A 112778-nucleotide genomic window follows, 5' to 3' on the forward strand; every position below is an offset into this window, starting at 1 on the left:
GACGCACTGGATCGGCAGGCCGAGTTTGGCCATGTCGACTTTGGCCGAGTAGCCGGTGATGACGCCGCTGGCCTCGAGTTTGGCCACGCGCTCGGCGACGGCGGGGGCGGAGAGGTTCACTTTGCGGGCGAGGTCGGCGTAGGACGCGCGACCGTTTTCGAGCAGGGCGCTGAGCAGCATGCGGTCGTATTTGTCCAAGGTCGGACTCCTGAAAATGCCAGACTTTCGAAATCGCGGTTTTGGCCGTCGATCTCCGTGTTTTCAAAAGTGTACCGGCGCTATAAACAGGATTTGTAACTTATTTTTAGCGGTTGGCCTTTCTAGAATAACCCATTCCCTGAGTCTGACTTTCGAGCTGCCCATGTCTGCCTTGCGCCGTTTTTCCCTGCCCTTGATCGCTGCGTTTTTTGCGTTGTACGTGATTTGGGGATCGACCTATCTGGTGATCCGCATCGGCGTCGAGTACTGGCCGCCGCTGATGCTCGGTGGCGTGCGCTTCGTGATTGCCGGCACTCTGATGTACGCGTTCCTGCGCTGGCGCGGGGCACCGGCGCCGACCTGGGCGCAGTGGAAGGCGGCGGGGATCATCGGGATTCTGCTGCTCAGTTTCGGCAACGGCGCGGTGACTTTGGCCGAGCACAGCGGCGTGGCGTCGGGTGTTGCCGCGTTGGCGGTGGCGACGGTGCCGCTGTTTACCTTGCTCTGCGGTTATCTCTGGGGCGCGCGCAACACTCGCCTGGAGTGGGCCGGGGTGGTGATGGGGATTATCGGTATCGCGATGCTCAACATGGGCTCCAACCTGCAATCGAGTCCACTGGGCGCGGCGTTGCTGATTTTCGCGGCAGCGAGCTGGGCGTTCGGTTCGGTGTGGAGCAAACACTTGCCGCTGCCTCAGGGCGCAATGGCCAGTGCCGTGGAAATGCTGGTCGGTGGCGTCGTGCTGCTGATCGGCAGCGCGGCCAGCGGTGAACACCTGCAGGCCATGCCGCCGCTGGAAGGCTGGCTGGCGCTGGCGTACCTGATCTTCTTCGGCTCGATCATCGCGTTCAACGCTTACATGTATCTGTTGAAAAACGTTCGTCCGGCGGCAGCCACCAGTTATGCCTACGTCAACCCGGCGGTGGCGGTGTTGCTGGGGATCGTGTTTGTCGGCGAGACCATCGGCATCGAAGAAGCGCTGGCAATGCTGGTGATCATCGGTGCGGTGGTGCTGATCAGTCTGCCGCAGTGGCGGCGTCCGGCGCGGTCGCCGGTGGTCAGCGAGCCGGCTGCCGCAGCGAAGGTCATAGCGACGGAGCAGCGTGCGAATTAGGGTAAACTGCGCGCCATCGCATACTCGTTTTGCACAATCTGCTCTGATTTTTCCTACGGTACTCCCATGACTTTCGCCACCCTTGGCCTGATCGAACCCTTGCTGCGCTCCCTTGAGAAGCTCGGCTACCAGACCCCGACGCCGGTGCAGGCGCAGGCCATTCCGGCCGTGCTGGCCGGTCGCGACCTGATGGCTGCGGCCCAGACCGGCACCGGCAAGACCGCCGGTTTCGCTTTGCCGCTGCTGCAACTGCTGGCGATGGAAGGGCCGAAAGTCACCGCCAACTCGGTGCGTGCGCTGATTCTGGTGCCGACCCGCGAGCTGGCCGAGCAAGTCCACGAGGCCGTGCGCCAGTACGCCGAAAACCTGCCATTGCGCACTTACGCGGTGTACGGCGGCGTCAGCATCAACCCGCAGATGATGAAGCTGCGCGGCGGCGTCGATCTGCTGGTCGCGACCCCGGGCCGTCTGCTCGACCTGTTCCGCCAGAACGCGCTGAAGTTCAATCAGCTGCAAACTCTGGTGCTGGACGAAGCCGACCGCATGCTCGACCTGGGTTTTTCAGAAGAGCTGGCGAACATTTACCGCGCGCTGCCGAAGAAACGTCAGACGCTGCTGTTCTCCGCGACCTTCTCCGATGACATCCGCCTGCTGGCCGGGCAGATGCTCAACGATCCTCAGAGCATCGAAGTCAGCCCGCGCAACGTCGCCGCCAACACCGTCAAGCAGTGGGTGGTGACGGTGGACAAGAAGCGCAAGCCGGAACTGTTCGTGCACCTGATGCGCAAGAACAAGTGGAAGCAGGTGCTGGTGTTCGCCAAGACCCGTAATGGTGTGGACGCGCTGGTCGAGAAGCTCCAGGGCCTGGGCGTGAACGCCGACGGCATCCACGGCGACAAGCCGCAAGCGACCCGGCAGCGGGCGCTGGACCGTTTCAAGTTGAGCGAAGTACAGATTCTGGTGGCCACCGACGTGGCGGCCCGTGGTCTGGATATCGAAGACCTGCCATTGGTGGTCAACTTCGATCTGCCGATCGTTGCCGAGGATTACATTCACCGTATCGGCCGGACTGGCCGCGCGGGTTCGACCGGTGAGGCGATTTCGCTGGTGTGCGCCGATGAAGTGAACATGTTGTCGGCGATTGAAATGCTGACCCGCAGCACGTTGAAGCGTGAGGTTGAGCCGGACTTCGTGCCCGAGCACCGCGTGCCGGATACCGATGCCAGTGGTCAGGTGATCAAGAAGCCGAAGAAACCGAAAAAGCCCAAGGCTTCCGGTGGTGGCGGTGGCAAGCGCAATCTGGGCAAGTGGGTGGACAGCGGCGAGACTCAGGCGCCGGAGCCTTCGATCAAGCCTGTGCGCAAGGTGCCGGTGTTCAATACCGGGCCGCGTAAGCGTAAGCCATAAGGGCAGCGGCGAGTTTCAAGCTGCAAGCTACGAGTTAAGGGCGGTTTGTCGTTAGCTTTTGGCTTGTAGCTTGCCGCTGTTGTTGAGCCACTTCAGCATTCCAGCTCCGGCCGCCCGGCCGCTGGCAAAACACGCCGTCAGTAGATAACCCCCAGTCGGCGCTTCCCAATCCAGCATTTCCCCCGCACAAAACACCCCCGGCAACGCCTTGAGCATCATCCGCTCATCCATCGCCTCAAACGTCACGCCACCGGCACTGCTGATCGCTTCATCCAGTGGTCGGGTTTTCACCAGCGTCAGCGGCAAAGCCTTGATCGCCCGGGCCAGCCGCGCCGGATCGGCAAACGTCGCCGCATCAGTGAGTTCACGCAACAGCGCCGCTTTCAACCCATCAATCCCGACCTGACTGTGCAGATGCTTGGCCATCGAGCGCGAACCCCGTGGTTTGCTCAGTGCCGCCTGCAATTTATCCACAGGACGGCCGGGCAGCAGGTCGATGTGAATGGTCGCCGCACCGTGCACATTGATCGCCTCACGAATCGGCGCCGACAGCGCGTAGATCAAACTGCCCTCGATGCCGGTTGCGGTAATCACGCATTCACCCAAACGCGGAACGTCGTCATTCAAACCAATGGCGATATTTTTCAGCGGCGCGCCGGCGAATTTGCTGACCATCAATTCGCTCCAGGCCTGCACCTCGAAGCCGCAATTGCTCGGCTGCAACGGCGCCAGTCCTACACCGCGTTGCTCCAGCGGCAGCATCCACGCGCCGTCGGAGCCCAGTCGCGACCAGCTGCCGCCGCCGAGGGCGAGCAGGGTGGCGTCGGGGGTGAGGGTTTTCTCGCCTTCCGGGCTGTCGATGCGCAGTGCGCCGTTTTCGTCCCAGCCGAGCCAGCGGTGGCGGGTGTGGATAACCACGCCGCTGTCGCGCAGGCGCTTGAGCCAGGCGCGCAGCAATGGCGCGGCTTTCATGTCGGTGGGGAACACCCGGCCGGAGCTGCCGATAAAGGTTTCGATGCCCAGCTCGTGAATCCAGCGGCACAGTGCGTCGGCGTCGAACGCGCGTAGCAGCGGGGCGATGTTCGGGGCGCGTTCGGCGTAGCGCGAGAGGAAGGCCGGCCAGGCTTCGGAATGGGTGATGTTCATGCCGCCGACCCCGGCCAGCAGGAACTTGCGGCCTACCGAGGGCATTCCGTCGTACAGATCGACGCGAACTCCGGCCTGGCTCAGCACTTCGGCGGCCATCAGGCCGGCGGGGCCACCGCCGATGATGGCGACGTGAGCGGGAAGGGCGGCGGAAGTCTGGGTCATGGCAGCGGCAATAGCGTGGCGGAATAAGCCGCGCATTCTAGCAGCAGCGGCCATCGTCAGACCTGATCAAAAAACAACCAGTGCGCTGCAAGCCATGTTCATCGTGGGCTGTAGTCCCTTTCGCTCAGGTTATCCACAGGCCGTTCCACAGCCATTGTGGGTAACGCAGCACAACTCAATGACAACCGGATGACTGCCAGACGCGCTGCGCACTGTGATGCAGGATGCCGTGGCGGCGGGCCAGGGCGTGGCGATCCTTGCTGTAACCGCCGCCGATCACCCCGACCACCGGGATGTCGCGGCCCAGGCAGTGGCGCATCACGCTTTCGTCGCGGGCGGCGACGCCTTCGTCGGTCAGTTGCAGATAACCGAGGGCGTCGTCCTTGTGCACGTCGACACCGGCGTCGTACAGCACCAGATCCGGCTGATACAGCGGCAGCAGATAGTTGAGCGCGTCGTCGACCACTTTCAGGTAATCGGCATCGCCCATGCCGTTGGGCAGTGGAATGTCCCAGTCGCTTTCGGCCTTGCGTGCAGGAAAGTTCTTTTCGCAGTGCAGGGAAACGGTGATCGCTTCCGGGGTGTTGTGCAGAATCCGCGCAGTGCCGTCGCCCTGATGCACGTCGCAGTCGAAGATCAGCACCCGGTTCACTCGGCCGCTTTGCAGCAGGTAGTGGCTGATGATCGCCAGGTCATTGAAGATGCAGAAGCCGGCGGGGTAGTCGTAGTGGGCGTGATGGGTGCCGCCGGCCAGGTGACAGGCCAGGCCATGTTCCAGCGCTTTTTCCGCTGCCAGAATCGAACCGCCGACCGCCCGCACGGTGCGTCGCGCCAGGGCTTCGTTCCACGGCAGACCGAGGCGCCGCTGGTCTTCGCGGGACAACTCGCCGCTCATGTAGCGTTCGATATAACCGCGGTCATGGGCCAGGGCGAGAATGTCGGCAGGGCACAGCTCGGGGCGCAGCAGGTCTTCGTCGCGGGTCAGGCCGCTGTCCACCAGGTGATCGCGCAGCAGGCGGAACTTGTCCATGGGGAAGCGGTGATCCGCCGGAAATTCCGGGCTGTAGTCTTCGTGGTAGATCAGCGGCAACGGCATGGTGGACTATTCATAAAGGCTGCAGGAAAGAGTGCAAAGCCTAACAGCGATGTAGACTGACGGCATCAAGCGGAGGGGCGGGATGGAACCGATACTGGAGCTGCAAAGCGCAAGGCTGCTGATGCGCCAATGGCAGGACGAGGATTTGCCGGCATTCGCGGCGATGTGCGCCGATCCGCAGGTGATGCGCTACTTCCCCGCGCCCTTGAGCCGGCTGGAAAGCGCCGCGCTGATCGGCCGGGTGCGCGGGCATTTCGCCGAACACGGGTACGGCCTGTGGGCGCTGGAGCGCAAGGACACTGGGGAGTTCATCGGTTTTACCGGGCTCGGCGTGGTCGGCTTCGATGCGCCGTTCACCCCGGCGGTGGAAATCGGCTGGCGCCTGGCGAAGGAACATTGGGGCCTGGGTTATGCCAGCGAAGCGGCGTGGACTGCACTGCGCTGCGGTTTCGACCGTTTGTCCCTGAAGGAGATCGTGTCCTTCACCGCGCAGAGCAATCTGCCGTCGGAAAAAGTGATGCAGGCGATCGGCATGCATCACGATCCAGCCGACGATTTCGATCACCCGAAACTGGCGGTCGACCATCCGTTAAGTCGACATGTGTTGTACCGCATCACCCGGGAGCAATGGCTGCAGACCTTGCATGGCTAAGCCGACACGGACGTTTACAATGGCGCGATCAGTGGCTCGCGCCAGAATCTGAATTGGCCGCCGCAGCCAGGGCTGCGCGGCATAGCGTTGTGTGAGGAGAGTCTGAATGAGCCAAGTGTTGGAAGATCTGGTGGATCTGCTGACCCTCGAACCGATCGAGGAAAACCTGTTCCGTGGTCGCAGTCAGGATCTGGGCTTTCGCCAGTTGTTCGGCGGCCAGGTATTGGGCCAGTCGTTGTCGGCGGCCAGTCAGACCGTTGAAGAAGCGCGCCATGTGCATTCGATGCACGGTTATTTCCTGCGTCCGGGCGATGCCAAGTTGCCGGTGGTCTACTCGGTTGACCGCGTGCGCGACGGCGGCAGTTTCAGCACCCGCCGCGTGACCGCGATCCAGAAGGGCCACCCGATTTTCACCTGCAGCGCTTCGTTCCAGTACGACGAAGAAGGCTTCGAGCACCAGAGCCAGATGCCGCAAGTGGTCGGCCCCGAAAACCTGCCGTCGGAGCTGGAACTGACCCAGCAACGCGCGCACCTGATCCCGGAACACATGCGCGAAAAGCTGCTGTGCCCGAAGCCGATCGAAGTGCGCCCGGTCACTGAAAAAGACCCGTACAACCCGCAACCGGCGGATCCGATCAAGTACGTGTGGTTCCGCGCCGACGGTGCGTTGGCCGATATCCCGGCACTGCACAAATACCTGCTGGCCTACGCCTCGGACTTCGGTCTGCTGACCACCTCGATGCTGCCGCACGGCAAATCGGTCTGGCAGAAAGACATGCAGGTCGCCAGCCTCGACCACGCGCTGTGGTTCCACAATGACTTGCGCGCCGATGACTGGTTGCTTTACGCCATGGACAGTCCGTGGGCCGGCAACTCTCGCGGGTTCTCCCGTGGCAGCGTGTTCAACCGCGCCGGGCAACTGGTGGCGTCGGTGACCCAGGAAGGCCTGATCCGTCATCGCAAGGACTGGGCATGAGTCTGGCGGACGTGCGGCACTGGGTGTTCGACATGGACGGCACCCTGACCGTCGCCGTGCACGACTTCGCGGCGATCCGCGTGGCGCTGTCGATCCCGCCGGAGGACGACATCCTCACCCACCTCGCGGCATTGCCCGCCGAGGAAGCGGCGGCGAAACACGCTTGGTTGCTGGAGCATGAGCGCGATCTGGCGCTCGGTTCGACCCCGGCGGTCGGGGCGGTGGAGCTGGTGCGCGACCTGCACGCCCGGGGCTATCGCCTCGGCATCCTGACCCGCAATGCGCGGGAGCTGGCCCACGTGACGCTGGAGGCCATCGGCCTGGCTGACTGCTTCGCGGTGGAGGATGTGCTGGGCCGCGATGAAGCACAGCCAAAACCGCATCCGGGCGGTTTGCTGAAACTGGCCGAGGCCTGGCAAGTGCCGGCGAGCGAGATGGTGATGGTCGGTGATTACCGGTTTGATCTTGATTGCGGCCGGGCGGCGGGCACCCACACGGTGCTGGTGAACCTGCCGGATAATCCGTGGCCGGAGCTGACCGACTGGCATGCGAAGGATTGTGTCGAGTTGCGGCGAATGCTGTTCGCCTAAAAAAACGGGGGCTTGGGCCCCCGTTTTTTATTGCTCGAATAGTGCTTTCTGGCCTTCCGGCGAGGTCAGCATGCCGTCGCCGTTATGCCCGACGCCGGGTACTTCGATCAGGCGCTGATTCACCCCTTCAGGGTGACGACGCAGCAAGTAACCGAAAAACAGCTTCCCGCGCTCCAGTCGATAAGCCCCCTGGGCTTTGGCGGCGCAGCTCTTGTCCAGCGCCGGGTGTTGCGGGTCGGTGTCCTGCTGACCCAGCAGATAAATCACCTCGCGTTTGACGTAACGGCCTTCAAGCTGCGCGGGCGTTTGCCCACCCGCGTAGATCGGCGGGTCCACCAGACCGTACTTCCAGCGGTTGAAACCCGGACACTTGGCATGATCGAAGGCCACCGGGCGTTGCTCATTGAAATAGGCGTACGACGACGGGTTGGCCACCACGTAACGCAAGCGAATGCCTTCGGTCTTGAGCGCCGGTTGTTCCTGGGCCAGCAGCGCATAACGCTGCACCACCTGAGCGCCGCCGGAGTGGCCGAAGATCACGATCTGCTTCACGTCCGGAAACTGCTTGCGATCGCTCAGCCGCCCGACGATTTCGTCCAGTGCGGCGTAGGAACTCAGCGGGCTCGGCCCTGTGGATAACCCGCCGCCCATCCAGTCGTTGCCTTGCCAGCGCAGCACGCTGGCGGGTAACGAGTAGAGCGCCACATCGCTTTCGTTGAGAAACTGCGGGGCGATCACCAGGGTGTTGGCGGTTTGCCCGGCCAGTTCCGCCGCGACTTCGCCGCTTTTGCGATAGGTCTCGGCGTTGCGCAGACGGCCATGAATGACGATCAGCACGCGCTCGATTTTCGCCGGCGCCGGGCCGATGCCCACCGCCATTTCGCCGGCCTGCAATTGCAGGCGCCCGGGACTGATTGCGTCGACGCCGGCCGCTTGGACGGTGCCGCCGATGAACAGTAAAGCCAACAGCCATTTATGCATTTACAGGTTTTTCGCCGCAAAGGTATCGCACTGGCCGACCTGGCCCTGGGCGAATCCGGTTTTGAACCAGCGCACCCTTTGCGCCGACGTACCGTGGGTAAACGAGTCCGGCACCACACGGCCCTGACCCTGTTGTTGCAGGCGATCATCACCGATGGCGTTCGCCGCGTTCAAGGCTTCTTCGATATCGCCCGGTTCCAGCCAGTTCAGACGCTTCTGCGCGTTGTAGGCCCAGACCCCGGCCAGACAATCGGCTTGCAGTTCCTGACGCACCAGCAGGCCGCCGTCGCCTTCCATCTGCCGGCCTTGCTGGCGGGCTGTCTGAATTTTCGCCGAGACGCCGAGAAGCGTCTGCACATGGTGTCCGACTTCGTGAGCGATCACGTAGGCCTGGGCGAAGTCGCCGGCGGCCTTGAAGCGTTGGGCCATTTCCTGGAAGAACGCCATGTCCAGATAGACCTTCTGGTCTGCCGGGCAATAGAACGGGCCGGTGGCCGAGGTCGCCAGACCGCAAGCGGAGTTGACCCGGTTGCTGAACAGCACCAGGGTCGGGTCCTTATATTGCCGGCCGGCCTGCTGGAAGATCGCGCCCCAAGTGTCTTCGGTGTCGCCGAGGATCGAGCGCACGAATTCGGCCTGTTCATCGTTGGCCGGCGGTGCCTGACGGGTTTGCGAAGTGGGGGCCGATTGTTCGGTCATCTGCCCGGTGAGCTGGCCCAGGATCTGCAGCGGGTCCTGTCCGGTGATCCAGCCGATGCCGACGATCAGCAGGATCGCCCCGAGGCTCAGCCCCTTGCCACCGCCGAAGCGCATGCCGCCACCACCGCCCATATCATCGCCACGGGCATCGACGACGTTGTCACTGCGTCGGCCTTTTTTCCATAGCATGTGGGAATCCTCTATCTGTAGGTGGTGATGAGTGTTGCTGGTGTGTGAGTGTGGCGCCAGTCCGGTCGTCCGTCTATTCGTACACACGCACAAAGGCCCGGCCTCGGGGTGACGAGGTCGGGCCTGTTATTGACGAGCGCGAGCGCCGGGAATTCAATTCGCCGGCGGATTTCTTTCGCCGGGTCGGGTGTCAGCGGTCGAAGGCATCCCACACCGGCGCGAAGTCCGGGCTGACCTGACGTTCGCGCTTGGGCAGCGCGGCGATCAGCGCCCGGTCGTCGTCATCCAGTTTGACATTCAGCGAGGCCAGGTTGGCCAGTTGATTGGTCTTGCTGCTGGCCTTGGGAATCGCCGCGACGTTGTCCTGATCCAGCAGCCACTTCAGCGCCACTTGAGTGGGCAGCACGCCGTGTTTTTCAGCGATCTGCTGAATCTGTGGAATCTCCGAGACTTTATTACGCGCCAGCGGCGTGTAGGCCGTCAGCGCCAGATCGTGTTGACGGGCGTAGTCGAGCAGGGCGTTTTGTCCGAGCAGGACGTGGTACTCGACCTGAATGGCTGACAGAGGAATACCGTATTCCTCGACGACTTTGCGCAGCAGCGGCAGCGGAAAATTCGCCACGCCGATGTTGCGAGCCAGCCCCTGTTCCTTGAAGGATGCGAGGGTTTCAAGGGTGCGCGGCAGGTCCCAGTCAGTGCTCGGCCAATGGATCATGAACAGGTCGACGTACTCGCTGCGCAAGGCCTTGAGGCTGCGATCCAGCGATTGACGCATGGCGTTCGGTTGCAACTGGTCCCACCAGACCTTGGTGGTGACGTGGATCTGCTCGCGGGGTGTCGGCGTATTTGCCAGCGCCTGTCCGACTGCGTCTTCGTTGTTGTAGGCCGCTGCCGTGTCGATGTGTCGGTAACCGAGTTCCAGCGCTTGCTCCACGGCGCGGGTGCATTCGTCGCCGAGCATCGGCCAGGTGCCGAGGCCGAGTTTCGGCAGGTTCAGTCCTTGTCTGTTAACGATGTGCTGCATGGTCGATCTCCTGTTCGAAAGCCGTGACGCCCGCCATGTGCCGGGCGGCGATGTAACCGAAAGTCAGGGCCGGGCCGAGGTTGATCCCGCCCGCCGGATAATGCCCGCCCATGATGCTGGCCATGTCGCCACCCGCCGCGTAGAGCCCGGCGATGGGCCGGTCTGCGGCGTCGAGCACTTGCGCATGCGGATTGACCTTGAGCCCGGCGAAGGTGCCGAAGCAGCCCGGCTGCACCTTCACCGCGTAGAACGGGCCTTGTTCGATGGGCGCCACGCACGGGTTGGGCTGTTGCGCGGGATCGCCCTGTTTGCGGTTGTACGGGGTCGAGCCGCGACCGAACAGCGGGTCTTCGCCGTGCCGGGCATGGTCGTTGTATTCATGGAGAGTGGCGCGTAATCCGTTCGGATCGATGCCGCATGCAGTGGCCAATTCCTCAAGGGTATCGCCGGTTTTCAGATAGCCGCTGCGGATAAAACCTGACACCGGCACCGGAAACGGCCGAGACATGCCTAGCCCGTAACGCCGCTGGAACGCGCGGGTGCAGATCAGCCAGGACGCGACTTCTTCGCCTTCAGGGGCCGCGGCGACCATGGCGCTGACATAGTCGTAATAGCCGTTGGCTTCGTTGACGAAGCGCTGGCCGTTGCGCAGCACGCCGATGACGCCCGGTTTGCCGCGCTCGATGATGTGTGGGAAATGGCCGATGCTGCCGTCGGAATGTGGCACCTGCGAGACCGGCGCCCACGCCACGGGCGAGGCCACATCGGTGTTGACCCGGCCCCCAGCGGTTTCGCCCAGTCGCAGACCGTCGCCATTGACTGCCAGCGGAGGCAGTGCCCAATGTTCGTGACCGGTGGGCGTGCGCGGGAACAAGGCCTTGCGCCGCTCGATGTCGTTGGCAAATCCGCCGGCCGCGAGCACCACGCCCTTGCGCGCATGGACAGTGACCGGGCCTTTCGCGGTGTGCACGCGAGCGCCGGTGATGCGTGATTCGTCGCGCAGCAGTTCCGTCACTGGCGCCGATTCCCACAGCAGCACGCCGAGGTCTTCGGCGGATTTCGCCAGCCGCGCCACCAGCGCCACGCCGTTGACCAGTTGCATCGCTCGGCCGTGCAGCGCCAGGTCCAGCAGGTGGCGAGTGAAACGCCGGGTCACGTGCCAGACCGCCGACAACGAGCGAGTCAGATTGAGAAACGCCGACAGGTCCGCGCCGGCCATGATCGGCATGCCCATGAACGATGTTTCCCGCATCGTTGTGCGAAGACGCTTGAGCAGGCGCCCGACCTTTCGTCCGTCGTAGGGAGCGGCAATCACCGAGCGTCCGCCGGTGCCGGCGCCCGGTGTTTCGCCGTGGATGTCGGCGATGGCGTTGCCGTCGGCGAATTGCAGGGCGGTGTGTTGTTCGAAGAACGCCACCATGCGCGGGCCGGCTTCAAGGAAGGCGTCGATCATGGCCGGGTCGTAGTGCTCGCCGAGTTCGTGGCGCAGATAGGTGCGCGGCAATTCCACGTCTTCCACGATCCCGGCGCGCCGGGCCAGCGGATTGCACGGCACCCACGCCCAGCCGCCGGACCACGCGGTGGCGCCGCCGAACACCGGATCCTTTTCCACCACGATGACCTTCAAGCCATGCCAGGCGGCGGTGACGGCGGCCGACAAACCGGCGGCGCCGGAGCCGACCACCAGAACGTCGCAGTGGATATCGGGAAGGGCAGGCATCAGGAAACGCTCCAGCAATCAATTATTTTTAGAATCAGGTTCCAGAAAATAACCAGTGCTGGCGAAGCAGATCAACCGACTGACGCGCAAAGTGGGCGGTTATCGGACGCCGGGTTCCAGATTTCGCATTCCTCGGGATGTCTTCTAGAATCGGCGAAATTTCACCGAGAGCGCATCATGGCCGGCAGTCAAATCGAACGGGTTTTCAGCGTGCTGGAAAGCCTCACCAGTGATCCGCGCGGGCTGCCGATGCAGACCCTGGCCGAGCAACTGGACATTCCGAAGAGCGCGACGCACCGCCTGCTCGCCGAGCTGATCCGCTTGGGTTATGTGCGGCAGAACCCGGAGACGTTGCGTTATCACCTGTCGACCAAACTGGTGGCGATGGGCTTTCAATATCTGTCGAGCAGCGGTGCCGACATTGTGCAGCCGGTGCTTGATCGCCTGGCCCAGGAAACCGGTGAGTTGGTACGCCTCGGGGTGATCGACGGCGAGCGTCAGACCTGGATCGCCAAGGCCCAGGGCGCTCGTAGCGGTCTGCGTTACGACCCGGACATGGGCCGCGACGCGCCGCTGTTCTACACCGCATCGGGCCATGCGTGGCTGGCGTGCATGAGCGACGCCGAGGCGTTGTCGCTGGTCGAGCGCCAGGGCGCGGAGGTGCCGGCGGATATCGGGCCCAATGCGCCGCGCTCCAATATTGAACTGCTCGAACGCCTGCGCGTGGCCCGGGAACAGGGCTATGCCTGTGTGGAAGAAAGCTCGGCGGTCGGCACTTCGGCGATTGCTGCCGTGGTGAAACATCCCGCCGATGGCCGGGTGATTGGCGTGCTCAGCATCGCCGGGCCAAGCGCACGGATGTCGGCGGCGCGATTGCATGAACTGGCGCCGTTGCTGCTGACGTTTACCGAGGAGCTGTCGGCGGCGAGCCTGGCCTCGGAGTTGTTCGTTTAAGCAAAGCTGTGCGCTGTTCGCCCACTTTTCAACCGAGTAGGTGTGAGAATCTGGAACCGGGTTCTAAATTGTTGATGGAGTGAGTTTTCCTACAACAATCACAAGAGGATCGCACCTTGAACCCGCCCCTTCGAATCGCCCTGATCGGCGCCGGCAACATGGGCCAGCAACATTACCGGCACCTGAAGAATCTCACTGAGGCCACGGTATGCGCCGTGGCCGATCCCGGCCCTCAGGCACGGGCCCTGGCGGCAGAGTGGGGTGTGGCGTATTTCGCCGATCACCGTCAGATGCTGGAGCAGAACCGGCCAGACGCAGTGATCGTCGCCAATCCGAATAATCAGCACGTCAGCACCGCGCTGGATTGCCTGGCTGCAGGCGTTCCGGTGTTGCTGGAAAAACCGGTGGGCGTGCATCTGAATGAGGCGCGGGAATTGGTGGCAGCGGTGGAGCGCAGCGGCGTACCGGTGCTGGTCGGCCATCATCGGCGGCACAATCCATTGATCGTGCGTGCTCATGAGCTGGTCAAGGGTGGGGCGTTGGGACGGCTGACGCTGGTGACTGCGTTGTTCCAGCTGCGCAAGCCCGACCAGTATTTCGAAACGGTGTGGCGGCGCGAGGCAGGTGCCGGAATGCTGTTGACCAATCTGATTCACGACCTCGATCTGCTGCGTCATCTATGCGGTGAAGTGCGTTCGGTGCAGGCGATCACCGACCATTCGGTGCGCAGTTTCGCCAATGAAGACAGCGCGGCGATTCTGCTGCAATTCGATGGCGGAGCGCTGGGTACGCTGACCGGTTCCGATGCGGTGGCGGCGCCGTGGAGCTGGGAGTTGAACTCTGGGGAGAACCCGGTCTATCCACGTCAGGCGGATCAGCCGTGTTATTTACTGGCGGGAACGGCAGGAGCCTTGAGCATTCCGCAACTCAAGCGCTGGCATTACCGCGCCGATCAGGTGGATGCCGGTTGGCATGAGCCGTTGCTGTCCGTTGATGAACCGTTCACACCGGACGAAGCCCTGCGGTTGCAGTTGCAGCATTTCGTCCGCGTCGTACGACGGGAAGTCGAACCGTTGGTGAGTGCCGCCGACGCCGCCTGCACCCTGGCGCTGGTCGAGGCTATCCGTGAAGCGGCGGCCAGCGGTCGCGCCACTGAACCTGCGCAGATCGAGTCCTGAATATGAGCGAACGAATTCTGTCCCTGGCCAGCCTGACCGTGCTGGAGTTGTCGCCACCCGAGATGGTCGAGGTCGCGGCCCGTGCCGGATACAGTCATGTCGGCCTGCGTCTGGAGCCGGCGACGCCCGAGGAATATCACTTTCCGTTGGTAGCCGATGGCGATTTGCGGCGTCAGACACTGGCGCGTTTGCGTGACACCGGAATCGGCGTGCTTGACGTGGAAATCCTTCGATTGAAGCCGCAGACAGTGGTCGCGGATTTCGAGCCACTGCTCAGCGTTGGCGCGCAGTTCGGTGCCAGTGAGTTGTTGGTCGCCGGTAACGATCCTGACGAACAGCGGCTCACCGATAATTTTGCGGCACTCTGCGATCTGGCGGCGCGCTACGGTTTGCATCCGCATCTGGAGTTCATGCCCTGGACCGATGCACGCAATCTTGAGCAGGCGTTGCGCATCGTCGCCAAGGCCGGGCGCGAAAACGGTGCGGTGCTGGTCGATGCGTTTCACTTCGACCGTTCCGGATCGCGGCTGGAAGATCTGGATGGCGTGCCGCCCTCACGGCTGCGCTATGCACAGTTGTGCGATGTTGCCGGGCCGAGGCCGACGGACATGGCCGAGATCTTGCGTCAGGCCCGCAATGAACGACGGTTTCCCGGCGAGGGTGATTGTGACTTGAGCGGCTTGTTGCGCAGTCTTCCGGCTAACCTTCCCCTGAGTCTGGAAATTCCCACGGTCAAATTGCTGGAGCAAGGCGTGAGTGGCTTGCAGCGGGCGCAAATGGCGATCGACCGGACACGGGAATTGTTGGCCCGGCTTTAAGTCTGCTTCAAGGGGCGAGGGCGCACGCGTCCTCGTCACCGTTTATTTTTCATTCAGAGAGAGCCCATGACCGTCAGCACTCCGCTTTCCGGCGTCAACCAACCCTTCAAGGGGATCTTGCTGATTGTCGTGGCAACCTTCCTGTTCTCCAGCCACGACGCGCTGTCGAAATACCTTTCGGGTTTTTATCCGATCGTCATGGTGGTGTGGGCGCGGTATCTGGTGCACACGCTGCTGATGGCGGGGATTTTCCTGCCGCAGTCCGGGCTGCGCGTGCTGCGTACAAAACGCCCGTTGTGGCAATTGGCGCGGGCGTTGTGCCTGTTGGGGACCAGCCTGTTTTTCACCACGGCGTTGCTGTACATCCCGCTGGCCGAGGCCACGGCGGTCAACTTTCTTGCGCCGGTGCTGGTGACGGCGCTGTCGGTGCCGCTGCTCAAGGAGCGGGTGACGCGCGGTCAGTGGATCGCGGTGGTGTGCGGGTTCATCGGGGTGCTGATCATCGTCCATCCGGGCGGTGACCTGTTTACTCCGGCGATTCTCCTGCCATTCTGTTCGGCGCTGTTTTTCTGCTTCTATCAGCTGCTCACCCGCAAGCTCGCCGAAGTCGACAGCCCGACCACCAGCAACTTTTTCGCCGGGTTGTGCAACACGCTGGTGATGAGTGCGCTGGTGCCGTTCTTCTGGCAGGTGCCGAGCCTGGGCCATGCGCTGTTGATGCTGGCGCTGGGCAGTTGCGGAATGACCGCGCACCTGTTTCTGACCCAGGCATTCCGCCATGCCGCGCCGGCGTTGCTGGCGCCGTTCGGTTATTGCCAGATCGTGTTTGCGGGGTTGCTGGGCTGGTTGCTGTTTGCTCACACGCCGACCCTGATGACGGTGATCGGGATTGCGGTGATCTGTTGCAGCGGACTGGCGGCAGCGTGGCAGCAGAGCCGGCGCTGAAAGCAAAACCGGCCTGAAATCAGGCCGGTCGGTGCAGGAAGGTTATTCAGTATTGGAAGGCTACTCAGTGACGGTAGGAATCTTGCGCGGTGCCATGAAGTACATCCAGGTCAGGGCAATGAAGTACATCGCGGGGATCAGAGTGAACAACACGGTGTAGTTGTTGTTGGTGACGGTCAGGATGTGGCCGACGATCTGGGTCATGAACATCCCGCCAATCGCTGCGCACATGCCGCCGAAACCGAACACCGTGCTCATCATGTGCTTGGGCGTGTAGTCCATCACCAGGCTCCAGATGTTGGCGGTCCAGGCCTGGTGCGCGCCGATGGCCAGGGAGATGGCAGCGACGGCAATCCACAGGTTGGCGGAACCGGCGGCCATGACCACGCCGATGATGCAGCAGGCGAACAGGAACATCGACAGCAGCCGCGCCTTGATCGAGTTCATGCCGCGACCGATCAGGAACGAAGACAGAATCCCGCCGCCCACGCTGCCGAAGTCAGCGGTCACGTAGATGATGATCAGCGGAATGCCCATCTGGGTGACGTTGATGCCCAGGTTGTATTGCTGATTGAGAAACGGCGGCAGCCAGTACAGGTAGAACCAGAACACCGGCGCGGTCAGCGAGTAGGCGAGGGCGAAGGCCCAGGTGCCGCGCATCCGCAGGATTTTCGAGAACGGCACGCGGGCCTGTTCCGGTTCGACTTCTTTCTGGATGTATTCCAGCTCTGACTGCTTAACGTTTGGGTGATCTTCCGGGTTGAAATACTTCAGGCCCCAGAACAGCAGCCAGATCCCGCCGAGTGCCGACATGCACAGGAATGCGGCCTGCCAGCCCCACACGTGAAGGATCAGCGGCAGCAGCATCGGGGTGAACATCGCGCCGACGTTGGTGCCGGCGTTGAAGATGCCGGTGGCCACGGCGCGCTCGCCGGCCGGGAACCACAGGCGCGTGGTCTTCACGCAGGCCGGGTAGTTCGCCGCTTCAGTCAGACCGAGGATGAATCGGCAGACCATGAAGCCCACCGCCGAGGTCGCCAGACCGTGGGCGCCGGTGGCCAGGCTCCAGAGCAGCACCGCGCAGAAGAACACGCGCTTGACGCCGACCCGATCGATCAGCCGTCCTTGCAGCACGAAACCGATCGCGTAGCCGACCTGAAACCAGAAGTTGATGTTGGCGTAGTCCATCGCCGTCCAGCTCATTTCCTTGGCGAGGATCGGCTGCATGACGCCGAGGGCGGCGCGGTCGATGTAATTGAGGGTGGTGGCGAAAAACACCAGCGCCAGCATGCCCCAACGGGTCTTGCCGACGGCCATGGCGCCGCGGATCTTGTCGCCGATGCCACCCGTGGCAGTGCTCATGGCCGGAGCCATGCGGGAAGTCTGTGAAGGAATCATGTGTTCCACCCGTTTTTGGATTTGTTATTTGGTGTGCTTTTCTTGTGCACGCTGCGACCGGTGGTTCAGTTCCGGACTCAAGGTGAGACGGATGTTGGGCAGTGGACGAAAAATCGTCAATTCGCCAAACCGGCATTCTGTTCGATAATCGCACGCAAAACTAACCGGGTAGTACAGTTTAAATTGCTCAATGAAAAACCGGGACCAATAATTCGCTCACCCTATAAAAGCGGCGCAATTTTCGTAGCCGACGTCTCCACCGGGAGTTGAAACATGCAGCGATCCATTGCCACCGTCTCCTTGAGCGGAACCCTGCCGGAAAAACTCGAAGCCATTGCCGCCGCCGGGTTCGACGGGGTGGAGATTTTCGAGAACGATCTTCTGTATTACGACGGCAGCCCCCGGGAAATCCGGCAGATGTGCGCCGACCTCGGGATTGCCATCACCCTGTTTCAGCCGTTCCGCGATTTCGAAGGCTGCCGCCGTGATCGTCTGGAGCGCAACCTGGAACGGGCCGAGCGCAAGTTCGACCTGATGCAGGAACTGGGCACCGACCTGGTGCTGGTCTGCAGCAACGCCTCCCCCGACAGCCTCGGCGATCAACAGATCCTCATCGACGACCTGCGCCTGCTGGCCGAGCGCGCTGGTGCCCGTGGCCTGCGCATCGGTTATGAAGCGCTGGCCTGGGGCCGTCACGTCAATACTTATCAACAGGTCTGGGACATCGTGCGTCAGGCCGATCACCCGGCCCTCGGCGTGTTGCTCGACAGCTTCCACACCTTGTCGCTCAAGGGCGATCCACGGGCGATTGCCGAGATTCCCGGCGACAAGATTTTCTTCGTACAGATGGCCGACGCGCCGATCCTGGCGATGGACGTGCTGGAGTGGAGCCGGCATTTCCGCTGCTTCCCGGGGCAGGGCGAATTCGATCTGCCGGGCTTCCTCGCGCCGATCATCCAGAGCGGCTACACCGGGCCGCTGTCGCTGGAAATCTTCAACGACGGCTTCCGCGCCGCGCCGCCTCGGGCCAATGCCGCTGACGGTCTGCGTTCGCTGCTGTATCTGGAGGAGAAAACCCGCCAGCGTCTGGAGCAGGAAATCCGTCCTGTGGATAACCGCGACATCCTCTTCGAAACGCCGAAGGCCAGCGAATACAACGGCATCGAGTTTCTTGAGTTCGCCGTGGATGAAAGCCTGGGCGCCAAGCTGTCGAACTGGCTGGAACGGCTGGGTTTCGTCAAGGCCGGCCAGCATCGCTCCAAGAGTGTCAGCCTGTTGCGTCAGGGTGATATCAACCTGATCCTCAACTCTGAACCCTATTCGTTCGGCCACAGTTTTTTCGAGGCCCACGGCCCGTCGCTGTGCGCCACCGCCTTGCGGGTCAAGGACAGCGCCAGCGCGCTGGCCCGGGCCGTTGCCTATAAAGGTCAGCCGTATCGCGGACTGGTCGGCCCCAATGAACTGGAACTGGCGGCGGTGCGTGCGCCGGATGGCAGCCTGATTTATCTGGTGGATCAGGAGGCGGATGTCTACGGCACCGACTTCAATCTGCTGCCAAATGCAGTGGCGGGCGGTGGTCTCAAGCGCATCGATCACATGGCCATGGCGCTGCCGGCGGACAGCCTCGACAGTTGGGTGTTGTTCTACAAGAGCCTGCTGGATTTCGAGGCTGATGACGAAGTGGTGCTGCCGGATCCGTACGGGCTGGTGAAGAGCCGCGCCCTGCGCAGTCGCGACAGTTCGATCCGTCTGCCGCTGAACATTTCCGAGAACCGCAACACCGCGATCTCACACGCGCTGTCGAGTTATCGCGGTTCCGGGGTGCATCACATCGCCTTCGATTGCGACGATATCTTCGCCGAAGTCAGCCGGGCGAAAGAGGCGGGCGTGCCGCTGCTGGACATCCCGCTGAACTATTACGACGACCTGGCGGCGCGCTTCGATTTCGATGACGAGTTTCTCAGCGAGCTGGCGTACTACAACGTGCTGTACGACCGCGATGCGCAGGGCGGCGAGTTGTTTCACGTCTATACCGAGCCGTTCGAGGGGCGCTTCTTCTTCGAGATCATCCAGCGCAAGAACGGATACGCCGGTTATGGCGCGGCCAACGTCGCGGTGCGGCTGGCGGCGATGGCCAAATCACGCAGTGGCGCGGTTCGCCAGGCGAAGTTGTAGGAAATTCGTAAACGCGGGATTAAACACCGGTCGCGCGGCTTCCTTCACTGGGTCGCGCGGCCCATAATCGCCAGCCTGTGCAGTGATGGCCGTGAGCCCGCAATGACAATGACTTCAGAACTTCCCGCAGCTCCCGTTCTACCCGCGGTAGAGCCGCGCAAGAGTCGCAAGAACAACCCGGAAAAGACCCGCGAGAATATCCTGCAGGAGGCGATCGTCGAGTTCGTCCAGCAGGGGCTGTCCGGTGCTCGCGTCGATGCGATCGCCGAGCGTATCCACACCTCCAAACGCATGATCTATTACTACTTCGGCAGCAAGGAGCAGTTGTACGTCGAGGTGCTGGAGAAGCTCTACGGCGATATCCGCAGCACTGAAAACCGCCTGCACCTGGCTGAATTGCCGCCGGTGGAAGCGATCCGGCGTCTGGTGGAATTCACTTTCGATCACCACGATCGCAACGTCGATTTCGTGCGGATCGTCAGCATCGAAAACATCCACAACGCCGAGTATGTGAAGCGTTCCGACGCGATCAAGGCGATGAACAACACCATCCTCGATTCCCTGGGCGAGATTCTGCGTCGCGGTGCTGAAGAAGGCGTGTTCCGCGCCGGGCTCGACGCGCTGGACGTGCATCTGTTGATCAGTTCGTTCTGCTTCTATCGCGTATCGAACCGCCATACCTTCGGAGAGATCTTCCAGATCGACCTGCCGGACGAAAGCATCAAGCAACGTCATCGCGAGATGATTTGCGAGTCGGTGCTGCGCTACTTGCAGGCGTGACCGAAGTCGAGGGGGCCAGGCCCCCTCACTGTTTTATCCATTCATGCTTTGAAAATGCGCGAGCATTCGCTGCGCATCCGGCACCTTGCCGCTGAACAGCTCAAACGCCTTCACTGCCTGAAACACCGCCATGTTGCCGCCATCCAGGGTTCGGCAACCCAGGGCGCGGGCGTTGCGCAGGAGTTCGGTTTCCAGCGGGAAATACACAATCTCCGCCACCCACAACTCGGGCCGCAGCAGCGCCGCCGGCACGGGCATGCCGGGCAATTTGGCCATACCCATCGGCGTAGTGTTTACCAGACCATCGGCCTGACTCAGCGTGCTCCCCAGATCATGTCCGGCCACGGCCCGACCGGCACCGAAATGCTGATTGAGGTTGTTGGCCAGGCTTTCGGCGCGCTCGACATCCACATCAAAGATGCTCAGCTGCTGTACGCCTTCGCTCAACAAGGCGTGGGCAACGGCCGCGCCTGCACCGCCGGCGCCCATCTGGACTACGCGCTCGCGGGCAACGTCTGGCAGGCCGCGACGAAAACCTTCGGCAAAACCCAGGCAATCGGTGTTGTGGCCGACGCGTTTGCCGTCCTTCAGCACCACTGTGTTCACGGCGCCGATGCCTCGGGCTTCCGGAGACAATTCATCGAGCAGCGGGATGATTGCCTGCTTGCACGGGAAGGTGATGTTCAGGCCGGTGTAATTCATGCGTTCGGCGGCCTGCAACAGATCGGGCAGGGCGCTGCTGTCCAGTTGCAGTTGATCGAGGTCGATCAGCCGGTACAAGTAGCGCAGGCCCTGTTCGTCGCCTTCGTGTTCATGCAGCGCCGGAGTGCGGGAAGCCTGAATGCCGGCGCCGATCAGCCCGGCGAGTATCACGTTGTTGCGGTTCATGCGGTTCGCCCCTTCAGCCGCTGGCTGAAATGTTCCAGGGCCAGGCGATAGCCGTGGCTGCCGAAGCCGCACATCACGGCGGTGGCGATGGCCGAGACGAACGAGTGATGACGGAACGGCTCGCGGGCGTGGACGTTGGACAGGTGTACTTCGATCACCGGCAATTCGCTGGCGACCAGAGCGTCGCGGATCGCGACCGACGTGTGAGTCCAGGCGGCCGGATTGATCACGATGCCGGCGCAGCGCTGACGGGCGCCGTGAATCCAGTCGAGCAATTCGCCCTCGTGGTTAGTCTGGCGAAACTCCACGGCCAGGCCGAACTCTTCGGCGGCGCGCCCGCACAGGGCAGAGATGTCGGCCAGGGTTTCGTGACCGTAGGTCGCCGGTTCACGGGTGCCGAGCAGGTTCAGGTTCGGGCCGTTGAGCACCAGAACGATAGGGGGCATGGGGGCAAACTCCACTTATTGTTTTTGGCTTGGGCCGAGGGTTTCGACCTGTGGAGTTAAATTGTACTAGATGGTTACTTTAATCAATTGCTCTGCATCGGCAGCCCGGTTTTGTGTGCGGTGATCGCACACAGGTGAAATCAATGCGGCAACTGCTCGACCAGAAAATCAATGAAAGCCCTGACGCGCAGCGGCATGTGGCGATTTTGCGGGTACAGCAAGGTGAACGGTCGCGAGCGTCCGCTGTAGGGCTGGAGCACTTCCACCAACGAGCCGTCGGCCAGTTCCTTTTCGACAATGAAGCGATAGGTCTGGAACAACCCGGCGCCATGTTTGGCCAGGGTCACGCCACCGAGCACGTCATCGGAGCAGCAGAAGTTGCCCTCGGCGAGGATTTCCCGTGGCGCGTCTTCCTCATAGAACAGCCAAGTGATCCGCCGCCCGCTGCTGGGCAATTCGTACTGAATACACTCGTGTTGTTCGAGGTCTTCGAGGGTCTGCGGCGTGCCGGCGCGTTTGAGGTAGTCGGGGCTGGCGACCATCACCAGCGCTGCGTCCTCCAGATGGCGGGCGATCAGGCCGGAGTCGGGGATTGCCCGCACGCGGATCGCCATGTCGTAACCCTCGCCGACGAAGTCGATGTTGCGGTTGCTGATGTGCATGTCGACCTTCACCTGCGGGAAGCGCGCACGAAACGCGGGCAACAGCGGCAGGATCCGGTGATGGGCGTAGGTTGTAGGAATACTGATACGCAGGGTGCCGGACGGTTCCTGCTGCTGGCCCATGACTTCCCGTTGCGCCTCGACCAGTTGCGCCAGCGCCTGGCTGCATTCTTCGTAGTAGCGACGGCCGCTGTCGGTCAGTTTCACGCTGCGGGTAGTGCGCGCAAACAACCGTACGCCCAGCCGTTCCTCCATGCGGGATACCGAGCGGCTCACCGCTGCCGGCGTCACCGAAGCCGCCTGCGCCGCGCCGGTGAAACTGCCGCACTCGGCGGCCAGGCAAAACAGCTCGATGCTGCCCAGCTGAAGATCGTCGAAGTGTCGTTGCATGATTGATTACACCGGGGAATGAGTCTTCGTATGTAGCAAATGCGTGGCCGCTGCGAAAGAACTGCTTACCATTTTGCGCGGGGCTTTCCTGAATCCCGCACTAGGCTCGAAAACGTAATGACCATTTGAGGCAGCAATGCCGATGGTCGGAATTGTCAGGGAATGGCAGTTTTCGAAATTCTTTAACCTAACGGATGGGTTAGCATGAAAGTGTGCAGTTACAAGGGATTGTCGGTGGTGATCATGCTGCGAGACGAACATTGTCCGCCCCATGCGCACGTTGATTCAGGTGCATGGAGTGCCCGTTTCAAATTCAGCTTCTGGCACAACGGCGTGGAGTTATGGGATGTGGTGCCCCTGTCGCGTCGGCCACCGATTGCAGTGCTCGAGGGGCTGCGTCAATCGCTGCGTGAAACTGTTCATCTGCGGCGGGCCCGTCGAATCTGGTGGACTCGATTGCAGACGGCGTGTCTCGATAATCAATGGTGGGACGGGGACTCGAACGAAGTGGCCGTCATGCGCGCAGTCACCGGAGCAACCTTCAGAATCGGATCGGCGTATTACGAACCAGAAGAAAACAAAACCCTGCTGGCCCTGGTTGGTGCTCGGGAAGGTGTGGAGATCGAACTATGAAAACAGTAAAAGCCGGTTTGCATGCTGATCGACCGGTAACAGAAAAGCGTCTCGATGAAGCTGTTGAGCGGGGAGGGCTGCGCCGACGCAGCAGCCTTCAAGCCGTGTCGGTGGCCTTTCAGAAACCCTGCCTGGTGATTCACTTCGAGGACGACAGCGGCGTGCTGCTCCCAGTGAATCTCTACCGCGAATTCGATGATTTCGAACCGGAAGACTTCACTGGATTGAACGTTGGCTTTGCCGGCACAGCGCTCTGCCACGACGGCAAGGATCTGCAGGTTTCCATCGCCGGCATGATCTCGGCCAGTCAACCTTTGATGGCCATGGCTGCCTCGGTGATCGCCTCTCGCAATGGCCGCCAGAGCAGCACCGCGAAAGCCGAAGCTGCCCGGGCCAACGGCAGGAAGGGCGGGCGCCCGCGCAAGATCGATCCCGTGCCATGAACAGGCACAAAAAAGCCGTCGGTCAGGACGGCTTTCTTGTATCTGGCAGTGCGATCAACGCCGGGTCAATAGCACGCCGGATTCCATGTGGTGAGTCCAAGGGAACTGGTCGAACAGCGCGCAGCGGGTGATGCGGTGCGTGTCGTGCAGTTGGGCGATGTTGGCTGCCAGCGTTTCCGGGTTGCAGGAGATGTACAGGATGTTGTCGAAGCGCCGGGTCAGTTCGCAGGTGTCCGGGTCCATGCCGGCCCGTGGCGGGTCGACGAACACGCTGCCGAACTCGTAGCTTTTCAGGTCGATACCGTGCAGGCGACGGAACGGGCGAACTTCGTTCAGTGCTTCAGTCAGCTCTTCGGCGGACAGGCGCACCAGCGTGACGTTATCCACAGCATTTTCGGCCAGGTTGCTCAGTGCGGCGTTGACCGAAGTCTTGCTGATTTCGGTGGCCAGCACTTTGCGCACGCGGGTCGCCAGTGGCAGGGTGAAGTTGCCGTTGCCGCAATACAGCTCCAGCAGATCGTCGCTGCGATCACCCAGTGCTTCGTATGCCCAGTTGAGCATCTTCTGGTTCACGGTGCCGTTAGGCTGGGTGAACGCGCCTTCCGGCTGGCGGTAGCTGAACGTGCGACCACCGACGTCGAGTTTCTCGACCACGTAATCGAGGCCGAGTACTTCGCGCTTGCCCTTGGAACGGCCGATGATGCTGACGCCCAGATCAGCCGCCAGTTTGGTGGCCGCTGTATGCCAGTGCTCGTCCAGCGGGCGGTGATAGCACAGGGTGATCATCGCGTCGCCGGCCAGGGTGGTCAGAAACTCCACCTGAAACAGCTTGTGGCTCAGCGCCGCGCTGGCCTGCCAGGCCGCTTTCAATTGCGGCATCAACTGGTTGATGCGCAGGCTGGCGATCGGGAACTCTTCGATCAGGATCGGCGTGCGTTTGTCGTCCTGGGAAAACATCGCGTAATGCCGCTCACCGGCCTCGCGCCACAGGCGGAATTCGGCGCGCAGGCGGAAATTCTGCAACGGCGAGTCGAACACCGTCGGCTCCGGTGCATCGAACGGGGCCAGCAGGTCACGCAGGCGCGTGACCTTGTCTTCGAGTTGTGCGGCGTAGGCCTGGGAATCAAAAGTCATGCGTTGAACCAACCCAGCTTGATCACGAACAGAATCGACAGGATCACCAGCGCCGGGTTCAGCTCACGGGCACGGCCGGACAGCAGTTTGATCGCAGTCCAGGCGATGAAGCCGAAGGCGATGCCGTTGGCGATGGAATAGGTGAAAGGCATTGCCAGAGCGGTGACCACGACCGGCGCGGCGACGGTGATGTCGTCCCAGTCTATTTCCGCCAGACCGGAAGTCATCAGCACGGCGACGAACAGCAGCGCTGGTGCGGTGGCGAAGGCCGGTACGCTGGAGGCCAGTGGCGAGAAGAACAACGCCAGCAGGAACAGGATCGCGACGACGATGGCGGTCAGGCCGGTGCGGCCGCCGGCGCTCACGCCTGCGGCAGATTCGATGTAGCTGGTGGTGGTCGAGGTGCCCAGCAGCGAACCGGCCATGGCCGCGGTGCTGTCAGCGATCAGTGCACGGCCCATTTTCGGCATGTGGCCGTCCTTGCCCATCAGGCCGGCGCGCTTGGCGACGCCGATCAGGGTGCCGGAGTTGTCGAACAGGTCGACGAACAGGAAGGCGAAGATCACGCTGACCAGACCGATGTCCAGTGCGCCCTTGATGTCCAGTTGCAGGAAGGTCGGGGCCAGCGAAGGTGGCATCGAGGTCACGCCGCCGAACGGGGTGAAGCCCATCACGATGGAAACGATGGTCACCGCGAGAATGCCAATCAGCACCGCGCCGCGTACTTTCAGGGCCTCAAGGGCGACGATCAGCGCGAAACCGAGGGTGGCGAGGATCGGAGCCGGTTGTTTCAGGTCGCCGAGGCCGACCATGGTCGCCTGGTTACTGACCACGATGCCGGCGTTGTGCAGGGCGATCAGCGCCAGGAACAGGCCGATACCGGCGGCAATCGCCGAGCGCAGTGGCAGCGGGATGCTGTTGATGATCCATTCACGGATGCGGAAGATCGACAGCAGGAAGAAGCACACGGCCGAAATGAACACCGCGCCCAGCGCCACTTGCCAGGTGTGGCCCATGTGCAGCACGACGGTGTAGGTAAAAAAGGCGTTCAGCCCCATGCCCGGCGCGAGGGCGATCGGGTAGTTGGCGATCAGGCCCATGACCGTGGAGCCGATGGCGGCTGCCAGACACGTGGCGACGAACACCGCACCTTTGTCCATGCCGGTCTCGCCGAGGATGCTCGGGTTGACGAACAGAATGTAGGCCATGGCCAGGAAGGTCGTGACGCCCGCCAGAATCTCGGTTCGCACGTTGGTGTTGTGTGCCTTGAGTTGAAACAGCCTTTCCAGCATGTCTGCTCCCCGTGGCGCGCGTGGCGCCGTGAATGTATCGACCTCAACAGCAAAGCACAGACCGTCGCAAGCGCCTGGAAAATTGTGGTGGGCCGGAAAAAGCCGCGCATCATACCAGCAGCGTGAGGAAGATGGCGGATGTTGGTGTCGATCGTCGGCGAAGTTTTGCACCACGGCCAAGTACGCCATACTGCGCGCTGTTTTTTCGGGGATGGATCGCATGAACAAGGGTTGGATGAAGACCGCTGGACTGATGGCCTTGCTGCTGGCCGTTGTACCGACGGCACTTGCGGCGTCGGCACCGCCATTGAGCGAGGTGAAAGTCATCAAGGTTCAGTCGTCGTCCTGCGGGCTCGAAGACATTACCGATGGCCAGGTGCAAACCCGTTGCGATCACAGCGCGCCGGGCATCAAGGTCTATGTGCTGGAAATCGGTTACGGCCAGAGCCAGCCTCAGGCAGCGCTGGACGGCTTTGAAGTGAACGGCACCCGAAGCCCGGTCTGTGCTTTCGATAACGGCAACCTGACCGAATGCACGCCAGGCGCGAAAACCGTCGGTTCGCTGTACACCTTCGATCTGGCGACCCGACAGGAAGGCACCTTTACCTTCAGCAACACGTCGATCAACGCCCCGCGCAATACGATGTCGACCCAGCTTTACATCAAGTAACGGCTGTCGCCGAACAGGGCAGGGCAAAGCTGACTACGCTTTAAGGATCACCCAGCGGATGGCGCCCATGACCTTTAGAGCCCTGATTACCCTCGCCGAGGGCATCGATGATCTGCAATGCGTGACCCTGATCGACGTGCTGCGTCGCGCCGGCGTCGAAGTGGTGGCGGCCAGCATCGAGGGCCGGCGCATGCTGACCTGCGCCCGAGGCACTCGACTGACCGCCGACGGCATGCTCATTGATGTGCTGGCCCAGACCTTCGACCTGATTGTCCTGCCCGGTGGCGCTGTCGGCGCGCAACACCTTGCCGCGCACCAGCCTCTTCAACAACTGCTAAAGGATCAGGCCAGTGCCGGACGACTGTTCGCCGCCATCGCCGAAGCCCCGGCCGTCGCCCTGCAAAGCTTCGGTGTATTACGCCAACGCCGGATGACCTGCCTGCCCGTCAGCAGTCATAACCTTTCCGGTTGCACCTTTGTTGATCAACCGGTGGTGGTCGACGGCAATTGCATCACCGCCCAAGGCTCCGGCGCCGCGCTGGCATTTGCCCTGACGCTGGTCGAGCAACTGGCGGGCAAGGCCGTCAGAGCGAAGGTGGCGGGGGAGTTGCTGGCCTGAGAAGTTCAGGCCTTCACCTCTTCCACCGGCACATGCATCCGGTCGCGGTTGGCCAGGGTCGGGAACAGTTTGATCCAGGTTCCGGTCACCACCAGCGTGCCGACCCCGCCCATCACCACCGCCGGCACGGTGCCGAACCAGTGGGCGGTGAGGCCGGATTCGAATTCGCCCAGCTGGTTGGAGGCACCGATAAACAGGCCGTTCACCGCGCTGACCCTGCCGCGCATTTCGTCCGGGGTTTCCAGTTGCACGAACGAGGCGCGGATCACCATGCTGATCATGTCCGCCGCGCCGAGCACCACCAGCACCGCCAGGGAGAACCAGAACGAGGTCGACAGACCGAAGGCGATAGTGGCAACACCGAACACGCCGACGGCAGTGAACATCACCCGACCGACGTTTCGCTCAACGGCAAACCGCGCCAGGAACAGCGACATCATCAACGCCCCGACCGCCGGCGCCGAGCGCAGCAACCCGAGCCCCCACGGCCCGGTCAGCAGAATGTCCCTGGCGAACACCGGCAGCAACGCGGTGGCGCCGCCGAGCAGCACGGCGAACAGATCCAGCGAAATCGCCCCGAGAATGTCTGGACGGCTGCGAATGAAGCGAATTCCGGCCAGCAACGAATCCAGCGTCGCCTTGCCTTTGTTCAGCGGTGTTTGCCGCGCGGGCAGGTTGAGCATCAGCGTGCAGGCGATGACATACAGAATGACCGTCGGGCCATAGACCCACACGCTACCGAAGGCATAGAGCAGACCGCCGAGTGCCGGGGCGACGATGGTGGCCGATTGCTGCGCCGATTGCGCAGCGGCAACCGCCCGTGGGAACAGCGTGCTGGGCACGATGCTCGGCAGCAGCGCCTGGGTGGTCGGCATTTCGAACGATCGTGCGGCGCCCAGCAGGAACGCCAGGATAAAGATCATTTCCCGGGTGACATGGTCAGTGACGCTGCCGATGGCCAGTGCCAGGGCGATCAAGGCCTGCAACGACTGGCAGATCGCCGCGACCTTGCGCCGGTCGTAGCGATCGGCAACGTGGCCGGTGTGCAGCATGAACAATACACGTGGCGCGAATTCCACCAACCCGACCAGACCCAGGTCGAGCACATTGCCGGTCAGTTGATAGAGGTTCCAGCCGATCGCCACGGTGAGCATCTGAAAACCGCTGGCGGTGAAGATCCGGGCCAACCAGAACGCAACGAAGGGACGGTGGTGACGTAACAGCAAGGGCTCTTGGCTGGGCATTTGCGGGCCGGTCTTGATCGAGGGGAACCGCGAGATTATCACCAGTCTGTAACAGGAAGTTGCTATGACAGAAAATTTAGTTAGCCAGACATCGATTTTTCCCCGTCGTGGCGCGAGCTCCGGCCACGGACGTATTTCAGAGCGTTGCCAGGTCTGTGAGGCAACTTGTCACGCGGCAAAAGACCACGCGGTTCTCCGTCGGAAATGGGACTACTCTTTCAACGTTGATTGATCCAGATCAAGACCCATCGCGGAACTGATCCCGGACCCGTCGGCAGACTCCCTGCGTCGCGATGCCTGTAAAAAGAAGAACGAATTCGAGTTCGCCGCACTCCATACCCGTGGGGGCAGTGGTTCAAGGCCGCCAGTCCTGGAACCGTTATCTGATAGAGGAAAGCTTATGTTCGGTTTAGAGGCCCTGGATCTCGCCCGAATTCAGTTCGCGTTCACCATCTCGTTCCACATCCTGTTCCCGGCGATCACCATCGGTCTTGCGAGTTATCTCGCGGTGCTGGAAGGCCTGTGGCTGAAAACCGGCAACGACACTTACCGTGACCTCTACCATTTCTGGTCGAAGATCTTTGCCGTCAACTTCGGCATGGGCGTGGTCTCGGGGCTGGTCATGGCCTACCAGTTCGGCACCAACTGGAGCCGCTTCTCGGACTTCGCCGGTTCAGTCACCGGCCCGTTGCTGACGTATGAAGTGCTCACGGCGTTCTTCCTCGAAGCCGGTTTCCTGGGGGTGATGCTGTTCGGCTGGAACAAGGTCGGGCGCGGCCTGCACTTTTTCTCCACGGTGATGGTGGCCATCGGCACACTGATTTCCACGTTCTGGATTCTCGCCTCCAACAGTTGGATGCAGACCCCGCAGGGCTTCGAGATCGTCAACGGTCAGGTCATTCCAACCGACTGGCTGGCAATCATCTTCAACCCGTCATTCCCCTATCGCCTGATGCACATGGCGACGGCAGCGTTCGTCGCAACGGCCTTCTTCGTCGGCTCGTCGGCGGCCTGGCACCTGCTGCGCGGCAAGGACAACCCGGCGATCCGCACCATGCTGTCGATGGCGATGTGGATGGCGCTGATCGTTGCGCCGATCCAGGCAGTCATCGGCGACTTCCATGGCCTCAATACCCTTGAACACCAACCGGCGAAGATCGCCGCGATCGAGGGTCACTGGGAAAACGTCGGCGACGAAGCGACACCGCTGATCCTGTTCGGCTGGCCGGACATGAAGGAAGAAAAGACCAAGTTTGCTGTCGAGATTCCATACCTCGGCAGCCTGATCCTGACCCACTCGCTGGACAAGCAAGTCCCGGCGCTCAAGGAGTTCCCGCCAGAAGACCGGCCGAATTCGACCATCGTGTTCTGGTCGTTCCGGATCATGGTCGGTCTCGGCTTCCTGATGATCTTCACCGGTCTGTGGAGTTTGTGGCTGCGCAAGCGTGACTCGCTCTACACCTCGCGGCCGTTCCTGTACCTGGCGCTGTGGATGGGGCCGTCCGGCCTGATCGCGATCCTGGCGGGCTGGTTCACCACTGAAATCGGTCGTCAGCCATGGGTGGTCTACGGGCTGATGCGCACGGCCGATGCGTCTTCAAACCACAGTTTCATGCAGATGAGCATCACGCTGATCATGTTCGTGGTGGTGTATTTCGCGCTGTTCGGTGCGGGGCTGGGCTACATGATGCGCCTGGTGCGCAAAGGGCCGAAGACCGACGAAGGCAAGGAAACCAACGACGGTGGTCCTGGCCAGAAACGCACACCGGCACGTCCGTTGTCCGCTGCCGACGACGACGGCGCCGAACACGACCGCAGCCTGACCAAGGAGATTTGAGTCATGGGTATTGATCTTCCGCTGATCTGGGCCGTGATCATCATCTTCGGGATCATGATGTACGTGGTGATGGACGGTTTCGACCTGGGGATCGGGATTCTCTTCCCGTTCATCCCCGGCAAGACCGACCGCGACGTGATGATGAACACCGTCGCCCCGGTGTGGGACGGCAATGAAACCTGGCTGGTACTGGGGGGCGCTGCGTTGTTCGGCGCATTCCCGCTGGCCTATTCGGTGGTGCTGTCGGCGCTGTATCTGCCGCTGATCTTCATGCTGATCGGGCTGATCTTCCGTGGCGTGGCGTTTGAGTTCCGCTTCAAGGCCAAGGACGACAAGCGTCACCTGTGGGACAAGGCGTTCATCGGTGGTTCGGTGGCGGCGACGTTCTTTCAGGGCGTGGCGCTTGGCGCGTTCATCGATGGTCTGCCGGTGGTCAACCGGCAATATGCCGGCGGTTCACTGGACTGGCTGACGCCGTTCACGCTGTTCTGCGGCGCCGCGCTTGTTGTGGCGTATGCGCTGCTCGGTTGCACCTGGCTGATCATGAAGACCGAAGGCAAGCTTCAGGAGCAGATGCATGACCTGGCGCGCCCGCTGGCCTTCGTGTTGCTGGCGGTGATCGGCATCGTCAGCCTGTGGACGCCGCTCTCTCACCCGGAAATCGCCGAGCGCTGGTTCAGCCTGCCCAATCTGTTCTGGTTCCTGCCGGTGCCGATTCTGGTGTTGGTGACGCTGTACGCACTGATCCGTGCGGTGGCGCGAAACGCCAACTACATGCCGTTCCTGCTGACCCTGGTGCTGATCTTCCTCGGCTACAGCGGTCTGGGCATCAGCCTGTGGCCGAACATCGTGCCGCCGTCGATCTCGATCTGGGACGCCGCCGCGCCGCCGCAAAGCCAGGGCTTCATGCTGGTGGGTACGCTGTTCATCATCCCGTTCATCCTGGGTTACACCTTCTGGAGCTACTACGTGTTCCGCGGCAAGGTCACCCACGAAGACGGTTATCACTAATGGTGATCACGATGGCGCCGACCGCGGCGCCATCTCCCGCAACCGGAGGATGCAAGCATGACCGGCAAACATTCCCTGCACGACATTGAACAAGCCGAAAAAAAGCCGCTGTGGCAGCGGCTCGGCTGGTTGGCCATGATCTGGGTCGGCAGCGTCGGTGCTCTGTTCATCGTCGCCAGCCTGATGCGTATGTTCATGAATGCAGCAGGCCTGACCACGCACTGAGACTTCCCATCCCGCTGCCTTGCGGCACGGATTTTCGACCCTCCGACCGGAGGGTTTTTTTGCCCGGATTATTTGCGCGCCTTGAGGATCACGAATTTCGGAGTCGCGGCGACTTGCTCGACACCCCGAAACAGTCGCGCCAGTTTGCTGTGATAACCCAGGTGACGGTTGCCGACGATGTACAGCGCACCGCCAACGACCAGCGCTTCGCGGGCCTGCTGGAACATGCGCCAGGCAAGGAAATCGCCGACCACCTGTTGCTGGTGGAATGGCGGGTTGCACAGGACTACGTCCAGCGATTGCGCCTCCTGGCCGGCCAGACCGTCGCCGGCGCGTACGATCACGTCACGTTCACCGAACGCCGCGCGCCAGTTCTCGGCTGCCGATTGCACGGCCATGAACGATTCGTCCACCAGCGTGTAATGCGCTTCAGGATTTTGCAGGGCGCTGGCGATGGCCAGTACGCCGTTACCGCAGCCAAGGTCGGCGACTCGTGCCGAGCCGAGGTTTTTCGGCAGGTGCGGAAGGAAGGCACGGGTGCCGATGTCCAGCCCTTCACGGCAGAAAACGTTGGCGTGGTTGAGCAGTTCGATGGCCGGCTCGTCGAGGTGATAGCGGGTCGGGTAGGGCGAGACGGTCGGTGCCTTGGCCTCGGGCGTGGCGATCAGCAGTCGGGCCTTCTTCACCGCCAGCGAAGCCTGAACCGGCCCGATGTAGCGTTCCAGCAGATCACCGGCGGCGCGGGGCAAATGCTTGACCATCGCCGCTGCCACTACCTGAGCGCCCGGTGCCAATTGGCCTTGCAGGCGAATCAGTTGTTCTTCCAGCAGCGCCAGAGTTTTCGGGACGCGAATCAGCACCTGGTCGAACGGCCCGATCAATGGCGCGCTGGCGGGAATACCGCGCACAGCATCGAACGCCTGGCCGTTGCGCAGCAGGTTTTTTTCCAGCCCCTGAAACGCCAGGAACGAATCACCGCTGGTGCTGACCTGCAGTTTGCCCGAGAGGCTGATGGCCAGCGCGCCGAAACTGTCGTTGAGCACCAGAACCCGAGTCTGCGCCGACAGGTTCTGTTCGGCCAGATGATTGAGCAGATATTCGTCGGCTGCGTCGAAGGCTTGCAGCGGTTCGTTCTGCTGTTCGGGCTGGCGGATCAGATCGAGCTGGGCGAAGGGCGTATCGAGCAAAGGCATGGGGCGGGGACTCTGGGTAATCGACGGGTGTCCCGCGGCCCAGGGGGAGTGCGGCGGAACCGTCCGAGTGGACAGCGGCGCAAAAGATCGCGTCATCACTCAGGAAGGTTGCAAATGGTACGTTTTTTTTGTTGGCAATACTCGCCTGATTTCAGTACGGGTGAGTGGGAATAAACCCGGCCCTGGTGGCGGCGATGACGGCTGACACCTTGTTGCAGGCGTTGAACTTAACGATCAGGTTTTTGATGTGATAGTTCACGGTTCGTTCGGCCACATTCAGAATCTGGCCGATTTCCCAGGCTGTCTTGCCCAATGCGCACAGCCTTACGATTTCGAGCTCCCGGGTAGACAGTCGTACGGGCGGTGATTTGGCCTGTGCCGGCGGGAGGGCGTGGACGATCATTCCACTCAAGTGCTGCGTGATGAAGTGCATCACACCGTATTGTTCGTAGAGCTCCAATGCAGAGATTTCGCAATGGGGTCGTGCCAGACTGATGGTGCAGCACAGGTCGTTCTCTTCGTCGAGATACGACTGTGACCAGCCATGTTCCATCCCGTGATTCTGAAGCGCACTCCACATTGTCGGTGCCTTGGAAAATGCTTTCCTGGTCCAGAGAAACGGCAACATTGAATGATGGCAAAAAGCTGTAATCGGGTCGTTTTCACAGCAATGTTTTTCGTATTCGTCGTTCCACGCCTCTGTGAAGTTATTGATATAAAACGGTTTGAATGACTGGGAGTCAGGCCGCGAGACGGTAATACCGCAGAATTGAAAACCGATGTTGTTGGCAAAGTTTTTCAAGATCGGGAATGCGTTTTCAATATTCTTCGCGCGCGTAAGCTGTTCTATTTGATACTCCTTCCACCTTTCCATTTTAGGTTGTTCTCCAGTGTTTCATTTCCGCGGGGGGGCAAATTGGATCCAAGGAACCAGCACGGGTGGAAGTGTAGGAGGATTCCTACAAAGCTGTTGGATTTTTTTGTTCTTGGACGGTGGCAGAAACTGGAATATGAATAATGAGTTTTTATATGCAGGGAATCATTTAAAGGGTTGCATCGCTTCGGCCTCTATAATCGATGTCCGCTGCTGGCTTTTAGATGATGGCACTTTGAAATGTCATTACAAATTGTCGGTGTTCCACTGAAGATTAATGGGTAACACTTGAGTCATTGTTGATGGAGTAACCCAATGACTGCCAGCAGTGAAAAATTCAGCCGCCAGACATTGCTCGATGTACAGCCGCTGACCCCCAGTCTGTTCACCCTGCGCACCACGCGGGATGCCGGTTTCCGCTTCCGCGCCGGGCAATTCGCTCGGCTTGGCGTTACGCGTGAGGACGGCAGTACGGTGTGGCGCGCCTACTCGATGGTATCTTCGCCGTTCGACGAATTTCTCGAGTTTTTTTCCATCGTGGTGCCGGGCGGCGAGTTCACCAGCGAACTGAGCCGGCTGAAGGCGGGGGATACCTTGCTGATAGAGCGCCAGGCCTTTGGCTATCTGACGCTGGACCGATTCATTGATGGCCGCGATCTCTGGCTGTTATCCACAGGCACGGGCGTGGCGCCGTTTCTGTCGATCCTGCAGGACTTCGAAGTCTGGGAGAAATTTGAGCGAATCATATTGGTCTACAGCGTGCGAGAGGCCCGGGAACTGGCTTATCAACAACTGATCGCGGAACTGACACAGCGCGACTACCTCGCGGAATACGCCCACAAGTTCCAGTTTATTCCGGTGGTCACGCGTGAGCCGTATGCCGGCGCCCTCAACGGTCGCATCACTACGTTGATCGAAAATGGCGAACTGGAAAAGATGGCCGGTGTGGAGCTGACGCCGGCGCATTCCCGGGTCATGCTCTGCGGCAATCCGCAGATGATCGATGACACCCGGGCCTTGCTCAAGCAACGCGGCATGGCCCTGAGTCTGACCCGGCGACCGGGACAGGTGGCGGTGGAAAACTACTGGTAAGGAAACGGCGCCCTAAGGCGCCGTTTCAGTCTTCAAGGCTGGTTGTTCTGGGCCTTGAGCAAATCGCGGATCTCACCCAGCAATTCTTCCTCTTTGGTCGGTACCGGCGGCAGGGTAGGGGCTACAGCTTCTTCGCGCTTCAGGCGGTTGATGGCTTTGACGCCCATGAAGATCGCGAAGGCGACGATCACGAAGTCCAGAACACTCTGGATGAACTTGCCATACGCCAGCATCACGGCAGGCGCATCGCCCTGGGCAGCCTTGAGTGTGATGGCCAGGTCACTGAAATCCACGCCGCCGATCAGCAGGCCGATGGGTGGCATGATCACATCGCCGACAAACGATGAAACGATCTTGCCGAAGGCCGCGCCGATGATGATACCGACGGCCATGTCGACCACATTGCCTTTGACCGCGAAGGCCTTGAACTCGCTGAGCACGCCCATAGTTATTTCCTTGTTACAGATGAGTTTGGTGTACGCAGTGTAAATCAGCATAACGCGTCCTGCGCGAAACACCTTCTTACAAAGCCCGCTTTTATCGACACACCATTTCGCAATTAGTTTGCAAAGTGCCACTAATCGCGCGCGCAATACGCTGCAACGTGCTGATCTTCAAGAAAAAATGATCAATCATCGCGTTACGAACTTTCTATTTATGTTTGGCAAGCCGAGCTTCTAGCCTCTGTCTGGCGCACCTGGATGCGCCTCAAAAAAACAGAGGAGCCTGAAATGAATTCCATGCCTGGCCTGGGGGGCTTTCCCCTTCGTCGTACCTTCGGTTTATTGACTGCCGGCCTACTGACCCTTTCTGCGAATGCGGCGCCCTTGACCCGGGATAACGGTGCCGCGGTTGGCGACAACCAGAACTCGCAGACCGCCGGCGCCAACGGTCCGGTGCTGTTGCAGGACGTGCAACTGATCCAGAAGCTGCAACGCTTCGACCGCGAACGCATTCCCGAACGCGTCGTGCATGCCCGAGGCACCGGTGCCCATGGCACGTTCACCGCGACCAACGATCTGAGCGATCTGAGCAAGGCCAAGGTATTCGCTGTCGGCCAGGTCACGCCGGTGTTCGTGCGTTTCTCGGCGGTCGTTCACGGCAATCACTCTCCGGAAACCCTGCGTGACCCACGGGGTTTCGCGACCAAGTTCTACACCGCCGATGGCAACTGGGATCTGGTGGGCAACAACTTCCCGACGTTCTTCATCCGCGATGCGATCAAGTTCCCGGACATGGTGCATGCCTTCAAGCCCGATCCACGTACCAACCTCGACGATGATTCACGTCGCTTCGACTTCTTCTCCCATGTACCGGAAGCTACCCGCACATTGACCGAGTTGTATTCCAACTCGGGAACTCCGGCCAGTTATCGGGAGATGGACGGTAATAGTGTGCATGCCTATAAGTTGGTCAATGCCAAAGGCGAAATCCACTATGTGAAGTTTCATTGGAAAAGTTTGCAGGGGATAAAAAATCTCGATCCAAAACAGGTCGTGCAAGTTCAGGGCCGTGACTACAGTCATATGACCAATGACTTGGTAACAAATATTTACAATGGCAACTTTCCAAAGTGGGACTTGTACATTCAGGTCTTGAATTCGCAAGACTTGTCCAAGTTTGATTTCGATCCTCTTGATGCAACCAAGATCTGGCCAGGTATTCCAGAGCGAAAAGTTGGACAAATGGTCTTGAATCGCAATCCTGCGAATGTCTTCCAGGAAACCGAACAAGTGGCCATGGCTCCCTCAAATGTTGTTCCGGGCATCGAGCCCTCGGAAGACCGTCTGCTGCAAGGCCGGATATTTGCCTATGCCGATACGCAAATGTATCGACTCGGCGCCAACGCACTGCAATTGCCGATCAATGCCGCCAAAACCGCCGTAAATAATGGCAATCAGGATGGCGCGATGAATGCCGGTGCGAGCACCTCGGGGGTCAACTATCAGCCAAGCCGTCTGCAACCGCGTGAAGAGACGCCGGGTGCGCGATACAGCCAGACCGCACTGCAGGGCAGTACGCAACAGGCGAAGATCCAGCGCGAGCAGAACTTCAAGCAGGCCGGTGATCTGTATCGCTCGTTCAGCAAGAAGGAGCGCCAGGATCTGATCGAGAGCTTCGGCGGTTCGCTGGCCGGCGCCGATGACGAGAGCAAGCACATCATGCTGTCCTTCCTCTATAAGGCGGATCCGGAATACGGCGCCGGTGTGACCAAAGTGGCCAAGGGTGACCTGGATCGGGTCAAGGTCCTGGCGGCCAAACTGGTCGACTGACAGCGGCCCTCTCAAGCCCCGGCAACTGTCGGGGATTGACCGGCAGCAGCGCCGCGCGTCCGGCCAGCGGAGAAATCCGTCCCGGCGCGGCGCGCTGATCGACGATGGCTGCGTTATCATCGCGGTTTTTGCCGGGGGTTCAGATGGCCAAGGCCAAGCGCATGTACGGCTGCACCGAGTGCGGCGCAACCTTTCCCAAGTGGGCCGGGCAATGCGGCGAATGCGGCGCCTGGAACACCCTGACCGAAACCATGGTCGAGAGCGGCGGTGCCGCCGCCCCGAGCGGGCGCACTGGCTGGGCCGGACAGCAGGCACAGATCAAGACCCTGGCCGAAGTCAGCATCGAAGAGATTCCACGTTTCTCCACAGCCTCCGGCGAACTGGACCGAGTGCTCGGCGGTGGTCTGGTGGACGGCTCGGTGGTACTGATCGGTGGCGACCCCGGCATCGGCAAATCGACGATTCTGTTGCAGACCCTGTGCAACCTCGCCAAGACCATGCCGGCGTTGTACGTCACTGGCGAAGAGTCCCAGCAACAGGTCGCCATGCGTGCACGTCGTCTGGGCCTGCCGCAGGATCAATTGCGGGTCATGACCGAAACCTGTATCGAAACCATCATTGCCACCGCCCGTCAGGAAAAACCCAAGGTGATGGTGATCGACTCGATCCAGACGATTTTCACCGAACAACTGCAATCGGCACCGGGCGGCGTGTCCCAGGTACGCGAAAGTGCGGCGTTGCTGGTGCGTTACGCCAAGCAAAGCGGCACGGCGATTTTCCTGGTCGGCCACGTGACCAAGGAAGGCGCGCTCGCAGGGCCGCGGGTTCTGGAGCACATGGTCGATACCGTGCTGTATTTCGAAGGCGAGTCCGATGGCCGGTTGCGTTTGCTGCGAGCGGTGAAAAACCGTTTCGGCGCGGTCAACGAGCTGGGCGTGTTCGGCATGACCGACAAGGGCTTGAAGGAAGTCTCCAACCCTTCGGCGATTTTTCTCACCCGCGCTCAGGAAGAAGTCCCGGGCAGTGTGGTGATGGCGACGTGGGAAGGCACTCGGCCGATGCTGGTGGAAGTCCAGGCGCTGGTGGACGACAGTCACTTGGCCAATCCGCGCCGGGTCACGCTGGGTCTGGATCAGAATCGTCTGGCGATGTTGCTGGCGGTGCTGCACCGTCATGGCGGCATTCCGACTCACGATCAGGACGTGTTCCTCAACGTGGTCGGCGGGGTGAAGGTGCTGGAAACCGCGTCCGACCTGGCGTTGATGGCCGCCGTCATGTCGAGCCTGCGCAACCGTCCTTTGCCCCATGACTTGCTGGTGTTCGGCGAAGTCGGTCTGTCTGGCGAAGTGCGCCCGGTGCCAAGCGGCCAGGAGCGTTTGAAGGAAGCCGCCAAGCACGGCTTCAAGCGCGCAATCGTGCCCAAGGGCAATGCGCCGAAGGAAGCCCCGCCAGGCTTGCAGATCATTGCGGTGACACGACTGGAGCAGGCGCTGGACTCGTTGTTCGAGTGATCAGACGTCGATCAGCGCCCCGAGCTCGCGTTCCAGTTCGGTTTCGTCGGCCAGATTGAGTTCGATCAAGCGACGCAGGCGCTGAATCGACTCCAGGCTGATGTGCCGGCACACGAAACCGAGCTGGCCGTGATCTTCATGAGCCAGTTGCACATCCATCTCGATGTGCACGTCTTCGCTCAGATGAATGTCGACGAAAAAGTCCTGCTCGGGATTGCCCAGCCAGGGCTCGGGCCGCTCGATCAGCAGCCCCTTGAGCGAGAGGTCGATCAGCTTCACCGGCCAGATGTATTCGCCCTGGCTCAATTCGGTTCTGGCATCGAACGCGATACGTTTGAAGCGGCGACGCTCGGACGGGTGCTCGCTCATGGCGCAATCCTCAGGAAGGTCAGCTGACTATAGACCCGACCGGCGGGGTGATGCCAACGAATGGACTGTCTAGACCAATGTCGGGGTATGGCCTTTGCCGCCAACAGCGCTAAACTCGGGGTGGCTGTCTTTCTTGTCCACCCTGGCTGGAATAATAAAATGAAAAATAATAATAGCCTGCTACGCCACTTACCCTGGCTGCTGCTGGCAATCGTAGGAGCGTGCGCCCTTGGCGTAGTGGCATTGCGCCGAGGCGAGGCGATCAACGCCTTGTGGATTGTGGTCGCCGCCGTGGCCATCTATCTGGTTGCGTACCGTTACTACAGTCTGTTCATCGCTAATAATGTGATGCAACTCGATCCGCGTCGGGCCACCCCCGCCGTGCTCAACAACGACGGTCTGGACTACGTTCCGACCAACAAACACATTCTCTTCGGTCACCACTTCGCGGCTATTGCCGGCGCGGGGCCGCTGGTCGGTCCGGTGCTGGCGGCGCAGATGGGCTATCTGCCCGGTACGCTGTGGCTGATCGCCGGCGTGGTGCTGGCGGGCGCGGTGCAGGACTTCATGGTCCTGTTCATGTCCACCCGCCGCAACGGCCGTTCCCTGGGCGACATGGTGCGTGAAGAAATGGGCCGCATCCCCGGCACCATCGCGCTGTTCGGCTGCTTCCTGATCATGATCATCATCCTCGCGGTGCTGGCGCTGATCGTGGTCAAAGCCCTGGCTGAAAGCCCGTGGGGCATCTTCACCGTGATGGCGACCATCCCGATCGCGATGTTCATGGGCATCTACATGCGCTACATCCGTCCGGGCCGCATCGGCGAGATCTCGGTCATCGGCGTGTTGCTGCTGCTCGGTTCGATCTGGCTGGGCGGGCAGATTGCCGCCGATCCGGTCTGGGCCAAAGCCTTCAGCTTCACCGGTGTGCAAATCACCTGGATGTTGATCGGTTATGGCTTTGTCGCCGCCGTGCTCCCGGTGTGGCTGATCCTTGCACCGCGTGACTACCTCTCCACCTTCCTCAAGATCGGTACCATCGTCGCTCTGGCGATCGGCATCCTGGTGACCATGCCCGAGCTGAAAATGCCGGCCCTGACCCAGTTCGTCGACGGCACCGGCCCGGTGTGGAAGGGCGGTCTGTTCCCGTTCCTGTTCATCACCATCGCCTGCGGTGCGGTATCGGGCTTCCACGCGCTGATCTCCTCGGGGACAACGCCGAAGCTGCTGGATAACGAAACCAACGCCCGTTACATCGGTTACGGCGGCATGCTGATGGAATCGTTCGTGGCCATCATGGCCATGGTCGCGGCCTCAGTGATCGAGCCAGGCGTGTACTTCGCCATGAACAGCCCGGCCGCCGTGGTCGGCGGTGATGTGGTGGCTGTGGCAACCGCGGTCAGCAACTGGGGCTTTGCCATTACCCCGGAAGCCTTGCAAGCCGTGGCGCATGACATCGGCGAAACCACCATCCTGGCCCGTGCCGGTGGTGCGCCGACCCTGGCGGTCGGTATCGCGCAGATCCTGCACAGCGTCCTGCCGGGTGAAAACACCATGGCGTTCTGGTACCACTTCGCGATCCTGTTCGAGGCGCTGTTCATCCTGACCGCTGTGGACGCCGGCACCCGTGCCGGGCGCTTCATGCTGCAGGACCTGCTCGGCTCCTTCGTACCGGCACTGAAACGTACCGAATCCTGGACCGCCAACCTGATCGCTACCGCCGGTTGTGTGGCGATGTGGGGCTGGTTGCTGTATCAGGGCGTGATCGATCCGCTGGGTGGTATCAACACCCTGTGGCCGCTGTTCGGCATCTCCAACCAGATGCTGGCCGGTATCGCACTGATGCTCGGCACCGTGGTCCTGATCAAGATGAAGCGCCAGCGCTACATCTGGGTCACCCTGTTGCCGGCCACCTGGCTGCTGATCTGCACCACGACCGCAGGCTTCATCAAGCTGTTCGACGCCAATCCGGCGATCGGCTTCCTGTCGCTGGCCAAGAAATACAACGACGCACTGGCCGCGGGTCAGGTGCTCGCTCCGGCCAAGAACGTCGAGCAGATGCAGCACGTGATCTTCAACGCCTACACCAACGCCACATTGACCGCGCTGTTCCTGTTCGTGGTATTCAGCATCCTGTTCTATGCGCTCAAGGTCGGCATCGCCGCCTGGGGCAAAAAAGAGCGTACGGACAAAGAATCGCCATTCCAGGCCCTGCCGGACGCGTAACCAGAGGATTGCAGCATGTTCAATGACCTGAGTCGCCTCGGTAAATACCTCGGTCAGGCCGCGCGCCTGATGGTCGGCATGCCCGACTACGACACCTACGTCGAGCATATGCAGACCAAGCACCCGGACAAACCGGTGATGAGCTACGAGATGTTCTTTCGCGAACGTCAGGAAGCCCGTTACGGTGGCAAGGGTGGGCCGAAGTGCTGTTGATCTGACAGCCTTCGGTTGATGCAGTCCCCAGCTGTGGGAGCGGGCTTGCTCGCGAAAGCGGTGTGTCATTGAGCAATGATGTCGACTGACACGACCCCTTCGCGAGCAAGCCCGCTCCCACATTTGTTTTGTGTTGTTCATCAATTTTGCGAAGGGGATCGATGTTGTCTTCTCCAATACCTGTAACGGTGCTCAGCGGTTTCCTCGGCGCCGGCAAGACCACCTTGCTGCGCCATCTGTTGAAAGCCGAGCACGGCCTGAAAATCGCCGTGATCGAAAACGAATTCAGCGACGCCGGTATCGATACCCAATTGCTGGGCGACGAGCCGGTGCAAGTCATGACCCTGGCCAACGGCTGCGTCTGCTGCACCATTCACACCGACCTGACCAAGGCCCTGTATCTGCTGCTCGAACGGCTGGACAGCGGCGAAATCGCTTTCGATCGACTGGTCATCGAATGCACCGGCCTGGCCGACCCGGCCCCGGTGGCGCAGACCTTTTTCATCGACGAAGAACTGCGCGAGCGTTACCTGCTCGACGGCATCATCACCCTCGTCGACGCGGCCCACGCCGAACAGCACCTGACCCAGACCATCGCCCAGGCGCAGATCGGTTTTGCCGACCGCCTGCTGGTGAGCAAGACCGATCTGGTGGACGAGGCTGCGTTCACGGCGCTCAGCGAGCGCCTGACCCGCATCAACCGCCGTGCACCGATCCGCGTGGTCGAACACGGCAATATCGATCTGGCTGAATTGCTCGATGTGCGCGGTTTCAACCTGAACGCCGATCTCGGTGGCGGGGTGAGTCTGCGGCCGGTGAGCAAGGCGCCATCCATCGACCGGATTTCCAGTCTGGTGCTGCGTACCGACCAGCCGCTGGATATCGATCAGCTCAGCGAGTTCATGAATGAATTGCTGGAAGAGCACGGCAAGCAATTGCTGCGCTACAAAGGCGTGTTGAACATCGCGGGCGAAGATCGGCGGCTGGTGTTCCAGGGCGTGCTGAAACTCTATGGCTTCGACTGGGACACCGAGTGGGCGGAAGGCGAGGCGCGGGAAAGCGTGATCGTGTTTATCGCCGACGATTTGCCGGAAGAGAAAATCCGGGCGGGGTTTACCAGGGTGGCGGCGAACTGAGTCCGCCGCGCTTTCAGTGCGTGGAACCGCTGAGAATCGTCTGCTCCAGGTGATCCAGATGACGGTTCATCAGCGACACCGCCTCGACGGCGTCATCACGCTCGATCGCCTCGACGATCCGGGCGTGATCCTGCCAGCCGCAACAGCTGTGCGTGGTTTCTGTGCATCGCGCAATCGCCAGTGAGGTCAGCGGCACCAACGTGCCGAGAAAATGCGCCAACGGTGCATTCCGCGCCATTTTCGCTACCTGCAAATGAAACTCCCCGGACAAGCGAATCGCCGCCCCGCGCCGATCTTTATCCACAGCCTGACGCTCCCGTTCGATCAACGCTCGCAGGCGCTTCAGATCTTCAACCTGCACATGCTGACAAGCCAGTCGCACCAGCGTGTTCTCGGCCAGGCGCCGGGCGTGCAGGGCCTGACGTATCTGCTCGGTATCCGGCGCGGCCACTCGTGGTCGATGGTTGGCCCGCAGTACGATGATCTGTTCGTGGGACAGTTGGGTCAGCACCCGACGCACATCGGCGCGGCTGACGCCGAACATCTGCTTGAGACTTTCTTCGGTGAAACGGCTGGCAGCATCGATGCGCTGTTCGAGGATTGCGTCGAACAGGCGCGGATACAGATCCTCCACCGGCGCGTGCAGGCGGGAGAAGGGCAGGGCCGTCGAGATCGGGCGAGGGTGCGACGGCGTGGCAAGACTGTTCATGGCCGGTCTCCAGTGTGAGGCGTTTCAGTGGCTCAGGTTGTCATCCGGAATATTCAGCTCGATGCCCATCCGCTGGCCTTCACGCAGGATGTGCCGACGCATTTCGGCACTGGCCTGGGCGCTGTTCTTGCTGCGGATCGCGCGCACCACGGCTTCGTTTTCTTCAAGGCGTTCGGCCAGGTGCTCCGGCGAATTGCGCAGCACCTCGGCGCTTTGCTTGAGGGCGTTGCTGGTCTGTTGCACCACACTCTGGAAAATCGGATTCGAGGTCAGGGTGAACAGCTCCTCGTGGAACGCGATGTAGGCGCTGACCCCGGCCTCGCTGTCGCCCGCTTCGAGGGCTTCGCGCATGTCCATCAGGGTCAGGCGCAGCTGGCCGACTTCCTTGCTGCTGATCGACTGCGCCACCAGCCCGACGATGAACGGTTCGAGGGTGTAGCGCAGTTGCAGCACGTCTTCGAGGCTGGCGCCGGCCACTGCGCTGTCGTGGCTCTGACTGTCACTGGCCTGGGCGTCGAGCACCACCACGCCTTTGCCGGGCATCGAGCGCACCAGGCCGAGGGTTTCCAGCACGATCACCGCTTCACGCAGGCTCGGGCGGCTGATGCCCAGTTGTTCGGCCAGTTCGCGCTGACCCGGCAGCATCTCGCCGGAGCGCCACTGACCACGGGCCAGCGCAGCCCGAAGTTTTTCTACCACTGAGTTGACGACGGTTGATGAAGTAATCATGGGTTCGCTCCATGTGCCGTGCCTGCATTGGCGCAGGCACGGCGGTCATTCAGAATTCTTTGGCCGCCGCTTGAGCGACGGTTTTTCTCGGCTGAAAGTTATAGCCCTGCTCGCCGTTGAGCACCTTGTTCGCCCGTTGCACGTCGATGTCCTTTTCCCAACGGGCGATGGCCACGGTGGCAACGCAGTTGCCGATCAGATTGGTCAGTGCCCGGCCGATGCCCATGAACCAGTCCACCGCCAGCACCAGCACCAGACCGACCACCGGAATCGCCGGGATGGCCGTCAGCGTGGCCGCGAGAATCACCAGCGCCGACCCCGGAATGCCGTGGGCACCTTTGGAGGTAATCAGCGATACCAGCAAAATCGTCAGCAGATCGGTCATGGCCAGTGGCGTGCCGGTGGCGTTGGCAATGAACACAATGGCCAGGGTCAGGTAGATCGAAAAACCGTCGAGGTTGAACGAGTAACCGGTAGGAATCACCAGCCCGACGGTCGAGCTGCCGATGCCCAGATGTTCCAGCTTGCGCATGATCTGCGGCAGCACGGCATCGGAGGATGCAGTGCCCATGACGATCAGCAGTTCTTCACGCAGGTACTTGAGCAGCGGCCACATGCGCAGGCCGGAGAGGCGCATTACCAGACCGAGAATCAGCGCGACGAAGGCGATGCAGGTCAGGTAGAACAAGCCGACGAGGCTGCCCAGATGTTGCAGCGAATCCAGGCCGTATTTGCTGGTGGTGAAGGCGATGGCGCCGAACACGCCGATCGGTGCCAGACGCACGATCATGCCCATGATCCGGAAGATCACGTGGCTGAGCTCGTTGATCAGCCGCGAGATCCCGGAAGCGGCTTCGCCCACCAGATTCAACGCGCTGCCGAACAGCACCGAGAACAGCAGCACCTGGAGGATATTGTTATCGGCGAAGGCGCCGAGTACCGAGGTCGGGATCAGATCCATCAGGAACTGAGTGGTGGTGTGCATATGCTGGCCGCGTTCGGCGATGTCGCCCATGTCGGCGGCGGACAGTTGCTCCAGATGGATGTTGGCGCCGCTGCCGATTCCGGTGGTGAAGGCGAACACGAGACCGATCACCAGGGCGATGGTGGTCAGCACTTCGAAGTAGATCACCGACTTGAGGCCGATGCGCCCGACCTTCTTCAGATCGCCCGCGCCGCTGATGCCGCTGACCACCACGCAGAACACGATCAGGCCGATGAGCATCTTGATCAGTTTGATGAAACCGTCGCCGAGCGGTTTGAGCTGGGCCGAGTATTCGGGAAGGGTCAGCCCGCAGACGATGCCGAGCATCAGTCCGAGAACCACTTGGAGGAAGATTGAACGCGAGCACCATCTGAGCATGGGAGGAATCCTGGTCGGTGTCCTGGCTGCCGTGCGCGGGGCGCATCAGATTCAGGACTTAATTATTGTGGTCTTACCGGTATGTCCAGTGCGGGTGCAGTCTAGGCGCTGTTTTTTACGGATCGCAAGTGAAAAATGACGAATTGGCATTACCGGTCTGACCAGTTGAGCGGCAAGTCCCATTCTTGAGCGATTCAGCTGTTTGAAAAAATCCGGGCGAAAAAAAACCGGCCAATCACTTGGCCGGTTTTCTTGCTGCGGGTTTAACGTCGCAATTAAGCGCCGTATACCGGCAGTTTCTTGCAGATGGCTTTGACTTTCTCACGAACGGCGTCGATCACCGCTTCGTTGTTCAGATCAGCCAGGATGTCGCAGATCCAGCCAGCCAGCTCTTTGCACTCTGCCTCTTTGAAGCCGCGAGTGGTCACGGCCGGAGTACCGAAGCGCAGGCCGGAGGTGACGAACGGGGAGCGTGGGTCGTTTGGCACGGAGTTCTTGTTCACGGTGATGAACGCTTTGCCCAGAGCGGCGTCGGCGTCTTTACCGGAGATTTCCTGCTTGATCAGCGACAGCAGGAACAGGTGGTTTTGAGTACCGCCGGAAACCACGTCGAAACCGCGCTCGATGAACACACCGGCCATGGCCTGGGCGTTTTTCACCACTTGTTGCTGGTAAGCCTTGAACTCAGGCTGCAGTGCTTCTTTGAAGCAGATCGCTTTGGCGGCGATCACGTGCTCCAGCGGGCCACCCTGGGCACCCGGGAATACGGCGGAGTTCAGCTTCTTCTCGATGTCGGCGTTGGCGCGAGCCAGGATCAGGCCACCCCGTGGACCGCGCAGGGTCTTGTGGGTGGTGGTGGTCACAACGTCAGCGAACGGAACCGGGTTCGGGTAGACGCCAGCGGCGACCAGACCGGCCACGTGAGCCATGTCGACGAACAGGTAGGCGCCAACCTTGTCGGCGATGGCACGGAAGCGCGGAAAGTCGAGGATCTGCGAGTAGGCAGAGAAACCGGCCACGATCATTTTCGGCTTGTGTTCAACAGCCAGGCGCTCGACTTCGTCGTAGTCGATCAGACCGTTGGCGTCGATGCCGTACTGGATGGCGTTGTACAGCTTGCCGGAGGAGGAAACGCTGGCGCCGTGGGTCAGGTGACCGCCGTGAGCCAGGCTCATGCCCAGGATGGTGTCACCGGCCGACAGCAGGGCCAGGTAAACAGCGGCGTTGGCCTGGGAACCGGCGTGCGGCTGAACGTTGGCGTAGTCGGCGCCGAACAGCTCTTTGGCGCGGTCGATAGCCAGTTGCTCGACAACGTCGACGTACTCGCAACCACCGTAGTAGCGCTTGCCCGGGTAGCCTTCGGCGTACTTGTTGGTCAGTACCGAGCCTTGAGCTTCCATCACCGCTGGGCTGGTGTAGTTCTCCGAAGCGATCAGCTCGATGTGTTCTTCCTGGCGCTGGGCTTCTTGCTCCATGGCGGCAAAAAGATCGGCGTCGTACTTGGCAATAGTCAAATCACGGCTGAACATGGCGGTCCTCAAGGATCGGGGGCAGAAAAGGGGGGCATTCTAACCCAACGGGTTTTGGATGGCATATGAAACGACATCATGTCGCAGACAAGTGGCGTTCATGACCAGATGTGTGGCGTCCGTGCCGGCCTTTTCGCTGACCAGCCGGTTTGCACAATAACCGAGGCCGCCCCGCGATTTTGTGATCGACATCAATCCCTGTGGAAACGAGCTTGCTCGCGAAGAACGCGCCGCCGATCTTCAGTCGAACATGAACAGCGCATCATTGCTGAACTGCGCTTCGAACCGGCCCGCCGGCATCGGCCGCCCGAACAGATAACCCTGAACCTCGTCGCAGCCATGCTCGCGCAGGAAGTCCAGTTGCTCATGGGTTTCCACGCCCTCGGCGATTACCGCCAGATTCAGGCTGTGGGCCATGGCGATGATTGCCCGGGCGATCTGCGCGTCCTGCTCGCCGGACGGCAGGCCGTCGACGAAGGTGCGGTCGATCTTCAGCACGTCGATCGGGAATTGCTTGAGGTAGTTCAGCGACGAGTAGCCGGTGCCGAAGTCGTCGACTGCAATGCTCAGGCCGAGGTTCTTCAGACCGGCAAGAATCTGCATCGCCTCGCTGACTTCGCGCATCAGGATACTTTCCGTCAGTTCCAGCTCCAGGCAAGCCGGCGGCAGGCCGGTCTCGCGCAGGATCGTGGCGATCCGCGTGCCGAGCTGGCCGTCGGAGAACTGCCGCGCCGAGATGTTCACCGAGACCTTCGGTACGCGCACACGGTTCTGGTGCCAGGTCTTGAGCTGACGGCAAGCCTCGCTGATCACCCAGTCGCCGACGTCCACCACCAGCCCGAGTTCCTCGAGCACCGGTATAAAATCCCCCGGTGGCACCAGCCCGCGACGGGGATGACGCCAGCGCAGCAGGGCTTCGGTGCCGGTCAGGCGTTTGCCGTCGCCGCTGAACTGCGGCTGATAATAGAGCACGAATTCATTCTGCTCCAGGGCGTGGCGCAGGTCGCTTTCCAGTTCCAGACGTTCCAGCGCACTGGCGTTCATGTCGGCCTGATAGAACTGGAAGTTGTTCTTGCCGCGCTCCTTGGCGTGGTACATCGCGGTGTCGGCGTTTTTCATCAACTGGCTGAGTTCATTGCCGTCCTGCGGGCTCAGGGCGATACCGATGCTGGCGGTGACGAAGAACTCGCGCCCCTCCAGCACGAACGGTCGCACCAGACTGCCAAGAATCTGTTCGGCCACGTGGATCGCACGGTTCAGCGCCATTTCGCGGCTGGAGCGGTGTTGCAGCAGCAGGGTGAATTCGTCGCCGCCCATCCGCGCCACGGTGTCGTCATCATCGACGCAGGCCAGCAAGCGCGTGGCCATGTCCTTGAGCATGCGGTCGCCGGCGGCGTGGCCGAGGGAGTCGTTGATCGGTTTGAAACGGTCGAGGTCGAGGAACATCAGCACCACCCACGACTTCTGCCGTTCGGCCGATTGCAGCGCGGTGTGCAGACGGTCCTGGAACAGCGTGCGGTTCGGCAGGTGGGTCAGGGCGTCGTAGTAGGCGAGGCGGTGAATCCGCTGCTCGCTGGCCTTGCGCTCGCTGATGTCGCTGAAGAAACACACGTAACTGGCCAGGTCGCCCTCGTCATCGAGCACGGCGGTGATGCCGACCCACGCCGGGTAGTGCTCGCCGTTGCGGCGCTTGAGCCAGACTTCACCTTCCCAGGTGCTGTGCTGGTGCAACTGCTTGAGCACGTAGCGCAGGTGTGCGTCCTGCTGTTCGTCGACGGTCAGCATGTTCGGCAGCTGGTCGAGCACTTCACCCACCGCGTAACCGCTGACCCGGCTGAACGCCTCGTTGGCCTGCACGATGTAACCGGCCGGGTCGGTGATCAGGATTGCCGAGGTCGAGTGTTCGAATACCGTGGCCGCCATGCGCAGGTCTTTCTCGGCGCGGCGCTGCTGACTGATGTCGCGACCGACCCCGAGCACGCCTTCGAAGGCGCCATGCTCGTCCCACACCAGCACCAGGCGCAGTTCGATCGGGATCTTGCGGCCGTCGGCGCGCAGGCAGTCGAACAGGAACAGCTGGGTCTGCACCTGGCTGCGCAAAATCACCAGTTGTTCGGGTTTGCCCAGGGCTTTGCTGACGCGATCCATCAGGTGATAGATGCCGCTCAGTTGCTGCGGGTTGGCGATGGTCGACTGCCAGCCGTTCTGGAAAATCCACTCGGCGTCATAACCGAGCACGGCTTGCACCGAGGGGCTGACGTAGTTCAGCGAGAGCTTGCTGTCGGTGGAGAAAATCACGTCGCTGATGCTTTCGGCGAGCATCCGGTAGCGCTGTTCGCTGTCACGCAGGGATTCGCTGGCTTCGATCTGCTCGGTGATGTCCTTGGCCACGCCGATGATCCGCGTGACCTGATCGTGCTTGTCCCGGGCCAGCGCCTGTTCGCGAATATCGAAGCGCCGCCACTCGCCGTCGCGATGACGGAAGCGCAGCTGGCATTGCAACAACTGGCTGTAACCGGCGTGACGCTGCATCTGCCGTGAGCGGTGGTAATAGTCGGCGTCTTCCGGGTGCAGGAGAATTTCCCAGAAGTACTCGCCCATCTGATGCAGTTCGGTGCGGTTGTAACCGAGGGTCTGGCCGAGGTGATGATTGCTGAAGATCATCCGCTGGCTGATCACGTCCTGCACATACAGATGATCCGGAACGGTGCGCACCACATCCGACCAGAAACCTTCGCGCTCCAGCAGCGACAGTTCGATCAGTTTGCGGCTGGTGATGTCGTTGATGCTCAGGATCACGGCCTTGTAGTCGTGCTGTTCCTGGGGCAGTCGCAGCACCAGCCACAGGTGCTGGTCGCGGCCATTGATGTCCGGCAGTCTGATTTCCAGTTCCAGCTGCTTTTGCTGCTGGAGCACGGCGTCGAGCACCTGATTGCCGATGGCGCACTGACTGTGCGGCTGACCGTCGATCAACAGTTGCCAGGCGTGGTCGCAGGAGTTGACGTTGAGCAGTTGCAGCGCGACCTGGTTGACCTCGGTCACCCGCAGTTCGTGGAGCAATTGCTGGCGCTGTGCCGGCTGGTCGAGCCAGGCCTTGAGCTGGTCGCTGGTCTGGATCTGGGCCCTTTCGAAAACCTGTTTGAGCCCCGAAAGATCCAGCACGCACAATGCCACGCCGGTGCCTTCGAAAATATCCTGATAACGCCGACGCCCCTCATGCACCTGACGCTGACGGCGACGCATGTTGAGCAGGGCGATAAACGGCAGCAGCGACAGCGCCAGGCCCAACAGGCATTTGCCGATGAACGCCGGCAGCAGTTGTTCGAGCACATGCTGGCGGTCGAACAGGCCACGCAGTTGCCAGTCGCTGCTGCTCAGCGGCACTGTCAGCACGCTGTTGGCGAGATCGTCCGGGGTCAGGACGCTGGTGCTGCCGACGGGCATCGCTTCGTCGCGGCTGATGATCTGATGGTTGATGCGGTTTTCCACCAGCCACAGAGGACGGATGCCTGTTTCGCCTTGTTTGGTCAGTGCTTTAAAGAAGGTGGGTGTCAGCCGCAGCGCCCAGTAACCGCGAGTGCTGCCACTGGCCTGATGCAGCAGCAGATGCACCACCGAACCGTCTTCGTCGTTGCTGAAGTAATGCGCCTGAGCGCGACTGCGGCGCACCAGATCGCTGAGGTAATCGGCGTCATGGCTGTCGGCGGCGCTGTCGCTGAGGATCTTTCCGGACGGGCTGAGCAGGGCCAGGCTGCGCAGGTCGGGCAGTGATTTCTGAAGTTTGCGCAGGAGTGCCTGCTGTTCGTCGGCCGACTGCGGTTGTTCGACGATCGGTAGCAGGTTGAGGGCGATCTGCGCGTTCAACGCCATGTTCAGGCTGACCTGAGCGGCGAGGTCGGCGGTGTAGTCGATGGTGTACTGACGCTGGTTTTTCTGGGTTTCACGCAGTTGATCGAGCAGTTGCCAGAACAGCAGCGCCAGCAGCAAAAGCACCAGCGTCGCCAGCGCGCCTTTCAAGGTTCCGCGCAGGGACGAGCCGGGCGCCGGTTGGGTGCTGCTCACAGAGGCTGGCGGAGTGACGTTGGACAAGCTGTAATCCTGCGGTCTGGCTGGACTGGCGCGACGTGCACTATAAGCCGGACGCCCAAGAGGCGGCTAGCATGCCTTGAGTTGTGGCGAAGTGCCAGCCCCACTCGGCTGGACTGCCTTCCGTCATTAAGGTAGCTTTGCCGGTTACGCGGGAGCGTTCCAGCTCCTAGACTCAGACTTTTTCAGCGCGCACGCATTGATGACCATCAAGTGAACGACGCGCATCGGTCTGGCCGGGCATCGCCTGCGCTCCAATCATTCATCTGTCACTGACCCAAGGTTCTCCATGGCTCAATACGTCTTCACCATGCATCGGCTGGGCAAAGTTGTTCCGCCGAAGCGGGAAATCCTGAAAAACATTTCGCTGTCTTTCTTCCCCGGCGCCAAGATCGGCGTACTCGGCCTCAACGGTTCGGGTAAATCCACGCTGCTGAAAATCATGGCCGGCGTCGACACCGAGTTCGAAGGCGAAGCGCGCCCGATGCCGGAACTGAACATCGGTTACCTGCCGCAAGAGCCGCAACTGGATCCGACCAAGACCGTGCGTGAAGTGGTCGAGGAAGCGGTCAGCGTGATCAAGGATGCGCAAGCGCGTCTGGACGAGGTCTACGCCGCCTACGCCGACCCGGACGCCGACTTTGACAAGCTGGCCGCCGAACAGGCCAAGCTCGAAGCGATCCTGCAGGCCAGCGACGGTCACAACCTGGAGCGCCAGCTGGAAGTCGCCGCCGATGCGCTGCGTCTGCCGGCCTGGGACGCCAAGGTCGAACACCTGTCCGGTGGTGAAAAACGTCGTGTGGCCCTGTGCCGTCTGCTGCTGTCCGCCCCGGACATGCTGCTGCTCGACGAACCGACCAACCACCTGGACGCCGACTCCGTTGCCTGGCTCGAACACTTCCTGCACGACTTCCCGGGCACTGTGGTCGCGATCACGCACGACCGTTACTTCCTGGACAACGTTGCCGGCTGGATTCTGGAACTCGACCGCGGCGCGGGCATTCCTTACGAAGGCAACTACTCGGGTTGGCTGGAAGCCAAGTCCGATCGTCTGGCCCAGGAATCCAAGCAGCAATCGGCCCACGAAAAAGCCATGAAGGAAGAGCTGGAGTGGGTGCGCAAAGGCGCCAAGGCCCGCCAGTCGAAATCCAAGGCTCGTCTGCAACGCTTCGAAGAAATGCAGTCGCAGGAATTCCAGAAGCGTTCGGAAACCAACGAGATCTACATCCCGGCCGGTCCGCGCCTGGGTGACAAGGTCATCGAATTCAAGAACGTCACAAAGGGCTACGGCGATCGCGTACTGATCGACAACCTGTCGTTCTCGATGCCCAAAGGCGCCATCGTCGGCGTGATCGGCGGTAACGGTGCCGGTAAGTCGACCCTGTTCCGCATGCTGATGGGCAAGGAAACCCCGGACTCCGGCAGCATCGAGATCGGCGAAACCGTGCAGCTTGCCTGTGTTGACCAGAGCCGCGAAGACCTGGACGGCAGCAAGACCGTGTTCCAGCAGATCTCCGACGGTTCCGACCAGATCCGCATCGGCAACTACGAGATCCCGTCGCGTACCTACGTCGGTCGCTTCAACTTCAAGGGCGGCGATCAGCAGAAGTTCGTCAAGGACCTGTCCGGTGGTGAGCGCGGTCGTCTGCACCTGGCGCTGACTCTGAAGGAGGGCGGCAACGTCCTGCTGCTCGACGAACCGTCCAACGACCTCGACGTTGAAACCCTGCGTTCCCTGGAAGAAGCCCTGCTGGACTTCCCGGGCGCCGCCATTGTGATCTCTCACGATCGGTGGTTCCTTGACCGCGTCGCGACTCACATCCTGGCGTACGAAGACGACTCGCAAGCGGTGTTCTTCGAAGGCAACTACACCGAGTACGAAGCCGATCGCAAAAAGCGCCTCGGCGAAGCAGCGGCCCAGCCACACCGGGTACGCCACAAGAAACTGGCCTGATCACAGGTTGGTTGCATGAAAAAGCGGAGCCTTCGGGCTCCGCTTTTTTTTGCCTGCAATGCAGACTGTTTTATACCTTGTGTACTATTTGTTTTCATAAATGCGACATTTTTGTCTGTTGCTGTGTACATGTGGTTTGTTACAGTCCGGCTCAATCGCTTCCAACGACAACAAATCTGCCGAGACTTTTCCCATGATCGAATCCGTCGAATCCTTCCTCGCCCGTCTGAAAAAGCGCGATCCGGATCAACCCGAATTCCACCAGGCCGTCGAAGAAGTCCTGCGCAGCCTGTGGCCGTTTCTCGAAGCCAATCCGCACTATCTGACCTCGGGGATTCTGGAGCGCATCTGCGAGCCGGAGCGGGCGGTGGTGTTCCGGGTGTCGTGGGTCGACGATCAGGGCAAGGTGCAGGTCAATCGCGGTTTCCGCATCCAGATGAACAGCGCTATCGGCCCATACAAGGGCGGTTTGCGCTTCCATCCTTCGGTGAACATGGGCGTACTGAAATTCCTCGCCTTCGAACAGACCTTCAAGAACTCCCTGACCTCATTGCCCATGGGCGGCGGCAAGGGTGGCTCGGACTTCGATCCGAAGGGCAAGAGCGACGCAGAAGTCATGCGTTTCTGCCAGGCATTCATGAGCGAGCTGTACCGGCACATCGGTGCCGACGTGGACGTGCCGGCCGGTGATATCGGTGTCGGCGCTCGGGAAATCGGTTTCCTGTTCGGCCAGTACAAGCGCCTGAGCAACCAGTTCACCAGCGTGCTGACCGGCAAGGGCATGACCTACGGCGGCAGCCTGATCCGTCCGGAAGCCACCGGTTTCGGTTGCGTGTATTTCGCTGAAGAAATGCTCAAGCGCCGCGAGCAGAGCGTCGAAGGCAAGCGCGTGGCGATCTCCGGTTCCGGCAACGTCGCGCAATACGCGGCTCGCAAAGTGATGGATCTGGGCGGCAAGGTGATTTCCCTGTCCGACTCCGAAGGCACGCTGTATTGCGAGGCGGGCCTGAGCGAAGAACAGTGGCTGGCGCTGCTGGAACTGAAGAACGTCAAGCGTGGGCGGATCAGCGAATTGGCGTCCGCCTTCGGCCTGGAGTTCCGCGCCGGTCAGTTGCCATGGTCGTTGCCGTGCGACATCGCGCTGCCATGCGCGACCCAGAACGAACTTGACGCCGAATCCGCCCGCACTTTGCTGCGCAACGGCTGCATCTGCGTGGCCGAAGGCGCGAACATGCCGACCACCCTCGAGGCTGTGGATATCTTTATCGAGGCCGGGATTCTGTTTGCGCCGGGCAAGGCCTCGAATGCCGGCGGCGTAGCGGTCAGTGGGCTGGAAATGTCGCAGAACGCCATGCGCCTGCTGTGGACCGGGGGCGAAGTGGACAGCAAGTTGCACGGGATCATGCAGTCGATCCACCACGCCTGTGTGCACTACGGCGAGGAAAACGGCCGGATCAACTACGTCAAAGGCGCGAACATCGCCGGCTTCGTCAAAGTCGCCGACGCGATGCTCGCCCAAGGCGTGGTTTAAGCAACCGGGTTCAAGAGCGCTCGATGCGGATCACTTCGATCAGTTGATCGCCTGCCGGGCGCTGCCACAGCACTTCATCGTTGAGCCGCGCGCCAAGCAGCGCACGGCCCAGCGGTGAGGCCCAGTTGATCAGGCCGTTGGCCGCATCGGCCTGGTCTTCACCGACCAATTGCACCCGGTGCTCGGTGTCGTGTTCGTCGGCGTAGGTCACCCAGCTGCCGATCTGCACCTTGTCGGTAGATGTCGGGGCCGGTGCGACCTGAGCGCTGGCGACCCGTTGATTGAAATATCGCAAATCCCGTTCGAGATCGGCCAGCCGCTGTTTGTCAGCCTGTTCGCCCTTGGCCGACTGCTCGGCGTGCAGGCTTTGCAGCTCGGCGACTTTCGCCTGCAACTGGGCAAACCCTTGCGGCGTGACGTAATTGGGCTGTGTGCTGACCTGCCGTTCGACCGGCTGATCGGCTTGCGCAGCGGCATTGTCTTCGTTGACGAAAGCGCGACTCATGGTGGGCTCCTGTTATAGCCGTTGGGCCATGGTCGCAGGCAAAAGGTTTCGCTGGATGTCTGGAAGCGACCTACGGCGAACGATAAGCCCGCGCGGCGCCCTGATCCTTCTCCTGCTGCCAGGCGCGCTCGCGTTCGTCCCAGTGTTCGTTGCGATACTGTTCGCGGTCCTTGTTTTCCAGCATCGCCTGACACTGGCGGAAGCCGTCGCTCCAGCCTTCGGCGTATTGCTTGTCCTTGAGATAACGCGGCACATTCTTGCGAAATTCGCCGCTGATCGAACCGGCGGCCTGACGACCGCTGATGCACCCGTCATCGAAACCGTCGGCGAACGCCGGTGGATAACCCTTGGCAATCAAGTCTTCGTGGGTGCTCTGACAGCCACCCAGCAACAGCAACACGCCCGCAAACACCGCACACCGCCACATCACACTCTCCCGGGCCGTCATACGGCTGATAGGGAAAGTCTAGAAGCGGATTCGTCGATGGGGCGTGAAAGAAAGATCAAAACCTCAGTAGTGATACCACTTCACTTCCAGCATCACTTCGGTCTCCGGTGTTGCCAGATGGCTGAACTCGCGCTGCGCACTCAGGCGCAGGCCGAGGTTGCGCGACAGTTCCCACTGTTGGTTCAGACTCAGGCTACGGCGCACTTCACCGTTGAAGAAGTAATCGCCTTTGGCCTCCAGGCTGAGATTGCCCAACGGGTTTTTCCACAGTACGCCGGTATTGAAACCGCCTGCGGGGGAAACGAACTCGGCGAAATCATTGTTGTGTTCAACGCGCACCGTGCCGAGGGCAAAACCCAGCACATCGTCGCCCAATGCCCAGGTTCCGCCACCGCCACCGTTGACGTGGCTGACCAGCGTCTCGTCGTCATGCTTGCCCGGTACACGTTCAAGACCGCCGGTGACTTGCCACGACAATGGCTGCAACAGCGCGTTGCGCGGTGTCAGTGAGCGGATGGTCGCCAGATCCAGTTGCTGGAATTGCCAGTGATTGCCTTCGTACTGGCGCAGCTTCATTTGCAGGATTTCGATCTGTGCGCCGAGGGGGAAGCTCTCGGCGTTGTCGTTGAGATCGTGATAGGCCATGCGCAAGCCGTACTCGCCGAATGCACGGTCACCGCGGGTGCCGAGACCGGCCTGCCAGGTGCGCGATTCATGGCCGTCCTCGGGCAGGCCAGGTTGAGGAATTTGCAGCTCCGGCGCCGGGTTCTTGTTGATCGCTCGCAGCAATTCGAAACTGCGTTGCGCTCGCTGTGGATCACGCTCCTGGCCGTTGGCGCGGTAGCGCTCCAGCCGATACGCCGCGTCGACGATCAGCGCTTGCCGGGCCCGAGGCAGGGCCTTGAATGCCGAGTCCTGAAGTTGCTGCTGGTCGGCGCTGACTTTCAGCACCCAGTCCTGTTCTTCGCCGCTCAGGGGCTCGGCACGGCTGAGCAGTTCGCGCTCGCGGGACGGACGATATTCGATGTGCTCGACCAGCCCAGCTTCCTTCACCGCTTTGACGGTGTCGGTGGGGATCGCCGTCAGCGGGAATTGTTCGGTCAGGCGCAGGCTCGGACGCGCGACCTGCAACAGTTCGAGCAGGCGATAGGAGCAGTTTTCATCGAAGAAGAAATAGTCGAACTGGATCTGCTTCAGCTCCCACACATGCTCGACCATGCGCGCGGTTTCGGCTTGCGTCAGATTGAGCCGGTACTCCCACAGGTCGCGGTTTTCCAGGCTGCGGTATTCCGAGAGTTTTTCCTGATAAGGCACGAGTGCGAACAGTCCCGGATAACCACCCATCAGGCCTTTCCAGGCGTAAAGAATGCTGTTGTCCGAACCTTCGATGTAGGCGCCGAAGTTGATCGCGTAACTGAGCAGCGAAGTCTTGTCGCTCTGCACGTCGGCCTGGTCGATGCGCAGCAGGGTATGGCCGAACATCGACGACGGGCTGTTGAGGTAGGCCGCCGGGAAAATCATCACCGCGCTGTGGGGCGAGACGTCCTTGAACCATTTCTTGAATTCGGCGCAGTCCGGCGTCGGCAGGTCGGTCAGGTTCAGTTGATCTTTCAACCAGCGGGTGCGTGCCGGGTAAACGCACTGTGCGTGTCGCTCACCGAGACTGGCCGGGGCGTACAACGCCTGCACGGTGGCGGCCAGTTCATGGTCGGGGTGTTCGTTGCCGTCGGGGGCGAGGAAGAATTTTTTGTCGCTGACGTAGCTGCGCCAGCCACCGAGCTTGGCGGTTTCGTAATGACCGAGGGAAATCCAGAAGCGGTCGTTGGCCAGTTGCTGCAAACGTTGAGGGTCGATGTGAGGCGCGGCGGACAGCGGGGCGCAGACACACAGCGCCAGCCAGGCAAGGCGTTTGAGCATAAATGGCAACTTAAGTCGAAAAGAAACAAAGCCCGGGAAGGGCGGGCCGAAAAAATAAAACCCGCTTCCCGAAGGAAGCGGGTGGGTCGAGCTTAAGCCTGAGTCGCGTACTTGGCCAGACGTGGGTCTGCCTTCAGAACGGCCAGGGTGTTGGTATGCACGTCTTCAGCGGTCACGTCAGCCTTGCTGAAGATCTGCTGGAAGTGCTCGTGAGTGACGGCGGCGAAGTGCGCACGGTCTTCCGGCGCCACGCCCAGTACCACGGCATAGGTCGTCAGCGCTTCGCCGTTGCCTTTTGCCATGTCTTCGGACAGCTCGTTCATCATGCCATTCATGGCAAACCAGGATTTGCCGCCATAGGTCAGCGAAGCGTTGGTGGAGCAGCCGTTGGTGCCGGACGTCATGCCGAACGTCGCGTTGCCGGAGGTGCCGTTGGTGGTGGATGCCAGGAAGTGTGCCGGGGTGCCACGCTGACCTTCGAACAGCATGTTGCCCCAACCGCAATCCGGGCCGCCTGGAGCTTGCGCCATGGCGTTGATGGATACAGCGGTGAAGAGAGTACCGAGAAGAATCCGTTTCATAGCTTTGTTCTCTTTGTGTGCATACCAATGGACAGGGTTCTGGCCGGCTCTAAACGTAAGCTGCCTGCGCGACGATCATGCTGCGTTGAAAACAGGCTCGGAATGCTCATGTAGGACCCTACACTCCGCTTCCTCGCCTGTTTTCGCCTTGCCTGATCGCCGCTCGGCGAGCTTACGTTCAGAGCCAAACGAAGCCAGTGGGCCGGTATTAGTTCCAGCCGCGCAGTTTGGAGTTTAGGCACGTTCCGAGGGTTCCGTGAGTTTTTGCACAATATTTGGAATAAACCCCGGTTTCACGAGGCGGCGCCGCGTGCAGGGCGGTTGTCTATGCTTTGTCGTGTGGCGCGCCTTGCCAGTGGGGCTCGGGCAGCGCCAGAATGCCGCTATCTGCCCCGCCTGATTGTTAAGGAAGCCCGATGCCTGATCCTGTTGCTGCCAGCTTGCGTCTAGCGCCCGAAGCGCTGACCCGTCCGTTTTCCGCTGAACAGTTCAGCTTCACTACCACCAATGATCTGGAGCCCTTTCGCGGTGTGCTCGGCCAGGAACGTGCGGTCGAAGCCTTGCAGTTCGGTGTGGCCATGCCACGCCCCGGTTACAACGTATTTGTCATGGGCGAGCCCGGCACCGGCCGTTTCTCGTTCGTCAAACGCTACCTGAAGGCCGAAGGCAAACGCCTGCAGACCCCGGCGGACTGGGTCTACGTCAACAATTTCGATGAGCCGCGCGAACCCCGCGCTTTGGAGCTGCCATCGGGCAGCGCCGCTGCTTTCATCGGCGACATCAACGGCCTCATCGACAACCTGCTGGCGACCTTTCCTGCGGTGTTCGAGCACCCGTCCTACCAGCAGAAAAAAAGCGCCATCGACCGCGCCTTCAACCAGCGCTACGACAAGGCGCTGGACGTCATCGAACGTCTGGCCCTTGAAAAAGACGTCGCCCTGTACCGCGACAGCAGCAACATCGCCTTCACCCCGATGCTTGAAGGCAAGGCGCTGGACGAAGCCGAGTTCGCCCAGTTGCCGGAGGCCGAACGCGAGCGTTTTCATGACGACATCTCCGGCCTCGAAGAGCGCCTGAACGAAGAGCTCGCCAGCCTGCCGCAATGGAAGCGCGAGTCGAGCAACCAGCTGCGTCAGCTCAACGAAGAAACCATCACCCTGGCCTTGCAGCCCTTGCTCGCACCGCTGTCGGAAAAGTACGCGGAAAATGCGGCCGTCTGCGGTTACCTGCAAGCGATGCAGGTCTATCTGCTGAAAACCGTGGTCGAGCAACTGGTCGATGACAGCAAGACCGATGCGGTCGCGCGCAAACTGCTGGAAGAGCAATATGCGCCGAGCCTGGTGGTCGGCCATCCGGCCAGCGGCGGTGCGCCGGTGGTCTTCGAGCCGCATCCGACCTACGAAAACCTGTTCGGCCGCATCGAGTACACCACCGATCAGGGCGCGCTCTACACCACCTATCGCCAGTTGCGTCCGGGTGCGTTGCACCGCGCCAACGGTGGTTTCCTGATTCTTGAAGCGGAAAAAATGCTCGGCGAGCCGTTCGTATGGGATGCGCTCAAGCGCGCTCTGCAATCGCGCAAGCTGAAGATGGAATCGCCGCTGGGCGAGATGGGCCGTTTCGCCACCGTGACGCTCAACCCGCAGCACATTCCGTTGCAGGTCAAAGTGATCATCATTGGCGCGCGTCAGCTGTATTACACGCTGCAGGACCTTGATCCGGACTTCCAGGAGATGTTCCGTGTTCTGGTGGACTTCGACGAAGACATCCCGATGGTCGACGAAAGCCTGGAGCAGTTCGCCCAGTTGCTTAAAACCCGCACTTCCGAAGAAGGCATGGCACCGTTGACCGCCGACGCGGTGGCGCGCCTGGCAACTTACAGCGCGCGTCTGGCCGAACACCAGGGGCGTTTGTCGGCGCGGATCGGCGATCTGTTCCAGTTGGTCAGCGAGGCGGATTTCATCCGGCATCTGGCCAACGATGAAATGACCGACGCCGGCCACATCGAGCGTGCCCTGAAGGCCAAGGCCACCCGCACCGGCCGGGTGTCGGCGCGGATTCTCGACGACATGCTGGCGGGGATCATCCTGATCGACACCGACGGCGCCGCAGTCGGAAAGTGCAACGGCCTGACCGTGCTCGAAGTCGGCGACTCGGCGTTCGGCGTGCCGGCGCGAATTTCCGCCACGGTGTACCCGGGCGGCAGCGGCATCGTCGACATCGAGCGCGAGGTCAATCTCGGTCAGCCAATCCACTCCAAGGGCGTGATGATCCTCACCGGGTATCTGGGCAGCCGTTACGCCCAGGAATTCCCGCTGGCGATTTCCGCGAGCATCGCGCTGGAGCAATCCTACGGCTACGTCGATGGCGACAGTGCGTCGCTGGGCGAGGCGTGCACGCTGATTTCGGCGTTGTCGAAAACCCCGCTCAAGCAGTGCTTCGCGATTACCGGTTCGATCAACCAGTTCGGCGAAGTGCAGGCGGTGGGCGGGGTCAACGAGAAGATCGAAGGCTTCTTCCGTCTCTGCGAAGCGCGCGGGCTGACGGGCGAGCAGGGCGCGATCATTCCCCAGGCCAACGTTGCCACGCTGATGCTTGATGAAAAAGTACTGGCGGCGGTGCGTGCCGGGCAGTTCCACGTTTACGCGGTGCGTCAGGCCGACGAAGCGTTGAGCCTGCTGGTGGGCGAGCCGGCCGGTGAGCCGAACGAAGAGGGCGAATTCCCGGAAGGCAGCGTTAACGCGCGGGTAGTGGAGCGTCTGCGGGTGATTGCCGAGATGATCAGCGAAGAGGATCTGAAAGAAGCCGAGAAGGAATTGGCGCAGGAAGCGCTGGCGGAGGCCAAACCGGCGTAAGCCAGGCAGCCTTCAAAAAACGGGAGCCTAGTGTTCCCGTTTTTTGTTTTGTCGCGAACGTCGGCAAAAGTGCCATCACTCTGGCGTCAATATTCACACAATGACCATTCGGCGCCTTCTGGTTCTGTGCGGCTTGCGCGGCGGACTTTTCTTCTATTCTCTGCTCAAGGACATCGACAGTATCACTGGATCGAAACAGCTCTTCAGCAAGGGCTGAACACCGGCTTTACCGAGGGTCGCCGCCATGTCGCGCAACCTCTGCCTCACCCGTCAGTGCCTGGGTCTCGTGACCCGTATCGAATGCGCCATCAAGCCGTTGGCCGGCGATAACGGCATGTGGACGTTGCTCTTCGCCGCCGGCATGGCCGGTGAACAACCTTCCGCCATCAAGGCCCAGGGCCCGTTCCACGGACCGATCGCCGCCGAGTCGATTCTCGACACCATCGTTGAAAGCCTGACGATGCACGGCTATGAATTGGCCAATGATCCACAGATCTGGTCGTTGCATCTGCAGGCGCAGTTGCGGCAGATCAACGGTGGACGCGGACGCAGCATCGGCACTTTCGATCACTAGGTCATCAGCGCCGACCATTAGCGTCAATCAGGGCGCAGCGCCTTGTCGAGTTTGACCTCAAAGCCGTATTGCACGGTGGCGAGGTCGGTTCGCTGGTAGGTTTCAACGTGCGTCGGACGGCCGTAGAAATAATGCACGCCGAATAACGCCGGCCCTTCCGTGCTCGCGTCGTGGCTGACCGACAGAATCCGCTTCAGGTAATGACCGCTGTCGTCCTTGACGAAGAATCGCCATTCGTTGGCGGGGAATCGCTTCAAATCCACCACCAACGCGTTGTTCCTGATTTCCAGACCTTTAGGCAGGGCCTTGGCTTCATAAGCCTGTTTGTCCACCGTGGCCAGGAACAACGGCATCGAGCCGACGGCAATCGCCGGGGTTTCCGGGAACAGGTTCAGGTCGTAGGTGATGGTCGCCTGCAGCGGGTCGACCTGATACGCCTCGGGCGGCAGTTCGATCGGCTCGTCGAGTTTGCCATTGTGTTTTTCAGTGAAGAACGTCACCGGGCTTTCGCCGGGGCTGAAATCGTCGCCGAGCATTTCATCGTTGAAGGTTTTGCGGTGGTCGAACTCAATCCGCGCGGCGCTCGGTTCTTCAACCGACTGGCGGATATGGACGCCGCTTTTCAGCTGTTCTTCAGTCAGGGACGCGCCCTTGAGCCAGTCGGGCGCGAGGTCATCGTAGACGGTGATCGGCAGGTCGAGCGGCTGCACGGTTTTTTCCGTGGTGTGCGGATCGAATTCGCGCACGGGCAGATCCAGCGCCTTGCGGGTGACGGTTGCTTCGGAAAAATCCAGCAGGCTGACTTCGAGGGTGTCGATCGGGCCGTTGAAGTACACCTTGTTGTAGTGGCGCGGATGCTGCTGTTCAAAGGCCTGTTGTTCATCGTCCAGCTTTTTTTCCAGCGTCTCGCTCCAGGATTTTTGCTGTTGCAGGTAGGCCAGCTGCTTTTGATAGAACGCCACCTGCTCGGGGTTTTCATTGATGGCGCCGGCGCGCACCAGAAACTGGCCCGTCGAGTCGCGGGCCTGGACGATCAACGGATTGAGCCGGGTATTGGCGACTTCCGGGGCGAGCGGCAGTTGGTTGCTGAACTCGAGTTCGGCGTAGTGTGTGTCCAGTTTCAGCAAGGTCACGCTGAGGTTGCCATCGGAGCGGGTCTGGCCGACGTCCTTTTTATCCAGATTGAAACTGTGCAGGCGTTTCGGGACGATGACTTCCACCTGGCCTTGCAGGCTGACCGGGCGCGGCAGGTTCTTCTTGTCGACATTCAGTCCTTCGATGAAAGGGTAAGTGACAGTCAGGTCATCGGGGTTGGTGACGTTGGAACTGGAAGGACTGAGCTGAATGCCCGGATCGGTTTCCGACCATTCCGGTTGATAGGCAATCACCCGTTTGTTGCTCAGGGTCACCGAGTGCCACTCCACGCCATGGGGGAACAGAAAGCCGCCGGGGATGTTGAGATTGAAGGGGAACACCGGTTGCAGATCGGTGAGGTAATCGGAACTGGAATCCTTGTGCAGCACGAACAGGCCATTGATGAAGGTATCGACCAGCGTCTGTGGCGTGGGGTAGTGCCTGAGCACGCCGAGGGCGTCTTCGCCGTATTCGGTAATGGACGGTTTGTTGTCGAGCTTCTGTTGCGCGCGCTCGAGCAACAGCAGCGAACCGCCGAGTTCGGTCACGGCGTCCTTGAGTTTGGGGTCGGTGATGGCGTCCAGCGACTGCTCGAACTGCGCAGTCTTTTCTTCAAGACTGACGGCAGGCTTTTCATCGCCGGGCGAACACCCGCCAAGCAACAGGGCAAAGCAAATTCCGGCAGTCGTTATCGGCAATCGCACATCCATTTCCCGTCTTCCTGTGCACTGTCGCTGGGCTGTCAATGGTTTGGACACTAGCAGAAAAACTTTGACACACACACGCAGGTGGCGGATTTCCGGGCGGTTTCTGGCTGTCATGGGCGGCTGGTATACTCGCCGCCGATTTCAACCCTTCTTGTGTGAGAGTCAATGGAACGCTTTATCGAAAATGCAATGTACGCCACGCGCTGGCTGCTGGCGCCGATCTACATCGGGCTGTCCCTCGGGCTGCTGGCGCTGGCATTGAAATTCTTCCAGGAAGTGTTTCATGTCATTCCCAACGTTTTCTCCATGGCCGAGTCCGAGCTGATTCTGGTGCTGCTGTCGCTGATCGACATGGCGCTGGTCGGCGGCTTGCTGGTGATGGTGATGATTTCCGGCTACGAGAACTTCGTCTCCGAGCTGAACATCGATGAAGGCAAGGAAAAGCTCAGCTGGCTGGGCACCATGGACTCCTCGTCGCTGAAGATGAAAGTGGCGGCGTCGATCGTTGCAATCTCTTCGATCCATCTGCTGCGGATTTTCATGGATGCCAAGAACGTCGATCCCGAGCACCTGATGTGGTACGTGATCATCCACATGACCTTCGTGATCTCGGCGTTTGCCATGGGTTATCTGGACAAGCTCACCAAGCACTGATGAGCTGACGACTGCTGTAACAAAACCGCCCGTCTGTTGCGAAACAGACGGGCGGTGTCGTTTGTGGCTTGTACTTTGATCCGCCGAGGCATATCCCTGTAGGTCTCAAGGCTCGTCACCGCGTGAGGTGCGTTCATGAACCTGCAAGAGTTGAATGCGTTTGCCGTCGCCAGAAAGGTCGACGAACTGAACCTGATCTCCATGGAAGGCGGGATCTATCTGCTTGAAGCCCGGATGCATGGCGCAGCGTACCCGCTGAGCGACCCGCAAGGGAAAATGCTGACGCTGCGTTCGGTCGAGCATGCCCGGGATCTACTGCATAACTTTCCGGTGCTGCCGTTCAACCTGGTACACACCTCGGTGCACGATGAAATGTGCGGTCTTGGCGCCAGTGGCGAAGAGAGCCTGAAGGTGCCGCTGGCCTGGCGATCCGCGCTGTAGGCGCTGGGGCCTGATCACTGCCGGAACATCTGTGCTAGTCTGCTCGCCCTTTTGGTTCCGGGCGCGCCGGGACGCGCTGTGTACGCACGGCAGGTCCTGAGGCCGTCCGCACAGCGGAGCAGTGTCATGTCCGAAGTAAATCTGTCCACCGACGAAACCCGCGTCAGCTACGGTATCGGCCGTCAGCTGGGTGACCAGCTGCGCGACAACCCGCCACCGGGTGTCAGCCTGGACGCCATCCTGGCCGGCCTGACCGACGCATTCGCCGGTAAGGAAAGCCGTGTAAGCCAGGAAGCCATGTCCGCCAGCTTCAAGGTGATCCGCGAGATCATGCAAGCCGAAGCCGCTGCCAAGGCTGAAGCCGCCGCTGGCGAAGGCCTGGCATTCCTGGCTGAAAACGCCAAGAAAGAAGGCATCACCACCCTGGCTTCCGGCCTGCAGTTCGAAGTACTGACTCAAGGTGAAGGCGCCAAGCCATCCCGTGAAGACACCGTGCGTACTCACTACCACGGCACGCTGATCGACGGCACTGTGTTCGACAGCTCCTACGAGCGTGGCCAGCCGGCTGAATTCCCGGTTGGCGGCGTTATCGCTGGCTGGACCGAAGCCCTGCAACTGATGAATGCCGGCAGCAAATGGCGTCTGTACGTGCCGAGCGAACTGGCTTACGGCGCTCAAGGCGTTGGCAGCATCCCGCCGCACAGCGTTCTGGTGTTCGACGTCGAGCTGCTCGACGTTCTGTAATCCCGTTACCCTGCACAAGCGTGGCTTGTGCAGGGTTTCTCCGCCGTTCTCATACTTCGATCTTGTTGTGCAGTTCACTGGTCGGGCGCAAGGCCCGGGCATAGCAGAACAGGAACAGATTGCGCACCAGCTCCTTGAGCACCAATGGCTCGCTGGAACTCAGGCCGCTGACGTCCAGATCCCCTTGATCCTGCAACTCGTGCAGGGCTTCTTCTTCCAGTACGGCACAGACTTCACCGGTTTCCCGATGCAGGATCCTGAGGTACGGGTGCGGGCGATCCAGCCAGGCGTCGATCAAATAAGTCATGGGTCTCATCTCCATTGAAAGGGTTTCAATGAGAATAATTCTTATTCGTCAAATAGCAAGCGCCTATTGGCGGTTTGTGATTTTTTGCGGGTAAAGATTGCGTAAGGTCAAAACGGCTGGCGTTTGGCTATTGCGAGGATTTGTTGGGGATTGCGGGGGAGGGCGAAGCTCCATCCCACGACGGGCGCGGGATGGAAGACAGCAGACTCAGACTTTTCTGACGAACTCGGATTTGAGTTTCATCGGGCCGATGCCGTCGATCTTGCAGTCGATGTCGTGATCGCCATCGCACAGGCGGATGTTCTTGACCTTGGTGCCGACCTTGACCACCAGCGAGGTGCCCTTGACCTTCAGGTCCTTGATCACGGTGATGGTGTCGCCGTCCTGCAGGACGTTACCCACCGAATCTTTCTTCACGGCATCATCGGACGCCACTTCGGCTTCACCGCCGGCAGACCATTCGTGGGCGCACTCCGGGCACACCAGTTGGGTGCCGTCTTCGTAGGTGTATTCGGAATTGCATTTCGGGCAGGGTGGCAACGTGCTCACTAAGGCTCCTTGGAGAGGGGATCGCTAAAAGTCGCACATTGTATAGGGTTTTAGCCGCTGATGGCAGGCAACAAAAAACCGCAGGCTCCGACGGGGGGCTGCGGTTTTTTGATGATGCGGCGTTGATCAGTGCGTGCGGGCGACCGCGAACTCGCTCAGCTCAACCAGTGCATCGCGGTATTCGCTGGCCGGCAGCGCGTCGAGGCACTTGATCGCACGGGCCACGTAATCACGGGCCAGTTGCGCGGTGTATTCCAGTGAACCGGAGGCTTCCACGGCGATGCGGATGCTTTCCAGGTCTTCGATCCCGCCTTTCTGGATCGCCTGGCGTACCAGGGCGGCTTGCTCTGGCGTACCTTCGCGCATGGTGTAGATCAGCGGCAGGGTTGGCTTGCCTTCGGCCAGATCGTCACCGACGTTCTTGCCCAGGGTTTCGGCGTCGCCCTTGTAGTCGAGCAGGTCGTCGACCAGTTGGAACGCCACGCCCAGGTGATCGCCGAAAGTGCGCAGGGCTTCGCTCTGCTCGGCGGTGGCACCGGCCAGCGCCGCGGCACTGTGGGTCGAAGCCTCGAAGAGCATCGCGGTCTTGCCGCGGATGACTTCCATGTAGGTTTCTTCGGTGGTGCTGGCGTCGCGGACCTTGGACAGTTGCAGCACTTCGCCTTCGGCGATGATGCGCGTGGCCTGGGACAGGATCTTCATCACCGGCATCGAGCCCAGTTCGACCATCATCTCGAACGAGCGCGAGTACAGAAAGTCGCCCACCAGTACGCTCGGGGCGTTGCCCCACATGGCGTTGGCGGTGGAACGGCCACGGCGCATGCCGGACATGTCGACCACGTCGTCATGCAGCAGGGTGGCGGTGTGCAGGAATTCGATGGTGGCGGCCAGCAGGCGCATGTCGTCGCCTTCGCGACCCAGGGCCTTGCCACACAGCAGCACCAATAAAGGACGCAGGCGTTTGCCGCCGGCCGACGTGATGTAATCGCCGATTTTCGATACCAGCGGCACTCGGGAAGTCAGCTGCTTCTTGATGATGCCGTCGACGGCGCTAAAATCGTCCGCCACCGCGCGGTAGAAAGCTTGGGGTTGCATCAGCGACAGGTGCTCCAGAAGGGTTGCGCGGCATGCTAGGACCCACGTCCGGGCCTGTCAAGGCGCGATGGACGGCCCCTTGCATGACTTCGAAGGCTTGCGTACAATCGCGCACCCTGAACTTCCTGGGCAGCACCTGCCTTACGCAATTGCACTTGGGCCGTTCCAGCCCCATGCAGCCATGCCAGCCAATACCTCTTCTTATAAAGAGCTGGGTGAGCAGGATTATCGGAGAAATACCATGTACGCAGTAATCGTTACCGGCGGTAAGCAATACAAGGTCGCTGAAGGTGAATACCTGAAGATCGAAAAACTGGAAGTCGCCACTGGCGAATCCGTGACTTTTGACCGCGTTCTGTTGGTCGCCAACGGCGACGACGTGAACATCGGCGCACCTGTTGTTGCTGGCGCAACCGTCAAGGCTGAAGTGATCTCCCAAGGTCGTCACGATAAAGTCCGCATCATCAAGTTCCGTCGCCGTAAGCACCACATGAAGCGTATGGGCCACCGCCAGTGGTTCACCGAGATCAAAATCACCGGTATTCAGGCTTAATTACAGCCTAATTCCTCACTAGGAGAATTGAACTCATGGCACACAAAAAAGCTGGTGGTAGTACCCGTAACGGTCGCGACTCAGAAGCCAAACGCCTTGGCGTGAAGATGTATGGCGGCCAGGTCATCAAGGCCGGCAACATCATCGTGCGTCAGCGCGGCACCCAATTCCACGCTGGCTACGGCGTTGGCATGGGTAAGGATCACACCCTCTTCGCGAAAATCGAAGGCGTGATCAAGTTTGAAGTAAAAGGCGCCTTCGGTCGTCGTTACGTGAGCGTTGTCGCAGCCTAACTGCGAGAGTGCTGGAGAAGCCCTGTCTTGCGACGGGGCTTTTTCGTTTGTGGGGTGAGTCTCTTGCAAAGCTGTTTGTATGGGCTGCCGGCGTGCGATGCAGGTCGTGGATTGGGGTCGCTGCGCTCATTTTTGCAAGAGTCTTATGTCTTGATTGTTTTTCGGCTCGTCCGTACGGCGAGAGGCGTTGGTTATGAAGTTTGTTGATGAAGTATCGATCCGCGTAAAGGCTGGCGACGGCGGCAATGGCTGCATGAGTTTCCGTCGGGAAAAATTCATTGAAAACGGCGGCCCGAACGGTGGTGATGGCGGTGACGGCGGTTCCATCTACATGATGGCCGACGAAAACCTGAACACCCTGGTGGACTACCGTTACACCCGGCACTTCGATGCCGAGCGTGGCTCCAACGGCGGCAGCACCGACTGCACCGGCAAGAAGGGTGAAGACCTGATCCTGCGCGTGCCGGTCGGCACCACCGTGATCGACTCCGCCACCCAGGAAGTCATCGGCGACCTGACCAAGGCCGGTCAGAAACTGATGGTGGTGCAGGGCGGCTGGCACGGTCTGGGCAATACCCGTTTCAAATCCAGTACCAACCGTGCGCCGCGCCAGACCACGCCGGGCAAGCCGGGCGAGCAGCGCGACCTGAAGCTGGAAATGAAAGTGCTGGCCGACGTCGGTCTGCTGGGTCTGCCGAACGCCGGTAAAAGTACCTTTATCCGCTCGGTGTCGGCTGCCAAGCCGAAAGTTGCCGATTACCCGTTTACCACTCTGGTGCCGAACCTGGGTGTGGTCAGCGTTGATCGCTGGAAAAGCTTCGTCATCGCCGACATTCCGGGTCTGATCGAAGGCGCTTCCGACGGTGCCGGTCTGGGGATTCGTTTCCTCAAGCACCTGGCGCGTACCCGTCTGTTGCTGCACCTTGTCGACATGGCGCCACTGGATGAAAGCAGCGCTCCGGACGCCGCTGAAGTGATCGTCAACGAGCTGATCAAGTTCAGCCCGTCGCTGGCCGAGCGTGACCGCTGGCTGGTGCTGAACAAGTGCGACCAGATCCTCGAAGAAGAGCACGAAGCGCGGGTCAAGGAAATCGTCGATCGTCTGGAGTGGACCGGTCCGGTCTACGTGATCTCGGCCATCGCCAAAGAAGGCACCGAGCGCCTGACGCGCGACATCATGCGTTATCTGGAGGATCGTGCCGATCGCCTGGCCAATGACCCGGCCTACAAGGAAGAGCTGGCCGATCTGGATCAGCGCATCGAAGACGAAGCCCGTGCGCAGTTGCAGGCGCTGGATGACAAGCGTGCCCTGCGTCGCAGTGGCGTGAAGTCGGTCCATGACATCGGCGACGATGACTGGGACGAAGAAGATGTGGATGACGAAGACGGTCCGGAAATCATTTACGTGCGTGACTGATTCGTTGCAGTAAACTTAAGCGCCGCTCAATCGAGCGGCGTTTTAGTATCTGGAAATCGATTGTTGGTCACGAAGAACCACGAATAACGTCACGGGCAGTGCCAGGTCGCGCTGCCCTCAAGCTAAGGTTGAAGATGATGCGGAGCAAGGTGACAGGTGCGCAGCGTTGGGTCGTGAAGATCGGCAGCGCTTTGCTGACAGCGGATGGCAAAGGGCTGGATCGCGCGGCAATGAGTGTCTGGGTCGAGCAGATGGTGGCTTTGCACGAGGCCGGCGTCGAGCTGGTGCTGGTGTCCTCCGGGGCAGTGGCGGCGGGCATGAGTCGCCTCGGCTGGACTGCGCGACCCAGTGCGATGCACGAGCTCCAGGCCGCCGCTGCAATCGGTCAGATGGGCTTGGTGCAGGCCTGGGAATCGAGCTTTGCCGAGCATGGCCGGCATACTGCGCAGATTCTCCTGACCCACGACGACCTGTCTGACCGCAAGCGCTACCTGAATGCCCGCAGCACCTTGCGTGCGTTGGTCGAGCTGAAAGTCATCCCGGTGATCAACGAGAACGACACCGTAGTTACCGACGAAATCCGCTTCGGTGACAACGACACGCTCGCGGCGCTGGTTGCCAATCTGGTCGAGGCCGATCTGCTGGTGATCCTGACGGATCGCGACGGTATGTTCGACGCCGATCCGCGCAATAACCCTGACGCCCAGCTGATTTACGAAGCGCGCGCCGATGATCCGACGCTGGATGCGGTGGCGGGCGGTACCGGTGGTGCGCTGGGGCGTGGCGGCATGCAGACCAAGCTGCGCGCGGCGCGGCTGGCGGCGCGTTCCGGGGCGCACACCATCATTGTCGGCGGGCGTCTGGAGCGCGTGCTCGATCGTCTGAAGGCGGGTGAGCGGATTGGGACGCTGCTGTCGCCTGAGCGCGGCATGCTCGCGGCGCGCAAGCAGTGGCTGGCCGGTCATCTGCAAACCCGTGGCACGCTGGTGCTGGATGATGGTGCGGTTTCCGCGTTGTCCCAAGGCAACAAAAGCCTGTTGCCGGTCGGGGTCAAGCTGGTTCAGGGCAGTTTCCGTCGCGGCGAAATGGTGGTGTGCGTGGCGCCGGACGGTCGTGAGATCGCCCGTGGCCTGGCCAACTACAGCGCGCTGGAAGCACAAAAAATCATCGGTCAGTCGTCGGATGCGATTGTCGGTTTGCTGGGTTACATGGCTGAGCCGGAACTGGTTCACCGTGACAACCTGATTCTGGTGTAAGGAAAACGCGATGCGCATGGCAAAAGGATTGTTGGGGTTGTTGATGGTGTTGCCGTTGCTGGCCTCGGCCGAGGAAATCGGTCAGGTGTCGACGGTGTTCAAATTTGTCGGGCCGAACGACCGGATCGTGGTCGAGGCATTCGATGATCCGAAGGTTGAAGGTGTGACCTGCTACCTGTCGCGCGCCAAGACCGGTGGTGTGAAGGGTGGGTTGGGTCTGGCCGAGGATCGTGCCGAGGCGTCCATTGCTTGCCGCCAGGTCGGGCCGATCAACTTCAGGGGTGAGTTGAAGGATGGCGAAGAGGTGTTCAAGGAGCGTACCTCGCTGGTGTTCAAGACCATGCAGGTGGTGCGCTTCCTCGACAAGAAGCGCAATACGCTGGTGTATCTGGTCTACAGCGATCGCCTGATCGAGGGTAGTCCGCAGAATGCGGTGACTGCGATTCCGATTTTGCCGTGGGCGTCAGCTCATTAATCACGCGTAAAAAAAGAGGAGCCGATTGGCTCCTCTTTTTTTTGGCCTTGATTTCAGCAAATCGCAGGCAATAAAAAACCGACCCTGAGGTCGGTTTTTTAATGACTACGTCGCTTAGGCAGCTTCTTTCAGTGCCTTGACGTGGCCATTCAGACGGCTCTTATGGCGAGCAGCCTTGTTCTTGTGGATGATGCCTTTATCGGCCATACGGTCGATAACTGGCACAGCCAGAACGTATGCAGCTTGAGCTTTTTCAGCGTCTTTTGCGTCGATGGCTTTAACTACATTCTTGATGTAGGTACGAACCATGGAACGCAGGCTGGCGTTGTGGCTGCGACGCTTCTCAGCCTGTTTTGCACGTTTTTTGGCGGAAGGTGAGTTGGCCACCGTCGAGCTCCTCGAAAGACTTTTTAGGAAATAGCAAACAAAATAGGCCGCGAATCATGCCGATGAGTTGAAGTCTTGTCAAGGGCGCTTGAAACGTTCCGCTAAGTGGTAGGCGTGGTGCGACGGGATATTTCTTTCCGGCGTGTGACCTGTAAACTCGCGAGCTTTGGCTCTGTGCTGTTGCGGCGCGGAGTATCGCACAAGTGGGCGCGTTATTCGCCTGCTGTTTATCGACAGGCACACATTCCTTCAATGAATCTGCTCAAATCGTTGGCCGCCGTCAGCTCTATCACGATGCTTTCCCGGATTCTCGGGTTTGTTCGCGACACGCTCATCGCCCGCACCTTCGGCGCCGGAATGGCGACCGACGCCTTCTTCATCGCCTTCAAACTGCCCAACCTGCTGCGCAGGATTTTCGCCGAGGGCGCATTTTCCCAGGCTTTTGTGCCGATCCTGGCCGAATATAAAAGCCAGAAAGGCGAAGAGGCGACCCGCACCTTTATTGCCTACGTTTCCGGTCTGCTGACGCTGGTGCTGGCGCTGGTCACCGCGCTGGGCATGATTGCCGCGCCCTGGGTGATCTGGGCCACGGCGCCGGGTTTCACCGATACCCCGGAAAAATTCCAGCTGACCTCCGACCTGTTGCGAGTGACCTTCCCCTATATATTGCTGATCTCCCTGTCTTCCCTGGCGGGGGCGATCCTCAATACCTGGAACCGTTTCTCGGTGCCGGCATTCGTGCCGACGCTGCTCAACGTCAGCATGATCGTGTTTTCGCTGTTCCTGACGCCGTACTTCGATCCACCGGTCATGGCCCTCGGCTGGGCAGTGCTGGTCGGCGGCCTCGCGCAACTGCTCTACCAACTGCCGCACCTGAAAAAGATCGGCATGCTGGTGCTGCCACGTCTGAATCTGCGCGACACCGGCGTCTGGCGGGTGATGAAACAGATGTTGCCGGCGATCATCGGCGTCTCGGTCAGTCAGATTTCGCTGATCATCAACACTATTTTCGCCTCGTTCCTGGTGGCGGGCTCTGTGTCGTGGATGTATTACGCCGACCGTTTGATGGAGCTGCCGTCCGGTGTGCTCGGTGTGGCGCTGGGCACGATCCTGCTGCCGACATTGGCCAAGACCTACGCCAGCAAGGATCGCCACGAATATTCGCGGATTCTCGACTGGGGCCTGCGCCTGTGCTTCGTGCTGGTGCTGCCGTGTGCGCTGGCGCTGGGGATCCTGGCCGAGCCGTTGACGGTTTCGCTGTTCCAGTACGGCCAGTTCAGCGGGTTTGACGCCGAGATGACTCAGCGGGCGTTGATTGCCTATTCTGTCGGCCTGCTCGGGATCATCGTGATCAAAGTGCTGGCGCCAGGCTTTTATGCGCAACAGAACATTCGCACACCGGTAAAAATCGCAATCTTCACTCTGGTGGTCACGCAGTTGTTCAATCTGGTGTTGATCGGTCCGCTGGCCCACGCCGGTCTGGCGCTGGCAATCAGCGCCGGTGCCTGCCTGAACGCCGGGCTGCTGTTCTATCAACTGCGCAAGCAGCAGATGTATCAACCGCAGCCGGGCTGGCTGAAGTTCGGTTTCAAGCTGTTGGTCGCGGTGGCGGTGATGTCGGCGGTGCTGTTGATCGGCATGCATTTCATGCCCGCGTGGGATCAGGGTCACATGCTGGAGCGCTTCCTGCGCCTGGGCGCGCTGGTGGTTGCCGGCGTGGTTGCGTATTTCGGCATGTTGCTGCTGCTCGGTTTCCGCCTGCGCGACTTCAATCGCAAGGCGTTGAGCTGAGGTTTCACCCCTGAAAGACGGGCGCGAGCCGGCAGTTTTGTCGGCTCGATCACTTTGGGTTACGGTGTTGCCTGTCGTCGGCCGTCGGGTGTGGTTATAATCGGCCACTTTATGAGCAAGAAGCGCGTTATGCAGCTGGTTCGAGGCCTCCACAATCTGCGCCCCCAGCATCGGGGCTGCGTCGCCACTATTGGCAACTTTGACGGTGTTCACCGTGGTCACCAGGCCATCCTGGCCCGACTGCGTGAGCGTGCGCTCGAGTTGGGCGTACCCAGCTGCGTGGTGATTTTCGAGCCGCAGCCACGGGAGTTTTTTGCCCCGGAGACCGCGCCGGCGCGTCTGGCCCGGTTGCGCGACAAGCTGCAACTGCTGGCCGCCGAAGGCGTCGACCGGGTCTTGTGTCTGGCCTTCAACCAGCGCTTGAGCAAGCTCAGCGCCAGCGAGTTCGTCGATACCATCCTGGTTGATGGCCTCGGCGTGCAGCATCTGGAGGTCGGTGATGATTTCCGCTTCGGTTGCGACCGCCTCGGCGATTTCGATTTCCTGTTGCAGGCCGGGCAGGTCCACGGCTTTACCGTGGAAGCCGCGCAAACCGTCGAGCTGGACGGCATTCGCGTCAGCAGCACCCAGGTGCGCAACGCGTTGGCCGCCGCCGATTTCGCGCTGGCTGAACGCCTGCTGGGTCGCCCGTACCGGATTGCCGGTCGCGTGCTGCATGGCCAGAAACTGGCCCGCCAACTGGGTACGCCCACGGCGAACATTCAACTGAAACGCCGTCGCGTGCCGTTTACCGGGGTTTATCTGGTCGACGTCGACATCGACGGCAAGACCTGGCCCGGCGTCGCCAATATCGGCGTGCGGCCCACGGTCCAAGGTGATGGCAAGGCCCACCTTGAAGTCCATCTTTTAGATTTTGCCGGCGATCTGTATGACCGGCGTTTGACGGTGGTATTCCACCAGAAGCTGCGTGAAGAGCAGCGTTTCGCCTCCCTGGAGGCATTGAAAACGGCGATCAGCGCGGATGTCGCCGCCGCCCGTGCACTAGCCGCACCTAGCGCCCATCGCTAATGAAGAGCCTTAAATGACCGACTATAAAGCCACGCTAAACCTTCCGGACACCGCCTTCCCAATGAAGGCCGGCCTGCCACAGCGCGAACCGCAGATCCTGCAGCGCTGGGACAGTATTGGCCTGTACGGAAAGTTGCGCGAGATTGGCAAGGATCGTCCGAAGTTCGTCCTGCACGACGGCCCTCCGTACGCCAACGGTACGATTCACATCGGTCACGCACTGAACAAGATTCTCAAGGACATGATCATCCGCTCGAAGACCCTGTCGGGCTTCGACGCGCCGTATGTCCCGGGCTGGGATTGCCACGGCCTGCCGATCGAGCACAAGGTCGAAGTGACTCACGGCAAGAACCTGGGCGCGGACAAGACCCGCGAACTCTGCCGTGCGTACGCCACCGAGCAGATCGAAGGGCAGAAGACCGAGTTCATCCGCCTCGGCGTGCTGGGCGACTTCGCCAACCCGTACAAGACCATGAACTTCAAGAACGAGGCTGGTGAAATCCGTGCCCTCGCCGAAATCGTCAAGGGCGGTTTCGTGTTCAAGGGCCTGAAGCCGGTGAACTGGTGCTTCGATTGCGGTTCGGCCCTGGCCGAAGCGGAAGTCGAGTACGAGAACAAGAAGTCCTCGACCATCGACGTAGCGTTCCCTATCGCTGACGAGGCCAAACTGGCTGCCGCGTTCGGTCTGCCGTCCTTGGGCAAACCGGCCTCGATCGTGATCTGGACCACCACCCCGTGGACCATCCCGGCCAACCAGGCGCTCAACGTTCATCCGGAATTCACCTACGCCCTGGTCGACATCGGCGACAAGCTGCTGGTGCTGGCTGAAGAGCTGGTCGAATCCTGCCTGACCCGTTACGGCGTCGAAGGCACTGTATTGGCGACCGCACCGGGTTCGGCGCTGGAGCTGATCAATTTCCGTCACCCGTTCTATGACCGTCTGTCGCCGGTGTACCTGGCCGACTACGTGGAACTGGGCGCCGGCACCGGCGTGGTTCACTCCGCCCCGGCCTACGGTGTTGACGACTTCGTGACCTGCAAGAAATACGGCATGGTCAACGACGACATCCTCAACCCGGTACAGAGCAACGGCGTCTATGTGCCGTCGCTGGAGTTCTTCGGCGGCCAGTTCATCTGGAAGGCCAACCCGGCCATCGTCGACAAGCTGACCGAAGTCGGTGCGCTGCTGCACACTACCGTCATCGAACACAGCTACATGCACTGCTGGCGCCACAAGACCCCGCTGATCTACCGCGCCACCGCGCAGTGGTTCATCGGCATGGACAAAGAGCCAGTCAGCGGCGACACCCTGCGCGTGCGCTCGCTCAAAGCCATCGAAGAAACCAAGTTCGTTCCGGCCTGGGGGCAGGCGCGCCTGCACTCGATGATCGCCAACCGTCCGGACTGGTGCATCTCCCGTCAGCGCAATTGGGGCGTGCCGATCCCGTTCTTCCTGAACAAGGAAAGCGGCGAGCTGCACCCACGTACCGTCGAGCTGATGGAAGAAGTCGCCAAGCGCGTTGAAGTCGAAGGCATCGAAGCCTGGTTCAAACTCGACGCTGCCGAACTGCTGGGCGATGAAGCGCCGCAGTACGACAAGATCAGCGACACCCTCGACGTCTGGTTCGACTCGGGTACCACCCACTGGCACGTCCTGCGCGGTTCGCACCCGATGGGCCACGAGACCGGTCCGCGTGCCGACCTGTACCTGGAAGGTTCGGACCAGCACCGTGGCTGGTTCCATTCGTCCTTGCTGACAGGTTGCGCCATCGACAACCACGCGCCGTACCGCGAGCTGCTGACCCACGGCTTCACCGTGGACGAGTCCGGGCGCAAGATGTCCAAGTCCCTGGGCAACGTGATCGCGCCGCAGAAAGTCAACGACACCCTGGGCGCCGACATCATGCGTCTGTGGGTCGCGTCGACCGACTACTCCGGCGAAATGGCTGTGTCCGAGCAGATCCTGCAGCGCAGCGCGGACGCCTATCGTCGTATTCGTAACACCGCGCGTTTCCTGCTTTCCAACCTGACCGGTTTCAACCCGGCCACCGATCTGCTGCCGGCCGAAGACATGCTGGCGCTGGATCGCTGGGCGGTGGACCGTACCCTGCTGCTGCAACGTGAGCTGCAAGAGCATTACGGCGAATACCGTTTCTGGAACGTCTACTCGAAGATCCACAACTTCTGCGTGCAGGAGCTGGGTGGTTTCTATCTGGACATCATCAAGGACCGCCAGTACACCACCGGCGCCGACAGCAAGGCCCGTCGTTCGTGCCAGACCGCGCTGTTCCACATCTCCGAAGCGCTGGTGCGCTGGATCGCGCCGATCCTGGCGTTCACCGCCGACGAGCTGTGGCAATACCTGCCGGGCGAGCGCAACGAATCGGTGATGCTCAACACCTGGTACGAAGGCCTGACCGAGTTGCCGGAAGGCTTCGAGCTGGGTCGCGAGTACTGGGATCGCATCATGGAAGTGAAGGTGGCGGTCAACAAAGAAATGGAAATCCAGCGCGCGGCCAAGGCCGTCGGTGGCAACCTGCAAGCCGAAGTGACGCTGTTCGCCGAAGACGCGCTGACCGCCGACCTGGCCAAACTGAGCAACGAGCTGCGCTTTGTCCTGATCACCTCGACTGCCACTGTTGCGCCGTTCGTGCAGGCTCCGGCCGACGCTGTGGCCACCGAAGTCAGCGGCCTGAAGCTGAAGATCGTCAAATCCGCCTTCCCGAAATGTGCCCGTTGCTGGCACTGCCGCGAAGACGTCGGCGTGAACCCGGAACATCCGGAAATCTGCGGCCGTTGCGTGGACAACATCGATGGCGCTGGCGAGGTTCGTCACTATGCCTAATGCCGTTGGCCGTTTCGGACGGCTGAGCTGGCTCTGGTTGAGCTTGCTGGTTCTGGTCATTGACCAGGCCAGCAAGTTCTACTTCGAAGGCAAGCTCGAGATGTTTCAGCAGATCGTGATCATCCCTGATTACTTCAGCTGGACACTGGCCTACAACACCGGCGCTGCCTTCAGCTTCCTCGCGGACAGCTCAGGCTGGCAGCGCTGGCTGTTCGCCCTGATCGCGATTGCGGTCAGTGCAGTGCTGGTGGTCTGGCTCAAGCGCCTGGGCCGCAACGAAACCTGGCTGGCCATCGCGCTGGCGCTGGTTCTTGGCGGCGCACTGGGCAACCTTTATGACCGCATTGCCCTGGGCCATGTGATCGACTTCATTCTGGTGCACTGGCAGAACCGCTGGTACTTCCCGGCGTTCAACTTCGCCGACAGCGCCATCACCGTTGGCGCGGTGATGCTGGCACTGGACATGTTCAAAACCAAGAAATCCGGAGAAACCGTTCATGACTGAACAGGTATTGGCTGAGCAACGCATCGGCCAGAACACGGAAGTCACCTTGCACTTTGCATTGCGCCTGGAGAACGGCGACACGGTCGACAGCACTTTCGACAAAGCCCCTGCGACTTTCAAGGTCGGCGACGGCAACCTGCTGCCGGGCTTCGAGGCGGCGCTGTTCGGCTTCAAGGCCGGCGACAAGCGTACCCTGACCGTCGAGCCGGAAAACGCCTTCGGCCAGCCGAACCCGCAAAATGTACAGATCATCCCGCGTTCGCAGTTTGCGGACATGGAGCTGTCGTCGGGTCTGCTGGTGATCTTCAACGATGCGGCCAATACTGAGCTGCCGGGTGTGGTGAAAGAGTTCGACGATGCGCAAGTGACCGTTGACTTCAATCACCCGCTAGCTGGCAAGACGCTGACCTTTGACGTGGAAATCTTCTCCGTCAAAGCGCTGTAATTGCTGTTCTGCAGGAGCCGGCTGACCGGCTCCTGTAATGATCCAATCTTTAGCGCGCAAGACACGAGGCACCGCATGCAAATCAAACTCGCCAACCCCCGTGGCTTCTGCGCCGGCGTGGACCGGGCGATCGAAATCGTCAACCGCGCCCTGGAAGTCTTCGGGCCGCCGATCTATGTGCGTCACGAAGTGGTGCACAACAAGTTCGTGGTTGAAGACCTGCGCAGTCGTGGCGCAATCTTCGTCGAAGAGCTCGATCAGGTACCGGACGACGTGATCGTGATCTTCAGTGCCCACGGCGTTTCGCAAGCCGTGCGCACCGAAGCCGCCGGCCGTGGCCTGAAAGTGTTCGACGCCACCTGCCCGCTGGTGACGAAGGTGCACATCGAAGTCGCGAAATACAGCCGCGACGGCCGTGAATGCATCCTGATCGGCCACGCCGGTCACCCGGAAGTCGAAGGCACCATGGGCCAGTACGACGCCAGTAATGGCGGCGCGATCTACCTCGTCGAAGACGAGAAGGATGTCGCCGAGTTGCAGGTGCACAACCCTGAAAAACTCGCCTTCGTCACCCAGACCACACTGTCGATGGATGACACCAGCCGTGTCATCGATGCGCTGCGTACGCGTTTCCCGGCCATCGGTGGCCCGCGCAAGGACGATATCTGCTACGCCACGCAGAATCGTCAGGACGCGGTCAAGCAACTGGCCGACGAATGCGACGTGGTGTTGGTGGTGGGCAGCCCGAACAGCTCCAACTCCAACCGCCTGCGTGAGCTGGCTGAACGCATGGCCACGCCGGCCTACCTGATCGATGGCGCCGAAGACCTGCAAAAGAGCTGGTTCGACGGTGTCGAGCGTATCGGCATCACCGCCGGTGCCTCCGCTCCGGAAGTTCTGGTGCGTGGCGTGATCCAGCAGTTGCAGGCCTGGGGCGCCACCGGCGCCGACGAACTGGCCGGGCGTGAGGAGAACATCACGTTCTCGATGCCTAAAGAGCTGCGCGTTCGCTCGATCTGATCGCTTTATCCTTTCGGCAAAGCGCCTGTTCAGCCTTTTGGCTGGTCAGGCGTACGCGACCGGTTGCCGCCAGCACCACCTGGAGCTGGCTGACCGGCTCGCGAGCCGAGCATAGATGTAACGTCCCCGCCTGAAATTTCCGGTCCGGCACCAGTGGCTGGCCCAGGCTGCTGAAGCGTATGTAACGGCTCACCAGCCAGTTGCCGACAATCGGTATCTTTCCGTCACTCGCCTGCTCGGTCAGCAATGGATTACCCGCATCCGCCGGCCCCTTCCCATTGAGATCCAGGATGATCCGCCAGCCCTGACCCCAGTCACCGTTGATGCCATGAATCACCACACTCTGGTTGCGCGTGATGGCCATGCTCCGGGCATTACGAATCCCGTCGAGCAAAGAGTGCGCGGCCTGCTGCCGCCGGTTTGATTCGGTGAAGTCCGCCAGCGCCGGACTGACCAGCGACAGAACAATTGCGCCGATCGCCAGTCCCATAAGCAGTTCGACCAGACTGAAACCCTGTTGCGGCATGTGCGCCTCCTCCCTGGATTGTGCACGGCGGCGCAATCCGTGCGCCGCACGCGGTAAATCAACCGGCGCATGCCGGTCGAATGTTCTAGGTTTGTACAGGTATAGCCGACGGCAACGGAGGGCGTCGATGGATCATCGTACAAAAGGTTTCACGCTGATCGAGCTGTTGGTGGCGGTCGCGGTGTTTGTGATCCTGATCACGATGGCGGTGCCGGCATTCACCCGTTCGGTGCAGGGCAGCAAGGCCGACACCGAGGTCGGCGACCTGCAACGGGCCCTCAATTACGCCAGGCTTGAGGCGATCAACCGGGGCGTCACCACTCGCTTGCGGCCGAGCGCCGGCGGCAGTGTCTGGACCGGCGAGTTGTCGGTCTACGACAGTACTGGCACTCCGGCCAATGTATTGCGGGTTGTTCCAGCGATGAGCAGCGGCGCGACTCTGACGCTACCCTCTGGAGTGACCGCGCTGGATTTCAATAATCTGGGCGGGCTGGCGGCGCCATCCACGGCGGTGGTGATCAGTTACACGCTGGGCACGCAAAGCAGGACGCTGAACGTGTGTCTGAACGGACGAATTCAATTGGGTGGAAGTTGCGGATGAGGGCAGGGAGCAAGTACGCACAGGAGGGCATGACGCTGATCGAAGTGCTGGTCGCGTTGTTGATTCTGACGGTCGGGTTGCTGGGCGCGGCGGCGGTTCAGCTCAATGCGCTGAAGTACACCGACAGCTCGCGCATGACCAGCCAGGCGAGTTTTATCGCTTACGACATGATGGACCGGATTCGCGCCAACTCGGGCGCCGACTACACCGTCACACCGCCGACCACGGGCAACCTGAGTGTCGCCCGGGATCAGGACCTCTACGACTTCACCACCAACATCGTCAATTTCGGTGGCCCGACCGCCACCGGCAGCATCACCCTCAATCAACGCGTGTACACCATCACCATCACCTGGAGTGACGCGCGCGCCGCCAATACGACCGGTGCAACCCGCAGTTTTGTCCTGACCAGCCGCGCCGCGGTCGATCCGGTGGCCACACCATGAAGCGCCAAAACCTGGGTTTCGGCCTGATCGAAATGCTGGTCGCTCTGGCGCTGGGACTGATCGTGGTGCTCGGCGTGGTGCAGATCTTCCTGGCGGCGAAGAACACTTATGTCAGTCAGAACAGTGCGGCCGCCATGCAGGAGGACGCGCGGTTCGTGTTGAGCAAGATGATCCAGGAACTGCGCATGGTGGGCATGTTCGGCTGCCTGGGCACGATTACCGATTCCAGCTCGGCGGGAGATTTCACAGCGGCCCAGATCACGCCGATCAGCTGGGACAACGCCAATCTAAAACTGACCCTGGTCACCGCCGATGTCGGCAGCGCGGGCGGGACGCCGACCTGGACCGTGGTCTCCGATTGCCGCAACAGCGCCACGGCTTATACCGGTGCGCGGGTGGCGGCGACAGGACAGATCGCGTTTCCGATCCGTCGGCTGGTCTACAGCTTCAGCAATAACCAGATTCTGATGGGCACCGGCAGCGGCAACCCCGCCCAGCAGGTGCTGGTGAACAATGTCAGTGCGTTCACCGTGATGTTTGGTCTGGCGAGTTCCGCGACCGATGTTGCGGCGTCCACCTACAGCGCCAACCCCGGTGATCCGGCGCGGATTCGCAGCGTACGCCTGAGCCTGACCCTCACTGATCCGAATAATCGGGTCCGCAATCAAACCTTCAACGTGGTTGCCGCCTTGCGCAACCGCTTGCAGTGAGGGGCGAGCGATGAACGTTTCTCTCCATCGGCGACGGTCCCAGGGCGGCATGGTGTTGCTGGTCAGCCTGGTATTTCTGCTGCTCCTGACGCTGATCGGCCTGTCATCGATGCAAAGCGCCAACCTGCAGGAAAAAATGGCCGGCAGCGTGAGTTTGCGCAATCAATCGTTCCAGACTGCCGAGGCCGCGCTGCGCATCGGCGAAAGTGCGGTGCAACTGGATGGCTACGCGCTGGCGGTGTGCGCCAGCCCTACCCAATGCGCGCCGCCGGCGGAGTCCTCGGTGGTCAGCGCGGCCGGGTTCAATTCCACGTCGGGGGTCACCTGGATCGCCGCCGGCAGCGGGTTCTACGGGGTGCAGAATATCGGTACGACCCTGACGGCGGTGAACGTACCGAGCAACACCTCGGCGACGTTGTACCGGGTCACGGCCATCGGCATCGCCGGCACTTCGCGCAGTGTGGTGGAGAGTGTCTATGCGAAGTACTGAGCGCCGCTTCAAATGGTTGTCGCTGCTGCTCGGCGTGTTGACCGGGCTCTATCTGGCGGCACCGGCGTATGCTTTCACGCCGTCCGATTCGCCACTGTTAAGCGCGGCCGCCGTGCCACCGAACGTGATGTTGATGATCGACGACTCGGGCAGCATGAACAGCATCATCTATGCAGCAGGGTTCGATCCGACCGTGGATCGCACGCCGGCCCGCCAGTGCAACGCGGTCATCGGCCTGTGCCTGAGCTCAACTGCCATTACCGGCGATACGATCTTTCTCTCGAGCCTGCCAACCTCCGGCTGCTCCGGCGGTGCCTATGCGTTCTACAACAACAGCCTGACGCCGCTCTGCCTGAAGCTGCCGGATCCGGTGGGCAGCGGCAACACTCGCTATTCGGCGGATTACATTTCCTATGTGGTGAGTCTGGCGATCAACAACGGCACACGCGACTTCACCACCGGGGCAATTCCCAACGATTACCGGATCAACGTAGCGCGCAACGTTTCCACCGCACTGGTCACCAGCAACCGCAACCTGCGCATGGGCCTGGCCACCTTCAATCCGGCCACCAGCAACAACCCTGGCAACGGCGGTTTCATTGCCCGCTCCATCAGCGACCTGTCACCGGTCAGCGGCAGCGTGACCCAGGCCCAGGCCGACACCAACTACAACGCACTGATTTCCTCGATCAACGGACTGAGCGCGGTGGCCAACACTCCATTGGCCGAAACCTACTACGAGATCACCCGCTATATGCGCGGGATGGCGCCGTACTACAACACCACGCCGAGCACTTACACCAGCCCGATCCAGTATCGCTGCCAGAAAAACTACGGCGTGGTCATCACCGACGGTTTGCCGACCTACGACCGCACCTTTCCGAGCAACGACCCGCTGGGCGGCAGCCGCCTGCCGAACTGGGACGGCATCAACAATGACGGGAACAACCTCAACGGGGACGGGGAGGGCGATACGCTGTACCTGGACGATATCGCCAAGTTCGCCTTCGACATCGACATGCGTTCCACCGGCACCGATGCAGCGGGCAAGAGCTGGAACGCGGTGGATTTCCCCAGGCAGAACATGAACACCTACACCGTGGGTTTCACCGCTTCCAACGACATGCTCTCGGATGCCGCCGATTACGGACAGGGCCGCTACTACCAGGCGACCGACAGCGCCGGCCTGAATGCCGCGCTGTCTTCGGCGTTGAGCGACATCACCTCCAAGGCCGGTTCCGGCGGCAGCGGCGTGGCCAGTGGCACCACGCTGGCGAGCGGCACCAGTTATTTCCAGACCAGTTATGACCCCAAGGACTGGCGCGGCACGATCAAGTCCTTTGGGTTCAACTCGGCCGGGGCGGTCAATACTTCGGCGGTGCTGTGGACCACCGATACGGCCATCGTGCCCGGTGCCACTGCGCCGACCTACCAGTCGTGGAACTCCCTGAACAACGCGGCGGTGACGTTGGCTTACGGCAACTTCTCCCCGGCCCAGCAGACCGTTCTCAGCCAGGGTTTGCCCACCGGCATCAGCGGCATCGATCTGGTCGAGTGGAGCAAGGGCACCAACAAGGCCGGGCTCAAAGTGCGCAGCGTATTGTTCGGGGACATCATCAACTCGCCGCTGGTGCTGGCCTCGCCCACGGAAAAAACCGCCTCCGATCTGGCCGGTGACACCACCTACAGCACCTACCTGACCACCAAGGCTTCGAACATGAATGCCAGCCTGGTGGTGAACGCCAACGACGGTTTTGTCAGCGTCATCAACTCGGCCAACGGTACCCGACGCTATGCCTACATGCCGTCCAGCGTATTGCCCTCGCTGCGCCTGATTGCCGATCCGAACTACGTCAATGGCGTCAGCCACAAGTTTCTGGTGGATGGTCAGATCGGTGTGTTCGACGCGCAATTCGGCACGGCGTGGAAAACCCTGGCCATCGGCGGGACGGGGGCCGGGGGCAAGACGTTCTACGGACTCCAGCTGTTCGACGCCTCGGCAGGCAACGTCATCCGTGCCTTGTGGGAGGTCAGCGCGCCGACGACCGCCAGTACTTCAAACGCTTTTAATGATCTGGGTTACGCCTATGCCCGCCCGGAGGTGGCACGCTTGGCCGATGGTCGCTGGGCGGCGTTCATTGCCAATGGTTACGGCAGCAACTCCGGCGTGGCGGCGCTGTATGTGCTGGATGTGCGCGATGGTTCGCTGATCAGAAAAATTGTCATCGACGGTACGGAAACTACCAACGGTTTATCCTCGGTGAAGCTGCGGGTCAATTCGCAGAATGTGGTGCAGGCCGCATATGGCGGTGACTTGAAGGGGCGGTTGTGGAAATTCGACCTGAGCGCCACGTCCTCCGACAGCTGGGGCGTAGCGTTTTCCGGCAAGCCGTTGTTCACCACGGCCGGCGGGGCGACTCAGCCGATCACCGCGCAACCGTTGCTGGCGGACAACGCTCTGGGTGGCAAACAGATTTTCGTCGGCACCGGCAAATTCAACGAAGCCGCTGACAAGACCAACAAGGATTTGCAGGCGTTCTATTCGGTGTGGGATGCCGATGGCGGGTCGGGCCAGATCACGGTCAGCAGTTTGCAGGCGCAGGCGATTACCGGGGTGTTCTCCGGCAGTACCGGACAGTTCGTCACCACCAGCCAGAACGACACGACGTATCCGGCGGAGAAGGGCTGGTACCTGCCGCTGGTGTACAACAACGCATTGACCGGCGAACGGGTGATCAACCAGGCCAGTCTGGTGCTGGGACGAATCGTGTTCACCACGGCCAGTGTCGATACCACCGACCCGTGTTCCAGTTTCGGTACCGGCAAACTGATCGAACTCGATGCGTTCAGCGGTAAGATGCTCAACTACGCGGTGCTCGACACCAACGCCGATGGCGTGGTCGACAGCAACGACACGATTTCCAGCGGCGTGGTGTTCACCGGCGGTATCCCGACCCTGAACGCCATCGTCAACGGTGCATCACGCAAGGTCGTGAACGATTCCAGTGGCGGTATCACCACCCTGGTGGAAAAATCCGGCGGCGGCAGCCGGCGTATCATGTGGCGGCAAATTCAGTAAGCGAGAGTTCGAGGCATGCGCAGATCCAACCGAGGTTTCACCCTGATCGAAATCATGATCGTGATTGCGATCATCGGTATCGTCATCACCATCGGCTATCCGAGCCTCACCGAATACGTGAAGAAGGGCCGCCGTGCCGACGTAGTCAGCAATTTGTCGGAACAGGCACAGATCCTCGAACGCTTCTATTCGAAGAACAACGTCTACACCGGTGTCACCGGGTTGAGCACCGGCAACGATTTCTACACCATCACGCCGACGATCACCGATCAGACCTTCCTGCTGACCGCGACCCGCAAGACCGGCACGGCCATGGCCACTGACAAGTGCGGGGATTTCACCCTCACCAACACCGGTGTCAGAAGCATGAACAACGCGACCACCGGGCTGACCACCAAGGATTGCTGGGGCCGCTGAGCCGCTTTATTTCGGGCGCCATTTGCGCCCACTGTCTTTTTTACGGTTGGATCAAACATGACCAGGCAACAGCAAGTGGTGATTGTCGGTGGCGGGGTGATTGGCCTGCTTACGGCGTACAACCTCGCCTCCGAGGTCGGCAGCGTGGTGCTGCTGGATCGTTCGAACGTCGGCCAGGAATCGTCCTGGGCCGGCGGCGGTATCGTCTCTCCACTGTACCCGTGGCGCTACAGCCCGGCCGTCACCGCGCTGGCGCACTGGTCCCAGGATTTTTATCCACAGCTGGGCGAGCGTCTGTCTGCCGATACCGGGGTCGATCCCGAAGTACACACCACCGGCCTGTACTGGCTGGATCTGGATGACGAAGCCGAAGCGCTGGCGTGGGCCGCGCGGGAGAACCGTCCGTTGCGGGCTGTGGATATCTCCGCGGCGCATGATGCGGTGCCGGTGCTCGGTGGTGGTTTTTCCCGGGCGATCTACATGGCCGATGTGGCCAACGTGCGCAATCCGCGGCTGGTGAAGTCTTTGAAAGCGGCGTTGCAGGCGCTGCCGAACGTGACGATCCATGAGCAGTGTGAAGTCAGCGGGTTTGTCCGTGATGGCGAGCGGGTGGTGGGCGTGCAGACCTCCACTGGTGTGATCACCGGTGATCAGGTCGTTCTCACCGCAGGTGCGTGGAGCGGCGAACTGCTCAAGACCCTGGACCTGTCGCTGCCGGTGGAACCGGTCAAGGGCCAGATGATTCTCTACAAGTGCGCGGCGGATTTCCTGCCGAGCATGGTGCTGGCCAAGGGGCGCTACGCGATTCCGCGCCGTGACGGGCAAATTCTGATCGGCAGTACGCTGGAACACGAAGGCTTCGACAAGACCCCGACGGACAACGCACTGGAAAGCCTCAAGGCCTCGGCAGTCGAGTTGCTGCCGGCGCTGGCCGATGCCGAAGTGGTGGGGCACTGGGCCGGGCTGCGACCGGGTTCGCCCGAGGGCATCCCTTACATTGGCCGGGTTCCGGGGTTTGACGGTCTGTGGCTGAACTGCGGGCATTACCGCAATGGGCTGGTGCTGGCGCCGGCGTCCTGTCAGTTGTTTGCCGATGTGATGCTGGGGCGCGCGCCGATCATTGATCCGGCGCCATATGCACCGGCCGGACGGATCTAGTCAGTTTTTCTTTCGGTGACTGACAAATCGCTTTCGCGGGCAAGCCCGCGAAAGAGGCGTTAATCCAGACCCAGTTTCTTCAGCCTGTAGCGCATCGAGCGAAACGACAGACTCAACCGCTGCGCTGCCGCCGTGCGATTCCAGCGGGTTTCTTCCAGCGCCTGCAAAATCAGTTTGCGCTCGACGCTTTCCAGATAGTCTTCCAGGTTGTCGATCTGCGTGAGATCGGCAATGCCGCCTTCAGCAGTGCCGTTTCCTTCACTCAGACGTAAATCCTCTGCCTCGATCGTGCGGTTTTCACACAGGGTGTGCGCCCGCTCGAGCACGTTCTCCAGCTCCCGCACGTTGCCCGGGAAGCGGTAGTTTTTCAGTGCCTCGAGGGCATGGGGATGAAGGCGTGCCGCCGGTTGCCCGGTGCCATTGGCCAGGCGTTTGAGCATGTGGCCGGCCAGTGCTTCGATGTCCTCACGACGTTCGCGCAGGGACGGCACACGCAGTTCGATCACGTTCAACCGGTAATACAGATCCTGACGAAAGCGCTCGGCAGCCACTTCCGCGTCGAGGTCCTTGTGCGTCGCGCAGAGGATGCGCACATCGACCACGGTTTCCTGTTGCCCGCCGACGCTGCGCACGGCTTTTTCCTGGATCGCCCGCAGCAGCTTGACCTGCATCGGCAGCGGCAGATCCGCCACTTCATCGAGAAACAGTGTGCCGCCATGGGCCGCCTGAAACAGTCCTGGTTTATCCTCCACTGCACCGCTGAAACTGCCTTTGCGGTGGCCGAAGAACTCGCTCTCCATCAACTCTGAAGGAATCGCCCCGCAGTTCACCGGCACGAACGGCTGGCTGGCGCGCGGGCCCTGCTCATGAATCAATCGGGCCACCAGCTCCTTGCCACTGCCGGACTCGCCGCTGATGTACACCGGTGCCTGGCTGCGGGCCAGTTTGTCGATCTGTTTGCGCAGATTGCGCATCGGTGGTGAGTCGCCGAGCAACCGCCGGTCGATCGAGGTGCAGACATTGCCCGGCGCCGGCATGCGCAGCGCCGAGCCGACCAGCTCGCGCAGGCGCGTCAGGTCCACCGGTTTGGTCAGGAAGTCGAAAGCCCCGGCCTTGAGGGCATTGATCGCCGTTTCCAGGCTGCCATAGGCGGTGATCATCGCCACCGGCAGTTGGGGATAACGTTGCTGAATGTGCTGCACCAGTTCCAGGCCGGTGCCGTCGGGCAGGCGCATGTCGGTCAGGCACAGATCGAAGCTCTCGCGGCGCAGCAGCGCCTGGGCTTCATTGAGATTGCGTGCGCTGAAGGTGTCGAGTTTCATCCGTCCCAGGGTGATTTCCAGGAGTTCGCGGATATCCGGCTCGTCGTCGACGATGAGGATTTTTTGCCGTGGGCTCGTGTTCAACTTTGTTTCCGTCCGTGAGCAAAGGTGATGCGAAAGCAGCCGCCGCCTTGGCGTGATTTGAAGTCTAGGCGCGCTTGATTGCTTTCGCACAGCTCACGGGACAGATAAAGCCCAAGGCCGGTGCCCTGGCTGCTGGTGGTAAAGAACGGTTCGAACAGGTGAGCCTGTTGATCGAGCGGCACGCCGGGGCCGTTGTCTTGCACTTCGAGCACGGCCAGCGTGCTCTCGGGGTCGATGGACAGCGTCAGCCAGACCTCGGCCGGATCGTGCAACAGGGCACTGTGGCGCCAACCATTGCGTAACAGATTGTCGAGAATCTGTGTGAGCTGGCCCGGATCCATCAGGGTGCGAAAATCCCCCGGGCCGATGTGCAGATGAATGTGCTGGCGCTCGCCGGCCTGTTCGCGGCTCTCGTCGACGAACTGCTCCAGCCACGGTTTGAGGTCGAGCCGTTGCGGTGCGCTCTGCTGGCGGCGGGACAGTTGCAGGACGTTTTCGATGACTCGGTTCATGCGCTGGGAGTGGTCTTGAATGATCTGCGTCAGACGCCGATCCGCGCCGTCGAGTTCCTCGGATTCCTGCAACAGCTGCGCGGCATGACTGATGGCCCCCAGCGGATTGCGGATTTCATGGGCGATACCGGCGGTCAGCCGGCCCAGCGCGGCCAGTTTCAATTGCTGGGCCTGCTGGGCGATCTGGGCGAGGTCTTCGAGAAACACCAGGGTCTGGCGGTTCGGACTCTGTTCCAGGGCGATGAAGCTCGGCTGCAGCTCCAGGCCATTGCCGGCGATTTTCAGGCTTTGCGGGCGCAGGGTCGGGTTGTTCAGCCACAGTTGCAGGCGTTCGACCAATGCGCTCGAGTGCTCGTCGATCAGGTCGCCTTCAAGGTGCGTTTGGCCCAGCAAGGTCCTCGCGCTGTGGTTGGCCAGTTGCACCCGGCGCTGTTCGTCGAGAACCAGAATGCCGGTGCGCATGCGTTGCAGGATCAGCGCGTTGAGGGCTTCGAGCCCCACCACTTCGCTGGCGCGCAGCTCGGCCAGGTTCTCGCTGACTTCGAGACGGCGCATCAATCCCTGCACCAGCAGCGAGGCGGCGAAGCACAAGGCGCCGAGGGTGCCGGCCTGCAGATAGTCGTTGGCGCTCAGGGAATGGCTGAAACTCAGCAGAAAGCTGAGCCCGACAATGCCCAGGGTGGCGATGGCGGCGATCAGCAAGCCGATACGTCGTCGCAGCAAGGTGTTGCTGATGGCCACCGAAACGATCAGCAAGTTGCCAATCGCACTGGCCACACCGCCCGCTGCGTAGAACACGCCGCACAGCAGCAGAATGTCGACCAGTGCCAGAGCGAACAACTGGGCCGGGCGGCGGATATTTTCGAGGAATACTACCAGCAGGATGTTCAGCACCAGGTACAACCAGCTGCCATTGCGCAGCAACTCGTCGTTGGCCGAGGTCAGCAGGCGGTTGTCCATGTTGCTGGAGATCAGCAACACCAGGGTGATGCCGACACTTAAACGGTACAGATGATAGAGACGCAGCAGTCGCTGGGCCTGTTTGCTGTCGGCGTTGTCAGCCTCAGCGATCACTGGAACCGGGGCCTTGCTCAAGGTGAGCCTGGCTGCAATACCACTGTTGTTGAAGGTTCAGCGCGCGGTCGCGGGGCAGGTGCACGCCGCAATGGGCGCAGCGCACCATCGGCGCGGCATCCTGTTCGCGAGGCGATCGGGTGGACGAGGCGGGGGCCTTGAATTTGCGCCACAACCACACAGCAGCGGCGATCAAGGCAATCCAGAACAGTAAACGAAGCATGATGTGCGGCTTTTCGGCTAATGATTCGGCAGTTTAGCCAAGGACCCGACAGGCGCACAGCCCAATCACACGCCGCAATAAAAAGGGAGATCCGAAGATCTCCCTTTTTGGCATCACCGAAGTGATCAGTCGAACAGACCGAAGGTCATGTAGCTGAAGATGGAACGGTCGCTGTCGCTCGACTCCGGTTCCGGCTCTTCGATCACGTCGCCGTTTTCGTCTTTCGGCTTGAGCTCGTTCGGGATCGCGTCTTTCGCGTCCTGGAACTGCTTCTGCACGTCCTGGTTGGCGCGGGTCTCTCCCGGTGGCAGCGGTGGACGGGATTCGATCAGACCCAGGGTGGCCTTGCTCAGGAACGAACGGTTGTCGGCTTCGGCAACGCGAGGCACGAACTGACCGTCCTGCAGGCTCGGGTGGTTCGGGTAGTTGAGCTTCAGGGTTTCCAGACTGGTGGCCGCCAGTTCGTCCAGATGCAGGCGCTGGTAGGCTTCGGTCATCACCGCCAGGCCGTCACCGACCGATGGGGTTTCCTGGAAGTTTTCCACTACATAACGACCACGGTTGGCAGCGGCGACATAGGCCTGACGGGTCAGGTAGTAGTCGGCCACGTGGATTTCGTAGGCAGCCAGCAGGTTGCGCAGGTAGATCATGCGCTGCTTGGCGTCCGGCGCGTAGCGGCTGTTCGGGTAGCGGCTGGTCAGTTGGGCGAACTCATTGTAGGAGTCGCGGGCGGCACCCGGGTCACGCTTGGTCATGTCCAGCGGCAGGAAGCGCGCCAGCAGGCCGACGTCCTGGTCGAACGAGGTCAGGCCCTTGAGGTAGTAGGCGTAATCGACGTTCGGGTGCTGCGGGTGCAGACGAATGAAACGCTCGGCAGCGGATTTTGCAGCTTCCGGCTCGGCGTTCTTGTAGTTGGCATAGATCAGTTCCAGCTGCGCCTGATCGGCATAACGACCGAACGGATAACGCGACTCCAGAGCCTTCAGCTTGGCTGTGGCGCTGGTGTAGCTGTTGTTGTCCAGGTCCTGTTGAGCCTGCTGGTACAGCTCGGCTTCACTCAGGTTTTCGTCTACGACTTCCTTCGATGAGCAAGCAGCGGTCAATGCGAGGATGGCGATCAGCAGCAGGTGTTTCACTTGCATGGCGGCTTGCGTCCCTATGACGGCCGCTGTCTTGGGCGGGGCCGTCCTGTTATGATGAGCGCCCCGTTGAAAAGCCCCGGGGCAAAAGACGCCGTATTTAACCACAAGCGCGCAGCCGAAACCAAAGGCTGTAGCCGACGCCCAGTCCGAGCATGTCCGATAAAATTGAACTTCGCGCAGAGGTGCCGTCCGAATTGGGCGGCCAACGCCTCGATCAAGTCGCCGCCCAACTCTTCGCCGAGCACTCGCGCTCGCGCCTTTCCGCCTGGATCAAAGAAGGTCGCCTGACTGTGGACGGGGCGGTCATCCGCCCGCGCGACATCGTTCATGGCGGTGCCATTCTTGAGCTCACTGCCGAGCAGGAGGCCCAGGGTGAATGGGTCGCTCAGGACATCGAACTCGACATCGTCTATGAAGACGACGACATTCTGGTGATCAACAAGCCTGCGGGCCTGGTGGTTCACCCGGCTGCCGGTCACGCTGATGGCACCTTGCTCAACGCCTTGCTGCACCACGTGCCGGACATCATCAATGTCCCGCGCGCCGGTATCGTGCATCGTCTCGACAAGGACACCACCGGTCTGATGGTGGTGGCCAAGACCATTCAGGCGCAGACCAAACTGGTCGCGCAGCTGCAAAGCCGCAGCGTCAGCCGGATCTACGAGTGCATCGTGATCGGCGTGGTGACCGCCGGCGGCAAGATCAACGCCCCGATCGGCCGCCACGGCCAGCAGCGTCAGCGCATGGCGGTGATGGAAGGCGGCAAGCCGGCCGTCAGCCACTACCGCGTGCTGGAGCGCTTCCGTTCCCACACCCACGTACGGGTGAAGCTGGAAACCGGTCGTACCCACCAGATTCGCGTGCACATGGCGCACATCAACTTCCCGTTGGTCGGCGACCCGGCGTACGGCGGTCGTTTCCGCATTCCGCCGGCCGCGAGCCAGACCATGGTCGAATCCCTCAAGCACTTCCCGCGTCAGGCCCTGCACGCGCGGTTCCTTGAGCTGGATCACCCGACCACCGGTGAGCGCATGAGCTGGGAATCGCCGCTGCCGGAAGATCTGGTGTGGCTGCTGACCCTGCTCAAGCAGGATCGCGAGGCATTCGTCGGATGAACTGGCTGACGCCGGACTGGCCCGCGCCGGCCAGCGTCAAGGCCTGTGTCACCACCCGCGAGGGCGGCGTCAGCGAGGCGCCGTTCGACAGCCTCAACCTGGGCGATCATGTCGATGACCGCCCGGAGGCCGTCGCCGAAAACCGTCGGCGCCTGACCGAACACTTCTCTATAAAGCCTGCCTGGTTGCAGCAAGTGCACGGGATTGCCGTGGCGCATGCGGATCCGTCCGTGGTGGCCACGGCGGATGCCAGCTGGACGGCAACGCCCGGTATCGCGTGTGCAGCAATGACTGCCGATTGCCTGCCGGCGCTGTTCTGCGACCGTGCCGGTACTCGCGTGGCGGCGGCTCATGCCGGTTGGCGTGGATTGGCAGCCGGCGTGCTGGAAGCCACCCTCGACAGTCTGGATGTGCCTGCCGAAGACGTTCTGGTCTGGCTCGGTCCGGCCATCGGCCCGCAAGCCTTTGAAGTCGGTCCCGAAGTCCGGGAAGTCTTCATCAATCAATTGCCCGAAGCCGAGACAGCCTTTGTCCCGAGCCACAACGCCGGCAAGTTCATGGCTGACATCTATAAGCTGGCGCGGCTGCGTCTGGCAGTCCGCGGTGTCACCGCTGTTTATGGTGGCGGTTTCTGTACAGTGACCGATCCGCGCTTCTTTTCCTATCGCCGTGCGCCTCGCACTGGTCGCTTCGCCTCTTTAGTCTGGCTTACCCGCTAAACTCTCTGATCTGCATCAACTCCCTGACGCTTGAATCTTCCAGAATCGACCGCATCTATAGCGGTATCTGGCAGGTTTCTTTATTCAGGATGGTTTTTTAGGTCCGGCCTGCTCAAAAGGAAGGTGACCCATGCGTATAGACCGTTTAACCAGCAAATTGCAGTTGGCGTTGTCCGATGCCCAATCTTTGGCCGTCGGCCACGATCATCCAGCCATCGAGCCGGCGCATCTGATGCAAGCCATGCTTGAACAACAGGGTGGTTCGATCAAACCCCTGTTGATGCAGGTGGGCTTCGACGTCAACAGCTTGCGTAAAGAGCTGACCAAAGAGCTCGATCAATTACCGAAAATCCAGAACCCGACCGGCGACGTCAACATGTCGCAGGATCTGGCGCGTCTGCTCAATCAGGCCGACCGTCTGGCCCAGCAGAAGGGCGACCAGTTCATTTCCAGCGAGCTGGTGCTGCTCGCCGCGATGGACGAGAACAGCAAGCTCGGCAAGTTGCTGCTCGGCCAAGGCGTGAGCAAGAAAGCGCTGGAGAATGCGATCAACAACCTGCGCGGTGGCGAGGCGGTCAATGACGCCAACCACGAAGAGTCGCGTCAGGCACTGGATAAGTACACCGTCGACCTGACCAAGCGCGCCGAAGAAGGCAAGCTTGACCCGGTGATCGGCCGTGACGATGAAATCCGTCGCACCATTCAGGTCTTGCAACGCCGCACCAAGAACAACCCGGTGCTGATCGGCGAACCTGGCGTGGGTAAAACCGCGATTGCCGAAGGGCTGGCCCAGCGCATCATCAACGGCGAAGTGCCGGATGGCCTGCGTGGCAAACGCCTGCTGTCTCTCGATATGGGCGCGCTGATTGCCGGCGCCAAGTATCGCGGCGAGTTCGAAGAGCGCCTGAAAGCGCTGCTCAACGAGCTGTCGAAGCAGGAAGGGCAGATCATTCTGTTCATCGACGAACTGCACACCATGGTCGGCGCCGGCAAGGGCGAAGGCTCGATGGACGCCGGCAACATGCTTAAACCGGCCCTGGCCCGTGGTGAGCTGCATTGCGTCGGCGCGACCACGCTCAACGAGTACCGCCAATATATAGAGAAGGACGCGGCCCTCGAGCGGCGCTTCCAGAAAGTGCTGGTGGACGAGCCGAGCGAAGAAGACACCATCGCGATCCTGCGTGGCCTCAAGGAGCGTTACGAGGTTCACCACAAGGTGGCGATCACCGACGGCGCGATCATCGCGGCAGCCAAGCTCAGCCATCGTTACATCACTGACCGACAGCTGCCGGACAAGGCGATCGATCTGATCGACGAGGCGGCCAGCCGCATCCGCATGGAGATCGACTCCAAGCCGGAAGTGCTGGATCGTCTTGAGCGGCGACTGATTCAACTGAAAGTAGAATCCCAAGCGCTGAAGAAAGAAAGCGACGACGCGGCGAAGAAACGTCTGGAGAAACTCCAGGAAGAAATCGATCGCCACGAGCGTGAGTACTCCGATCTGGAAGAAATCTGGAACTCGGAAAAAGCCGAGGTGCAGGGCTCTGCGCAGATTCAGCAGAAGATCGAACAGTCCCGTCAGGAGCTGGAAGCCGCGCGCCGTAAAGGCGATCTGAACCGCATGGCCGAGTTGCAGTACGGGGTGATCCCGGATCTGGAACGCAGCCTGCAAATGGTCGACCAGCATGGCAAAAGCGAAAACCAGTTGCTGCGCAGCAAGGTGACCGAAGAGGAAATCGCCGAAGTCGTTTCGAAGTGGACCGGTATTCCGGTGTCGAAAATGCTCGAAGGCGAGCGCGACAAGCTGATGAAGATGGAAAGCCTGTTGCATCAACGCGTGATCGGCCAGGACGAAGCGGTGGTTGCAGTGGCCAACGCGGTGCGGCGTTCCCGTGCCGGGTTGTCCGACCCGAATCGCCCGAGCGGCTCGTTCATGTTCCTCGGCCCGACCGGGGTCGGTAAAACCGAGCTGTGCAAGGCGCTGGCCGAGTTCCTCTTCGACACTGAAGAGGCGATGGTGCGGATCGACATGTCCGAGTTCATGGAGAAACATTCCGTGGCGCGGCTGATTGGTGCACCACCGGGCTACGTCGGCTATGAAGAGGGCGGTTACCTGACCGAAGCGGTACGGCGCAAGCCTTACTCGGTGATCCTGCTGGACGAAGTCGAGAAGGCGCACCCGGACGTGTTCAACATCCTGCTGCAAGTGCTGGAGGATGGCCGTCTGACCGACAGTCATGGCCGCACGGTGGACTTCCGCAATACCGTGATCGTCATGACCTCCAACCTCGGTTCGATGCAGATCCAGGAACTGGTCGGTGATCGTGAAGCACAACGGGCAGCGGTGTTGGATGCGATTTCCACCCACTTCCGTCCGGAGTTCATCAACCGGGTCGACGAAGTGGTGATCTTCGAGCCATTGGCGCGGGATCAGATCGCCGGCATTACCGAGATCCAGCTGGGTCGTCTGCGCAGCCGTCTGGCCGAGCGCGAGCTGAAGCTGGAACTGAGCCCGGAAGCGATGGACAAGCTGATTGCCGTCGGCTACGACCCGGTCTATGGCGCACGGCCGCTGAAGCGGGCGATCCAGCGCTGGATCGAGAACCCGCTGGCACAGTTGATTCTGTCGGGACGTTTCCTGCCAGGCGAGACCGCGACCGGCGTCGTGGAGAACGACGAGATCACGTTCAACTGACGCCCGACGGTGGTGTCGTCATCAAGGCCTCGCAATGCGAGGCCTTTTTTTTCGCCAGGCTGTTGAACTCAAAGGAAAAGGCTTGTAAAGTGCGCCCCGCAGTCAGTCACCAACAGGGTTTCAGCTCACTGGGCAGAAATCTGAAATAAGTTGCAAATCATTAACTTGAAAGCAATTTAGGGGGTTGACAGAGGTGTTCTAGGTTGTAGAATAGCGCGCCTCAGACACACGAACGCAGCGATGCGAAAACGATGTCGAGAAGCTGCAAGTTTCACCGTAGTAAATTGAAATGTGTAGTTCCGTGATAGCTCAGTCGGTAGAGCAAATGACTGTTAATCATTGGGTCCCAGGTTCGAGTCCTGGTCACGGAGCCAATTTCAAACCGGGGTATAGCGCAGTCCGGTAGCGCGCCTGCTTTGGGAGCAGGATGTCAGGAGTTCGAATCCCCTTACCCCGACCATTTTTGGGTCGTTAGCTCAGTTGGTAGAGCAGTTGGCTTTTAACCAATTGGTCGTAGGTTCGAATCCCACACGACCCACCATTTTTGAAACCAGGTAACACTGGGATCGAATCTTAAGATCAGAGGCCAAAAGCGCTGATCGAAGAAGGCGATCTTTGAAAGGTCGCCTTTTTTTTACCGGGGTATAGCGCAGTCCGGTAGCGCGCCTGCTTTGGGAGCAGGATGTCGGGAGTTCGAATCCCCCTACCCCGACCATATTAAAAATCCTCGTATCGAAAGATACGGGGATTTTTTTTGCCCTCCGGAAATGTTTCATTCAAGTCGTCATACAACTTGCCGATAGCCCGCTAACGAAAGGGGCCTGCCGAATCAAACGCCCCTGAATTCTGCCAATACAAGAAAAAGGGCGTTCGTCATGTTGCTTCGTCAGTTGAATATTGCTCCCCGCGCCGCTCTGGGCTTTGCCCTGATCGCGTTACTGGTGGCGTTGCTCGGGGTGTTCGCGCTGGGGCAGATGTCGAGCATCCGCGACAGCGAAGTGGCAGTGGAGACGCAATGGCTGCCGAGCATTCGTGGTGGCGACGAAATTCGCGAAATCATGTTGCGCATCCGCACCATCTCCCTGCGCATGGCGCTGGATCAGGATCCGGCCAACATCGCCACGTACCGCAGCCAAATGGACACCCGGGACAAAGAGTTGAGCGAGAAAATCGCCGCCTATGATCGACTGGTGACCACCCCGGAAGGTCAGCAGTTGTATGAACAGTTCAAGAAAACCTTCGCCGCCTACCGCACCGGGATCGCCCAGTCGTTCACCCTCGCCGAGCAGGGCAAGCGCGACGAGCTGACCAAGCTGCTGCTGGTCGACATGAAAACCGTGGTCGACGGCTCCGGCAAACAACTCAACGACCTGGCGGATCTGTTCGCCCGCCAGGTCGCCGCCGAAAGCCAGAACTCTGCGGCCCACTACGAAACCTCGCGCACCATCGTGACCCTGTTCATCGCTCTGGCGGCGCTGGCCACCGTGGCTCTGGCCATGTTGCTCACCCGCAGCATCGTCCGCCCCCTGAGCGCCGCTGTCGACGCTGCTGAGCACGTCGCCAGAGGCGATCTGACCCGCCCGATCGAAACTCACGGCAACGATGAGGTCAGCCGGCTGCTCAAGGCGTTGGCAACCATGCAGCAGAACCTGCGCGAAACCCTGCAGGGCATCAGCGGCTCGGCCACGCAACTGGCGACTGCTTCCGACGAACTGAGCGCGGTCACCCACGACAGCACGCAAGGGCTGCAACAGCAGAACAATGAAATCGAACAGGCCGCCACGGCCGTCAACGAGATGACCACCGCGGTCGAGGAAGTCGCCCGCAATGCGGTGTCGACGTCCGACGCCACCCGCCAGTCCAGTGAGTCGGCACAGTTGGGCCAGGAGCGGGTCAGCGAAACTGCCGACGCCATCAACGCCCTGGCCAGCGAAGTCGAGCACACTGGTGAGCTGGTGCAATCGCTGGCCAACCAGTCGCAAGACATCGGCAAGGTGCTGGACGTGATCCGGGCGATCGCCGAACAGACCAACCTGCTGGCGCTCAACGCCGCCATCGAAGCCGCGCGGGCCGGGGAGAGCGGGCGCGGGTTTGCCGTGGTCGCCGATGAAGTCCGGGCGCTGGCTTATCGCACGCAGCAATCGACCCAGGAAATCGAGCAGATGGTGCAGGGCATGCGCAGCGGTTCGAGCCTGGCGCTGGAGTCGATGCAGGCCAGTGCCTCGCGCGCTGCCACCACACTGGTGCTGGCCGAGCGGGCCGGTGAAGCGTTGCAGACGATCACGGCGTCGGTACACGAAATCCACGAGCGCAACCTGGTGATCGCCAGCGCCGCCGAAGAGCAGGCGCAAGTGGCGCGGGAAGTGGATCGCAACCTGGTGAACATTCGCGACCTGTCGGTGCGGTCGGCGGCTGGCGCCGATCAAACCAACGCGTCGAGCCATGAACTGTCGCAACTGGCCAATGCCCTGCAGGGCATGGTGCGACGCTTCCAGCTGTAATCATGCAGGCGTGAAAAAGCCGCGCTTCTCGTCAGAGAAAGCGCGGCTTTGTTTTGTCGAGCGTCTGAAAAATCAGGCACCGTCCTGGTCTTTCAGGTGTTCGAACAGGCCTTTGGGCATTTTCTTGCCGTTGGCTTCGAAGTTGGCTTTGACGTTGTTGTACGCCTCTTGCTCGTCGATGAAACCGTCGTGGTTGGTGTCGATCTTGTCGAAGTCGGACTTCGGCGCGACCTTCAGGAACTCGGCGCGTGAGACCTTGCCGTCGCCATCGGTGTCGGTCTTGGCCATCGACGCATCGCCGCATTTGCCTTCACCGCATTTGCCTTCCGGGGTTTTCACCGAGGTCTCGGCCGAAGCGACCATGTAGCCCTGGGCCAGCGGTTGCGCGGCAAACACCGAGCCGGACAGCATCAGGCCGCCGGCCAGTACGGCACCGACCAGGCCAAGGGAGTTTTTGCCGATTTTCGCAGTACGGGACATTGCATTCTCCTTCGGTTGCACAGCGCAACCACACGTTAAGGGCGATCAAGCCGGAGCAGGTGTGCTCGGGTGTGGCCATTAAGCGGTGGCGGTGTATCGCGTCTGTGTCCGGGAGCGGGGCGTTTGTAAGCGAAGGTGGGGAAAGCGGGGGGCAGATACAGTAGAAAACAAAACACCGTGAGGGCGAGCCCGCCCCCACGGTGTTTTACATCAGTGCAGCTTCAGGCGTGGCTCGGTGCCGCGTCCGATCTTGCTGCCGAGCATCAGCATCGCTGTGCGGAACGGCCCGTACAGCGCCATCTGGTGCATGCGGTACAGCGACACGTAAAACATCCGCGCCAGCCAGCCTTCGAGCATCACGCTGCCGGTCAGGTTACCCATCAAGTTACCCACAGCCGAAAAACGCGACAGCGAAATCAGCGAGCCGTAGTCGGTGTACTTGTACTCCGGCAGGGTCTTGCCTTCGATCCGCAGTTTCAGCGATTTGGCCAGCAGCGACGCCTGCTGGTGCGCAGCCTGGGCCCGTGGTGGAACGTTGCGATCGGAGCCCGGTTGCGGGCAGGCAGCGCAGTCACCGAAGGCGAAGATGTTCTCGTCGCGGGTGGTCTGCAGCGTCGGCAGCACTTGCAGCTGATTGATGCGGTTGGTTTCCAGACCGTCGATGTCCTTGAGGAAACCCGGTGCGCGGATCCCGGCGGCCCAGACTTTCAGGCTCGCCTTGATTTCGTTGCCGTCGGCAGTGATCAAGCTGTCGGCGGTGACTTGGCTGACCGAAGCATTGGTCATCACGTTGACCCCGAGTTTCTCCAGAGTCTTGTGCACCGGCCCGCTGATGCGCTCAGGCAAGGCTGGCAGTACCCGTGGCCCGGCTTCGATCAGGGTGATGTGCATGTTCTCCGGTTTGATCCGATCAAGACCGTAGGCGGCCAGTTCATGGGCGGCGTTGTGTAGTTCTGCCGCCAGTTCGACGCCCGTGGCGCCCGCACCGACGATGGCCACGCTGATCTGCTGGATCGCATCGGTCTGCCCGGCGTGGGCGCGCAGATAGTGATTGAGCAGTTGCTGGTGAAAACGCTCGGCCTGCTTGCGGGTGTCGAGGAACAGGCAGTGCTGCGCGGCGCCCTGGGTGCCGAAATCGTTGGTGGTGCTGCCGACCGCGATCACCAGCGAGTCATAGGGCACTTCCCGCGCCGGGACCAGCTCAACGCCGTTTTCGTCGTAGGTGGCAGCCAGCTGGATCTTCTTCTGCTCACGATCGAGCCCGCTCATGCGCCCCAGCTGGAACTCGAAGTGGTTCCATTTGGCCTGGGCGACATAGTTGAGTTCGTCTTCGGAAGAGTTCAGCGATCCGGCGGCCACTTCGTGCAGCAGCGGTTTCCAGATGTGCGTGAGGTTCGCGTCGACCAGCATGATGCTGGCGGTGCCGCGTTTGCCCAGAGTCTTACCCAGACGGGTAGCCAACTCCAGACCGCCGGCGCCGCCGCCGACAATGACAATACGATGGGACATAGGGATAGCTCGCAAGGTTTTTAAAGGAAATCGGTACGGCTACCCGAGCGAGCGCGATGCAGCTCATAGCGTCAGGTAACTGATAAATCGGCTCAACAGGCCCAGACCAATGGTCACTGCCAGCACCAGCACCAGGAGCATCCACGGCCGGAATGGCCGGCGCTCGACACGGTGTTGGGACAACTGCAGGTACTCTTCGACATGCTTCTGGTCTTCGGGGTTCAGGCGGCTGGTCATAAAGGCCTCGTCAGGTAGACGTTACTGAATGAGAACACGCTACAGCGGTTTTCAACCGGGATTGAACGCAGCATAGCCACTGTCCGGGACCGGTTCGACAGACACACTGTCCCCGAGGCGAATGATCCCGCTTTGTAACACTCGCGCAGTGATTCCGCCATGCCCGCGCACGGCCTGGAACGTGCCCGGGCCGAGGTTGTTCTGCAGGCGCGCGCACGGCTGACACCAGCCCGTGGTTTCGAAAATCGCCTGACCAATGCGAAAGCGCCGCCCCTTGAGGCTGAACAGGTTGATCCCGCTGATAACGAGATTGCGCCGCAGATCTTCAGGCCTGACCGGATGCTCGTGGGGACGGCCCATCAATGCACTGATCACGGCCAGGTGTTCGAACTGAATCAGCGTGACCTGTCGGGCGTTACGTACTCCGGGGCGGGCATGATCCCCGGTCAGTCCCGCTTCAAGGCGTGCTTCTACGGCGTCGAGCTCGAGCATCGGCCCACGAGATTCAGGACGCACGCCAATCCAGCGTACGCGGCCGCTCTGCGGGACCTCGGCGATCAATTGTTGAAGCGGCGTCACAGGCTGATCCCTACATCGAACACGATGCTGCGCCCCAGATTGCCGCGCAGAAAATCCGGGGCATCGGGATGGGCGAACAGCACCCGGGCGAACGTAGGTCCGACCAGCGACAGCGAACGCCAGCCCTGGCGCAGGTATTCGGTGGGCGGCGGAAAGTGGCTGTTGAGGTCGAGCACTTCGCGCTTGAGGCTGGCGAAGGCAATGATGTCCAGCTCGCCGAGATCCATGCCGCGTTCCTTGTAGTTGTGCGCTTTCTTGCGCAAGGTCGGCGCCAGTCTCAGCAGAAATTCATTGGCCGGAATCCGCCGCGGCTTGGCTTCACGGCGCACCAGTTGGCTGAGGGAAAACGCACTGCGCCGACGTTGCAGCTCATCGCGCCATTCGTCGTTCAGCCGACGACCTTCATCGAGGACGAAAAACACCTCGAAATTGGCGTCGCGAAACAGCACGTCCGGCGGCTCACCGGCCGGGGCGAATTCGTCGGCGCGATAAGGAATGTTCAAGCCTTGCAGCAGGCGCTGGCAGACCCAACGCTCACGCTCCCATTTGCGGGCATTGGACAGGAAAGCGTTGGCTTGCTCGGCCGCAATGGTCAGCAGGCGTAAGTAATCTGAGTCATCCATAGGCCCAAGCTTAGCGTTCAATTGCGACAAGCAGAAAGCTTTGCATCGGCAGATGTGCCGCCGTGCAGGTGTAGACTTCGCCGCAGGAGCGCCAATCAAAGGAGTCTGCGGTGCGAATGAAGGTGATGGGATCATGATCGGTGCAGAACTGCTGTCATCGGCAAGTCTGACCCTCGGCTGGCTGATTTACCTGCCGGTGTTGCTCTGGGCGATTGTCCGCGCACCGTGGGTCGAGCTGTTCAGCGACAACCGCCGTCAGCACTTGCTGTTCGGCACGGTGTTCGCGTTGTTTCTGCTGTGGCTGGTGCGCAGGGACTTCGACACCGGCGTGTCTTACCACTTCATCGGCATGACGGCGGTGACACTGCTGCTGGACTGGCCACTGGCGATCGTCGGTGCACTGGTGGCCCAACTGGGGCTGGTGCTGCTGGGGCGCCAGGATCTGGTGGCCGTCGGGGTCAATGGCACCTTGCTGATCCTGTTGCCGGTGCTGATCACCGAATGCGTGGCGATCCTGGTCGAGCGCGCCCAGCCGCGCAATCCGTTCGTGTACATCTTCTGTTCCGGTTTTTTCGCCGCGGCGCTGTCGGCGTTGTTCTGCCTGACGCTGAGCCTGACGTTGCTCTGGTACGACGGCCTGTTTGCCATGCCGGAATGGCTGGAAGATTTCATCGGTTACCTGTGGCTGCTGATTTTTCCCGAAGCCTTCATCAACGGCATGGTGGTCAGCGCGCTGGTGGTGTTCTGCCCGGAATGGCTGGAGACCTTCAACCGTACCCGCTACCTTTCGGCGCCCTGGAAGGACGACGATCCCAAGTCTTGATCCACATCAAATTCACTCTGTGCGCGGCATTTCATGCTCGGCCAAATTCCTTCAGGAGCAGCGGCATGAGCGTGTACGAGTGGGCGAGGCAGGAAACCCGGCAGAGTCTGGAGATGGCGCAGGAGGTGGGGTTCGATCCGGGCCTGAGCCTGCGCGCCTTGCTCAGTGCGGTGGTGCAGCAGAGCAAGGCGGTGCGCAACGCCGAAGACCTGGCCGACGAGTTGCGCTTTCTGGCGGAAAACCTCGACGACGATCAGGACTACGGCTTCATGCGGCCCTGACGGGATCAGTGACGCGGGTCGAAATCACCGGAAAACAGTTCGTCCTCGGCATCCGGGGCCACCGGAATCTTGTGCTCTTCCGACGCCCAGGCGCCGAGGTCGATCAGTTTGCAGCGGTCCGAGCAGAACGGACGGTATTTGTTTTCCGGGGTGAATTCCACGGGCGCGCCGCAAGTCGGGCAGTTGACGGTCGGGGTCTGGCTCATGATTGGCCTCCAGATAAAGTCAGGTAAAAGTGATGCAGGCGCTCGACCTCGCTGTGCAGCCAGGCGAGGTCGCGGTCGTTGACCACCACGTCGTCGGCACGGCTGACGCGGTCTTCGCGGCTGGACTGGGCCTTGAGGATCGCCTGGACCTGCTCTTCGCTGGTCTGGTCACGCTGCAAGGTGCGTTCGATCTGCAGTTGTTGCGGGGCGTCGATTACCAGGATGCGTTGGGTCATCGCGTATTGCCCGGATTCGATCAGCAGCGGCGAAACCAGAATCGCATAAGGCGATTTTGCCAGCGCCAGGTGATGGGCGATTTCTTCGGCGATCAACGGATGCAGCAAGGCCTCAAGCCAGCGCCGTTGCTCCGGCACTTCAAAAATCAGTTTGCGCAGGGCTGCACGATCCAGCGTGCCGTCGGCCTGCAGGACTTCGGGGCCGAAGTGTTCGGCGATCTTCGCCAGCGCCGGGCGGCCCGGTTCGACCACCCAGCGCGCCGCGTGATCGGCGTCCACCACGTGGATACCAAGATCAATGAAGTGCTGGGCGGCGGCGCTTTTGCCGCTGCCGATGCCGCCGGTCAGGCCGAGAATCCAGGGTTTTTCCGCAGGGGTATTCATTTCAAACCGACAAACTGCCAATAGAAGCCGGTTATTTGACCACCCCAGAGCAAGGCAATCCAGCCGGCAATTGCCAGATACGGGCCGAAGGGGATCGGCGTCGAGGTTTTCTGGTCGCGCAGCTTGAGCAAAATCACCCCGAGCACAGCGCCCACCAGCGAGGACAAGAGGATGGTCAGCGGCAGAGTCTGCCAGCCGCCCCAGGCCCCGAGCAGCGCCAGCAGCTTGAAATCGCCGTGACCGATGCCGTCCTTGCCGGTAATCAATTTGAACAGCCAAAACACCGACCACAGCGCCATATAGCCCAGCACCGCGCCCCACAGGGCGTCGTGCAGCGGCACGAACAGCTCGAAGCTGTTGACGATCAGCCCCAGCCACAGCAGCGGCAGCACCAGCACGTCAGGCAGCAATTGATGTTCGGTGTCGATCAGGCTCATGGCCAACAGGCCCCAGGTCAGCACGATCAACAGGCACGCCGGCCAGCCGAAACCCAGGTGCCAGGCGATGAACGCCGAGAGCAGGCCGCAGGCCAGTTCGGTCAGCGGGTAACGCTTGCTGATCGGTGCGCTGCAACTTGAACAGCGCCCACGCAGGCACACGTAACTCAACAGGGGAATGTTTTCCCACGCACGGATCCGGTGGCCACAGTGCGGGCATTGCGAGTGCGGCAGCATCAGGTTGTAGGTGGGCAATGGCGATTCACCGGGCAGGCCCAGTACATCGTGAGCCTGCTGGCGCCATTCGCGCTCGAGCATTTTCGGCAGGCGCCAGATCAACACGTTGAGGAAGCTGCCGACCACCAGCCCCAGCAGCAGGGCGGCGACGACAAAGGCCAGCGGATACAGGCTGAGGAGTTCGTCGATAGGCATGTCAGATCGCTGAGCCGAGTTGGAAGATCGGCAGGTACATCGCCACCACCAGACCGCCGACGATCACCCCCAGCACCACCATGATGAACGGCTCCATCAGGCTGGTGAGGTTGTCGACCATGTTGTCCACTTCGTCCTCATAGAAACCTGCGACCTTGTCGAGCATCTCGTCCAGTGCGCCGGACTCTTCGCCGATGGCGGTCATCTGCACCGCCATGTTCGGAAAGATGCCGGTGGAACGCATCGAGAAATTCAGCTGCATGCCGGTAGAGACGTCCTGGCGGATGCGCAGCACGGCACGCTTGAACACCACGTTGCCGGTGGCACCGGCCACCGAGTCCAGCGCTTCCACCAGCGGCACACCGGCGGCGAAGGTAGTCGACAGGGTCCGGGCAAACCGCGCCACGGCGGACTTGTACATCAATGTGCCCACCAGCGGCAGCTTGAGAAACCAGGCGTCGCGTCGATCGCGCAGGGCCTGGGATTTTTTCAGGGCATGGCGGGTGCCGAAAAACGCGGCCACCAGCGCACCGAGAATCGCCCACCACCATTGCTGCATGAATTCGGACAGGCTGATCACCATCAGCGTGAAGGCCGGCAGTTCGGCACCGAAGCCGGAGAACACCGACTGAAACTGCGGCACCACCTTGACCAGCAGAATCCCGGTGACCACCGCCGCCACCAGCACTACGGCCGACGGGTAGGTCATGGCCTTCTTGATCTTGGCCTTGAGGCTTTCGCTCTTTTCCTTGTAGGTCGCGACCCGTTCCAGCAGGGTGTCGAGGGCGCCGGACTGTTCACCGGCATCCACCAGGTTGCAGTACAACTCGTCAAAATACTGAGGCTTCTTGCGCAGCGCGGCGGCGAAGCTGTTGCCGGCGGCGACCTCCTGTTTCACCTCGTCCACCAGCTTGCGCATGGCCGGGTTTTCGAAGCCTTCGCCAATGATGTCGAACGACTGCAACAGCGGTACGCCGGCCTTCATCATGGTCGCCATCTGCCGGGTGAACAGGGCAATGTCCTGGGCCTTGATGCGCTTGCCGAAGCTCAGCAGCGAGGCGGATTTCTTGCGTACCTTGCCCGGGTTGATGCCTTGCTTGCGCAATTGGGCCTTGACCAGTGCGGGGTTCTGGCCGCTCAACTCGCCGGTCACCTTGCTGCCTTTGCGGTCCGTACCTTCCCAGGCGTAGACACTGATTTTCGCTGCCTTGACCGCCATGTTCAGTCCTTGGTGACCCGGTTGATTTCTTCAAGGCTGGTAATGCCTTGCATGGCCTTGATCAGGCCCGAGGTACGCAGGTCATTGAAGCCGTCCCGGCGCATCTGGATATCGATTTCCAGTGAGTTGCCCTCGGCCATGATCAGCCGTTGCAGATCGGGGGTGTTCTTTACCACTTCATAAATCCCCACGCGACCCTTGTACCCGCCGTTGCAGTGATCGCAACCGGCGGGCTCATAGATCGTGAAATGGCCGATGCGTTCCTCGGGGAAGCCTTCCTTGATCAGGGTCTCGCGTGGGATCTCGATGGGTTTCTTGCAGTGGCTGCAGAGTTTTCGCGCCAGACGCTGGGCAATGATCAGGCTCACCGAGGTTGCGATGTTGAAGCCGGGGATGCCCATGTTGTGCAGGCGGGTGAGGGTCTCTGCTGCGCTGTTGGTGTGCAGGGTGGACAGCACGAGGTGACCGGTCTGGGCGGCCTTGATCGCGATTTCGGCGGTTTCGAGGTCGCGGATTTCGCCGACCATGATCACGTCCGGGTCCTGACGCAGGAACGAGCGCAGGGCCTGGGCAAAGTCCAGTCCCTGACGGGGATTGACGTTGACCTGGTTGATGCCTTCCATGTTGATCTCCACCGGGTCTTCGGCCGTGGAGATATTGATGTCGACGGTATTGAGGATGTTCAGCCCGGTGTACAGCGACACGGTCTTGCCCGAGCCGGTTGGGCCGGTCACCAGAATCATGCCTTGCGGCTGTTTTAGGGCGGCCATGTACAGGTCTTTCTGTTCCGGCTCGTAGCCGAGGGCATCGATGCCGATCTGGGCGCTGGACGGGTCGAGGATCCGAATCACCACTTTCTCCCCCCAGAGGGTGGGCAGGGTGTTGACCCGGAAATCGATCGACTTGCTTTTCGACAGACGCATCTTGATCCGCCCGTCCTGGGGTTTGCGTCGCTCCGAAATGTCGAGGCTGGCCATCACCTTGAGGCGCGCGGCGATGCGCCCGGCCAGTTGAATCGGCGGCTTGGCCACTTCCCGCAGAATGCCGTCGGTGCGCACCCGCACCCGGTAGTTCTTTTCGTAAGGCTCGAAGTGCAGGTCGGACGAGCCGCTCTTGATCGCGTCCAGCAGCATCTTGTGGACGAAGCGCACTACCGGGGCATCTTCGGCGTCGATTCCGCCGAGCGTGTCCTGCCTGCTGTCGTCGACCGATTCGATGTCCAGCCCGTCAAGGTCGACATCGGCCATTTCCTCCAGTCCGGTGGCGTGGGTGTCGAAGAATTTTTCGATGGCGTCGGTGAGCTTGTCGTCCTCGACCAGAATGGCTTCGGTGCTCAGCCCGGTGCTGAACTGAATGTCATTGATCGCCTGATGATTGCTGGGGTCGGAAATCCCCACGAACAGTTTGTTGCCGCGCCGCCAGAGGGGCAGGGCGTGGTGCTGGCGCACCAGTTTTTCGCTGACCAGGCCCTTGGGCTGAGTTTCCCTGTCGAGACAGTTGAGGTCGAGAAATGCCATGCCGAAATGCTCCGAGGCTATTTCGGCGACCTGCCAGCTCTTCACCAGTTTGTTCTGCACCAGGTAACTGACCAGCGACAGGCGATTGCGCTGCGCCTGCTGCCAGGCCTGCTGGGCACTCTTTTCCGTGAGCAATTCGGCCTGGACCAGTTGTTTGGCCAGACCGCTCAGAGCGATGTCATTCATGGGGTTTCCACGTGCTTGCCGTTCATGACTTATAGCCTAGTCAAGTGACAGCGCCATACACGTGGAGTGCGGGTGACAAAAAGTGTCAGATAGTGCGGTTACGGGTTGTAGGAATCGGCATGTCAGCCGGATGGCGCCCAGCGGGTATGGGTTGCCAGCGTTTGGCACGGGCTGTGCTGAGTCTTGAACAGATCATGAGATTTCGACTCATGCATGGAGCGTGTCTATGAATAAACAACAGGGTTTCACTCTGATCGAGCTGCTGATCGTCGTGGCGATCATCGGTATTCTCGCCACTGTGGCGCTGCCGCAGTACTCCAAATATCAGGCGCGGTCGAAAGTGACGGCTGGGCTGGCCGAGATCTCGGCAATGAAAGTGCCGTTCGAGGATGTGATTAACCAAGGCACCGATCCTACGCTGACTAATGTGGCGGGCAGTGCAACGGTTACAACCTCCAATTGTTCTGTTACGGCTTCGGGCACCGCTTCGTCGGGCGCCGGTTCAATTGTTTGCACGATCAAAAACGCTCCGGGTCCGGTACTGGACAAAACCATCACGCTTACTCGCTCTTCCGGTACGGGGGCAGGTGTATGGACATGTGCCACAACGGTGGCGCCGGATTATTCGCCAAAAGGCTGTACTGCGAGCGGTACCTGATTTGTTGATGGACTACAAAAATGCCCCGCAATGCGGGGCATTTTTCATTGCGCGACACTTCACAAAAGCTTCAATAATTTCAGGCTGTTAGGAACTTTCCGAAAAGCCGCAACTTGCATGTAGATATTTCACGACTCATGCAATTTGCATGATTCCGAAAAAATGCGACATTTATAAGTTATTGATTTATAAGGTTTTAATCTAATTTTGAAAGTTGGCACAGCGTTCGCAATATCTCCAGTAACCCTGCTGACAAGACAACCAGCAGATTTTCCAGAAAAACAGGAGTTACTCGTATGAAGAAGTTCGCTATCACTGCCGCTGCTGCTACCGCGCTGACCCTGACCATGGCTTCGGGTGCATTTGCTCAATCGACCCAGACCACTCAGGCTCCAATGACCCTGGCTGCCGGTGAAGTCACCAAGGCTAAAGAAGCTACTTCCGATACCTGGATCACCACCAAAGTCAAAAGCGACCTGGTAACCGAAAAAGGCATTCCTGGTACCGACATCAAAGTTGAAACCAACAAAGGTGTGGTTTCCCTGTCTTCTGACGTCGCAATCACCGAAGCTCAGAAAACCACCGCTGTGAACATCACCAAGAAAATCAAAGGCGTGCAAGCGGTCTCCGCTGACGGCCTGAAAGCCCAGTAAGGCAAGACTTCTCGCCTGGACCGGGAGAAGACGCGACAGGCGGGCCGAGCAATACGTCTGCCGCACTTTAGAGTTCATGCGACCGGCCACACGGAATGTGGCCATTACAGGCCCCGGCATTCATGTCGGGGCCTGTTCTATTCAGGGGCCGGAAAAGGCGGGGAAGGTCAATTGCCGCGTTTGCTGTTGATCTGCTTCAGGCGATTGCCTTCAAAGCGCAGGTATTGATACATGCCGTTGCTCGGGCCGTAGGTCCATTCCTCGACCTGAAACTCTTCACGACGGTTGGCGCTGCGCTTGTAACCGAGCAGATCGCGACCGACCGGCTCACCACATTTTTGCAGCACCTCGCTGGCGCGGTCGCCAAGGCTCACCAACTGGCTGCCGCAGCGCAAGGTATCGGACGCCGCAGCCTGGCTGGCGAGAAACACCAGCCCCATTGCAGTCAGCCACTTGCGGTTCATCACTCGGCATCCAGATGCATTTGCGTCACCACCCGGCCGTCGCTTTCCGCTTCGCCGAGGTTGGCGTCGATGAAGTACACACGATCGTCGGCCAGTTGGCCCTTGTCTACCAGGTAATCCTTGATGCTGCTGGCGCGGTCCTGACCGAGCTGGCGCAGCAGCACGTCGCTGGAGCTCCAGAACTTGATCACGTCGGCGCGCATTCTCGCGGTTCGTTCTTCCTTGCCCAGATCCTTCCACTCGGCCGGTGGCTGGGTTTTCAGGCGGGTGCGATAGATGCCCTCGAGCAGCGGGCCTTTTTCGTTATCCGGGACCTGGATCAGCGAAGCCTGCGCCGGCACCTTGTCGCCACGGCGCTGGAGCATCTTGTAGTAGTTGTACTGGTATTCACGTTCCAGGCGCTGTTCGGCGAGCAACGGGCCATCACTGCTTTTTGCCGCAGTGCCTTCGATTTCCAGGCGCAGGGCCGGACGTTCCTTCAGCGCTTGCGACAGCTTCACCAGCGCCGCTTCGGCGTCTTTGCTCAGGTCGCTGGAACCCGGTGCGAAGGACACGGTGCCGAGGTCTTCCGAGCCGCCACCGCTGACCAGACCGCCAATCAGCTTGAACGGTGCGGCGGCAGCCTTGACGATTAGGTTGCGCAGGGTCTGCCAGACAATCGGCATCACGCTGAATTGCGGATTGTTCAGGTCACCAGTGACCGGCAGTTCGATGGAAATCTTGCCGTCGACGTCCTTGAGCAGGGCGATCGCCAGTTTTAGCGGCAGGCTCACGGCATCCGGGCTGTCGACTTTCTCACCCAGTTGCAGTTGCTCGACCACCACTTTGTTCTCGGCCTTGAGCTGGCCTTTGGTGATCAGGTAATGCAGGTCGAGGTTGAGCCGGCCCTTGCGGATGCGGTAGCCGGCGAACTTGCCGGAGTAGGGCGTCAGGGTGGTCAGTTCGACCCGTTTGAAACTGGTGGCGATGTCGAGACTGGCCATCGGGTCGAACGGGTTGACCGCGCCTTTGATGGTCACCGGCGCATAGCGGTCGACCTTGCCCTTGATGTCGACGCTGGCCGGTTTCGCCTGACGGCTGTCGATGGTGCCGATCTGGCCGTTGAGCTGCTGAACTGCAGTGGCGAAGTTCGGGGTCAGGCTGAAGTCGGCGAAGTTGGCCGAGCCGTCGTTGATCGCGATGCCGCCGATGTGAATACCCAGCGGTTTGTCATTGCTCGCCGGTTTCGCCGCGGCGGTCTTCGCCCCGGAATCGGACGGCTGCGGAATCAGCAGGTCGTCGATGTTGGTGGTGCGATCATCATTGATCATGAACCGCGCATACGGCTGGAACAGGTTGACCCTGTCGATCGACAGGCTGTCGCCGTGCTGATAGTTCAGGCCTTCGACCACCACTTGCTGCCACTTCAGGAAGTCGCGGGTTTTCAGGGTGTCGAGGGTGTGCAACTGATCGATCTGAGCACGACCGGTGACGCTGAGGGCCAGCGGGTCAGTGCTTTTCAGGTTCACTTTCAGGTCGCTGCCGAGCATGCCGCTGCGCAGTTCGAGACGAATGAACGGGTTGATGTAGGACTGCGCGACCCGCAGGTCGATGTCCTGGGTTTTCACGTTGAGCTGTGCGGTGACCGGCGCCAGATTGACCACACCATCGGCGCTGATCTTGCCTTGCTTGCCCAGCCCGGTGTCGAGCCTGAGGTTGAAGGGCGAGCCGTTGAGGCTGTCGAAATTCTGCAGATCGACGTTCAGGGGCGTGACATCCAAAGTGACTTCGGGCTTCGCCGAACGGTCGGCCAGATGCACTTTGTAGTCACGCAGTTGCACGTCCTTGATCAACACTTGCCACGGTTTGCTCGGCGCGGTCGGTTCGGGTTTCGGCGAGTCGGCTGCCGCCGGTGTGTTCGCAGGTTCGGCAGCCGCTTTTGCGGCGGGTTTCGACGGCTGGCTGGCGAACAGTTTTTGCCAATCCAGTTGGCCGTCCGCTTCCAGGGCTGCCCAGGTTTCCAGTTTCTGACTGCGGATCTTGCCGACCACCACTTGCTGTTTGGCCAGGTCCACCGTGGTGTCGCTGACGTCGAGACGCTCGAGTTTCGCCAGCGGGCGCCCGTCCGGCGCCTTGATGGCGAACGGCGCGATATTGACCGCGACGTTGCTCAGCAGCAGTTCGGTTTCCTTGGACAGGTTGAGCTTGTAGTCGGTGCTCAGGCTGACGACCCCGTTTTCCAGCACCAGTGGCACGGCATCACGCACGTAGGGCCAGAAGGCTTTCATCTGGCCGTCGGTGATCTTGAGCGTGCCTTCGGAAGCGATCGGGATCAGGCTGAAGTTGCCTTTCCAGTCGATCTGCCCACCGGCCGGGCCGATCGCGACGAGGGTCATGTCGGCGTTGTCTTCGGGCAGGGTGCTGAGGTTTTTCAGCTCGAAGTCGAGCTTGTCGTAGAGAAACTCGATCGGCTCGCTGGGCCGCGCATCCACAAAATGCAGGTTGCCGCCGGCCAGCTGGATCCGGTCGATGCGCAGCGGAAACGGTTTGGCGTCGGGATCGGCCGGGGTGGGCTCGCTGGCCGGGAGCTTGAACAGACCGAGGAGGTTGAGCTGACCGTCCTTGGCGAACAGGATCTCGGTCCTGGATTTTTCCAGTTCGATGTCGGACAGATGCAGGGCTTTGGTCCACAGGCTGTCGAGTTGCAGGTTGGCATACAGACGTTCGAAGCCGACCTGTTCCTTGCCCGGCTCGCCGATCACCAGGCCCCACAGCGTGAGTTCAAGGCTGAAAGGGTTGAGTTCGATACGTTGCAGATGCGCCGGCACTGTGGCGTAGTTGGCCAGTTGCTGATTCACCACCCTGAGCGCAATGCCCGGCAAAATCAGGAACCCCAGCAGGCTGTAGAGGGCCAGGGCAGTCAACAGGGCGCCAATCGCGCGAATCAATCCTTTGGGCATGTGCGGCTTCATCTGTCTGAATCGGAGTGCCTTGGAGTATGGCACGCGATTCCGGTTCCGAAGCAATTGCCCATGCTCAGGATTGTTCAGATTTTTCCGTGGGAAATTTCCTTGGCAACGCTTAGAGCTGAAGGATCAGGGTCTTCAGCGGTGGCTGCTGATCCAGCGACGGGAAGTCGCGGCCCGGGTTCATCACGCTCCACTCACGCACCGGCCGCCCGGCTTTTTCGGCGCAGCGCAGCACCTGTTCGCGCCAGTCGTCCATGCTGACTTTCGCCAGATTGTTGCAGCAGATCAGCACGCCATTCTCGGCGGTGGTCAGCAGGGCTGGCTTTAGCAGGCTCTGATAATCGCGCAGCAGGTCGACGGTGCCGAACGCACTCTTGGCCCACGCGGGCGGGTCGAGCAGCACCAGATCGTACTGGCGCTGTTCGAGACGCTGATAGCTCGGCAGTTTCTGCCCGCGACGCTGGCTGATCGGCAGGCCGGCCAGTTGGCGGATGGCCGGGAAGTAGTCGGACTGGATGAATTCCATGGTCGGCAGGTGCGGATTGAGCTGGCCGTTCTCGCGGCCGACTGCCAGATTGCCCTCGGCGAAATCCAGGTTGCACACCTCGCGCGCACCGCCGGCCGCCGCGCTGAGACCGACCCCGCAGGTATAGGCGAACAGATTGAGCACACTTTTGCCCTTGGCGTGATCCTTGACCCAGCCGCGGGTGTTGCGCAGGTCGAGGAACAGCAGCGGATCCTGCCCGGCGTGACGTCCGCGCACACGATAGTTCAGGCCCCATTCGTGGCCGATCAGATCGGCCAGTGCGGCGTCGTCGGCGCGGTAGACGCTGTCTTCACGATCGATCCGTGAGTTGCCACGGGAGCGGTCGTTGTAGACCAGCAGGGTTTCCAGGCCAAGAGTCTGGTTGACCATGGCGTGCAGTTGCAGCAGGTCTTCACGCGCCAGGGTCTGGTGGAAGCTTTGCACCATCAGTTGCGGGCCGTAGCGGTCGATGGTCAGGCCGCCGGCGCCTTCCTGGCTGCCGTGGAACAGCCG

107 protein-coding genes and 4 tRNA genes (2 of these 111 only partly in view) are annotated in these 112778 nt (G+C 60.9%); 61 read left to right on the forward strand and 50 right to left on the reverse strand.

What is annotated here, in order from left to right; all coding sequences use genetic code 11:
- A protein-coding gene (locus tag ACM6JM_RS26590; protein WP_039771800.1) for an Lrp/AsnC family transcriptional regulator crosses the window boundary here: on the reverse strand, positions 1-198 show its 5' end (the start). Its footprint begins 255 nt before the window's first position; 198 of the gene's 453 nt are visible here — the first part of the coding sequence; the start codon lies at positions 196-198; the stop codon falls past the left edge of the window.
- Between the two features lie 163 nt (positions 199-361).
- Here ACM6JM_RS26590 and yedA point away from each other — a divergent pair, with 163 nt between their 5' ends.
- Together yedA and ACM6JM_RS26600 are read left to right on the forward strand one after the other, a co-directional pair.
- Positions 362-1312 (forward strand): drug/metabolite exporter YedA, encoded by a 951-nt coding sequence (yedA, locus tag ACM6JM_RS26595; RefSeq protein ID WP_085747674.1) that lies wholly within the window; start codon positions 362-364, stop codon positions 1310-1312.
- Positions 1313-1378: 66 nt separating this feature from the next.
- Positions 1379-2719, forward strand: coding sequence for a DEAD/DEAH box helicase (locus tag ACM6JM_RS26600; protein WP_007958742.1), 1341 nt, complete (start codon positions 1379-1381; stop codon positions 2717-2719).
- 51 nt (positions 2720-2770) lie between these two features.
- On the opposite strand, the gene ACM6JM_RS26605 is transcribed toward ACM6JM_RS26600, so the two are convergent.
- The gene (locus tag ACM6JM_RS26605) at positions 2771-4030 is read right to left on the reverse strand and encodes a TIGR03862 family flavoprotein (RefSeq protein WP_103385477.1); all 1260 of its coding nucleotides are present in this window, start codon (positions 4028-4030) and stop codon (positions 2771-2773) included.
- Positions 4031-4205: 175 nt separating this feature from the next.
- Complete coding sequence (locus tag ACM6JM_RS26610; protein WP_007958746.1) at positions 4206-5126, reverse strand: histone deacetylase; 921 nt, start codon at positions 5124-5126, stop codon at positions 4206-4208.
- An 82-nt stretch (positions 5127-5208) separates the two neighbouring features.
- Here ACM6JM_RS26610 and ACM6JM_RS26615 point away from each other — a divergent pair, with 82 nt between their 5' ends.
- From ACM6JM_RS26615 to ACM6JM_RS26625, 3 genes are all read left to right on the forward strand, one after another.
- Positions 5209-5778, forward strand: a complete 570-nt coding sequence (locus ACM6JM_RS26615; RefSeq protein WP_064599611.1) for a GNAT family N-acetyltransferase — start codon at positions 5209-5211, stop codon at positions 5776-5778.
- A 106-nt stretch (positions 5779-5884) separates the two neighbouring features.
- Positions 5885-6754 (forward strand): acyl-CoA thioesterase II, encoded by an 870-nt coding sequence (gene tesB / locus ACM6JM_RS26620; protein WP_039771793.1) that lies wholly within the window; start codon positions 5885-5887, stop codon positions 6752-6754.
- Positions 6751-7344, forward strand: a complete 594-nt coding sequence (locus tag ACM6JM_RS26625) for an HAD family hydrolase (protein ID WP_085608732.1) — start codon at positions 6751-6753, stop codon at positions 7342-7344. The genes tesB and ACM6JM_RS26625 overlap by 4 nt, the downstream gene beginning before the upstream one ends.
- A 27-nt stretch (positions 7345-7371) precedes the next feature.
- On the opposite strand, the gene ACM6JM_RS26630 is transcribed toward ACM6JM_RS26625, so the two are convergent.
- From ACM6JM_RS26630 to ACM6JM_RS26645, 4 genes are all read right to left on the reverse strand, one after another.
- Positions 7372-8325, reverse strand: coding sequence for an alpha/beta fold hydrolase (locus ACM6JM_RS26630; protein WP_103385476.1), 954 nt, complete (start codon positions 8323-8325; stop codon positions 7372-7374).
- The gene (locus tag ACM6JM_RS26635) at positions 8326-9213 is read right to left on the reverse strand and encodes a neutral zinc metallopeptidase (protein ID WP_039771788.1); all 888 of its coding nucleotides are present in this window, start codon (positions 9211-9213) and stop codon (positions 8326-8328) included. It abuts the gene before it with no gap.
- Between the two features lie 190 nt (positions 9214-9403).
- Positions 9404-10237, reverse strand: coding sequence for an aldo/keto reductase (locus tag ACM6JM_RS26640; RefSeq protein ID WP_074691525.1), 834 nt, complete (start codon positions 10235-10237; stop codon positions 9404-9406).
- Positions 10221-11957, reverse strand: coding sequence for an FAD-dependent oxidoreductase (locus tag ACM6JM_RS26645; protein WP_103385475.1), 1737 nt, complete (start codon positions 11955-11957; stop codon positions 10221-10223). Before ACM6JM_RS26645 ends, ACM6JM_RS26640 begins: the two co-directional genes overlap by 17 nt.
- Positions 11958-12134: 177 nt before the next feature.
- Here ACM6JM_RS26645 and ACM6JM_RS26650 point away from each other — a divergent pair, with 177 nt between their 5' ends.
- The 4 genes from ACM6JM_RS26650 to ACM6JM_RS26665 all read left to right on the forward strand — a co-directional run bounded on the left by ACM6JM_RS26650 (position 12135) and on the right by ACM6JM_RS26665 (position 15852).
- Positions 12135-12911 carry an IclR family transcriptional regulator gene (locus ACM6JM_RS26650; RefSeq protein WP_039771781.1) on the forward strand — a complete coding sequence of 259 codons (777 nt, stop codon included), beginning with the start codon at positions 12135-12137 and terminating at the stop codon, positions 12909-12911.
- Positions 12912-13027: 116 nt separating this feature from the next.
- A complete protein-coding gene (locus ACM6JM_RS26655) occupies positions 13028-14089 on the forward strand; it encodes a Gfo/Idh/MocA family protein (protein ID WP_103385474.1) in 1062 nt (353 codons plus the stop codon).
- Between the two features lie 2 nt (positions 14090-14091).
- Positions 14092-14907, forward strand: coding sequence for a sugar phosphate isomerase/epimerase family protein (locus ACM6JM_RS26660; RefSeq protein ID WP_103385473.1), 816 nt, complete (start codon positions 14092-14094; stop codon positions 14905-14907).
- 66 nt (positions 14908-14973) lie between these two features.
- Positions 14974-15852, forward strand: coding sequence for a DMT family transporter (locus ACM6JM_RS26665; RefSeq protein ID WP_039771776.1), 879 nt, complete (start codon positions 14974-14976; stop codon positions 15850-15852).
- A 60-nt stretch (positions 15853-15912) separates the two neighbouring features.
- Here ACM6JM_RS26665 and ACM6JM_RS26670 read toward each other — a convergent pair whose 3' ends face one another.
- Entirely contained in the window at positions 15913-17250 is a 1338-nt protein-coding gene (locus ACM6JM_RS26670; RefSeq protein WP_064599596.1) for an MFS transporter, read from the reverse strand.
- A 273-nt stretch (positions 17251-17523) separates the two neighbouring features.
- Here ACM6JM_RS26670 and quiC point away from each other — a divergent pair, with 273 nt between their 5' ends.
- Together quiC and ACM6JM_RS26680 are read left to right on the forward strand one after the other, a co-directional pair.
- On the forward strand, positions 17524-19425 hold the full coding sequence (quiC, locus tag ACM6JM_RS26675) for a 3-dehydroshikimate dehydratase QuiC (protein ID WP_085668056.1): 1902 nt from the start codon (positions 17524-17526) through the stop codon (positions 19423-19425).
- 102 nt (positions 19426-19527) lie between these two features.
- Positions 19528-20205 carry a TetR/AcrR family transcriptional regulator gene (locus ACM6JM_RS26680; protein ID WP_085612590.1) on the forward strand — a complete coding sequence of 226 codons (678 nt, stop codon included), beginning with the start codon at positions 19528-19530 and terminating at the stop codon, positions 20203-20205.
- A gap of 33 nt (positions 20206-20238) precedes the next feature.
- On the opposite strand, the gene ACM6JM_RS26685 is transcribed toward ACM6JM_RS26680, so the two are convergent.
- The 3 genes from ACM6JM_RS26685 to ACM6JM_RS26695 form a co-directional block, all read right to left on the reverse strand.
- Positions 20239-21093, reverse strand: coding sequence for a shikimate dehydrogenase (locus ACM6JM_RS26685; protein ID WP_039771772.1), 855 nt, complete (start codon positions 21091-21093; stop codon positions 20239-20241).
- The gene (aroQ, locus tag ACM6JM_RS26690) at positions 21090-21539 is read right to left on the reverse strand and encodes a type II 3-dehydroquinate dehydratase (RefSeq protein ID WP_039771771.1); all 450 of its coding nucleotides are present in this window, start codon (positions 21537-21539) and stop codon (positions 21090-21092) included. The genes ACM6JM_RS26685 and aroQ overlap by 4 nt, the downstream gene beginning before the upstream one ends.
- Positions 21540-21679: 140 nt before the next feature.
- Positions 21680-22591 carry a LysR family transcriptional regulator gene (locus ACM6JM_RS26695; RefSeq protein WP_103385472.1) on the reverse strand — a complete coding sequence of 304 codons (912 nt, stop codon included), beginning with the start codon at positions 22589-22591 and terminating at the stop codon, positions 21680-21682.
- A gap of 204 nt (positions 22592-22795) precedes the next feature.
- Here ACM6JM_RS26695 and ACM6JM_RS26700 point away from each other — a divergent pair, with 204 nt between their 5' ends.
- Together ACM6JM_RS26700 and ACM6JM_RS26705 are read left to right on the forward strand one after the other, a co-directional pair.
- A complete protein-coding gene (locus ACM6JM_RS26700; protein ID WP_074691513.1) occupies positions 22796-23224 on the forward strand; it encodes a DUF4160 domain-containing protein in 429 nt (142 codons plus the stop codon).
- Positions 23221-23667 carry a hypothetical protein gene (locus ACM6JM_RS26705; protein ID WP_039771767.1) on the forward strand — a complete coding sequence of 149 codons (447 nt, stop codon included), beginning with the start codon at positions 23221-23223 and terminating at the stop codon, positions 23665-23667. Before ACM6JM_RS26700 ends, ACM6JM_RS26705 begins: the two co-directional genes overlap by 4 nt.
- Before the next feature lie 54 nt (positions 23668-23721).
- On the opposite strand, the gene trmA is transcribed toward ACM6JM_RS26705, so the two are convergent.
- Both trmA and ACM6JM_RS26715 read right to left on the reverse strand, forming a co-directional pair.
- Positions 23722-24801, reverse strand: a complete 1080-nt coding sequence (trmA, locus tag ACM6JM_RS26710) for a tRNA (uridine(54)-C5)-methyltransferase TrmA (protein ID WP_074691511.1) — start codon at positions 24799-24801, stop codon at positions 23722-23724.
- The gene (locus tag ACM6JM_RS26715; protein WP_074691509.1) at positions 24798-26093 is read right to left on the reverse strand and encodes an NCS2 family permease; all 1296 of its coding nucleotides are present in this window, start codon (positions 26091-26093) and stop codon (positions 24798-24800) included. The genes trmA and ACM6JM_RS26715 overlap by 4 nt, the downstream gene beginning before the upstream one ends.
- Before the next feature lie 220 nt (positions 26094-26313).
- Between ACM6JM_RS26715 and ACM6JM_RS26720 the strand changes: the two genes are divergently transcribed.
- Both ACM6JM_RS26720 and ACM6JM_RS26725 read left to right on the forward strand, forming a co-directional pair.
- A complete protein-coding gene (locus ACM6JM_RS26720; RefSeq protein WP_103385471.1) occupies positions 26314-26763 on the forward strand; it encodes a DUF4879 domain-containing protein in 450 nt (149 codons plus the stop codon).
- Between the two features lie 67 nt (positions 26764-26830).
- On the forward strand, positions 26831-27382 hold the full coding sequence (locus ACM6JM_RS26725) for a DJ-1 family glyoxalase III (RefSeq protein ID WP_039771994.1): 552 nt from the start codon (positions 26831-26833) through the stop codon (positions 27380-27382).
- A gap of 5 nt (positions 27383-27387) precedes the next feature.
- On the opposite strand, the gene ACM6JM_RS26730 is transcribed toward ACM6JM_RS26725, so the two are convergent.
- The gene (locus ACM6JM_RS26730; protein WP_414882765.1) at positions 27388-28626 is read right to left on the reverse strand and encodes an MFS transporter; all 1239 of its coding nucleotides are present in this window, start codon (positions 28624-28626) and stop codon (positions 27388-27390) included.
- A gap of 400 nt (positions 28627-29026) precedes the next feature.
- Between ACM6JM_RS26730 and ACM6JM_RS26735 the strand changes: the two genes are divergently transcribed.
- The 3 genes from ACM6JM_RS26735 to ACM6JM_RS26745 are packed head-to-tail and all read left to right on the forward strand — an operon-like array spanning position 29027 to position 31699.
- Entirely contained in the window at positions 29027-30463 is a 1437-nt protein-coding gene (locus ACM6JM_RS26735; protein WP_039771763.1) for a cytochrome ubiquinol oxidase subunit I, read from the forward strand.
- 3 nt (positions 30464-30466) lie between these two features.
- Positions 30467-31474, forward strand: a complete 1008-nt coding sequence (gene cydB, locus ACM6JM_RS26740; protein WP_039771762.1) for a cytochrome d ubiquinol oxidase subunit II — start codon at positions 30467-30469, stop codon at positions 31472-31474.
- 57 nt (positions 31475-31531) lie between these two features.
- Positions 31532-31699 (forward strand): DUF2474 domain-containing protein, encoded by a 168-nt coding sequence (locus tag ACM6JM_RS26745; RefSeq protein ID WP_085668053.1) that lies wholly within the window; start codon positions 31532-31534, stop codon positions 31697-31699.
- Between the two features lie 68 nt (positions 31700-31767).
- Here ACM6JM_RS26745 and ACM6JM_RS26750 read toward each other — a convergent pair whose 3' ends face one another.
- Both ACM6JM_RS26750 and ACM6JM_RS26755 read right to left on the reverse strand, forming a co-directional pair.
- A complete protein-coding gene (locus ACM6JM_RS26750; protein ID WP_163976524.1) occupies positions 31768-32892 on the reverse strand; it encodes a methyltransferase in 1125 nt (374 codons plus the stop codon).
- 151 nt (positions 32893-33043) lie between these two features.
- Positions 33044-33766, reverse strand: coding sequence for a LuxR C-terminal-related transcriptional regulator (locus tag ACM6JM_RS26755; protein WP_103385468.1), 723 nt, complete (start codon positions 33764-33766; stop codon positions 33044-33046).
- A gap of 315 nt (positions 33767-34081) precedes the next feature.
- Between ACM6JM_RS26755 and ACM6JM_RS26760 the strand changes: the two genes are divergently transcribed.
- Positions 34082-34858: a ferredoxin--NADP reductase gene (locus ACM6JM_RS26760; protein ID WP_103385467.1), complete on the forward strand. Its 777-nt coding sequence runs from the start codon at positions 34082-34084 to the stop codon at positions 34856-34858.
- Between the two features lie 32 nt (positions 34859-34890).
- On the opposite strand, the gene mscL is transcribed toward ACM6JM_RS26760, so the two are convergent.
- On the reverse strand, positions 34891-35304 hold the full coding sequence (mscL, locus tag ACM6JM_RS26765; RefSeq protein ID WP_039771752.1) for a large-conductance mechanosensitive channel protein MscL: 414 nt from the start codon (positions 35302-35304) through the stop codon (positions 34891-34893).
- 285 nt (positions 35305-35589) lie between these two features.
- Between mscL and katB the strand changes: the two genes are divergently transcribed.
- Together katB and radA are read left to right on the forward strand one after the other, a co-directional pair.
- Positions 35590-37131: a catalase KatB gene (katB, locus tag ACM6JM_RS26770; RefSeq protein WP_414882766.1), complete on the forward strand. Its 1542-nt coding sequence runs from the start codon at positions 35590-35592 to the stop codon at positions 37129-37131.
- A gap of 143 nt (positions 37132-37274) precedes the next feature.
- Positions 37275-38642 (forward strand): DNA repair protein RadA, encoded by a 1368-nt coding sequence (radA, locus tag ACM6JM_RS26775; protein ID WP_039771749.1) that lies wholly within the window; start codon positions 37275-37277, stop codon positions 38640-38642.
- Here the strand turns inward: radA and ACM6JM_RS26780 are convergent, their stop codons facing one another.
- Entirely contained in the window at positions 38643-39011 is a 369-nt protein-coding gene (locus ACM6JM_RS26780) for a PilZ domain-containing protein (protein ID WP_064599557.1), read from the reverse strand. It abuts the gene before it with no gap.
- Between the two features lie 159 nt (positions 39012-39170).
- Between ACM6JM_RS26780 and ACM6JM_RS26785 the strand changes: the two genes are divergently transcribed.
- The 3 genes from ACM6JM_RS26785 (at position 39171) to yjiA (ending at position 42586) form a co-directional block, all read left to right on the forward strand.
- Positions 39171-41237, forward strand: a complete 2067-nt coding sequence (locus tag ACM6JM_RS26785) for a carbon starvation CstA family protein (RefSeq protein WP_039771745.1) — start codon at positions 39171-39173, stop codon at positions 41235-41237.
- Between the two features lie 15 nt (positions 41238-41252).
- Positions 41253-41450 (forward strand): YbdD/YjiX family protein, encoded by a 198-nt coding sequence (locus tag ACM6JM_RS26790; RefSeq protein ID WP_003228401.1) that lies wholly within the window; start codon positions 41253-41255, stop codon positions 41448-41450.
- 161 nt (positions 41451-41611) lie between these two features.
- Positions 41612-42586, forward strand: coding sequence for a GTPase (gene yjiA / locus ACM6JM_RS26795; protein WP_200889812.1), 975 nt, complete (start codon positions 41612-41614; stop codon positions 42584-42586).
- Positions 42587-42599: 13 nt separating this feature from the next.
- Here yjiA and ACM6JM_RS26800 read toward each other — a convergent pair whose 3' ends face one another.
- From ACM6JM_RS26800 to ACM6JM_RS26820, 5 genes are all read right to left on the reverse strand, one after another.
- Positions 42600-43295: a GntR family transcriptional regulator gene (locus ACM6JM_RS26800; protein WP_414882767.1), complete on the reverse strand. Its 696-nt coding sequence runs from the start codon at positions 43293-43295 to the stop codon at positions 42600-42602.
- Positions 43296-43319: 24 nt separating this feature from the next.
- Complete coding sequence (locus ACM6JM_RS26805; protein WP_039771741.1) at positions 43320-44024, reverse strand: FadR/GntR family transcriptional regulator; 705 nt, start codon at positions 44022-44024, stop codon at positions 43320-43322.
- A 49-nt stretch (positions 44025-44073) separates the two neighbouring features.
- Positions 44074-45387, reverse strand: coding sequence for a C4-dicarboxylate transporter DctA (locus tag ACM6JM_RS26810; protein ID WP_011336023.1), 1314 nt, complete (start codon positions 45385-45387; stop codon positions 44074-44076).
- 275 nt (positions 45388-45662) lie between these two features.
- Entirely contained in the window at positions 45663-46916 is a 1254-nt protein-coding gene (gene glyA / locus ACM6JM_RS26815; RefSeq protein WP_009045723.1) for a serine hydroxymethyltransferase, read from the reverse strand.
- A gap of 240 nt (positions 46917-47156) precedes the next feature.
- Positions 47157-51005, reverse strand: coding sequence for an EAL domain-containing protein (locus ACM6JM_RS26820; protein ID WP_039771736.1), 3849 nt, complete (start codon positions 51003-51005; stop codon positions 47157-47159).
- Between the two features lie 286 nt (positions 51006-51291).
- Here ACM6JM_RS26820 and ettA point away from each other — a divergent pair, with 286 nt between their 5' ends.
- A complete protein-coding gene (gene ettA / locus ACM6JM_RS26825) occupies positions 51292-52956 on the forward strand; it encodes an energy-dependent translational throttle protein EttA (RefSeq protein WP_007950976.1) in 1665 nt (554 codons plus the stop codon).
- A gap of 193 nt (positions 52957-53149) precedes the next feature.
- Complete coding sequence (gdhA, locus tag ACM6JM_RS26830) at positions 53150-54487, forward strand: NADP-specific glutamate dehydrogenase (RefSeq protein ID WP_414882768.1); 1338 nt, start codon at positions 53150-53152, stop codon at positions 54485-54487.
- Positions 54488-54497: 10 nt separating this feature from the next.
- Here the strand turns inward: gdhA and ACM6JM_RS26835 are convergent, their stop codons facing one another.
- The 4 genes from ACM6JM_RS26835 to ACM6JM_RS26850 form a co-directional block, all read right to left on the reverse strand.
- Positions 54498-54992, reverse strand: a complete 495-nt coding sequence (locus ACM6JM_RS26835; protein WP_414882769.1) for a GreA/GreB family elongation factor — start codon at positions 54990-54992, stop codon at positions 54498-54500.
- A gap of 70 nt (positions 54993-55062) precedes the next feature.
- Complete coding sequence (locus ACM6JM_RS26840; RefSeq protein WP_039771731.1) at positions 55063-55419, reverse strand: hypothetical protein; 357 nt, start codon at positions 55417-55419, stop codon at positions 55063-55065.
- Positions 55420-55503: 84 nt separating this feature from the next.
- Positions 55504-57357 (reverse strand): DUF4105 domain-containing protein, encoded by a 1854-nt coding sequence (locus tag ACM6JM_RS26845; protein WP_414882770.1) that lies wholly within the window; start codon positions 57355-57357, stop codon positions 55504-55506.
- A 92-nt stretch (positions 57358-57449) separates the two neighbouring features.
- Entirely contained in the window at positions 57450-57938 is a 489-nt protein-coding gene (locus ACM6JM_RS26850) for a DUF3015 domain-containing protein (protein ID WP_007950971.1), read from the reverse strand.
- A gap of 416 nt (positions 57939-58354) precedes the next feature.
- Between ACM6JM_RS26850 and ACM6JM_RS26855 the strand changes: the two genes are divergently transcribed.
- Together ACM6JM_RS26855 and ACM6JM_RS26860 are read left to right on the forward strand one after the other, a co-directional pair.
- Positions 58355-60793, forward strand: a complete 2439-nt coding sequence (locus tag ACM6JM_RS26855; protein ID WP_074691492.1) for a Lon protease family protein — start codon at positions 58355-58357, stop codon at positions 60791-60793.
- 244 nt (positions 60794-61037) lie between these two features.
- The gene (locus tag ACM6JM_RS26860) at positions 61038-61367 is read left to right on the forward strand and encodes a hypothetical protein (RefSeq protein ID WP_007950969.1); all 330 of its coding nucleotides are present in this window, start codon (positions 61038-61040) and stop codon (positions 61365-61367) included.
- Between the two features lie 23 nt (positions 61368-61390).
- On the opposite strand, the gene ACM6JM_RS26865 is transcribed toward ACM6JM_RS26860, so the two are convergent.
- Entirely contained in the window at positions 61391-63211 is a 1821-nt protein-coding gene (locus tag ACM6JM_RS26865) for a hypothetical protein (RefSeq protein WP_414882771.1), read from the reverse strand.
- 162 nt (positions 63212-63373) lie between these two features.
- Between ACM6JM_RS26865 and ACM6JM_RS26870 the strand changes: the two genes are divergently transcribed.
- From ACM6JM_RS26870 to ACM6JM_RS26880, 3 genes are all read left to right on the forward strand, one after another.
- Positions 63374-63862 carry a TIGR00645 family protein gene (locus ACM6JM_RS26870; protein WP_007950967.1) on the forward strand — a complete coding sequence of 163 codons (489 nt, stop codon included), beginning with the start codon at positions 63374-63376 and terminating at the stop codon, positions 63860-63862.
- Between the two features lie 135 nt (positions 63863-63997).
- Complete coding sequence (locus ACM6JM_RS26875; protein ID WP_039771723.1) at positions 63998-64303, forward strand: DUF6482 family protein; 306 nt, start codon at positions 63998-64000, stop codon at positions 64301-64303.
- 126 nt (positions 64304-64429) lie between these two features.
- The gene (locus ACM6JM_RS26880; RefSeq protein ID WP_007950965.1) at positions 64430-65047 is read left to right on the forward strand and encodes an FKBP-type peptidyl-prolyl cis-trans isomerase; all 618 of its coding nucleotides are present in this window, start codon (positions 64430-64432) and stop codon (positions 65045-65047) included.
- 49 nt (positions 65048-65096) lie between these two features.
- Here the strand turns inward: ACM6JM_RS26880 and ACM6JM_RS26885 are convergent, their stop codons facing one another.
- The 3 genes from ACM6JM_RS26885 to ACM6JM_RS26895 form a co-directional block, all read right to left on the reverse strand.
- Complete coding sequence (locus tag ACM6JM_RS26885; RefSeq protein WP_007950964.1) at positions 65097-65354, reverse strand: hypothetical protein; 258 nt, start codon at positions 65352-65354, stop codon at positions 65097-65099.
- Between the two features lie 207 nt (positions 65355-65561).
- Positions 65562-65903 carry a zinc ribbon domain-containing protein YjdM gene (locus ACM6JM_RS26890; RefSeq protein ID WP_007950963.1) on the reverse strand — a complete coding sequence of 114 codons (342 nt, stop codon included), beginning with the start codon at positions 65901-65903 and terminating at the stop codon, positions 65562-65564.
- A gap of 126 nt (positions 65904-66029) precedes the next feature.
- Positions 66030-66998: a polyprenyl synthetase family protein gene (locus ACM6JM_RS26895; RefSeq protein WP_007950962.1), complete on the reverse strand. Its 969-nt coding sequence runs from the start codon at positions 66996-66998 to the stop codon at positions 66030-66032.
- Between the two features lie 241 nt (positions 66999-67239).
- On the opposite strand from ACM6JM_RS26895, the gene rplU reads away from it, so the two are divergent.
- From rplU to ACM6JM_RS26920, 5 genes are all read left to right on the forward strand, one after another.
- Positions 67240-67551 (forward strand): 50S ribosomal protein L21, encoded by a 312-nt coding sequence (rplU, locus tag ACM6JM_RS26900; protein WP_003228361.1) that lies wholly within the window; start codon positions 67240-67242, stop codon positions 67549-67551.
- A 35-nt stretch (positions 67552-67586) separates the two neighbouring features.
- On the forward strand, positions 67587-67844 hold the full coding sequence (gene rpmA / locus ACM6JM_RS26905) for a 50S ribosomal protein L27 (protein ID WP_003228360.1): 258 nt from the start codon (positions 67587-67589) through the stop codon (positions 67842-67844).
- A gap of 193 nt (positions 67845-68037) precedes the next feature.
- Entirely contained in the window at positions 68038-69261 is a 1224-nt protein-coding gene (gene cgtA / locus ACM6JM_RS26910; protein ID WP_039771717.1) for an Obg family GTPase CgtA, read from the forward strand.
- 137 nt (positions 69262-69398) lie between these two features.
- A complete protein-coding gene (gene proB, locus ACM6JM_RS26915) occupies positions 69399-70517 on the forward strand; it encodes a glutamate 5-kinase (RefSeq protein WP_039771715.1) in 1119 nt (372 codons plus the stop codon).
- A 10-nt stretch (positions 70518-70527) separates the two neighbouring features.
- Complete coding sequence (locus ACM6JM_RS26920; RefSeq protein ID WP_039771714.1) at positions 70528-70992, forward strand: CreA family protein; 465 nt, start codon at positions 70528-70530, stop codon at positions 70990-70992.
- A 114-nt stretch (positions 70993-71106) separates the two neighbouring features.
- Here the strand turns inward: ACM6JM_RS26920 and rpsT are convergent, their stop codons facing one another.
- Complete coding sequence (rpsT, locus tag ACM6JM_RS26925) at positions 71107-71379, reverse strand: 30S ribosomal protein S20 (RefSeq protein ID WP_003228351.1); 273 nt, start codon at positions 71377-71379, stop codon at positions 71107-71109.
- A 252-nt stretch (positions 71380-71631) separates the two neighbouring features.
- On the opposite strand from rpsT, the gene murJ reads away from it, so the two are divergent.
- The 6 genes from murJ to ispH all read left to right on the forward strand — a co-directional run bounded on the left by murJ (position 71632) and on the right by ispH (position 79053).
- Positions 71632-73170, forward strand: coding sequence for a murein biosynthesis integral membrane protein MurJ (gene murJ, locus ACM6JM_RS26930; protein ID WP_074691489.1), 1539 nt, complete (start codon positions 71632-71634; stop codon positions 73168-73170).
- A 129-nt stretch (positions 73171-73299) separates the two neighbouring features.
- Complete coding sequence (gene ribF, locus ACM6JM_RS26935; protein WP_007959537.1) at positions 73300-74238, forward strand: bifunctional riboflavin kinase/FAD synthetase; 939 nt, start codon at positions 73300-73302, stop codon at positions 74236-74238.
- 13 nt (positions 74239-74251) lie between these two features.
- Positions 74252-77083: an isoleucine--tRNA ligase gene (gene ileS, locus ACM6JM_RS26940; protein WP_074691488.1), complete on the forward strand. Its 2832-nt coding sequence runs from the start codon at positions 74252-74254 to the stop codon at positions 77081-77083.
- Positions 77076-77588, forward strand: a complete 513-nt coding sequence (gene lspA, locus ACM6JM_RS26945; RefSeq protein ID WP_074691487.1) for a signal peptidase II — start codon at positions 77076-77078, stop codon at positions 77586-77588. Before ileS ends, lspA begins: the two co-directional genes overlap by 8 nt.
- Before the next feature lie 7 nt (positions 77589-77595).
- A complete protein-coding gene (gene fkpB / locus ACM6JM_RS26950; protein ID WP_170844943.1) occupies positions 77596-78033 on the forward strand; it encodes an FKBP-type peptidyl-prolyl cis-trans isomerase in 438 nt (145 codons plus the stop codon).
- Between the two features lie 75 nt (positions 78034-78108).
- Positions 78109-79053, forward strand: coding sequence for a 4-hydroxy-3-methylbut-2-enyl diphosphate reductase (gene ispH, locus ACM6JM_RS26955; RefSeq protein ID WP_038361699.1), 945 nt, complete (start codon positions 78109-78111; stop codon positions 79051-79053).
- Here ispH and ACM6JM_RS26960 read toward each other — a convergent pair.
- Positions 79025-79579 carry a GspH/FimT family pseudopilin gene (locus ACM6JM_RS26960; protein WP_074691485.1) on the reverse strand — a complete coding sequence of 185 codons (555 nt, stop codon included), beginning with the start codon at positions 79577-79579 and terminating at the stop codon, positions 79025-79027. The genes ispH and ACM6JM_RS26960 overlap by 29 nt on opposite strands.
- Positions 79580-79706: 127 nt before the next feature.
- On the opposite strand from ACM6JM_RS26960, the gene ACM6JM_RS26965 reads away from it, so the two are divergent.
- The 7 genes from ACM6JM_RS26965 to thiO are packed head-to-tail and all read left to right on the forward strand — an operon-like array spanning position 79707 to position 86480.
- Positions 79707-80180, forward strand: coding sequence for a GspH/FimT family pseudopilin (locus ACM6JM_RS26965; protein WP_064599521.1), 474 nt, complete (start codon positions 79707-79709; stop codon positions 80178-80180).
- Positions 80177-80626 (forward strand): type IV pilus modification protein PilV, encoded by a 450-nt coding sequence (pilV, locus tag ACM6JM_RS26970; protein ID WP_074691484.1) that lies wholly within the window; start codon positions 80177-80179, stop codon positions 80624-80626. Before ACM6JM_RS26965 ends, pilV begins: the two co-directional genes overlap by 4 nt.
- Positions 80623-81336 (forward strand): PilW family protein, encoded by a 714-nt coding sequence (locus tag ACM6JM_RS26975; RefSeq protein ID WP_074691483.1) that lies wholly within the window; start codon positions 80623-80625, stop codon positions 81334-81336. Before pilV ends, ACM6JM_RS26975 begins: the two co-directional genes overlap by 4 nt.
- Positions 81337-81346: 10 nt before the next feature.
- On the forward strand, positions 81347-81826 hold the full coding sequence (locus tag ACM6JM_RS26980; protein WP_074691482.1) for a PilX N-terminal domain-containing pilus assembly protein: 480 nt from the start codon (positions 81347-81349) through the stop codon (positions 81824-81826).
- On the forward strand, positions 81813-84905 hold the full coding sequence (locus tag ACM6JM_RS26985) for a pilus assembly protein (RefSeq protein ID WP_414882772.1): 3093 nt from the start codon (positions 81813-81815) through the stop codon (positions 84903-84905). The genes ACM6JM_RS26980 and ACM6JM_RS26985 overlap by 14 nt, the downstream gene beginning before the upstream one ends.
- 15 nt (positions 84906-84920) lie before the next feature.
- Positions 84921-85322 (forward strand): type IV pilin protein, encoded by a 402-nt coding sequence (locus tag ACM6JM_RS26990; protein ID WP_039771691.1) that lies wholly within the window; start codon positions 84921-84923, stop codon positions 85320-85322.
- Positions 85323-85379: 57 nt separating this feature from the next.
- Entirely contained in the window at positions 85380-86480 is a 1101-nt protein-coding gene (thiO, locus tag ACM6JM_RS26995) for a glycine oxidase ThiO (protein WP_414882773.1), read from the forward strand.
- A 59-nt stretch (positions 86481-86539) separates the two neighbouring features.
- Here the strand turns inward: thiO and ACM6JM_RS27000 are convergent, their stop codons facing one another.
- The 4 genes from ACM6JM_RS27000 to ACM6JM_RS27015 form a co-directional block, all read right to left on the reverse strand.
- The gene (locus tag ACM6JM_RS27000; RefSeq protein WP_414882774.1) at positions 86540-87886 is read right to left on the reverse strand and encodes a sigma-54-dependent transcriptional regulator; all 1347 of its coding nucleotides are present in this window, start codon (positions 87884-87886) and stop codon (positions 86540-86542) included.
- Positions 87883-89472 (reverse strand): sensor histidine kinase, encoded by a 1590-nt coding sequence (locus ACM6JM_RS27005; protein WP_414882784.1) that lies wholly within the window; start codon positions 89470-89472, stop codon positions 87883-87885. Before ACM6JM_RS27005 ends, ACM6JM_RS27000 begins: the two co-directional genes overlap by 4 nt.
- Positions 89462-89695, reverse strand: coding sequence for a PP0621 family protein (locus tag ACM6JM_RS27010; RefSeq protein WP_039771683.1), 234 nt, complete (start codon positions 89693-89695; stop codon positions 89462-89464). The genes ACM6JM_RS27005 and ACM6JM_RS27010 overlap by 11 nt, the downstream gene beginning before the upstream one ends.
- Positions 89696-89820: 125 nt before the next feature.
- The gene (locus ACM6JM_RS27015; protein WP_007959566.1) at positions 89821-90837 is read right to left on the reverse strand and encodes an outer membrane protein assembly factor BamD; all 1017 of its coding nucleotides are present in this window, start codon (positions 90835-90837) and stop codon (positions 89821-89823) included.
- A 152-nt stretch (positions 90838-90989) separates the two neighbouring features.
- Between ACM6JM_RS27015 and rluD the strand changes: the two genes are divergently transcribed.
- The 8 genes from rluD (at position 90990) to ACM6JM_RS27055 (ending at position 97867) form a co-directional block, all read left to right on the forward strand.
- A complete protein-coding gene (gene rluD / locus ACM6JM_RS27020) occupies positions 90990-91952 on the forward strand; it encodes a 23S rRNA pseudouridine(1911/1915/1917) synthase RluD (protein WP_011335991.1) in 963 nt (320 codons plus the stop codon).
- A complete protein-coding gene (pgeF, locus tag ACM6JM_RS27025) occupies positions 91949-92671 on the forward strand; it encodes a peptidoglycan editing factor PgeF (protein WP_103385452.1) in 723 nt (240 codons plus the stop codon). Before rluD ends, pgeF begins: the two co-directional genes overlap by 4 nt.
- A gap of 130 nt (positions 92672-92801) precedes the next feature.
- Positions 92802-95366, forward strand: a complete 2565-nt coding sequence (clpB, locus tag ACM6JM_RS27030) for an ATP-dependent chaperone ClpB (RefSeq protein ID WP_039771676.1) — start codon at positions 92802-92804, stop codon at positions 95364-95366.
- Between the two features lie 298 nt (positions 95367-95664).
- Positions 95665-95740, forward strand: a tRNA-Asn gene (locus ACM6JM_RS27035).
- 9 nt (positions 95741-95749) lie between these two features.
- Positions 95750-95826 (forward strand) — tRNA-Pro (locus ACM6JM_RS27040).
- A gap of 5 nt (positions 95827-95831) precedes the next feature.
- A tRNA-Lys gene (locus ACM6JM_RS27045) sits at positions 95832-95907 on the forward strand.
- Positions 95908-96004: 97 nt separating this feature from the next.
- Positions 96005-96081 (forward strand) — tRNA-Pro (locus ACM6JM_RS27050).
- A 160-nt stretch (positions 96082-96241) separates the two neighbouring features.
- Positions 96242-97867, forward strand: a complete 1626-nt coding sequence (locus tag ACM6JM_RS27055; protein ID WP_074691475.1) for a methyl-accepting chemotaxis protein — start codon at positions 96242-96244, stop codon at positions 97865-97867.
- Positions 97868-97939: 72 nt separating this feature from the next.
- Here ACM6JM_RS27055 and ACM6JM_RS27060 read toward each other — a convergent pair whose 3' ends face one another.
- The 5 genes from ACM6JM_RS27060 to ACM6JM_RS27080 all read right to left on the reverse strand — a co-directional run bounded on the left by ACM6JM_RS27060 (position 97940) and on the right by ACM6JM_RS27080 (position 101295).
- On the reverse strand, positions 97940-98347 hold the full coding sequence (locus ACM6JM_RS27060; RefSeq protein ID WP_074691474.1) for a hypothetical protein: 408 nt from the start codon (positions 98345-98347) through the stop codon (positions 97940-97942).
- Between the two features lie 210 nt (positions 98348-98557).
- Entirely contained in the window at positions 98558-99856 is a 1299-nt protein-coding gene (locus ACM6JM_RS27065) for an NAD(P)/FAD-dependent oxidoreductase (protein WP_039771671.1), read from the reverse strand.
- 63 nt (positions 99857-99919) lie between these two features.
- Positions 99920-100093 (reverse strand): DUF3094 domain-containing protein, encoded by a 174-nt coding sequence (locus ACM6JM_RS27070; protein WP_007909875.1) that lies wholly within the window; start codon positions 100091-100093, stop codon positions 99920-99922.
- 51 nt (positions 100094-100144) lie between these two features.
- Positions 100145-100672, reverse strand: a complete 528-nt coding sequence (locus ACM6JM_RS27075) for an MOSC domain-containing protein (RefSeq protein ID WP_039771669.1) — start codon at positions 100670-100672, stop codon at positions 100145-100147.
- Entirely contained in the window at positions 100669-101295 is a 627-nt protein-coding gene (locus ACM6JM_RS27080; RefSeq protein ID WP_007959580.1) for a DUF1780 domain-containing protein, read from the reverse strand. Before ACM6JM_RS27080 ends, ACM6JM_RS27075 begins: the two co-directional genes overlap by 4 nt.
- Before the next feature lie 133 nt (positions 101296-101428).
- On the opposite strand from ACM6JM_RS27080, the gene ACM6JM_RS27085 reads away from it, so the two are divergent.
- Both ACM6JM_RS27085 and ACM6JM_RS27090 read left to right on the forward strand, forming a co-directional pair.
- Positions 101429-102118, forward strand: coding sequence for an energy-coupling factor ABC transporter permease (locus tag ACM6JM_RS27085; RefSeq protein WP_074691473.1), 690 nt, complete (start codon positions 101429-101431; stop codon positions 102116-102118).
- Between the two features lie 65 nt (positions 102119-102183).
- Complete coding sequence (locus ACM6JM_RS27090; RefSeq protein ID WP_007959584.1) at positions 102184-102399, forward strand: hypothetical protein; 216 nt, start codon at positions 102184-102186, stop codon at positions 102397-102399.
- 5 nt (positions 102400-102404) lie between these two features.
- On the opposite strand, the gene yacG is transcribed toward ACM6JM_RS27090, so the two are convergent.
- From yacG to pilB, 5 genes are read right to left on the reverse strand one after another with little or no spacing between them, the layout of a single operon-like run.
- The gene (yacG, locus tag ACM6JM_RS27095; RefSeq protein ID WP_011335983.1) at positions 102405-102605 is read right to left on the reverse strand and encodes a DNA gyrase inhibitor YacG; all 201 of its coding nucleotides are present in this window, start codon (positions 102603-102605) and stop codon (positions 102405-102407) included.
- Positions 102602-103225: a dephospho-CoA kinase gene (coaE, locus tag ACM6JM_RS27100; protein WP_074691472.1), complete on the reverse strand. Its 624-nt coding sequence runs from the start codon at positions 103223-103225 to the stop codon at positions 102602-102604. The genes yacG and coaE overlap by 4 nt, the downstream gene beginning before the upstream one ends.
- The gene (locus ACM6JM_RS27105; RefSeq protein WP_414882775.1) at positions 103222-104094 is read right to left on the reverse strand and encodes a prepilin peptidase; all 873 of its coding nucleotides are present in this window, start codon (positions 104092-104094) and stop codon (positions 103222-103224) included. Before ACM6JM_RS27105 ends, coaE begins: the two co-directional genes overlap by 4 nt.
- A gap of 1 nt (position 104095) precedes the next feature.
- Positions 104096-105313 (reverse strand): type II secretion system F family protein, encoded by a 1218-nt coding sequence (locus ACM6JM_RS27110; RefSeq protein WP_103385448.1) that lies wholly within the window; start codon positions 105311-105313, stop codon positions 104096-104098.
- Positions 105314-105315: 2 nt separating this feature from the next.
- Positions 105316-107016, reverse strand: coding sequence for a type IV-A pilus assembly ATPase PilB (gene pilB / locus ACM6JM_RS27115; protein ID WP_414882776.1), 1701 nt, complete (start codon positions 107014-107016; stop codon positions 105316-105318).
- A gap of 226 nt (positions 107017-107242) precedes the next feature.
- Between pilB and ACM6JM_RS27120 the strand changes: the two genes are divergently transcribed.
- Positions 107243-107674, forward strand: a complete 432-nt coding sequence (locus tag ACM6JM_RS27120) for a pilin (RefSeq protein WP_039771655.1) — start codon at positions 107243-107245, stop codon at positions 107672-107674.
- Positions 107675-107970: 296 nt separating this feature from the next.
- On the forward strand, positions 107971-108327 hold the full coding sequence (locus ACM6JM_RS27125) for a BON domain-containing protein (protein WP_210710590.1): 357 nt from the start codon (positions 107971-107973) through the stop codon (positions 108325-108327).
- Between the two features lie 167 nt (positions 108328-108494).
- Here ACM6JM_RS27125 and ACM6JM_RS27130 read toward each other — a convergent pair whose 3' ends face one another.
- The 3 genes from ACM6JM_RS27130 to ACM6JM_RS27140 all read right to left on the reverse strand — a co-directional run.
- Positions 108495-108791 (reverse strand): DUF2845 domain-containing protein, encoded by a 297-nt coding sequence (locus ACM6JM_RS27130; protein WP_210710591.1) that lies wholly within the window; start codon positions 108789-108791, stop codon positions 108495-108497.
- The gene (locus tag ACM6JM_RS27135) at positions 108791-111742 is read right to left on the reverse strand and encodes a DUF748 domain-containing protein (RefSeq protein ID WP_414882777.1); all 2952 of its coding nucleotides are present in this window, start codon (positions 111740-111742) and stop codon (positions 108791-108793) included. The genes ACM6JM_RS27130 and ACM6JM_RS27135 overlap by 1 nt, the downstream gene beginning before the upstream one ends.
- Positions 111743-111851: 109 nt before the next feature.
- Positions 111852-112778: the 3' portion of a class I SAM-dependent rRNA methyltransferase gene (locus ACM6JM_RS27140; protein ID WP_103385445.1), read on the reverse strand. The gene runs 90 nt beyond the window's last position; only the last 927 of its 1017 coding nucleotides appear in the window; its start codon lies beyond the right edge, outside the window; the stop codon is at positions 111852-111854.

The organism is Pseudomonas sp. IT-P2 (assembly GCF_949767575.1).
Classification (GTDB): Bacteria; Pseudomonadota; Gammaproteobacteria; order Pseudomonadales; family Pseudomonadaceae; genus Aquipseudomonas; species Aquipseudomonas pharyngis.

Coding starts and splice junctions, on each gene's coding strand:
- yedA (WP_085747674.1), top strand. CDS start 362: ATGTCTGCCTTGCGCCGTTTTTCCCTGCCCTTGATCGCTGCGTTTTTT.
- ACM6JM_RS26600 (WP_007958742.1), top strand. CDS start 1,379: ATGACTTTCGCCACCCTTGGCCTGATCGAACCCTTGCTGCGCTCCCTT.
- ACM6JM_RS26605 (WP_103385477.1), bottom strand. CDS start 4,030: ATGACCCAGACTTCCGCCGCCCTTCCCGCTCACGTCGCCATCATCGGC.
- ACM6JM_RS26610 (WP_007958746.1), bottom strand. CDS start 5,126: ATGCCGTTGCCGCTGATCTACCACGAAGACTACAGCCCGGAATTTCCG.
- ACM6JM_RS26615 (WP_064599611.1), top strand. CDS start 5,209: ATGGAACCGATACTGGAGCTGCAAAGCGCAAGGCTGCTGATGCGCCAA.
- tesB (WP_039771793.1), top strand. CDS start 5,885: ATGAGCCAAGTGTTGGAAGATCTGGTGGATCTGCTGACCCTCGAACCG.
- ACM6JM_RS26625 (WP_085608732.1), top strand. CDS start 6,751: ATGAGTCTGGCGGACGTGCGGCACTGGGTGTTCGACATGGACGGCACC.
- ACM6JM_RS26630 (WP_103385476.1), bottom strand. CDS start 8,325: ATGCATAAATGGCTGTTGGCTTTACTGTTCATCGGCGGCACCGTCCAA.
- ACM6JM_RS26635 (WP_039771788.1), bottom strand. CDS start 9,213: ATGCTATGGAAAAAAGGCCGACGCAGTGACAACGTCGTCGATGCCCGT.
- ACM6JM_RS26640 (WP_074691525.1), bottom strand. CDS start 10,237: ATGCAGCACATCGTTAACAGACAAGGACTGAACCTGCCGAAACTCGGC.
- ACM6JM_RS26645 (WP_103385475.1), bottom strand. CDS start 11,957: ATGCCTGCCCTTCCCGATATCCACTGCGACGTTCTGGTGGTCGGCTCC.
- ACM6JM_RS26650 (WP_039771781.1), top strand. CDS start 12,135: ATGGCCGGCAGTCAAATCGAACGGGTTTTCAGCGTGCTGGAAAGCCTC.
- ACM6JM_RS26660 (WP_103385473.1), top strand. CDS start 14,092: ATGAGCGAACGAATTCTGTCCCTGGCCAGCCTGACCGTGCTGGAGTTG.
- ACM6JM_RS26665 (WP_039771776.1), top strand. CDS start 14,974: ATGACCGTCAGCACTCCGCTTTCCGGCGTCAACCAACCCTTCAAGGGG.
- ACM6JM_RS26670 (WP_064599596.1), bottom strand. CDS start 17,250: ATGATTCCTTCACAGACTTCCCGCATGGCTCCGGCCATGAGCACTGCC.
- quiC (WP_085668056.1), top strand. CDS start 17,524: ATGCAGCGATCCATTGCCACCGTCTCCTTGAGCGGAACCCTGCCGGAA.
- ACM6JM_RS26680 (WP_085612590.1), top strand. CDS start 19,528: ATGACAATGACTTCAGAACTTCCCGCAGCTCCCGTTCTACCCGCGGTA.
- ACM6JM_RS26685 (WP_039771772.1), bottom strand. CDS start 21,093: ATGAACCGCAACAACGTGATACTCGCCGGGCTGATCGGCGCCGGCATT.
- aroQ (WP_039771771.1), bottom strand. CDS start 21,539: ATGCCCCCTATCGTTCTGGTGCTCAACGGCCCGAACCTGAACCTGCTC.
- ACM6JM_RS26695 (WP_103385472.1), bottom strand. CDS start 22,591: ATGCAACGACACTTCGACGATCTTCAGCTGGGCAGCATCGAGCTGTTT.
- ACM6JM_RS26700 (WP_074691513.1), top strand. CDS start 22,796: ATGAAAGTGTGCAGTTACAAGGGATTGTCGGTGGTGATCATGCTGCGA.
- ACM6JM_RS26705 (WP_039771767.1), top strand. CDS start 23,221: ATGAAAACAGTAAAAGCCGGTTTGCATGCTGATCGACCGGTAACAGAA.
- trmA (WP_074691511.1), bottom strand. CDS start 24,801: ATGACTTTTGATTCCCAGGCCTACGCCGCACAACTCGAAGACAAGGTC.
- ACM6JM_RS26715 (WP_074691509.1), bottom strand. CDS start 26,093: ATGCTGGAAAGGCTGTTTCAACTCAAGGCACACAACACCAACGTGCGA.
- ACM6JM_RS26720 (WP_103385471.1), top strand. CDS start 26,314: ATGAACAAGGGTTGGATGAAGACCGCTGGACTGATGGCCTTGCTGCTG.
- ACM6JM_RS26725 (WP_039771994.1), top strand. CDS start 26,831: ATGACCTTTAGAGCCCTGATTACCCTCGCCGAGGGCATCGATGATCTG.
- ACM6JM_RS26730 (WP_414882765.1), bottom strand. CDS start 28,626: ATGCCCAGCCAAGAGCCCTTGCTGTTACGTCACCACCGTCCCTTCGTT.
- ACM6JM_RS26735 (WP_039771763.1), top strand. CDS start 29,027: ATGTTCGGTTTAGAGGCCCTGGATCTCGCCCGAATTCAGTTCGCGTTC.
- cydB (WP_039771762.1), top strand. CDS start 30,467: ATGGGTATTGATCTTCCGCTGATCTGGGCCGTGATCATCATCTTCGGG.
- ACM6JM_RS26745 (WP_085668053.1), top strand. CDS start 31,532: ATGACCGGCAAACATTCCCTGCACGACATTGAACAAGCCGAAAAAAAG.
- ACM6JM_RS26750 (WP_163976524.1), bottom strand. CDS start 32,892: ATGCCTTTGCTCGATACGCCCTTCGCCCAGCTCGATCTGATCCGCCAG.
- ACM6JM_RS26755 (WP_103385468.1), bottom strand. CDS start 33,766: ATGGAAAGGTGGAAGGAGTATCAAATAGAACAGCTTACGCGCGCGAAG.
- ACM6JM_RS26760 (WP_103385467.1), top strand. CDS start 34,082: ATGACTGCCAGCAGTGAAAAATTCAGCCGCCAGACATTGCTCGATGTA.
- mscL (WP_039771752.1), bottom strand. CDS start 35,304: ATGGGCGTGCTCAGCGAGTTCAAGGCCTTCGCGGTCAAAGGCAATGTG.
- katB (WP_414882766.1), top strand. CDS start 35,590: ATGAATTCCATGCCTGGCCTGGGGGGCTTTCCCCTTCGTCGTACCTTC.
- radA (WP_039771749.1), top strand. CDS start 37,275: ATGGCCAAGGCCAAGCGCATGTACGGCTGCACCGAGTGCGGCGCAACC.
- ACM6JM_RS26780 (WP_064599557.1), bottom strand. CDS start 39,011: ATGAGCGAGCACCCGTCCGAGCGTCGCCGCTTCAAACGTATCGCGTTC.
- ACM6JM_RS26785 (WP_039771745.1), top strand. CDS start 39,171: ATGAAAAATAATAATAGCCTGCTACGCCACTTACCCTGGCTGCTGCTG.
- ACM6JM_RS26790 (WP_003228401.1), top strand. CDS start 41,253: ATGTTCAATGACCTGAGTCGCCTCGGTAAATACCTCGGTCAGGCCGCG.
- yjiA (WP_200889812.1), top strand. CDS start 41,612: ATGTTGTCTTCTCCAATACCTGTAACGGTGCTCAGCGGTTTCCTCGGC.
- ACM6JM_RS26800 (WP_414882767.1), bottom strand. CDS start 43,295: ATGAACAGTCTTGCCACGCCGTCGCACCCTCGCCCGATCTCGACGGCC.
- ACM6JM_RS26805 (WP_039771741.1), bottom strand. CDS start 44,024: ATGATTACTTCATCAACCGTCGTCAACTCAGTGGTAGAAAAACTTCGG.
- ACM6JM_RS26810 (WP_011336023.1), bottom strand. CDS start 45,387: ATGCTCAGATGGTGCTCGCGTTCAATCTTCCTCCAAGTGGTTCTCGGA.
- glyA (WP_009045723.1), bottom strand. CDS start 46,916: ATGTTCAGCCGTGATTTGACTATTGCCAAGTACGACGCCGATCTTTTT.
- ettA (WP_007950976.1), top strand. CDS start 51,292: ATGGCTCAATACGTCTTCACCATGCATCGGCTGGGCAAAGTTGTTCCG.
- gdhA (WP_414882768.1), top strand. CDS start 53,150: ATGATCGAATCCGTCGAATCCTTCCTCGCCCGTCTGAAAAAGCGCGAT.
- ACM6JM_RS26835 (WP_414882769.1), bottom strand. CDS start 54,992: ATGAGTCGCGCTTTCGTCAACGAAGACAATGCCGCTGCGCAAGCCGAT.
- ACM6JM_RS26840 (WP_039771731.1), bottom strand. CDS start 55,419: ATGTGGCGGTGTGCGGTGTTTGCGGGCGTGTTGCTGTTGCTGGGTGGC.
- ACM6JM_RS26845 (WP_414882770.1), bottom strand. CDS start 57,357: ATGCTCAAACGCCTTGCCTGGCTGGCGCTGTGTGTCTGCGCCCCGCTG.
- ACM6JM_RS26850 (WP_007950971.1), bottom strand. CDS start 57,938: ATGAAACGGATTCTTCTCGGTACTCTCTTCACCGCTGTATCCATCAAC.
- ACM6JM_RS26855 (WP_074691492.1), top strand. CDS start 58,355: ATGCCTGATCCTGTTGCTGCCAGCTTGCGTCTAGCGCCCGAAGCGCTG.
- ACM6JM_RS26860 (WP_007950969.1), top strand. CDS start 61,038: ATGTCGCGCAACCTCTGCCTCACCCGTCAGTGCCTGGGTCTCGTGACC.
- ACM6JM_RS26865 (WP_414882771.1), bottom strand. CDS start 63,211: ATGGATGTGCGATTGCCGATAACGACTGCCGGAATTTGCTTTGCCCTG.
- ACM6JM_RS26870 (WP_007950967.1), top strand. CDS start 63,374: ATGGAACGCTTTATCGAAAATGCAATGTACGCCACGCGCTGGCTGCTG.
- ACM6JM_RS26875 (WP_039771723.1), top strand. CDS start 63,998: ATGAACCTGCAAGAGTTGAATGCGTTTGCCGTCGCCAGAAAGGTCGAC.
- ACM6JM_RS26880 (WP_007950965.1), top strand. CDS start 64,430: ATGTCCGAAGTAAATCTGTCCACCGACGAAACCCGCGTCAGCTACGGT.
- ACM6JM_RS26885 (WP_007950964.1), bottom strand. CDS start 65,354: ATGACTTATTTGATCGACGCCTGGCTGGATCGCCCGCACCCGTACCTC.
- ACM6JM_RS26895 (WP_007950962.1), bottom strand. CDS start 66,998: ATGCAACCCCAAGCTTTCTACCGCGCGGTGGCGGACGATTTTAGCGCC.
- rplU (WP_003228361.1), top strand. CDS start 67,240: ATGTACGCAGTAATCGTTACCGGCGGTAAGCAATACAAGGTCGCTGAA.
- rpmA (WP_003228360.1), top strand. CDS start 67,587: ATGGCACACAAAAAAGCTGGTGGTAGTACCCGTAACGGTCGCGACTCA.
- cgtA (WP_039771717.1), top strand. CDS start 68,038: ATGAAGTTTGTTGATGAAGTATCGATCCGCGTAAAGGCTGGCGACGGC.
- proB (WP_039771715.1), top strand. CDS start 69,399: ATGCGGAGCAAGGTGACAGGTGCGCAGCGTTGGGTCGTGAAGATCGGC.
- ACM6JM_RS26920 (WP_039771714.1), top strand. CDS start 70,528: ATGCGCATGGCAAAAGGATTGTTGGGGTTGTTGATGGTGTTGCCGTTG.
- murJ (WP_074691489.1), top strand. CDS start 71,632: ATGAATCTGCTCAAATCGTTGGCCGCCGTCAGCTCTATCACGATGCTT.
- ribF (WP_007959537.1), top strand. CDS start 73,300: ATGCAGCTGGTTCGAGGCCTCCACAATCTGCGCCCCCAGCATCGGGGC.
- ileS (WP_074691488.1), top strand. CDS start 74,252: ATGACCGACTATAAAGCCACGCTAAACCTTCCGGACACCGCCTTCCCA.
- lspA (WP_074691487.1), top strand. CDS start 77,076: ATGCCTAATGCCGTTGGCCGTTTCGGACGGCTGAGCTGGCTCTGGTTG.
- ispH (WP_038361699.1), top strand. CDS start 78,109: ATGCAAATCAAACTCGCCAACCCCCGTGGCTTCTGCGCCGGCGTGGAC.
- ACM6JM_RS26960 (WP_074691485.1), bottom strand. CDS start 79,579: ATGCCGCAACAGGGTTTCAGTCTGGTCGAACTGCTTATGGGACTGGCG.
- ACM6JM_RS26965 (WP_064599521.1), top strand. CDS start 79,707: ATGGATCATCGTACAAAAGGTTTCACGCTGATCGAGCTGTTGGTGGCG.
- pilV (WP_074691484.1), top strand. CDS start 80,177: ATGAGGGCAGGGAGCAAGTACGCACAGGAGGGCATGACGCTGATCGAA.
- ACM6JM_RS26975 (WP_074691483.1), top strand. CDS start 80,623: ATGAAGCGCCAAAACCTGGGTTTCGGCCTGATCGAAATGCTGGTCGCT.
- ACM6JM_RS26980 (WP_074691482.1), top strand. CDS start 81,347: ATGAACGTTTCTCTCCATCGGCGACGGTCCCAGGGCGGCATGGTGTTG.
- ACM6JM_RS26985 (WP_414882772.1), top strand. CDS start 81,813: ATGCGAAGTACTGAGCGCCGCTTCAAATGGTTGTCGCTGCTGCTCGGC.
- ACM6JM_RS26990 (WP_039771691.1), top strand. CDS start 84,921: ATGCGCAGATCCAACCGAGGTTTCACCCTGATCGAAATCATGATCGTG.
- thiO (WP_414882773.1), top strand. CDS start 85,380: ATGACCAGGCAACAGCAAGTGGTGATTGTCGGTGGCGGGGTGATTGGC.
- ACM6JM_RS27010 (WP_039771683.1), bottom strand. CDS start 89,695: ATGCTTCGTTTACTGTTCTGGATTGCCTTGATCGCCGCTGCTGTGTGG.
- ACM6JM_RS27015 (WP_007959566.1), bottom strand. CDS start 90,837: ATGCAAGTGAAACACCTGCTGCTGATCGCCATCCTCGCATTGACCGCT.
- rluD (WP_011335991.1), top strand. CDS start 90,990: ATGTCCGATAAAATTGAACTTCGCGCAGAGGTGCCGTCCGAATTGGGC.
- pgeF (WP_103385452.1), top strand. CDS start 91,949: ATGAACTGGCTGACGCCGGACTGGCCCGCGCCGGCCAGCGTCAAGGCC.
- clpB (WP_039771676.1), top strand. CDS start 92,802: ATGCGTATAGACCGTTTAACCAGCAAATTGCAGTTGGCGTTGTCCGAT.
- ACM6JM_RS27055 (WP_074691475.1), top strand. CDS start 96,242: ATGTTGCTTCGTCAGTTGAATATTGCTCCCCGCGCCGCTCTGGGCTTT.
- ACM6JM_RS27060 (WP_074691474.1), bottom strand. CDS start 98,347: ATGTCCCGTACTGCGAAAATCGGCAAAAACTCCCTTGGCCTGGTCGGT.
- ACM6JM_RS27065 (WP_039771671.1), bottom strand. CDS start 99,856: ATGTCCCATCGTATTGTCATTGTCGGCGGCGGCGCCGGCGGTCTGGAG.
- ACM6JM_RS27070 (WP_007909875.1), bottom strand. CDS start 100,093: ATGACCAGCCGCCTGAACCCCGAAGACCAGAAGCATGTCGAAGAGTAC.
- ACM6JM_RS27080 (WP_007959580.1), bottom strand. CDS start 101,295: ATGGATGACTCAGATTACTTACGCCTGCTGACCATTGCGGCCGAGCAA.
- ACM6JM_RS27085 (WP_074691473.1), top strand. CDS start 101,429: ATGATCGGTGCAGAACTGCTGTCATCGGCAAGTCTGACCCTCGGCTGG.
- ACM6JM_RS27090 (WP_007959584.1), top strand. CDS start 102,184: ATGAGCGTGTACGAGTGGGCGAGGCAGGAAACCCGGCAGAGTCTGGAG.
- yacG (WP_011335983.1), bottom strand. CDS start 102,605: ATGAGCCAGACCCCGACCGTCAACTGCCCGACTTGCGGCGCGCCCGTG.
- coaE (WP_074691472.1), bottom strand. CDS start 103,225: ATGAATACCCCTGCGGAAAAACCCTGGATTCTCGGCCTGACCGGCGGC.
- ACM6JM_RS27105 (WP_414882775.1), bottom strand. CDS start 104,094: ATGCCTATCGACGAACTCCTCAGCCTGTATCCGCTGGCCTTTGTCGTC.
- ACM6JM_RS27110 (WP_103385448.1), bottom strand. CDS start 105,313: ATGGCGGTCAAGGCAGCGAAAATCAGTGTCTACGCCTGGGAAGGTACG.
- pilB (WP_414882776.1), bottom strand. CDS start 107,016: ATGAATGACATCGCTCTGAGCGGTCTGGCCAAACAACTGGTCCAGGCC.
- ACM6JM_RS27120 (WP_039771655.1), top strand. CDS start 107,243: ATGAATAAACAACAGGGTTTCACTCTGATCGAGCTGCTGATCGTCGTG.
- ACM6JM_RS27125 (WP_210710590.1), top strand. CDS start 107,971: ATGAAGAAGTTCGCTATCACTGCCGCTGCTGCTACCGCGCTGACCCTG.
- ACM6JM_RS27130 (WP_210710591.1), bottom strand. CDS start 108,791: ATGAACCGCAAGTGGCTGACTGCAATGGGGCTGGTGTTTCTCGCCAGC.
- ACM6JM_RS27135 (WP_414882777.1), bottom strand. CDS start 111,742: ATGAAGCCGCACATGCCCAAAGGATTGATTCGCGCGATTGGCGCCCTG.